The sequence below is a fragment of the Parapedobacter indicus genome (assembly GCF_900113765.1).
Taxonomy (GTDB): Bacteria; Bacteroidota; Bacteroidia; order Sphingobacteriales; family Sphingobacteriaceae; genus Parapedobacter; species Parapedobacter indicus.
Window position 1 is genome coordinate 1 of sequence record NZ_FOQO01000007.1, and the last position, 115,343, is coordinate 115,343.

Annotated in this window: 104 protein-coding genes and 2 tRNA genes (1 of these 106 running past the window's edge); 39 read left to right on the forward strand and 67 right to left on the reverse strand. The window is 46.0% G+C overall.

All coding sequences use genetic code 11. The annotated features are described in order from the left end of the window. Positions 1-103: 103 nt before the first annotated feature. From BMZ56_RS14470 to BMZ56_RS14480, 3 genes are read right to left on the reverse strand one after another with little or no spacing between them, the layout of a single operon-like run. A complete protein-coding gene (locus BMZ56_RS14470; protein WP_090627939.1) occupies positions 104-484 on the reverse strand; it encodes an iron chaperone in 381 nt (126 codons plus the stop codon). Then, a complete protein-coding gene (locus BMZ56_RS14475; RefSeq protein ID WP_090627940.1) occupies positions 477-851 on the reverse strand; it encodes a DoxX family protein in 375 nt (124 codons plus the stop codon). Before BMZ56_RS14475 ends, BMZ56_RS14470 begins: the two co-directional genes overlap by 8 nt. Positions 852-877: 26 nt before the next feature. Further along, the gene (locus BMZ56_RS14480; protein WP_090627942.1) at positions 878-1,297 is read right to left on the reverse strand and encodes an SRPBCC family protein; all 420 of its coding nucleotides are present in this window, start codon (positions 1,295-1,297) and stop codon (positions 878-880) included. Positions 1,298-1,522: 225 nt separating this feature from the next. Here BMZ56_RS14480 and BMZ56_RS14485 point away from each other — a divergent pair, with 225 nt between their 5' ends. Then, positions 1,523-2,500: a GlxA family transcriptional regulator gene (locus BMZ56_RS14485; RefSeq protein WP_090627943.1), complete on the forward strand. Its 978-nt coding sequence runs from the start codon at positions 1,523-1,525 to the stop codon at positions 2,498-2,500. A gap of 1 nt (position 2,501) precedes the next feature. On the opposite strand, the gene BMZ56_RS14490 is transcribed toward BMZ56_RS14485, so the two are convergent. After that, on the reverse strand, positions 2,502-3,524 hold the full coding sequence (locus tag BMZ56_RS14490) for an LLM class flavin-dependent oxidoreductase (protein WP_090627945.1): 1,023 nt from the start codon (positions 3,522-3,524) through the stop codon (positions 2,502-2,504). A 323-nt stretch (positions 3,525-3,847) separates the two neighbouring features. On the opposite strand from BMZ56_RS14490, the gene BMZ56_RS14495 reads away from it, so the two are divergent. The 3 genes from BMZ56_RS14495 (at position 3,848) to BMZ56_RS14505 (ending at position 6,341) form a co-directional block, all read left to right on the forward strand. After that, on the forward strand, positions 3,848-5,098 hold the full coding sequence (locus BMZ56_RS14495) for an RNA polymerase sigma factor (protein ID WP_090627947.1): 1,251 nt from the start codon (positions 3,848-3,850) through the stop codon (positions 5,096-5,098). A 91-nt stretch (positions 5,099-5,189) separates the two neighbouring features. Continuing rightward, a complete protein-coding gene (locus tag BMZ56_RS14500; protein ID WP_090627949.1) occupies positions 5,190-5,915 on the forward strand; it encodes a dihydrofolate reductase family protein in 726 nt (241 codons plus the stop codon). 27 nt (positions 5,916-5,942) lie between these two features. Further along, a complete protein-coding gene (locus BMZ56_RS14505; protein WP_090627951.1) occupies positions 5,943-6,341 on the forward strand; it encodes a YciI family protein in 399 nt (132 codons plus the stop codon). Between the two features lie 43 nt (positions 6,342-6,384). Here BMZ56_RS14505 and BMZ56_RS14510 read toward each other — a convergent pair whose 3' ends face one another. Then, positions 6,385-7,920, reverse strand: coding sequence for a SulP family inorganic anion transporter (locus tag BMZ56_RS14510; RefSeq protein ID WP_090627953.1), 1,536 nt, complete (start codon positions 7,918-7,920; stop codon positions 6,385-6,387). 356 nt (positions 7,921-8,276) lie between these two features. Here BMZ56_RS14510 and BMZ56_RS14515 point away from each other — a divergent pair, with 356 nt between their 5' ends. Both BMZ56_RS14515 and BMZ56_RS14520 read left to right on the forward strand, forming a co-directional pair. Then, positions 8,277-8,711 (forward strand): YdeI/OmpD-associated family protein, encoded by a 435-nt coding sequence (locus BMZ56_RS14515; RefSeq protein ID WP_090627954.1) that lies wholly within the window; start codon positions 8,277-8,279, stop codon positions 8,709-8,711. A gap of 54 nt (positions 8,712-8,765) precedes the next feature. Further along, positions 8,766-9,356 (forward strand): pentapeptide repeat-containing protein, encoded by a 591-nt coding sequence (locus BMZ56_RS14520; RefSeq protein WP_256213833.1) that lies wholly within the window; start codon positions 8,766-8,768, stop codon positions 9,354-9,356. Positions 9,357-9,506: 150 nt separating this feature from the next. Here BMZ56_RS14520 and BMZ56_RS14525 read toward each other — a convergent pair whose 3' ends face one another. Continuing rightward, the gene (locus tag BMZ56_RS14525; RefSeq protein ID WP_090627957.1) at positions 9,507-11,975 is read right to left on the reverse strand and encodes a phosphocholine-specific phospholipase C; all 2,469 of its coding nucleotides are present in this window, start codon (positions 11,973-11,975) and stop codon (positions 9,507-9,509) included. Between the two features lie 127 nt (positions 11,976-12,102). Between BMZ56_RS14525 and BMZ56_RS14530 the strand changes: the two genes are divergently transcribed. The 8 genes from BMZ56_RS14530 to BMZ56_RS14565 all read left to right on the forward strand — a co-directional run bounded on the left by BMZ56_RS14530 (position 12,103) and on the right by BMZ56_RS14565 (position 22,278). Further along, complete coding sequence (locus tag BMZ56_RS14530) at positions 12,103-13,923, forward strand: helix-turn-helix transcriptional regulator (RefSeq protein WP_143072930.1); 1,821 nt, start codon at positions 12,103-12,105, stop codon at positions 13,921-13,923. Positions 13,924-14,021: 98 nt separating this feature from the next. Continuing rightward, a complete protein-coding gene (locus BMZ56_RS14535; RefSeq protein ID WP_090627960.1) occupies positions 14,022-14,993 on the forward strand; it encodes an SPFH domain-containing protein in 972 nt (323 codons plus the stop codon). Between the two features lie 4 nt (positions 14,994-14,997). Beyond that, on the forward strand, positions 14,998-15,228 hold the full coding sequence (locus BMZ56_RS14540; protein WP_090627962.1) for a hypothetical protein: 231 nt from the start codon (positions 14,998-15,000) through the stop codon (positions 15,226-15,228). Next, positions 15,191-16,021 carry a hypothetical protein gene (locus tag BMZ56_RS14545; RefSeq protein ID WP_090627963.1) on the forward strand — a complete coding sequence of 277 codons (831 nt, stop codon included), beginning with the start codon at positions 15,191-15,193 and terminating at the stop codon, positions 16,019-16,021. The genes BMZ56_RS14540 and BMZ56_RS14545 overlap by 38 nt, the downstream gene beginning before the upstream one ends. 32 nt (positions 16,022-16,053) lie before the next feature. Next, positions 16,054-16,827: a DUF6620 family protein gene (locus BMZ56_RS14550; protein ID WP_090627965.1), complete on the forward strand. Its 774-nt coding sequence runs from the start codon at positions 16,054-16,056 to the stop codon at positions 16,825-16,827. Positions 16,828-16,873: 46 nt separating this feature from the next. Continuing rightward, a complete protein-coding gene (locus tag BMZ56_RS14555) occupies positions 16,874-17,617 on the forward strand; it encodes an ImuA family protein (protein ID WP_090627967.1) in 744 nt (247 codons plus the stop codon). Between the two features lie 2 nt (positions 17,618-17,619). Further along, complete coding sequence (locus BMZ56_RS14560; protein ID WP_090627968.1) at positions 17,620-19,122, forward strand: Y-family DNA polymerase; 1,503 nt, start codon at positions 17,620-17,622, stop codon at positions 19,120-19,122. Between the two features lie 6 nt (positions 19,123-19,128). Beyond that, positions 19,129-22,278 carry an error-prone DNA polymerase gene (locus BMZ56_RS14565; protein ID WP_090627970.1) on the forward strand — a complete coding sequence of 1,050 codons (3,150 nt, stop codon included), beginning with the start codon at positions 19,129-19,131 and terminating at the stop codon, positions 22,276-22,278. Positions 22,279-22,534: 256 nt separating this feature from the next. Here BMZ56_RS14565 and BMZ56_RS14570 read toward each other — a convergent pair whose 3' ends face one another. The 4 genes from BMZ56_RS14570 to BMZ56_RS14585 form a co-directional block, all read right to left on the reverse strand. Then, a complete protein-coding gene (locus BMZ56_RS14570) occupies positions 22,535-22,870 on the reverse strand; it encodes a TfoX/Sxy family protein (RefSeq protein ID WP_090627971.1) in 336 nt (111 codons plus the stop codon). 229 nt (positions 22,871-23,099) lie between these two features. Continuing rightward, positions 23,100-23,176: transfer RNA gene (locus BMZ56_RS14575), tRNA-Pro, on the reverse strand. 82 nt (positions 23,177-23,258) lie between these two features. Beyond that, a complete protein-coding gene (locus BMZ56_RS14580; RefSeq protein ID WP_090627973.1) occupies positions 23,259-23,972 on the reverse strand; it encodes a LytR/AlgR family response regulator transcription factor in 714 nt (237 codons plus the stop codon). Positions 23,973-23,990: 18 nt separating this feature from the next. Further along, a complete protein-coding gene (locus tag BMZ56_RS14585) occupies positions 23,991-25,007 on the reverse strand; it encodes a sensor histidine kinase (RefSeq protein WP_090627974.1) in 1,017 nt (338 codons plus the stop codon). Positions 25,008-25,229: 222 nt separating this feature from the next. Here BMZ56_RS14585 and BMZ56_RS14590 point away from each other — a divergent pair, with 222 nt between their 5' ends. Together BMZ56_RS14590 and BMZ56_RS14595 are read left to right on the forward strand one after the other, a co-directional pair. Then, the gene (locus BMZ56_RS14590; RefSeq protein ID WP_143072931.1) at positions 25,230-25,409 is read left to right on the forward strand and encodes a hypothetical protein; all 180 of its coding nucleotides are present in this window, start codon (positions 25,230-25,232) and stop codon (positions 25,407-25,409) included. A gap of 27 nt (positions 25,410-25,436) precedes the next feature. After that, complete coding sequence (locus tag BMZ56_RS14595) at positions 25,437-26,072, forward strand: ABC transporter substrate-binding protein (protein ID WP_090627978.1); 636 nt, start codon at positions 25,437-25,439, stop codon at positions 26,070-26,072. 1 nt (position 26,073) lies between these two features. Here BMZ56_RS14595 and thrC read toward each other — a convergent pair whose 3' ends face one another. The 3 genes from thrC to thrA are packed head-to-tail and all read right to left on the reverse strand — an operon-like array spanning position 26,074 to position 30,831. Beyond that, complete coding sequence (gene thrC / locus BMZ56_RS14600; RefSeq protein WP_090627980.1) at positions 26,074-27,381, reverse strand: threonine synthase; 1,308 nt, start codon at positions 27,379-27,381, stop codon at positions 26,074-26,076. Between the two features lie 8 nt (positions 27,382-27,389). Beyond that, positions 27,390-28,340, reverse strand: a complete 951-nt coding sequence (locus BMZ56_RS14605) for a homoserine kinase (protein ID WP_245893241.1) — start codon at positions 28,338-28,340, stop codon at positions 27,390-27,392. Positions 28,341-28,383: 43 nt separating this feature from the next. Continuing rightward, entirely contained in the window at positions 28,384-30,831 is a 2,448-nt protein-coding gene (gene thrA, locus BMZ56_RS14610) for a bifunctional aspartate kinase/homoserine dehydrogenase I (RefSeq protein WP_090627982.1), read from the reverse strand. 381 nt (positions 30,832-31,212) lie between these two features. Here thrA and BMZ56_RS14615 point away from each other — a divergent pair, with 381 nt between their 5' ends. Together BMZ56_RS14615 and BMZ56_RS14620 are read left to right on the forward strand one after the other, a co-directional pair. Beyond that, a complete protein-coding gene (locus tag BMZ56_RS14615) occupies positions 31,213-31,788 on the forward strand; it encodes a C40 family peptidase (RefSeq protein ID WP_090627983.1) in 576 nt (191 codons plus the stop codon). Between the two features lie 116 nt (positions 31,789-31,904). Continuing rightward, positions 31,905-32,417 (forward strand): phosphoribosyltransferase family protein, encoded by a 513-nt coding sequence (locus tag BMZ56_RS14620; protein ID WP_090627985.1) that lies wholly within the window; start codon positions 31,905-31,907, stop codon positions 32,415-32,417. A gap of 31 nt (positions 32,418-32,448) precedes the next feature. Here the strand turns inward: BMZ56_RS14620 and BMZ56_RS14625 are convergent, their stop codons facing one another. From BMZ56_RS14625 to BMZ56_RS14645, 5 genes are all read right to left on the reverse strand, one after another. Beyond that, complete coding sequence (locus BMZ56_RS14625) at positions 32,449-33,852, reverse strand: LysM peptidoglycan-binding domain-containing protein (RefSeq protein WP_090627986.1); 1,404 nt, start codon at positions 33,850-33,852, stop codon at positions 32,449-32,451. Between the two features lie 222 nt (positions 33,853-34,074). Continuing rightward, a complete protein-coding gene (tatA, locus tag BMZ56_RS14630) occupies positions 34,075-34,260 on the reverse strand; it encodes a twin-arginine translocase TatA/TatE family subunit (protein WP_090627988.1) in 186 nt (61 codons plus the stop codon). Between the two features lie 84 nt (positions 34,261-34,344). After that, complete coding sequence (locus BMZ56_RS14635; protein WP_090627990.1) at positions 34,345-35,631, reverse strand: murein hydrolase activator EnvC family protein; 1,287 nt, start codon at positions 35,629-35,631, stop codon at positions 34,345-34,347. An 87-nt stretch (positions 35,632-35,718) separates the two neighbouring features. Next, positions 35,719-36,507, reverse strand: coding sequence for a lipoprotein insertase outer membrane protein LolB1 (gene lolB1, locus BMZ56_RS14640; protein WP_090627992.1), 789 nt, complete (start codon positions 36,505-36,507; stop codon positions 35,719-35,721). Next, a complete protein-coding gene (locus tag BMZ56_RS14645) occupies positions 36,485-38,242 on the reverse strand; it encodes a tetratricopeptide repeat protein (protein WP_090627993.1) in 1,758 nt (585 codons plus the stop codon). The genes lolB1 and BMZ56_RS14645 overlap by 23 nt, the downstream gene beginning before the upstream one ends. A 90-nt stretch (positions 38,243-38,332) precedes the next feature. Here BMZ56_RS14645 and rplM point away from each other — a divergent pair, with 90 nt between their 5' ends. The 5 genes from rplM (at position 38,333) to BMZ56_RS14670 (ending at position 41,813) form a co-directional block, all read left to right on the forward strand. Then, positions 38,333-38,776, forward strand: a complete 444-nt coding sequence (rplM, locus tag BMZ56_RS14650) for a 50S ribosomal protein L13 (protein ID WP_090627995.1) — start codon at positions 38,333-38,335, stop codon at positions 38,774-38,776. An 11-nt stretch (positions 38,777-38,787) separates the two neighbouring features. Beyond that, positions 38,788-39,174: a 30S ribosomal protein S9 gene (gene rpsI / locus BMZ56_RS14655; protein ID WP_090627997.1), complete on the forward strand. Its 387-nt coding sequence runs from the start codon at positions 38,788-38,790 to the stop codon at positions 39,172-39,174. Between the two features lie 21 nt (positions 39,175-39,195). Further along, on the forward strand, positions 39,196-40,068 hold the full coding sequence (gene rpsB / locus BMZ56_RS14660; RefSeq protein WP_090627998.1) for a 30S ribosomal protein S2: 873 nt from the start codon (positions 39,196-39,198) through the stop codon (positions 40,066-40,068). 108 nt (positions 40,069-40,176) lie between these two features. Next, positions 40,177-41,016, forward strand: coding sequence for a translation elongation factor Ts (gene tsf / locus BMZ56_RS14665; protein ID WP_090628000.1), 840 nt, complete (start codon positions 40,177-40,179; stop codon positions 41,014-41,016). 335 nt (positions 41,017-41,351) lie between these two features. Beyond that, complete coding sequence (locus BMZ56_RS14670) at positions 41,352-41,813, forward strand: response regulator (protein WP_177195160.1); 462 nt, start codon at positions 41,352-41,354, stop codon at positions 41,811-41,813. 22 nt (positions 41,814-41,835) lie between these two features. Here BMZ56_RS14670 and BMZ56_RS14675 read toward each other — a convergent pair whose 3' ends face one another. From BMZ56_RS14675 to BMZ56_RS14695, 5 genes are all read right to left on the reverse strand, one after another. After that, on the reverse strand, positions 41,836-42,921 hold the full coding sequence (locus tag BMZ56_RS14675) for a hybrid sensor histidine kinase/response regulator (RefSeq protein WP_090628004.1): 1,086 nt from the start codon (positions 42,919-42,921) through the stop codon (positions 41,836-41,838). 74 nt (positions 42,922-42,995) lie between these two features. Further along, on the reverse strand, positions 42,996-45,143 hold the full coding sequence (locus BMZ56_RS14680; RefSeq protein ID WP_090628005.1) for a sensor histidine kinase: 2,148 nt from the start codon (positions 45,141-45,143) through the stop codon (positions 42,996-42,998). A gap of 5 nt (positions 45,144-45,148) precedes the next feature. Continuing rightward, positions 45,149-45,943 (reverse strand): methyltransferase domain-containing protein, encoded by a 795-nt coding sequence (locus tag BMZ56_RS14685; RefSeq protein WP_090628007.1) that lies wholly within the window; start codon positions 45,941-45,943, stop codon positions 45,149-45,151. 26 nt (positions 45,944-45,969) lie between these two features. Next, positions 45,970-46,683: a hypothetical protein gene (locus BMZ56_RS14690; protein WP_090628008.1), complete on the reverse strand. Its 714-nt coding sequence runs from the start codon at positions 46,681-46,683 to the stop codon at positions 45,970-45,972. Positions 46,684-47,105: 422 nt separating this feature from the next. Continuing rightward, positions 47,106-47,179, reverse strand: a tRNA-Met gene (locus tag BMZ56_RS14695). 99 nt (positions 47,180-47,278) lie between these two features. Between BMZ56_RS14695 and BMZ56_RS14700 the strand changes: the two genes are divergently transcribed. From BMZ56_RS14700 to BMZ56_RS14710, 3 genes are read left to right on the forward strand one after another with little or no spacing between them, the layout of a single operon-like run. Continuing rightward, positions 47,279-47,656 (forward strand): START-like domain-containing protein, encoded by a 378-nt coding sequence (locus BMZ56_RS14700; RefSeq protein ID WP_090628010.1) that lies wholly within the window; start codon positions 47,279-47,281, stop codon positions 47,654-47,656. Between the two features lie 43 nt (positions 47,657-47,699). Beyond that, on the forward strand, positions 47,700-49,226 hold the full coding sequence (locus tag BMZ56_RS14705) for an LptF/LptG family permease (protein ID WP_090628011.1): 1,527 nt from the start codon (positions 47,700-47,702) through the stop codon (positions 49,224-49,226). 36 nt (positions 49,227-49,262) lie between these two features. Beyond that, positions 49,263-50,483 carry a bifunctional 3,4-dihydroxy-2-butanone-4-phosphate synthase/GTP cyclohydrolase II gene (locus BMZ56_RS14710; RefSeq protein ID WP_090628013.1) on the forward strand — a complete coding sequence of 407 codons (1,221 nt, stop codon included), beginning with the start codon at positions 49,263-49,265 and terminating at the stop codon, positions 50,481-50,483. Here the strand turns inward: BMZ56_RS14710 and BMZ56_RS14715 are convergent. Both BMZ56_RS14715 and BMZ56_RS14720 read right to left on the reverse strand, forming a co-directional pair. Then, positions 50,461-51,564, reverse strand: coding sequence for a Wzz/FepE/Etk N-terminal domain-containing protein (locus BMZ56_RS14715; RefSeq protein WP_090628014.1), 1,104 nt, complete (start codon positions 51,562-51,564; stop codon positions 50,461-50,463). The two genes, BMZ56_RS14710 and BMZ56_RS14715, sit on opposite strands and share 23 nt — an antisense overlap. A 19-nt stretch (positions 51,565-51,583) precedes the next feature. Then, positions 51,584-54,088 (reverse strand): SLBB domain-containing protein, encoded by a 2,505-nt coding sequence (locus tag BMZ56_RS14720; protein ID WP_090628016.1) that lies wholly within the window; start codon positions 54,086-54,088, stop codon positions 51,584-51,586. A 457-nt stretch (positions 54,089-54,545) separates the two neighbouring features. On the opposite strand from BMZ56_RS14720, the gene BMZ56_RS14725 reads away from it, so the two are divergent. Together BMZ56_RS14725 and BMZ56_RS14730 are read left to right on the forward strand one after the other, a co-directional pair. Next, positions 54,546-55,967 carry a capsule assembly Wzi family protein gene (locus BMZ56_RS14725; RefSeq protein WP_245893242.1) on the forward strand — a complete coding sequence of 474 codons (1,422 nt, stop codon included), beginning with the start codon at positions 54,546-54,548 and terminating at the stop codon, positions 55,965-55,967. A gap of 40 nt (positions 55,968-56,007) precedes the next feature. Next, the gene (locus BMZ56_RS14730) at positions 56,008-57,738 is read left to right on the forward strand and encodes a capsule assembly Wzi family protein (RefSeq protein WP_245893244.1); all 1,731 of its coding nucleotides are present in this window, start codon (positions 56,008-56,010) and stop codon (positions 57,736-57,738) included. A 15-nt stretch (positions 57,739-57,753) separates the two neighbouring features. Here BMZ56_RS14730 and BMZ56_RS14735 read toward each other — a convergent pair whose 3' ends face one another. The 7 genes from BMZ56_RS14735 to BMZ56_RS14765 form a co-directional block, all read right to left on the reverse strand. Continuing rightward, entirely contained in the window at positions 57,754-58,656 is a 903-nt protein-coding gene (locus BMZ56_RS14735) for a glycosyltransferase family 2 protein (protein WP_090628019.1), read from the reverse strand. Beyond that, positions 58,653-59,792, reverse strand: coding sequence for an NAD-dependent epimerase/dehydratase family protein (locus BMZ56_RS14740; RefSeq protein WP_090628020.1), 1,140 nt, complete (start codon positions 59,790-59,792; stop codon positions 58,653-58,655). Before BMZ56_RS14740 ends, BMZ56_RS14735 begins: the two co-directional genes overlap by 4 nt. A gap of 4 nt (positions 59,793-59,796) precedes the next feature. After that, the gene (locus tag BMZ56_RS14745; RefSeq protein ID WP_090628022.1) at positions 59,797-60,588 is read right to left on the reverse strand and encodes a glycosyltransferase family 2 protein; all 792 of its coding nucleotides are present in this window, start codon (positions 60,586-60,588) and stop codon (positions 59,797-59,799) included. A 2-nt stretch (positions 60,589-60,590) separates the two neighbouring features. After that, the gene (locus BMZ56_RS14750; protein ID WP_256213835.1) at positions 60,591-61,823 is read right to left on the reverse strand and encodes a glycosyltransferase family 4 protein; all 1,233 of its coding nucleotides are present in this window, start codon (positions 61,821-61,823) and stop codon (positions 60,591-60,593) included. A gap of 12 nt (positions 61,824-61,835) precedes the next feature. Beyond that, the gene (locus BMZ56_RS14755; RefSeq protein ID WP_143072932.1) at positions 61,836-62,966 is read right to left on the reverse strand and encodes a hypothetical protein; all 1,131 of its coding nucleotides are present in this window, start codon (positions 62,964-62,966) and stop codon (positions 61,836-61,838) included. A gap of 149 nt (positions 62,967-63,115) precedes the next feature. Next, on the reverse strand, positions 63,116-64,126 hold the full coding sequence (locus tag BMZ56_RS14760; RefSeq protein WP_090628027.1) for a glycosyltransferase family 2 protein: 1,011 nt from the start codon (positions 64,124-64,126) through the stop codon (positions 63,116-63,118). Continuing rightward, the gene (locus BMZ56_RS14765; protein WP_143072933.1) at positions 64,123-65,088 is read right to left on the reverse strand and encodes a glycosyltransferase family protein; all 966 of its coding nucleotides are present in this window, start codon (positions 65,086-65,088) and stop codon (positions 64,123-64,125) included. The genes BMZ56_RS14760 and BMZ56_RS14765 overlap by 4 nt, the downstream gene beginning before the upstream one ends. Before the next feature lie 216 nt (positions 65,089-65,304). Between BMZ56_RS14765 and BMZ56_RS14770 the strand changes: the two genes are divergently transcribed. Next, the gene (locus BMZ56_RS14770) at positions 65,305-66,942 is read left to right on the forward strand and encodes a gliding motility protein RemB (RefSeq protein WP_090628030.1); all 1,638 of its coding nucleotides are present in this window, start codon (positions 65,305-65,307) and stop codon (positions 66,940-66,942) included. On the opposite strand, the gene BMZ56_RS14775 is transcribed toward BMZ56_RS14770, so the two are convergent. Then, complete coding sequence (locus tag BMZ56_RS14775; protein WP_090628031.1) at positions 66,939-68,390, reverse strand: flippase; 1,452 nt, start codon at positions 68,388-68,390, stop codon at positions 66,939-66,941. The two genes, BMZ56_RS14770 and BMZ56_RS14775, sit on opposite strands and share 4 nt — an antisense overlap. Before the next feature lie 150 nt (positions 68,391-68,540). Between BMZ56_RS14775 and BMZ56_RS14780 the strand changes: the two genes are divergently transcribed. Next, positions 68,541-69,971: an NAD-dependent succinate-semialdehyde dehydrogenase gene (locus BMZ56_RS14780; RefSeq protein ID WP_090628033.1), complete on the forward strand. Its 1,431-nt coding sequence runs from the start codon at positions 68,541-68,543 to the stop codon at positions 69,969-69,971. Here the strand turns inward: BMZ56_RS14780 and BMZ56_RS14785 are convergent. The 5 genes from BMZ56_RS14785 to BMZ56_RS14805 all read right to left on the reverse strand — a co-directional run bounded on the left by BMZ56_RS14785 (position 69,968) and on the right by BMZ56_RS14805 (position 73,721). Then, positions 69,968-70,501, reverse strand: coding sequence for a CopD family protein (locus BMZ56_RS14785; RefSeq protein ID WP_090628435.1), 534 nt, complete (start codon positions 70,499-70,501; stop codon positions 69,968-69,970). The genes BMZ56_RS14780 and BMZ56_RS14785 overlap by 4 nt on opposite strands. A gap of 83 nt (positions 70,502-70,584) precedes the next feature. After that, the gene (hemE, locus tag BMZ56_RS14790) at positions 70,585-71,622 is read right to left on the reverse strand and encodes a uroporphyrinogen decarboxylase (RefSeq protein ID WP_090628034.1); all 1,038 of its coding nucleotides are present in this window, start codon (positions 71,620-71,622) and stop codon (positions 70,585-70,587) included. Continuing rightward, complete coding sequence (locus BMZ56_RS14795; protein WP_245893247.1) at positions 71,619-72,140, reverse strand: tetratricopeptide repeat protein; 522 nt, start codon at positions 72,138-72,140, stop codon at positions 71,619-71,621. The genes hemE and BMZ56_RS14795 overlap by 4 nt, the downstream gene beginning before the upstream one ends. After that, complete coding sequence (locus BMZ56_RS14800) at positions 72,140-72,853, reverse strand: response regulator transcription factor (protein ID WP_090628037.1); 714 nt, start codon at positions 72,851-72,853, stop codon at positions 72,140-72,142. The genes BMZ56_RS14795 and BMZ56_RS14800 overlap by 1 nt, the downstream gene beginning before the upstream one ends. Next, entirely contained in the window at positions 72,840-73,721 is an 882-nt protein-coding gene (locus BMZ56_RS14805; protein ID WP_090628038.1) for a sensor histidine kinase, read from the reverse strand. The genes BMZ56_RS14800 and BMZ56_RS14805 overlap by 14 nt, the downstream gene beginning before the upstream one ends. Positions 73,722-73,837: 116 nt before the next feature. On the opposite strand from BMZ56_RS14805, the gene BMZ56_RS14810 reads away from it, so the two are divergent. Next, on the forward strand, positions 73,838-74,539 hold the full coding sequence (locus tag BMZ56_RS14810) for a YjjG family noncanonical pyrimidine nucleotidase (protein WP_090628040.1): 702 nt from the start codon (positions 73,838-73,840) through the stop codon (positions 74,537-74,539). A gap of 24 nt (positions 74,540-74,563) precedes the next feature. On the opposite strand, the gene BMZ56_RS14815 is transcribed toward BMZ56_RS14810, so the two are convergent. Beyond that, complete coding sequence (locus BMZ56_RS14815; protein ID WP_177195161.1) at positions 74,564-77,041, reverse strand: TonB-dependent receptor; 2,478 nt, start codon at positions 77,039-77,041, stop codon at positions 74,564-74,566. Between the two features lie 138 nt (positions 77,042-77,179). Continuing rightward, complete coding sequence (locus BMZ56_RS14820) at positions 77,180-77,461, reverse strand: ATP-dependent Clp protease adaptor ClpS (protein ID WP_090628043.1); 282 nt, start codon at positions 77,459-77,461, stop codon at positions 77,180-77,182. 72 nt (positions 77,462-77,533) lie between these two features. Here BMZ56_RS14820 and BMZ56_RS14825 point away from each other — a divergent pair, with 72 nt between their 5' ends. Continuing rightward, positions 77,534-78,580: a 3-oxoacyl-ACP synthase III family protein gene (locus BMZ56_RS14825; protein WP_090628044.1), complete on the forward strand. Its 1,047-nt coding sequence runs from the start codon at positions 77,534-77,536 to the stop codon at positions 78,578-78,580. Positions 78,581-78,664: 84 nt separating this feature from the next. Here the strand turns inward: BMZ56_RS14825 and BMZ56_RS14830 are convergent, their stop codons facing one another. The 9 genes from BMZ56_RS14830 to dapF form a co-directional block, all read right to left on the reverse strand. Then, positions 78,665-80,608, reverse strand: coding sequence for a polysaccharide biosynthesis protein (locus BMZ56_RS14830; RefSeq protein ID WP_090628046.1), 1,944 nt, complete (start codon positions 80,606-80,608; stop codon positions 78,665-78,667). A gap of 300 nt (positions 80,609-80,908) precedes the next feature. Continuing rightward, a complete protein-coding gene (atpG, locus tag BMZ56_RS14835) occupies positions 80,909-81,793 on the reverse strand; it encodes an ATP synthase F1 subunit gamma (RefSeq protein ID WP_090628048.1) in 885 nt (294 codons plus the stop codon). A gap of 5 nt (positions 81,794-81,798) precedes the next feature. After that, entirely contained in the window at positions 81,799-83,373 is a 1,575-nt protein-coding gene (gene atpA, locus BMZ56_RS14840; protein WP_090628049.1) for a F0F1 ATP synthase subunit alpha, read from the reverse strand. 127 nt (positions 83,374-83,500) lie between these two features. Further along, entirely contained in the window at positions 83,501-84,049 is a 549-nt protein-coding gene (gene atpH, locus BMZ56_RS14845; protein ID WP_090628051.1) for an ATP synthase F1 subunit delta, read from the reverse strand. A gap of 27 nt (positions 84,050-84,076) precedes the next feature. Further along, positions 84,077-84,577: a F0F1 ATP synthase subunit B gene (locus BMZ56_RS14850; protein ID WP_090628053.1), complete on the reverse strand. Its 501-nt coding sequence runs from the start codon at positions 84,575-84,577 to the stop codon at positions 84,077-84,079. A gap of 99 nt (positions 84,578-84,676) precedes the next feature. Next, positions 84,677-84,886, reverse strand: coding sequence for an ATP synthase F0 subunit C (gene atpE / locus BMZ56_RS14855; RefSeq protein ID WP_090628054.1), 210 nt, complete (start codon positions 84,884-84,886; stop codon positions 84,677-84,679). Between the two features lie 48 nt (positions 84,887-84,934). Beyond that, positions 84,935-86,020 carry a F0F1 ATP synthase subunit A gene (gene atpB / locus BMZ56_RS14860; RefSeq protein WP_090628056.1) on the reverse strand — a complete coding sequence of 362 codons (1,086 nt, stop codon included), beginning with the start codon at positions 86,018-86,020 and terminating at the stop codon, positions 84,935-84,937. 14 nt (positions 86,021-86,034) lie between these two features. Beyond that, positions 86,035-86,424, reverse strand: a complete 390-nt coding sequence (locus BMZ56_RS14865) for a hypothetical protein (RefSeq protein WP_090628058.1) — start codon at positions 86,422-86,424, stop codon at positions 86,035-86,037. A gap of 1 nt (position 86,425) precedes the next feature. Next, positions 86,426-87,214 (reverse strand): diaminopimelate epimerase, encoded by a 789-nt coding sequence (gene dapF, locus BMZ56_RS14870; protein ID WP_090628059.1) that lies wholly within the window; start codon positions 87,212-87,214, stop codon positions 86,426-86,428. Positions 87,215-87,554: 340 nt separating this feature from the next. On the opposite strand from dapF, the gene BMZ56_RS14875 reads away from it, so the two are divergent. After that, positions 87,555-89,123: a Do family serine endopeptidase gene (locus tag BMZ56_RS14875; protein ID WP_317048193.1), complete on the forward strand. Its 1,569-nt coding sequence runs from the start codon at positions 87,555-87,557 to the stop codon at positions 89,121-89,123. 83 nt (positions 89,124-89,206) lie between these two features. Here BMZ56_RS14875 and BMZ56_RS14880 read toward each other — a convergent pair whose 3' ends face one another. Next, complete coding sequence (locus BMZ56_RS14880) at positions 89,207-89,617, reverse strand: BrxA/BrxB family bacilliredoxin (protein WP_090628062.1); 411 nt, start codon at positions 89,615-89,617, stop codon at positions 89,207-89,209. Positions 89,618-89,773: 156 nt separating this feature from the next. Between BMZ56_RS14880 and ahcY the strand changes: the two genes are divergently transcribed. Continuing rightward, the gene (ahcY, locus tag BMZ56_RS14885; RefSeq protein WP_090628063.1) at positions 89,774-91,090 is read left to right on the forward strand and encodes an adenosylhomocysteinase; all 1,317 of its coding nucleotides are present in this window, start codon (positions 89,774-89,776) and stop codon (positions 91,088-91,090) included. Between the two features lie 43 nt (positions 91,091-91,133). Here the strand turns inward: ahcY and BMZ56_RS14890 are convergent, their stop codons facing one another. Then, positions 91,134-91,652: an AAA family ATPase gene (locus tag BMZ56_RS14890; RefSeq protein WP_245893248.1), complete on the reverse strand. Its 519-nt coding sequence runs from the start codon at positions 91,650-91,652 to the stop codon at positions 91,134-91,136. A 94-nt stretch (positions 91,653-91,746) separates the two neighbouring features. Next, a complete protein-coding gene (locus BMZ56_RS14895; RefSeq protein WP_177195162.1) occupies positions 91,747-92,247 on the reverse strand; it encodes a hypothetical protein in 501 nt (166 codons plus the stop codon). Positions 92,248-92,531: 284 nt separating this feature from the next. Here BMZ56_RS14895 and carB point away from each other — a divergent pair, with 284 nt between their 5' ends. Then, a complete protein-coding gene (gene carB, locus BMZ56_RS14900; RefSeq protein WP_090628067.1) occupies positions 92,532-95,348 on the forward strand; it encodes a carbamoyl-phosphate synthase large subunit in 2,817 nt (938 codons plus the stop codon). Between the two features lie 272 nt (positions 95,349-95,620). Here carB and BMZ56_RS14905 read toward each other — a convergent pair whose 3' ends face one another. The 3 genes from BMZ56_RS14905 to BMZ56_RS14915 all read right to left on the reverse strand — a co-directional run bounded on the left by BMZ56_RS14905 (position 95,621) and on the right by BMZ56_RS14915 (position 98,757). Next, positions 95,621-96,298: an anaerobic ribonucleoside-triphosphate reductase activating protein gene (locus tag BMZ56_RS14905; protein WP_090628068.1), complete on the reverse strand. Its 678-nt coding sequence runs from the start codon at positions 96,296-96,298 to the stop codon at positions 95,621-95,623. Next, complete coding sequence (nrdD, locus tag BMZ56_RS14910; protein ID WP_090628070.1) at positions 96,279-96,461, reverse strand: anaerobic ribonucleoside-triphosphate reductase; 183 nt, start codon at positions 96,459-96,461, stop codon at positions 96,279-96,281. The genes BMZ56_RS14905 and nrdD overlap by 20 nt, the downstream gene beginning before the upstream one ends. A 199-nt stretch (positions 96,462-96,660) precedes the next feature. Beyond that, positions 96,661-98,757, reverse strand: a complete 2,097-nt coding sequence (locus BMZ56_RS14915; RefSeq protein WP_090628437.1) for a ribonucleoside triphosphate reductase — start codon at positions 98,755-98,757, stop codon at positions 96,661-96,663. A gap of 260 nt (positions 98,758-99,017) precedes the next feature. Here BMZ56_RS14915 and BMZ56_RS14920 point away from each other — a divergent pair, with 260 nt between their 5' ends. After that, entirely contained in the window at positions 99,018-100,223 is a 1,206-nt protein-coding gene (locus BMZ56_RS14920; protein WP_090628071.1) for a CynX/NimT family MFS transporter, read from the forward strand. Between the two features lie 10 nt (positions 100,224-100,233). Here the strand turns inward: BMZ56_RS14920 and BMZ56_RS14925 are convergent, their stop codons facing one another. From BMZ56_RS14925 to BMZ56_RS14980, 12 genes are all read right to left on the reverse strand, one after another. After that, on the reverse strand, positions 100,234-102,090 hold the full coding sequence (locus BMZ56_RS14925; protein ID WP_090628072.1) for a hypothetical protein: 1,857 nt from the start codon (positions 102,088-102,090) through the stop codon (positions 100,234-100,236). Positions 102,091-102,190: 100 nt separating this feature from the next. After that, positions 102,191-102,520: a metal-sulfur cluster assembly factor gene (locus BMZ56_RS14930; protein ID WP_090628074.1), complete on the reverse strand. Its 330-nt coding sequence runs from the start codon at positions 102,518-102,520 to the stop codon at positions 102,191-102,193. Continuing rightward, positions 102,501-103,781 carry a hypothetical protein gene (locus BMZ56_RS14935; protein ID WP_090628075.1) on the reverse strand — a complete coding sequence of 427 codons (1,281 nt, stop codon included), beginning with the start codon at positions 103,779-103,781 and terminating at the stop codon, positions 102,501-102,503. The genes BMZ56_RS14930 and BMZ56_RS14935 overlap by 20 nt, the downstream gene beginning before the upstream one ends. A 4-nt stretch (positions 103,782-103,785) precedes the next feature. Then, a complete protein-coding gene (locus tag BMZ56_RS14940; RefSeq protein WP_090628077.1) occupies positions 103,786-104,622 on the reverse strand; it encodes a DUF2249 domain-containing protein in 837 nt (278 codons plus the stop codon). A gap of 15 nt (positions 104,623-104,637) precedes the next feature. Further along, complete coding sequence (gene ric, locus BMZ56_RS14945; protein ID WP_090628078.1) at positions 104,638-105,591, reverse strand: iron-sulfur cluster repair di-iron protein; 954 nt, start codon at positions 105,589-105,591, stop codon at positions 104,638-104,640. A 114-nt stretch (positions 105,592-105,705) separates the two neighbouring features. After that, positions 105,706-106,473 (reverse strand): ABC transporter permease, encoded by a 768-nt coding sequence (locus tag BMZ56_RS14950; protein WP_090628080.1) that lies wholly within the window; start codon positions 106,471-106,473, stop codon positions 105,706-105,708. A 5-nt stretch (positions 106,474-106,478) separates the two neighbouring features. Beyond that, positions 106,479-107,198 (reverse strand): ABC transporter ATP-binding protein, encoded by a 720-nt coding sequence (locus BMZ56_RS14955; protein ID WP_090628082.1) that lies wholly within the window; start codon positions 107,196-107,198, stop codon positions 106,479-106,481. Next, complete coding sequence (locus BMZ56_RS14960) at positions 107,195-108,448, reverse strand: nitrous oxide reductase family maturation protein NosD (protein WP_177195163.1); 1,254 nt, start codon at positions 108,446-108,448, stop codon at positions 107,195-107,197. Before BMZ56_RS14960 ends, BMZ56_RS14955 begins: the two co-directional genes overlap by 4 nt. Beyond that, positions 108,427-108,873, reverse strand: coding sequence for a nitrous oxide reductase accessory protein NosL (locus tag BMZ56_RS14965; protein WP_090628083.1), 447 nt, complete (start codon positions 108,871-108,873; stop codon positions 108,427-108,429). Before BMZ56_RS14965 ends, BMZ56_RS14960 begins: the two co-directional genes overlap by 22 nt. Beyond that, on the reverse strand, positions 108,870-109,463 hold the full coding sequence (locus BMZ56_RS14970; protein ID WP_245893250.1) for a hypothetical protein: 594 nt from the start codon (positions 109,461-109,463) through the stop codon (positions 108,870-108,872). The genes BMZ56_RS14965 and BMZ56_RS14970 overlap by 4 nt, the downstream gene beginning before the upstream one ends. A 6-nt stretch (positions 109,464-109,469) precedes the next feature. Beyond that, positions 109,470-111,443 (reverse strand): Sec-dependent nitrous-oxide reductase, encoded by a 1,974-nt coding sequence (gene nosZ, locus BMZ56_RS14975; protein ID WP_090628086.1) that lies wholly within the window; start codon positions 111,441-111,443, stop codon positions 109,470-109,472. Positions 111,444-111,474: 31 nt separating this feature from the next. After that, positions 111,475-111,939 (reverse strand): c-type cytochrome, encoded by a 465-nt coding sequence (locus BMZ56_RS14980; protein ID WP_090628088.1) that lies wholly within the window; start codon positions 111,937-111,939, stop codon positions 111,475-111,477. 329 nt (positions 111,940-112,268) lie between these two features. Between BMZ56_RS14980 and BMZ56_RS14985 the strand changes: the two genes are divergently transcribed. The 3 genes in view from BMZ56_RS14985 to fumC are tightly spaced (at most 30 nt apart) and all read left to right on the forward strand, a layout consistent with a single transcriptional unit that may run on beyond the window. After that, positions 112,269-112,877 carry a Crp/Fnr family transcriptional regulator gene (locus tag BMZ56_RS14985; protein ID WP_090628089.1) on the forward strand — a complete coding sequence of 203 codons (609 nt, stop codon included), beginning with the start codon at positions 112,269-112,271 and terminating at the stop codon, positions 112,875-112,877. A 30-nt stretch (positions 112,878-112,907) separates the two neighbouring features. Then, positions 112,908-114,146, forward strand: coding sequence for a hypothetical protein (locus BMZ56_RS14990; protein WP_090628091.1), 1,239 nt, complete (start codon positions 112,908-112,910; stop codon positions 114,144-114,146). 30 nt (positions 114,147-114,176) lie between these two features. Continuing rightward, a protein-coding gene (fumC, locus tag BMZ56_RS14995) for a class II fumarate hydratase (RefSeq protein WP_090628092.1) crosses the window boundary here: on the forward strand, positions 114,177-115,343 show its 5' portion. It continues 231 nt past the right edge of the window; 1,167 of the gene's 1,398 nt are visible here — the first part of the coding sequence; the start codon lies at positions 114,177-114,179; its stop codon lies beyond the right edge, outside the window.

A 115,343-nucleotide genomic window follows, 5' to 3' on the forward strand; every position in this document is an offset into this window, starting at 1 on the left:
AAACTTTTCTAATATACTGAATTTCAGTATAGTGCACAACTTATTTGTTAATTTAACTGCCATAAACTATAACTTCCTCAAACCGCACAACGGGTATGAATACTTATCTCTTACTACTCTTTACCTTTTCCTCATTCTCCTTTTTCCTGAATGTCACGATTTTCTTAATCAGCGCTTCAGGCAGGGGTTTATCCGCTGGAATCTGGATGACCGATTTACTGGTTTTATACCCCACAAGGTCAGCCTTGAAGTGCTCCCAAAATGCATCGCTATAAGGATGCGACAACGAGACATGTTTCGGAAATGCACAGTAGTATATCAAATAACCGTGGTATTTAAAGCAGGGGATTTGATAGCTGATGCTTTCCGCAGCATCCGGTACCACTTCGTGGATGATTTTCCGGATGATTTGCATCCGTGCCAGCGATTCACCGCTAAATGCTTGATGATATTCATCTATGGTTTGATAATTGGTCTTAGCCATTGGTATGGATTTTAGGGTTATACACATAAGAAACCGTCAGAATACCCAACACAACCAGTGGCAACAGCATAAATCCGATGTTTTGGTCTACGCAGGCGTGACTGGTGAATGCAAAGATCAAATTAAAGGTAAGCCCTGCATATGCCCATTCTTTTAACTTGCTTGATAGGTTAGGAAGGGAAATCGCTAAAACACCCAGTGCTTTACAAATGATCAGCGTATATGCAAAGTAATCAGGATAACCCAATGGTTTCGTACCTACAGTGGCTTGCTCCGGTGCAAAAAGCAGGGTACTAAGCGGCATCACCCCTTCCCATAGGATAATGAGGGTCGTTGCTATCCAAAAGATTATTTTATTCTTTTTCATATCATTGACTATTAACGGTTTATAAATTAGTTTGATTCAACATATTTTACAAAATTGTTCAAGATAGCTTGCCATCCTTGTTTCTGAAATTCAGGGTCATTTTCTGTTTCTGTATCAAACGTGGTTTCGATGTTGGTTTTACCATTTTGCGCGGCAAACAATGTAGTTGCTCGTCGTCCATCGGGCATGGTATACGTAATTTCCCTATGCAGCTCTACCGCATCATAAGTACCCTCAAAGTCAAAACCGAAGCTGCCATCTTTCGCTTCCATCCTATTCTTAAATTTACCACCTACCCGTAGATCGTTTTCACTGCTTGGGCTATGCCAACTGGGGTCGGGCGTATTCCACTGCATAATATCGCTTGGTGTATTCCAAGCTTCCCAAACTTTTGCCACGGGAGCATTTACTGTTGCTTCTACCGTAATTCTTGTTGCTTGTGCCATTGTTAATTCGTTTTTTGTTTATTAAACTTAGATAAATTTGCTTTTAAAGTATATAAAGCAATTTATCGTTCTCTCCTCTGCCATTGATAACTTTTTTTATAGAGGAAATTTTACAATTCAAAATTACAATAGGGCATCAAATTGTGGCTGTTGTGAAAATGACAATCTTAGGGGTGAATTATGACAAACTATTTATATCTTGCAGTCTAATAACCAATAGTTGATATGCAGATTTCTGTCTTTGTGCCTGAGTATGGGGTAATTGAAGCGGTTACACCACCATTCCGAACCTTTCATACCGCCAATGAGTTTTTAACCACATTTGGCAAAAAACCCATTTTCAAGGTGGAATATGTGGGCTTAAAAGAATATGTTCCGGCCAACAATGGCGAATATACGATAAGGACCGATAGGTTGCTCAAAGATGTGACTACAACAGACCTGCTGATCATACCGCCTACATTTGGCGATACCGCCAAAGGAATTCAGGCCAACGCGGAAGCGATACCGTACTTTAAAAAATTGCACGCGATGGGTTCAAGTTTGGCCAGTTTGTGTGTCGGTGCTTTTCTTTTGGCCGAAACAGGCTTGCTCAACGGCAAAAAATGCTCTACACATTGGGCGCATATTAACGAGTTTAAGGAAAGATACCCGGATGTGGAAGTAGAAGACGGAGCGATCATCACAGAACACGATAATATTTACAGCAGCGGCGGAGCAAGCAGCTTGTGGAATTTGATATTATACCTGGTTGAAAAGTTTTCGGATAGAGAAACAGCCGTAATGATTTCAAAATACTTTGCGTTGGACATCGGGAGAGATAGCCAATCCCAATTTGCTATATTCAAAGGTCAACGGAATCACGGCGACGATGACATACAAAAAGTACAGGACTACATTGAAGAACACTATTGTGATAAAATATCCATCGAAACACTGGCAAAGCTGATTAATACAGGCCGTAGGACTTTTGAACGGAAATTTAAAGAGGCTACCAACAATACCCCCATAGAATATATACAAAGAGTACGGATAGAAGCTGCCAAAAAATTCTTTGAAGCCTCCCGGAAGAATGTCTCTGAAATTATGTTCGATGTAGGGTATACGGATACAAAAGCATTTAGGGATATCTTTAAAAAGATTACCGGGCTTACGCCCATTGAGTACCGGAATAAATTTGCAAGGGTGGCAAACGAGGTATAATCTAACGCCAACCTAATCCGGGTGCAACATGCTCCAAAATAGAAGCCAGCACGTGTACATTGTAATCGACGCCTAGCGTATTGGGTATCGTCAAAAGGAGTGTATCCGCTTCTTGGATCGCCTCGTCCTGAGCCAATTGGTTGATGAGTTGATCCGGCTCTGCTGCATAGCTCCTTCCGAAAATCGCCCGTTTGTCCTTTTCGATATGACCGATCTTGTCGACGTGATTGGCTTCCTGTCCAAAGTAACGATGATCTTGATCGCTAATCAATGCAAAAATAGATCGACTTACGGAAACCCTGGGTTCACGCGGATGTCCTGCTTTTTTCCATGCTTCTTTGTACAGCCTGATTTGCTCCGCTTGCTGTACATGAAATGGCTTGCCATTTTCGTCGTACTTCAAGGTAGAACTTTGCAGGTTCATCCCGTTTTCAGCCGCCCAAACAGCAGTCGCATTGGATGCCGCTCCCCACCAAATACGGTCCCGCAACCCTCCCGAATGGGGTTCCAAACGCAATAATCCCGGTGGATTCGGAAACATCGGGCGCGGATTAGGCTTGGCAAATCCAACACCGTTTAGCCTTTCCAAGAATTCCAGGGCTTTACGGCGTCCCATATCGGCATCGGTTTCCCCCCCGGCCAATTCATAACCAAAATAGCGCCAACCGTCGATTACTTGTTCCGGCGAACCTCTGCTGATTCCCAATTGCAATCGTCCTTCGGAAATTAAATCAGCAGCTCCGGAGTCTTCCACCATATATAACGGATTTTCATAACGCATATCAATGACGCCGGTGCCAATCTCAATTTTGCTTGTTTTGGCACCGATAGCCGAAAGCAAGGGAAATGGAGAGGCTAGCTGGGCAGCAAAGTGATGTACCCGGAAATATGCACCATCTAAACCAATTTCTTCGGCTGCAACAGCCAAGTCAATAGACTGAAGCAATGTATCACTTGCGGTACGGGTTTTATAGGCCGGATGATTAGACCAATGTCCAAACGATAAAAATCCTATTTTCTTCATAATCTCTTACAAAGATAACGATTATCAAAAAGAAACCCGTTATCTTGTAAGATAACGGGAATCCGCCCCAATGGGGTTAGGGGCTATCAACCTAAACCTAACACAAAGATATAAATTTCTTTGATATTCTTCCAACAATTATTAGAAATGGTATAGCTTGACAAAATCCTTACAGGGTGTTGGCCCACCCATTTGCCCGTATTAGAAGATAATTGCTAATTTAGCGGAACGTGGCTTCCAACGGGTCAAATGACTCCATACCGGCAAATTAAGAGGAAAGACACGTTGGCGATTGATGGGTAACGAGAATCAAACAGGCAACCATGCAAAATTCCCTTAAAGATATTCCCCAAATCGTAGGCGATGTTTATCGCAAAGAGTCACGACCCGTGTTCGCCGCATTGATTCGCTTGCTCGGCGATCTGGACCTCGCTGAAGATGCCATGCACGATGCTTTCAAGGTAGCGCTTGAGCAATGGGGTGAAAAAGGCGTTCCTTCAAATCCGCGGGCATGGCTTGTTTCTACCGGCCGGTTTAAAGCAATCGATCGTATCCGGCGCGAATCAAAATTTGATCCATTACAAATACAGCACATTGAGCAAATTGAAGCTAAAACTGCCGATCCTTCCGGGCAGGTTGACAAAAAGATTGAAGATGATGTGCTCCGGCTGATCTTTACGTGCTGCCACCCCGCGTTGTCACTCGATGCACGAACGGCCCTGACCTTGCGTGAGGTTTGTGATCTGACCACCGAAGCGGTCGCCAGTGCGTTCCTTGTTACGCCATCCACCATGGCACAGCGGATTGTGCGTGCCAAGACCAAAATTCGCGAAGAAAAAATACCCTTCGAAGTCCCTCCGGAACACGAATTACCGGATCGGATCGCAGCCGTGCTCCAGGTGGTTTACCTGGTATTCAACGAAGGCTACTACGCTTCGTCGGGCGAGTCAGCAACCCGCATTGATCTTTCAAGTGAAGCGATCCGACTGGGGTATCTGCTGCACGCTTTACTGCCTGATCCCGAGGTTGCTGGATTGCTTAGTCTCATGCTACTGCATGAATCCCGCCGACCGGCCCGCACCTCATCGTCCGGAGACCTTATTCTTTTGGACGATCAGGATCGATCGCTCTGGGATCGCAATATGATTGCCGAAGGTCTGTCTCTCGTCGAACAAGCATTTTTTTCCAAGCGGGCGGGAGCCTATACCTTTCAGGCAGCCATAGCAGCCCTACATGCCGAGGCAAAGCATCCCGATGCAACGGACTGGAAGCAGATTGCTGGCTTATATAGCTTGTTATTGCGCATCCATCCTTCTCCTGTTATTGAATTAAACCGTGCGGTAGCCATAGCCATGCACAAGGGGCCTGAGGCAGGATTGCAGCAGATCGATGCGATTCTGGGGCGCGGGGAGCTAAACAACTATCATTTAGCACATGCTGCGCGGGCGGAACTATGCCGGAAAATAGGTCGGATAGACGACGCGAGGGCATCATGGCAGCGTGCACTCAGCCTCGCTCAACAAGCCCCCGAACGGCGGTTTATCAAACGGAAACTTAGTGAGTTGAATGCGTAATTCTCCAAAAACACAAAAAAATTTCAAAATGTTTGTCGATTTTGTCTTCCGCCATTCGACTACTTGGTAAACGAACAAAATATAAGAGAACATGACTCAAAACAAAAAGACAATCGGAAACGATAACGGAGACGTAAAAAAAACACGGGTCCGGGTCGAGAGCTTTTCCATCTCACTTGACGGCTATGGGGCGGGACCAGACCAAAGCGTTGACAATCCGCTCGGCCTCAAGGGAGAGCACTTGCACGACTGGCTCCTTCCTACGCAAACGTTCCGAATGATGCATCATGCCTTCGATCCTCGCGCCACACAGGGGCAAGAGGATGGCACGACCGGGCTCGACGACGACTTTGCGCAGCGCGGGTTCGAGAACATCGGCGCCTGGATTATCGGAAGGAATATGTTTGGACCGGTCCGCGGCCCTTGGCCCAACATGAACTGGAAGGGCTGGTGGGGAGCCAATCCCCCTTATCATGTGCCGGTTTATGTACTGACCCACCACGCAAGACCTCCTTTGGAGATGGAAGGTGGCACAACTTTTTACTTTATTACGGAAGGTATTCACGATGCGCTTGCCAAAGCCCGGAAAGCAGCCAATGGGAAGGATATCCGAATTGGAGGTGGGGCAGATACCATTCAACAGTACCTGCGCGAGGGGCTGATCGATGAACTGCATATTGCCATTACTCCTACTATCCTAGGACGAGGTGAACGGCTGTTCGAAGGAGTTGACTTATGCTGCGCCGGCTACGAATGTGTCCGATTCGAGACCTCTGAGAAGGCGACCCATGTTGTTCTACAACGTAAAGAAGCTTAGATTTAATGAATAATAAAAGAGAGCATCATGAAATACATTTGTCTCGGTTACATGAACGAAGAAATTTGGAAGACATTATCAGAAAGTGAACGGAACAACTTTATGGACGACTGTTTCGCCTATGACGATGAACTTCGGAAGAATGGGCACTTTGCAGGTGGAGAAGCCCTGCAGGATGCTCGGAATGCAATTACATTGAGATGGAGTAATCACCACGTCTCCGTGACTGACGGTCCTTTTGCCGAAACCAAAGAGCAGATCGGTGGGATCATGATACTGGAAGCTACTGATCTTAATCACGCCATCCGCCTATTATCAAAACATCCGTCACTCCGACTGGGACAGGGTGGCAGTAGTTGGGAAATCCGACCGGCTGCCGACTTAACGGCTTTGATGGAAGATAGCAAACACAGAGGAAAGGGATAGAGGTGTACGCGCCTCAATGCACCGAGAGGAACCAGACTTTGACTTATCGGTCGGTCATCACGCGATAGGTGGGGTCTTCGATGATATTGACGTCGATGACCCCTTCTGCATTTTTCAGCAACTGCCTGCAATCTGGACTTAAATGGCGCAAATGAAGCGTTTTTCCTTGTTGATGATATTTTGCTGTGATTTTGTTCAACGCTTCAATAGCAGACATATCTACTACTCTACTTTCCTTGAAGTCGATAATCACTTCGTTCGGATCATTAAATACGTCAAACTTTTCCATAAATGTAGTTGTAGAGCCAAAAAAGAGTGGACCGTAAATCTCGTAATGTTTTGCGCCTCGGTCGTCCATAAATTTTCTGGCACGGATGCGTTTAGCACTTTCCCAAGCAAATACCAAAGCAGAAATCACGACGCCGATCAATACAGCTAGGGCAAGGTTATGCAAAAGTACCGTTATGACCGCCACCAACATGCCGATTAAAATATCAGGGCGCGGCATTTTAGAAATGATTCGGAAACTTACCCATTCAAACGTTCCAATGGCTACCATCATCATCACACCAACTAACGCAGCCATGGGTATTTGCTCAATCACAGGACCAGCTACGAGAATAATTAATAAGATGGTAACTGCACCGATGATTGCGGAAAGCCTGGTTCGTGCACCAGCGCCGACATTTACCAACGTTTGGGCAACCATCGCACAACCGCCCATTCCTCCAAAGAAACCATTGGTGATATTTGCGAGACCTTGGGCGGCTGCCTCCCGGTTTGATCGCCCCTTCGTATTAGTTATTTCATCAACCATGTTTAAGGTCAACAACGATTCAATTAACCCCACCCCCGCCATGACCAATGCATAGGGAAAAATGATTTGTAATGTCGCTAAGCTAAATGGAATCTCAGGAATGCGGAATGCAGGTAGCGAGCCGCTTATCGATGCAATATCAACTACCTTTTTGGTGTCTATATCGAAAAAATATACGATACCAAAGACAATTAATATGGCGACCAGCGAAGCGGGGACTGCCTTCGTGATTTTTGGCAACAGGATTACGATTGCGATTGTTAAGGCGGTTAGCCCGATCATCAAATACAGCGGAGCTCCCTGCATCCAACCGTCAATCCCTCTTTCCGTAATTTTAAATTGCGCTACCTGTGCCATGAAAATGATGACCGCAAGTCCGTTTAGAAAACCATACATCACGGGTTGCGGTATCAACCGGACAAATTTACCCAGTTTGAAGAGCCCAACTAACAATTGCAGAAAACCACCTAAAACTACTGCCCCAAAGAGATACTCCACGCCATGTGAGGAAGCCAATGCGATCAGCACAACGACGGTTGCGCCTGCGCCTCCGGATACCATACCGGGTCTTCCACCCAAAATGGCGGTTACCAAGCCCATTAAAAATGCGGCGTAAAGGCCTGTTAACGGAGATAGTCCGGCCAATATAGCAAACGACAGCGATTCAGGTATCATCGTCATCGCAACAGTTAAGCCGGCCAGGATTTCGTTTTTGTAATTTATGCTTTGTTTAAAATCAAACAGGTTGAAAATTTTCTGCATCTAGATCGAACCGTATATTTTATTGCAAAATTACATTTAATCCTTTGTGCCTAATAAATTATATAAAAAAAGTAAATTTGATGCTAAACGACATTTCGAATTAAAGGTTTGCTTCAACAGGTCGTTTACGCTTTTTGACATCTAATTATTATGAGATAAAAAAGATGACACGGTTTACGACCTGGCTTCCGATGCGTCGATTATATAATGCATGCCTGATATAATGCCTGACGGCGCTGTTTTGTTACGATGAAAGATTTATTAAATTGCGCACGGCCTTGTACGAAGCAAGGGACTGACTAAATTATGAGGTAACAGGAAACAGTTAAACAAAGTTAGTTGACGGATAACAGAATATGAAATACGTAACTACTATTCACCAAATAGGTAATAATACCGGAATAGAGATCAGCGAACAGCAGTTGGAAGAGCTCGGAGGTGGCAAAAAGCCTCTGGTTGTGGTTACTCTCAATAACCACACATACCATAGCGCCGTGGGAAAAATGGAAGGCAAATTTCTGATCAGTCTGAGCGCCGAAAACAGGAAGAAAGCAAATGTGAAAGGAGGAGATACCTTAGAAGTTGAAATACTGTTGGATACCAAACCTCGAACGGTAGAAGTTCCTGAAGAGTTTCAAGCAGTTTTGTCTAAAAATAAAATCGCAGCAAGTGCTTTTGAAAATTTGGCCCCCAGCAAAAGGAAGGCGATCGTGGAATCCATATTAACCGCTAAAACAGAAGAAACGCGGCAAAGAAGAATCACCAAAGCTATTGACACGTTAAGTAGATAAACGGGTTGATATTAGCGCGCCACGCGTGAAAATAATCGGCTCGATGGGTATCATTTGAAAGGAATTAAAATGCACGAGGTATACGTAACCGACAAAGCATTTGAAAAGAACGAGTTCATCCAAAATTCGCTAACAACAGGAGAATACGAAAACTGCATTTTCAGAAACTGTAACTTCGCGAACGGTGACCTTTCGGCCTCCAAATTTATAGACTGCAGGTTCGAAGGTTGTAATTTGAGTTTGTCAACGCTGAATAAGACGGCATTGCGGGAGGTAAACTTCAAAGACTGCAAAATGCTTGGATTGCGTTTTGACAATTGCCTGGATTTTGGACTTTCTTTTTCGTTTGACGGATGCCAACTGAATCATTGCTCATTTTATCGGACTAAAATCAGGAATACGGTTTTCAGAAACTCTCAATTGCGGGAAACCGATTTCACAAATTGCGACCTCTCAAACGTTATTTTCGACAATTGTGACCTAGCAGGGGCATTGTTTGACCATACCATCCTCGAAAAAGCAGATTTTAGAACATCTTATAACTATTCCCTTGATCCAGAAATAAACCGAATTAAAAAGGCCAAATTCTCAATCGCAGGCGTAGCCGGATTATTAGGTAAATACGATATCGATATTGAATATTAAAAACCCCGATCAGCCAAAAACATCGCTTTTTTAGCGTAAAAGCCGAAATAACCTATTCTTAATCATGATACAAGACCATGCAACGTGATCGGAAAACTGGAGTTGTAAGTTAAAGCCAGGACCTCAGTGTTGGTCCTGGCTTTTTCCAGTTTAGACCATCCTGCCCATCAGCGGATCGGTGATGCTTGGGCGGCCGGTTTCCACGTGCCCGGCATATCGGTACGACAACGCGGGGTATCCTTTGGCAATGAACTCAAAATCGTACCACCCGTCCGAATCGGTCAGGGATATTTCCAAGTGAACCTTGTCTTTTACAGGTACGGTCTTCGATGCCCGCCCATACGACAGATCCCGTACTTCCAGCGTCTCTCCACGAGGAAGAACAGCCTCCACGACAACGGATTGCCGATCCGGTTTCACAGACACTTCCAGTCGAGGGTCTGACAGGGTTGCGTTTCCTTTGAATGCCCGGTAAAAACCGTTTGGCCCATAAACTTCCAAATGGTAGGCTCTTCCTGCAAAATCATCCAGTGGCCATCGGTATTCGAGGTCCTCTCCTTCCCGAACGGCAAAATTCCAATTGCGTCCCGGCGTCGGCTCATCACGGTAGAGAAGCCGCGACACGGCAATGAATGGCATCCCGATGGTCTTGGTTTTCGGCAGGCTTCCTCCCAATGCGAGGTGCAGTACCAATTCGCCGGTTGCCGCGTCTACAAACGCATTGGCAGCTGCATCATATGGAAGACCACATGCCGGCTTAGTGCCTTTCTCCTGCTGAGGCAACAACCCCGGATCGTGGTTACCTTGTTTAAGCAAAGTTAATTCATCAGGTTGCAGCAGTTGGTAATTGCCGGGCAGTCCTTTTGTCTTGGCCGAATAGATACGTTCTACATACGCATTGCGGTTCACGGGCTGCAGTGTTCCCTTATCTCCGCCTTGCGTGGAGCGGAAGACCGAAGTCAGGTTGCCACATACCAACCGTCGCCACGCGCTGATGTTTGATTCGTATACCTGCTTACCAGTTTTATTTTCAATAAAATGCTCCAGAAACTGCAAGGTGGATGTGTGATCAAACACTTCCGAATTGACCCACCCCCCTTTCGTCCAGGGCGAGGCCACCACGAGCGGTACGCGGAAACCCAGGCCAATGGGACTGTCGAGCGTAGCCTCTGGATTGCCGGTCCGTATTTTCTCCTGTGCGGCTGTTACATATTCCTCCGCAGTGTCGACACCGGCTGCTATCGCGCCGCTGCTGCTCCTACCTGTTAGAGGCGGTACAAAGGGCGGCACGTGGTCAAAGTACCCGTCGCTTTCATCGTACGTAAGGATAAAAATCGTCTTTTTCCACACTTCGGGGTTTTTAGTGAGTATATCGAGCGCCTCAGACACATACCAGGCTCCGTACCACGGAGACCCTGGATGGTCCGAAAATCGGCAGGGTGCCACCAGCCAGGATACGGTGGGCAATTTCCCTTCGTTGACATCCTTGCGGAACTGATAAAAAACATCACCTTTGGGCACTTCCACCCGCTTTTCCCCTTCTGTATCCGTATAGGTAATCGGTTCCAGCCGATGGTAATCGGGATCTCCGGTATTGGTGATGAATGCCCGACGATGGATTTCTTGGTCGAAAGGGGTAAGTTGATTAAAATTTTCTTCACTATATTGCTGGATATCAATACGTAGCTGGGTCAACTGCTTTTGAAGTTTTTCGCGCTCTGCTCCCTCAGTTTCACTACGGCCCAGTGTGGCTTCCAGTTCGGCTGCATGACGCTCCATGAATGTACGGTGGGCAGGATGGAACCGTACGTTGTACTGCTTATAAAACTCCAGGTTATTATCTGTAAAATTGGCCAGCCAATCTTCTTGGTCATCGTCCAGTCCCACGGGCAAGCTCAATTCATTCTGATAGACTTTCCAATCGATACCTGCTTCCTGCAACCGTTCGGGATAGGTCTTCCAGCCTACATCTTCGTAGTTGATCTGGCCATTGTCTACGTGCGCAACGGAATCGGGATTGTGGGGTTCCTCACGGATGGCTCCAGCCCAGAAATAAGAACGGTTAGCACTGGTGCCGGTGAGCGAAGAACAGAAATGCTGGTCGCAAACGGTAAAAGCGTCGGCAAAGGCATAGTAAAAAGGCACATCCCGCCGGTCATAGTAGCCCATGGTGAGCGGCATATCACGGTATTCGGGATTACCTGCCCGCTTGGCCTCCAACCAGGTGTCGAGTTTCCCTTCGTTGCGGGCGTGCACCATATCCTTCCAGCCATGCGGCAGTGAACCCATCCAGGTGGCTTTCGTATTTTCGATATCCAGGTGAAAGGGCGCATAGCTTTTTCCCTGTGCATCGGTCTGCGCCCATACCGGCAGTCCGTTCGGCAGACGGATGGCCCGCGGGTCGTTGAAGCCACGGACTCCACGAAGGGTACCATAACAATGGTCGAACGAGCGGTTTTCCTGCATTAGGAAAACAACATGCTCCGCATCCAGATACGTACTGCCATCGGGTGCATCGATGGCCAGCGCCCGTTGGATGGATTCGGGCATCAGGTGGAAAGCGGCTGTGGCCCCGGCCAACAGCGATGCTTTTTTAAGAAAGGTTCTCCTTGATTCCATGGTTGTGATTTATGCGTGCAAGTTACTGTTTCTACTCGTTTATTTCAACCACCAAAGTTTTTCATACTGCTACCATCGCCCAGACCAAACTGGCTTGAAAATAAACAATATATTATATTTGTCCGGAATGATAAAACATCTCATTTTTCTGTGGATGGCTCTCATCTTCTTCAGCGCCAATATATATGCCCAAAAAGGCGATCTTGACAATCTGCTAAAACAAGCATATGCTGCGCGGTTGAAGGGCGATTATGACAGCAACTTTCGTTTATTAAGAGAAGCAGAGAACATCGACCAATCAAATCAGGATCCATTGTTACTTACCAAGTTATATGCGGAGCTCAGTAAACAGCAACTGATTCTTGCCGATTATAATAAAGCCAAAGCGTATGCTGAAAAAAGCCTACAAATAGGCAAACAAGCCAATCATACCTTGGCAAAATCGTATGGATATATCGCCATCTCTACCTATCATAACTACCTGGATATCGGTGATCAGGCCGTGAGCTATGCCCAACAGGCGCTGAAACTGCTCGACGATGAGCCCGATCCTTCCCTGCAATCCCGCGCGTATTATATCTTATATGGCGTATACTCAAGGTGGGATGATGTCGATCTCTGTGAGAAATATGCACAATTGGCCATTGCCGCTGCCAAACAGGGGAACGATAATGAGATGCTTTCAAACGCCTATGCCGCTTATGCCACGGCTATGGAATTTCGTTACGATCGTACCAACCAACAACGATACCTGGATAGCATCAAGATCTATCTGCATAAATCGGCAGCTGTTTATAAACAGGCCCCGGAAACCGTAGGTATTCGCACCTATTCAATTACCAACATCAATTTAGCCAACTTTTTTTTTAAATACTATCCCTTGGATCAGTCGTCCACTCAGGACAGTATCCTGTATTATGCGGGTATTGCCCAACACCTATCCCAAGCATCTGATAAGAATTATACGATCATGGGCAGCGTCAACGGGTTATTGGCAGAAGTAGCCAGCTTGCAGGGCAATGACCAACTGGCAGAAGCTTATCTCATGGATTCATATATCCACCTGACCGAAACCACCGCCCCTTCTTATTATACCCTTGCACATGTTGCTCAGGGATTGAGTGACCTGCACCGGAAACGTGGAGATTATGAAAAAGCGTTGTTCTACCAAAAGAAGAAAGAACAATTTACCGATACAATATTCAACGAAACACAGATGCTGCAGACAAAGAAACTGGAAGTGCAGTATGAAAACAAAAAATTGCTGGAAGACATCCAACTGAGTGCGCAAAAAGCCAGAAACCAAAAAACACAAAACCTATTGCTGGCCGGTATCTGTGTACTGCTCTTAATGAGCTTGTTCCTGCTTCGAAATTCTTTTAAAAACAAAACTCAACTGCAGGACGAGAAGGCCCTGCGACTGCATCAGGAAAAGATGGATTCGGAGCGAAATGCAGCACTTCAACTGAAAATGCAACAGCAAGAACAGGCCCGGCTGCAAGCTGAGCAGCAACTGCTGCTCATACAGAAGGAGCAGATGCAGAAGGAGGCTATGGCCGACGCCCTGCAAATTGAGCGCAAAAACCGGCTGCTGCTGCAACTGAAAGACAAGCTGAAAAAACTGGAAACCGAAGATAACAAAGGGCTTGTTGAAAAGGTCATTAAAGAAGAAATGCGTCTGGAAGAGACGGTTGAACGCTCGGCAAGAGAGTTTGAAAGCATCAATCCGCTTTTTTTCAGCAGGCTCAGGGAATTATCGGGCGAAAGGCTCACACCCCTGGAACTTAAACATTGTGCATACCTCTATCTCAAGCTTAACACCAAAGAAATTGCCGCCGCCTTCTACGTCGAACCTAAAACCATACGAGTGAGCAAATACCGTATCAAGCAGAAACTCAGACTGGACAAAGACACGGACCTGGATGATTTCCTGCAAGATATTGGGTAGCCTGTAGTCACTTTGTAGTCACCCACCAGGAAATACATAGCCACTTTGCAGCGTTTATTTATGCAAATGAGCCTTTTGGCCAACGTAAATTTGCAAACATGAGTAAACCAACATCGTCAATGCCGTTTCTGGAGATCATCGAATGGGTGGAACAGGATCCCAACATCATGATGTGGAAAATCACGGATGGAGACAAAGAGATCAAAAACGGGGCAAAACTGATTGTACGGGAAAGCCAGACAGTTCTGTTTATGAACGAAGGCACCTTCGCCGATGCTTTTGCACCGGGCACACACACCTTACATACCCGTAACATTCCCATCCTTTCCCGCCTTAAAGGGTGGACATATGGTTTCGAAAGCCCCTTCAAAGCCGATGTTTATTATTTTTCGGTCAAGCAGTTTGTTAACCTCAAATGGGGTACGCCTACCCCTGTCATGTTACGGGACCCCCAGTTTGGGCAGGTCCGTGTTCGCGCTTTTGGCACCTATAATGTACGTATTACAGATCCTGCCCGTTTCTTTAGCGAATATGCAGGTACCTATCCGAAGCTGACGATCGTTGAGTTTGAGCGGCAACTCCGCGATTTCATTGCACCCCGATTCGGTGAGGCATTGGCGATTTCCAATATCTCGGTGCTAGACATTGCCGGCAACATTTCAGCACTCAACCATCGTATTGAGCCGCTTATTCGGCCCTATTTCGAAGATTTTGGAATCGAAATCACCCAATTTACGCTTACTTCGGCAACATTGCCCGACGAAGTCACACAATATTATGATAAAGTGACGGGTATGAATATGGTAGGTGGCGACCTGGAGAGGTTCCAAAAATTCAATACCGCCATTGCGATAAGCCAAGCGGGGAATCTGGCGCAGCAGGGAACCCAGCAGGGCGTTGCATTGGGAATGCTGATGGGCCAGGTAAACCAACCACCGCAACCGGCTACAGCAGCACCTGCAGATGACCACACCATCAAACTTCAGAAAATCAAGACGCTCTTTGAAAACGGACTCATCGATGAGCTGGAATACAAAACAAAAAAGGCCGAAATATTAGCGCAAATGTGAATTTATGGAAAAACCCTTATCACTGGTTGCCCGCATGAAACAGAATGCCCTCGCGCAGAAGCGCGAGGTTTTCGAAGAGAGACAGGCGGGTATGAACACTACGACCTGTCCAAACTGCGGGGCTGGGCGAACGAAAGATGACGGCATTACCCGGTGTGCCTATTGCGGATTTGAATTTATCAGCCGTAAACTCACCGATGGAATCCACATCACTGACAACGACAATTCAAAATAAAACGATGGGCTTTTTCAGTTCCAACAAAAGAAACGACAGCGCTACCGAACATACGACGGAAACACCGCTTGTCCAACGATTCCAGTCTTTCTTGGATAAACTCAACGCAAGGGCAAAGGAAATGTATGATGAGCTACAAACCGATGCACAGGGCGTAGCCGATGCAGATACCGACCCGTTTAAAAGAAGTTTCCTTCAGTTTAAAGCCGGCATGATCGCTCAATTCACCGCCATCATACAAAAAGGGAGTTCCGTATATCAGGAAGAAGTTGCCCCCAAGGCCTCCGCCGAAGAGTTTATGATCCTCTCCCAGCTATTCAACAATTGGCATGTCGGTGTACTGAATATGATGACTACTTCCTTCGATCAGGTCATCGAGCGTGACCTCGAAAAGGAATATGCGGAGATCATGAAAGCGTACGAACATTACAAACATCAATTTCATTGTCGGCAATGCGGGGGTAAATTGGAAATACAAACATTTTACTTTATAGCCACCTATGTATCCTGTTCCTATTGCCGCACACAGAACACATTCGATCCCGGCACCAAAGTACGCAGGATCGAACACCTGGCGCGTCCCCTTGCCGAACTCCGATGCCGGCCACTTTACCAGCGTCACCAGGAACATCGCAAGCAATTCGGCCCAAAAAGTGCCAGCGCTTCCTATAAAGAATATGCACAAGCCTTAATTCGTGAAATGAACGGTATCCTGCCGGGCCTGGAAACCCAGCACCAGCATTTTTACGATAGACTGGTAAGTGAGTACGAACGATTTGATTACTTTGAATAATTCCATTTTTTTCACGAATAAATCTGACCATCATGTTTAAGAAAATTCTCAAAGGCCTCAACGTAAACCTGGACGACATCGCAAAGAATGTCGCAAAAGCGCAAAAAAACAAAAGTGAAGGTGCCCACCACGACATGCTTGATGCATACATACAAGGAGATATGCAGAAAGCGTTCGATAGTGGAGCAGCATCCGTTGGCTATACAACGATGAATACCGCAACCGAGGACCCCAATGATCCGCAATTACAGCCCGTACATGGCATCACCGTATACGATTATGCTGCAGGTGCCGCCAAGATAGGAGAAGGCTGTACCGAAGAACAGGTTTGCCGCGCACTGGGTGTGGAGAGACCCTTATGGGATGAGGCCCAGACAACCTGGAATAACCGCATGCGGGATGATAAGACCATGAACGTGGTAAATGTTTACTCCAAGCATTTTGGAATGGCCAAGGATCATGAAAAACTGGGCGCCCTACAACCGGACAATGCCCCCGTCACGAATATCCCTCAGGGTGATGCTGCCGCAAACCTGCAGCGACTGGAAACCGATAAGCACTATTTTTTTGAGATACAGGCCGCCATACAGGCTGCTTATGACCATGGTATCGATGGTGCCCAATGGTTGATAGACAACCTTGGCCTTACGGTATCACAAGTAAATGGAGCTGGCACAAAGTGGATGAACGATTTCAACACGATGGCTGAAATGATGGATTATCAGGACCAAAAGAAAAATGAATATAGCCAACGGTTTGCCCAAGAATCCGGTACAGGTGGTATTGTGGATGATATTAATTTTTAAATACTAAAAAAATTAGCTTACATTTGTTGTCCAATTCTGGAACAACATGGCGGTACTATCGGATGATAAACGTAAGCTAATCGGCCAGCTGCAAAAACATCTATTGCGTTGGCAGGGATTCAAACCATCGGAAAACCACCCCGAAGGCATCGGCTTAGGTCCCATAGAAAAGGCTTTCCCAAATACCATTTTTCCAATGGGAAGCATTCATGAATTCATTGGGACCACCCCTGAACAAACGGCTGCCACCAGTGGTTTCATCGGGGGAGTATTGGCCGCGCTGATGCGAAAGGGCGGCGTATGTCTATGGATCAGCACATCCAACCGGCTATTTCCCCCCGCGATTAAACTTTTCGGCGTGGAACCCGATCGGGTTATTTTCATTGAGGCTCGCCGGGAAAAGGATGTCTTATGGGCGCTGGAAGAAGCTCTTAAATGCGACAGGCTTATTGCTGCCGTTGCAGAACTCCGTGAGATGGATTTCAGTCAATCGCTCCGGCTCCAACTCGCTGTGGAAAAAAGCAGGGTAACGGGGTTTGTGCTCCGTAGCAATCCGTTGCGGGTGGGTAATACCGCCTGTGCTGCCCGGTGGCACATCACCCCGCTGCCAAGCGAAGTTGAGGAAGGGATGCCGGGAGTGGGAATGCCCAAATGGGGGGTGCAACTGCTGAAAGTACGCAATGGCAATCCGGGATATTGGGAAATCAACTGGTCGGCCGGACAGTTTATGGATGCTTCCAAACCTGCGAAAGTTTCTGAACTGCCCATGCGAAACCGAAAAATAGGATAAGAATGGAAAGGCGGTTTGCTTCGATATGGTTCAGGCACCTCACGACAGACTGGCTGGCACTTCGCCAACCTGCCTTACGGAATATGCCTTTTGTCCTGGCAGAACCGGTACATGGCCGCATGGTCATTACGGCAGCCAATACGCTAGCCGAAACCCAGGGAATCCATGCGGGCATGGTCGTGGCCGATGCCAAGGCCGCTATACCCGACCTACAGGTAATCGATTATCCGCCGGGTTTGATCGAAAAGCTGCTGGAAGCATTGGGACTGTGGTGCATCCGCTATACACCTGCCGTGGCCGTAGCCCCCCCTGATGGATTGATCCTTGACACCAGTGGATGCACGCACCTGTGGGGAGGCGAGCGACCCTATCTGAAAGAAATTGTAACCCGGCTGCGAGACAGGGGCTACGACGTCCGGATGGCGATAGCCGATACCATTGGCACTGCCCGGGCCATAGCCTATTATGGAAAAGATGCCCCCATCATCAGCAGCGGCGCAGAATGGGATGCCTTATCTCCCCTGCCTCCTGCCGCGCTCCGGCTGGAATCCGATACGGTACACCGGTTGCGTAAACTGGGGTTACGTACCATTGGCAGCTTTATGAGCATGCCGCGCACGGCCCTGCGCAGGCGCTTCGGTCCTGAATTGGTAGAAAGGTTGGAACAGGCGCTTGCCCAGAAGGACGAATATATTCAGCCCCTACGCCCCATCCCACCTTATACAGAAAGAATACCCTGCCTGGATCCCATCCGTACCGCCACAGGCATTGAGATTGCGATACAGCGGTTGCTGGAAATGCTCTGCAAGCGGTTGGCCAACGAAGGAAAGGGATTGCGACAAGCTACTCTCTATTGTCATCGGGTAGACGGGAAAATGGTACAGGTGGCCATCCGCACCAGTAGGCCTACTGCCCATGTGCCCCATATATTCAAGCTGTTTGTGCTGAAAATCCCGCAGATTGAGCCTGCACTGGGCATTGAGCTTTTTATTATCGAGGCCGACAAAGTTGAAGATGCCGACCCTGTACAGAATGCCCTGTGGGGTGGTGTGCCCGGACCGGAAGATACCGCATTGACTGAATTACTCGACAAGCTGGCCGGAAAAACCGGCATCCTGCGGGTAAGCCGCTACCTGCCGGATGAGCACCACTGGCCGGAGCGGTCTTTCAGACTTGCTTCATCCATCGGAGAAAACCCTACTACCACCTGGTGTGAAGACCGGCCGCGGCCTACGCGACTGCTGGCCAAACCCGAGCCCATTGAAGTATCGGCTCCCGTGCCGGATTACCCGCCCATGTTATTCCGCTATAAAGGCGAAGTGCACCCCATCCGGAAAGCGGACGGACCGGAACGCATCGAGCGTGAATGGTGGATGGACAAGGGAGAACACCGCGACTATTATCAGGTGGAAGATGACGGAGGACGCCGTTACTGGTTGTTCCGCTCGGGGCACTATACGGATGGCCAACCCCAACGGTGGTTTTTGCACGGCTTTTTTGCTTGATAGATCATGGCACATGCGGAATTACAGATAACATCCAATTTCAGCTTCCTCCGTGGAGCATCCCATCCGGACGAACTGGCAAAACAAGCAGCAGCATTGGGGTATGCGGCTATTGCCATTACCGACCGCAACAGTTTCGCAGGGATCGTACGCGGGCATATCGCTGCGAAGAAATGCGGTATACGCCTAATTCCGGCATGCCGTCTCGACTTGAGGGATGGTCCCAGCCTGCTGGCCTATCCCACAGACCGGGAAGCTTATGGACAGCTTTCCCGTTTACTGACTTTGGGCAACCGCCGTGCAGAAAAGGGCCAATGTTATTTGGACAAAGCGGATGTATACGACGCTAGCAAGGGTATGAAATTTGTCGTCGTGCCCCCGGATCGGCTTACGGCGAGCTTCGAATTGGAGGAGTTTTATAGCACGCACGTGGCTGAATACCGAGCAACCCTTGGTAAGGATTTGTTTCTAGGTGCAACCCGTACGTACCAGGGAAACGATGCCAAAATATTCTTCAGGCTGCACCAGTTATGCAAACAACTGGACATGCCCATGGTAGCCCTCGGCAATGTATACTACCACGAACCCCACCGCCGTGAATTGCAGGATGTGCTCACCTGTATCCGGGAGAAATGTACCATCCATACCGCTGGTTTCAAACTTCATTCCAATGCAGAAAGATACCTCAAACCGCTGGATGAGGTAGAACGCCTGTTCCGGCAGTATCCCGATGCACTTAGCAATGCAAGTGCACTTGCCGATGCATGCCAATTTTCACTGGATGAATTGAAATACGTTTATCCCGAAGAGCTGACAACAGAGGGACGGACGCCGCAGGAAGAGCTGGTTTACCTGACGTGGGAAGGTGCACAGAAGAAATTCAGGGAAAGTATTCCTGAAAATATCCGGCAGACCATCGAACAGGAGCTAGCCTTTATCGAAAAGAAAAACTATGCTTCTTATTTCCTGACCGTATATGATTACGTGCGTTATGCACGTGAACAGGACATCCTGTGTCAGGGACGTGGTTCGGCAGCTAATTCACTGGTATGCTATTGCCTCGGCATCACCTCCGTAAGCCCCACAAGCACAAAAGTCAGGCTATTGTTTGCGCGATTCATGTCTGACGCCCGCGACGAACCACCGGATATCGATGTGGACTTTGAGCACGAGCGGCGTGAGGAAGTGATCCAATATATCTATAAGAAATATACCCGCAAACGTGCGGCCATCGTAGCCACCGTGACGCAGGTACGGGTCAAGGGTGCCATCCGCGATGTAGGTAAGGCCATGGGACTTTCGCTGGATGCGGTAGGACGGCTGTCCGACATTATCGGTAGCCATTGGGACGACCACATCGAAGAGGAACGATTGGCTGAACAGGGATTTAATCTGGCCGATCCCCATTTGAAGAAGGTGCTGGAACTGATTAATCAATACATTGGTTTTCCCCGGCAATTGGGGCAACATACGGGTGGTTTTGTCATCACGCAGGGCAGGCTGGATGAACTGTGTCCTATCCTCAATGCACGTATGGAAGACCGTACCTGCTTAGAATGGAATAAGGACGATCTTGAAGCCCTGGGATTCCTGAAAGTGGATGTACTGGGGTTGGGCATGCTGACCTGCATCCATAAAGCATTTGACCTGATGAAGCAACATTATGGACGCGAACTGACTTTGGCAAATGTACCGCAGAAAGACTGTAAAGTATACGAAATGATCAGCCATGCCGACACGCTGGGGGTATTTCAGATTGAGAGCCGGGCACAGATGTCCATGTTACCCCGGTTGCGCCCCAACTGTTTCTATGATCTGGTCATCGAGGTAGCGATTGTACGGCCCGGGCCTATACAGGGCGACATGGTGCACCCTTACCTGCGCCGCCGTAATAAAGAGGAACTGATAGACTATCCTTCAAAAGAGATAGAAGGCATACTAAAACGGACGCTGGGCGTCCCTTTATTTCAGGAGCAGGCAATGGAAATCGCCATGGTGGCCGCTGATTTCTCAGCTGCTGATGCCGATGAACTACGCCGTAGCATGGCTACTTTCAAGGCTAAGGGAGAAGTAGCCCGTTTCCAGCAGAAAATGGTGAACGGCATGGTCAAAAAGGGATATACCGAAGAATTTGCCAACCGGGTATTCAACCAGCTCAAAGGATTCGGCAGTTACGGTTTCCCGGAGAGCCATGCGGCTTCTTTTGCCCTGTTGGTGTATATTTCTTCCTGGCTGAAATGCAAATACCCCGACGTCTTCGCCGCGGCATTGCTTAACAGCCAGCCCATGGGATTTTACCAGCCAGCACAGATCGTGATCGATGCCCGCCGGCACGGGATCACGGTATTGCCGGTAGATGTGAACCATTCACACTGGGACCATACACTAGAGGGTGAATTCGGCAAAGAACATCATGCTTTGCGGCTGGGGTTCCGCCAGGTGAAAGGACTAACAGAAGAAGATATGCAACGATTGGTAGAGGCGCGTAAGGACGGATATCACTCCATCGCAAGTCTGATGGATGCCGGTGTACCACTCGCTGCCATGGAACGACTGGCAGATGCAGACGCCTTCCGTTCGATGGGATTTGACCGCAGGCGCGCCTTGTGGGACGTTGCTGCGCTGCAGGACCGGCCCGTTGCATTGTTTGAAGGGCAACCGGTATGTACATCCGAAGGCCAGATTGAACTGCCTTTGATGACCCCAGGAGAACATGTGGTACAGGATTATGCCACGACCACCTTATCCTTAAAAGCCCATCCGGTTAGTTTCGTACGGGAGAAACTGAACATGCTGCATGTCACACCCACCGGTGCACTATCCGAAATGAAGGATGGCATGTACGTGAAGGTATGCGGCATGATAACCGTAAGGCAACGGCCCGGCACCGCCAAAGGGGTATTGTTTGTAACCATCGAGGATGAAACCGGATTTGCTAACGTAGTGGTGTGGGGCAAGCTATTTGCGCAATACCGGAGAGAAATTCTACAAGCTAGATTGCTGATGGTGGAAGGTAAATTACAGATTGAAGGTGAAGTCATTCATGTGATCGGAAGCCGCTGTTTCAATCTGAACGGCTGGTTGCGTGGGCTGATGACACCCGAAGATGGTCATACTCCCAAAGAAGTGTTTTATAAAGGGGGGAATTTTAAGTAGTGCCTATTCTATATTCGGGTATCCTTCGGGACATACCTAAGGTATACTTATTCTCTATTCTTTCCCTATCCGGCACTTAAGAGACGGATGTTTCCTATGTAGGTATGGCAGGTACCACGAAGGTACGATGGATGGGAGTCGAAGGTACAACAGGGATTGAACGGAGTTAGACGGACTTTCAACGGAGTTTAACGAACTTCGGAATGCTGAGAGGTCTGATGGATTGACTCCACAAAGTTACTAAATTCCGCGTAAACTAGGTCTTCTTTGCCTGCTCATTGAACGCAAGACACAACTCCAACCAGTAACTGAAATCATCCGGATCTGTGAACCCTTCGGGGCTAACATAACAAAAACCAGCAAGGTTTTTTCCTTTCATGATCATGGGATGATATCCCTTACGTTCGGATACCGTTTTTGCCTGCTTCGGATCGAATCGGCACATGAGGCCATCGCCGCTTATGTTGATACACATCTTGTCATTTACTAAGAAGGCCAGCCCTCCGAACATCTTCTTTTCTTCCACAGCACTACCGGGTACACGCTTTAAATAAGCCCTTACCTGCTGTGCGAGCTCAATATCATATGCCATACTGCGTTAAAAAATTAGCAAATCAAATGTATCAAAATTTCGAGAATCCACGGAATCTTCCGAAGAAAGGTTGTTGAAATGTTTTATATCCTGGCCTATCCGGTGGAGGTCTTAACCAAAATAACTTGGCACTCCGTGCTTAGGTATTTTTATATAATGGGCCCGTTCAAGCAAGCTTGGCGGGCCCATTATATAAAAATACCCCTGCTTTCGCAGAGGCTATTTTGATTGGTCGGGATGGCGGGATTCGAACCCACGACCTCCAGCACCCCATGCTGGCGCGATACCTGGCTACGCTACATCCCGATGGGGGTGCAAACTTAGATAAAATTGTGATTATTTGCAAATGACAAAAGTGAATATAGATGCAATTTTCAATCCAATCGGATTACCCATTCTTATCACCTATGTATTTATAGAATGTATCGCGATAGGTATCGCCTACAGGAATCACCTTGTCTTCTATGAAAATGCGGCCGCGCTCGATACTGGCTATCTTATCGAGTGCCACAATGTACGAACGGTGGACCCGTACAAAACGGTTACCGGGCAGAATATCTTCCATCTTTTTCATATTTTGGAGCGTAACGATCCGTTCAGTTGCCGTATAAATGGATATATAATCTTTCAGCCCCTCAATGTATAGGATATCGTCGACATCCACGCGTTGGATCTTATGTTCCGTTTTAACAAAAATAAAGTCGACAGCATCACTCTGCTGTGCAACAGTAAGCAGCGGGATCTTAGGTGCCTTATTGTTCAATACCTTTTGGACGGACCGATAAAAACGATCAAAAGCGATGGGTTTCAACAGGTAGTCCACGACATTAAGTTCATACCCATCTAGTGCATACTGGGGATAGGCGGTGGTGAGAATGACATCACATCTGCCATTGATGATCTTCAAGAATTGAATACCCGTTAATTCGGGCATCTGTACATCCAAAAACACCAGATCCGCTTCACCGTTTTGAACCATGGTAAGGGCCTCGATGGCATTTGTGGTACTCGCCACAAGCGATAACTCGGGCACTTTGGCCACATAATCAGCCAAAATATCCAGAGCCAGTGGTTCGTCATCTACAGTTATACATCGTACCATGTGCGTATTCTTTAGAGACTATAAATATAAAAAAAGTTCACTACTGTAATAATTTTCGGATTCCACGATATTGATGGTATGCCTATCGGGATATCCCAATTGGAGTCTGCGCTTTAGGTTCGTGAGTCCTATCCCCCGTGTCTGATCCTTATTGAGCTGATTTTTGGCGTTTTCTGCCCGGAAGTGCAATCGGCCGTTATGTACTTTTATATCGATACGGATCGGCTTGCTCGCATCGGTAGATACGCCATGTTTAAATGCATTTTCTAGAAATGAAATTAGCAGCAGTGGCATGATACGATGGTCCGTTTCATCGGTATCAACATGGAAATCCACATACATTTTTTCTTTGAACCGCAATTTTTGCAGGTCAATATAATTGTTCAAATAATTGATCTCTTCCGCCAGTAGTACCGTGTCTTCGTTGCTTTCATAAAGCATGTACCGCATGATATCCGACAACTTGAGGATGGCTTCGGGAGTTTTTTCCGATTTTTGATAAGCCAGTGAATAAATATTATTCAGTGAATTGAACAGGAAATGTGGATTGATCTGCGATTTGAGAAAGGCCAGTTCCGCATTGAGCTTCTCATTTTCAAGACTTTTTCGATGTTCGCGGCTCTTGAAGTTGGAAGAAATGACATACACCGCCGTACTTAGCAGCATAAAAAACAGTCCGGTAATCAGTGCAGCAACCGTATATTGTAGGGGGGTGAGGACTTTCTCCTTATTTTCTGTATCGCGGTATTGCAGGATGATATCTTGATAGTACGACGCGATACCGTATTTTACACCAATGGATACCACTAAAACAACCGACATGTAAGTGACCGCACGCCAATACCTGTTTTCACCGATAAGAAGCGGATTGATAAAAAAATAATGCACGTAAAAAATGACGATATTTAATGCGCCGTACACCAAAATGAGGATGGACGCATCCGCCGGGCGTTCGCGCACGTTGACGAGATACAATACGACGAGCAACACCACCCACACAAGGGCATGAACCAAAACTGCCTTGTTTTTTAACATAGTTGCAAATATACACGTAGCCAATCATATAACCGATGCCGATAGACAAACTCCCTACTCCTATCGGCCAACGGCTTCGTATGGTAGACGAATAGGGGATTCCGGTTGGTCTAGAAAATCTGCCGATTGGTCTAAAAGTTTTTTATCAAAAACAGGGAATACCTTTCTTTGTATCGTGCATTTGGAATCGGTGCGATCGGAGAACTACAAAGCAACAAGAAAATGAAAAAGTTTATTAGCAACGTCTCTCCCTTTTTGTTACTCGTTATCCCGCTTTTTGTGATCTTATTGTGGGTGGCAGGCCAAACAGGAAGAGAAGTCATTCAGGAGCGTATCCAATTGAACGCCTCCTTTATCTCCTTACCCGATACCGGGGTTTTTAAGGTACTGTTGTGGCGATAGTCCGGCAACTTGCTTACCTTTGCCTCCATGCAACGCCCACTTTTGTCTCTGCACAGCGTATTGGAAGCATTGGAACTCGATGCGGCATGTATATCGTTACTTGAACAAACTCCCGAATATCAAGAATTTATACACGCTGACACACCTGAAGCAATTTATAACGCGATCCGCACCATCGGCAGCGTCCTCAATGCATCGCAACAAGCCAATCAACTGGCGGAAAATCTGGAAGAACGTATCAACATCATTTCGCATAAGCTAAAATTTATCGCTGATGAGAACAAACCCAAGGCCGTATTTTTCCGTGATGTTTCTCCGATATCAATCGTGGAAGACGGATACCTTGCTAACCTAATCCGGATAGCGGGCGGAATTCATCAAACCGAGATACTAACCGGCGAATCAAATCCGGATCTCCTGATTATCTTCAACGAAAAACCAATATCCCAATTATTGACGGAATTGCCCCAAGCGCTCTCTACCTGGGCGCGAACTCAGGCAGTGACCAACAATCAAATTTACATCATTCATCATCCCGGTTACCTGCGCCGGCCCGGTGCACGTGTCGCCGACGACACCGAAATCCTTGCTGAAATTTTCTATCCAAAATATTTCGTTTTCGGTCGCGATGCCGATGTTTGGATGAAGTTTGATTGGCAGTAAATTACAATGTGCTTAGTAGATAGTTTTTGAATCCCTTATAGTCTGTACGTAACCCGACCACTTCTTTCTCGCGTCCCTGCAGCATAGTTACCTGTGAAGGAATCGCGATTTCCACAGCGATTTCCGAAGGAAATACCTCCGGAAATTTACACGGGTGTGCCGTGGATAAAAACACGGTTGCAAAGTTACCGCTATGCTGCTTACGGTACGCTTCGGCAGCCAGCCACGCAATCGCGGTATGCGGGCACGCGATGTAGCCATATCGGTCATGCAGTGCCTGTATGGCCGCCCGGGTATCCGCATCCGTAAACGTAAAAGAAGAAACGATTTGCTTCAATGCGGCTAAATCGTTTCCGAACAAGTCCATAATACGCACCCAGTTGCTTGGATTGCCTACATCCATTGCATTGGCCAAGGTTTGCACAGACGGACGGGGTTCGTACTGTCCATTTTCAAGAAATCGCGTAACGGTATCATTAGCATTGGTAGCCGCCACAAAATGTTGCGCAGGTAATCCCATTTTGAAAGCCAACAACCCGGCTCCGATATTGCCAAAATTGCCACTCGGAACAGAAAACACAACTTCCTTAATGCCCTGTGTTAGCAGTTGTGCGTAGGCGTGAAAGTAATAGAATGTCTGTGGGATGAGTCGGGCGATATTGATAGAGTTTGCTGAAGTGAGGCGAAATACAGATCGTAATTCGTTGTCGTTAAACGCTTCTTTTACCAAAGCTTGGCAATCGTCAAATGTACCGTCTATTTCGATCGCCCGTATATTTTGCCCGTTGGTCGTCAGTTGCAACTCCTGGATCGGACTCACTTTGCCCTTCGGATATAAGATGGTGACACGGGTGCCAGGTACACCCAGGAAACCAAGTGCTACGGCTCCGCCTGTATCGCCTGAGGTGGCCACCAATACATCCAGCACGCGACTGTCTTCAGTAGAAAAATAGGCCATTACCCTACTCATAAACCGGGCTCCGAAGTCTTTAAATGCCAGCGATGGCCCATGGAACAGTTCCAGTACAGCCAACCCGCTGTCCAAAGGACGAACCGGTGCGTCAAAATCGATGGCCTCGTGAACGATCTGACGCAGATCAGCTTCAGGAATATCCTCCCCTATCAACGCCTTTGCCACAGTAAGTGCGATTTCCTGCAATGAATGTCGGTGAAGATGCTGAATAAAATAAGGATCCAATGTTGGCACCGTTTCAGGCATATACAATCCCTTGTCGGTGGGCAAGCTATTGAATACCGCTTCTTGAAAAGGAACGCGTAAATTTTTATTGTTTGTACTGTAAAATTGCATGGTGGATTCTAGTTATTTATCTCTTTTGGTCCGTCTGTATTAACACCGGAAACGTATCCGTTGCTTTCAATACCCCGTTCGGTCAAGTGTGCTTGGATCAAGTTCGTAATCGCAGCGGCTTTGTCGCGGCTTTGGGTAAACGCAAATACAGAGGGCCCGGATCCCGAAATACCAAAGGTCAGCGCTCCCGACTCCATGGCTATACGGCGCATCTCGTAAAATTCGGGAATCAGGATGGCACGTGTCGGTTCGATAAGCACATCGTGCATACTCCGCCCGATGAGTTCATAATCGGCAGTAAAAAGCCCTGCTACCAGCCCTGCAATGTTACCCCATTGGGTAACGGCGTCCTTGAGCGCTACTTTCGTACGGATCATCTGCCGGGCATCGCGTGTAGGTACATCCACATGCGGGAATACCACCGATGCATGCAATTCCGGTGGGGCAGGAAGTGTGACCACATCGAGCGGATCATACCCACGGATCAATGTGACCCCTCCAAGTAATGCGGGAGCCACGTTGTCGGCATGTCCATGCCCGCATGCCAACGCTTCGCCCTGCACGGCAAAAGGCAGTAATTCCTTCCTGGAAAGGGGACTACCCAACAGCGTATTGACTGCAAATAATCCGGCCACGGTACTTGCTGCACTTGAACCTAAGCCGCTGCCAATGGGCATATGTTTGTGTAATTCGATTTCCAATCCAATATCGGTTTGACCGATGTGCTGAAGAAAGGTCAGTACGCTCGCACTTACCGTGTTTCTTTCCGCTTCCCGGGGCAACCTTCCCTCGTCACCGGTGATGTTCACCAATCGGACCCCCGGTTGGTCTACGCGGCGCATGTATACTTCATCTCCCGGTTCATCGATGGCAAATCCCAACACATCAAATCCGCAAACCATATTGGCTACGGTAGCTGGGGCAAATACGTGTATGCTGTCCTTTTCTATAGGACTCATTTCAGTCATTTTTGTTGTTTTGTATGTTGTCGACATTGATATTTCACGCTCCTACATTCACTAAATCAGCAAAAACACCAGCGGCGGTCACTTCCGCGCCCGCTCCGGGTCCTTTTACCACCAACGGCCGCTCCTTATAACGCTCTGTCGTAAAGGATATGATGTTGTCACTGCCCGAAAGCGCGAAAAATGGATGGGTGTGATCCACCATTTCCAATGCAATGGATACTTGGCCATTTTCCAATTTTCCAATATACCGGAGCACTTTATTGCTTTGGGTTGCTTCTGACTTCAAGTCATTAAAGTAGCCGTCTGCCGCCTTCAGCTCGCGATAAAAATCATCCACGGAAGCCGCTCGGATACAGGCGTCGGGCAATATATTGCCTAATTGAACATCCTCCGGCTCAAGCGCATAGCCCGCATCTCTCGCCAATATCAGCATCTTACGCATGAAATCAGTTCCTCGCAGATCATCACGGGGGTCGGGTTCGGTATAGCCCAGTTGCTGGGCATTTTTCACGACATCGTGAAAGGATACCTCGCCTTTGAAATTATTGAAAATATAGGAAATGGTACCGGAGAGAATCGCCTCGATGCGGACGATCCGATCGCCGCTGAGCATTAAGTCCCGAAGCACGCGCACAATAGGTAATCCGGCCCCAACGTTGGTCTCATAAAAGAAATCGACTCCATATTGCCGGGCGGTATCTTTGAGCAGCCTATATTGGTTATACCGGCCAGAATTAGCGATCTTGTTGCAGGTAACGATAGAAATATTAGATCGGAATATTTCTTCATAATATTGAATGGGATGTTCGCTGGCTGTATTATCGATAAACACACAATTCGGGAGGTTCATCGTTTTCATCTGGCTGATAAAGGCGTTCAGGTTCGCCTGTTCCCCATCTTGCTGCAATCGTTCTTTCCAGTCCCGCAGATCGACGCCTGCACTGTTAAACAACATCTTACGTGAGTTGCTGATGCCCACTACTTTTATTTCTATATCGTTGTGATCCAAAAGAAATGTGTATTGGTTCTGGATCTGCTTGAACAGGGTCGAGCCAATATTTCCGGTCCCAACATTAAAAACATGTAGCGTCTTATTCAGTTGTGCAAAAAAGGCGTCGTGCACTGCATTTAGTGCTTTAGACAGATCGGATTTTGCAATGATGACCGATATATTATATTCTGATGATCCCTGTGCGATTGCTCTCACGTTGACACCATTTCTGCCCAGTGCATGGAATAACCGGCCCGATATGCCGGGTGTTTGCTTCATGTTTTCTCCTACGATAGCTACGACAGACAAATGATCTTCGATTTCAGGTGCTAACAATTTATTGGCTTGCAGTTCCAGTTCGAATTCACTCTCGATCAGTATTTTTGCACGCACGGCGTCAGTTGGATTTACCGCAAAGGTAATGCTATGCTCCGAAGAGGATTGGGTGATCAACACGACATTGATCTGTTCTCGTGCCAATAAGGTGAACAATCGCCCGCTGAAACCAGCTTTACCCACCATGCCACTCCCCGTCAGATTGATCACACTGATATCAGAAATAGAGGAAATTCCCTTGATTGGTAAATTTGTCTTGCCACTATTATGCTGGATAATCGTGCCAGAAAAGGTAGGATTGAATGTATTACGGATGACAATGGGAATCTTTTTAAGGAATGCGGGAATCATGGTGGGCGGATAGATGACCTTGGCGCCGAAATAAGATAATTCCATCGCCTCGGTGTAAGAAAGTACCGATAATGAAAAAGCTTTTTTAACAATGCGTGGGTCGGCTGTAAGCATGCCATCCACATCGGTCCATATCTCGATGGCTTCGGCACCCATAGCCGCTGCGATAATGGCCGCGGTATAATCACTCCCCCCCCTTCCCAACGTGGTGATCCTGCCTCGTTCGTTTGCAGCAATGAAACCGGTAATAAACAATAGCCTGTCCGGATTCAACGCCATAAATGTTTGTATCAGTTGCTCCGAAAGGGGCTGGTTGACATGCGCGCTTCCGAAGTGGCTATCGGTCCGAATCAATTGAGTCGCATCTACAAACAGGGCTTGCGGAAAATCCTGTTCGGCTATTTTAGCAAGCAAAAAAGCAGAGCAACGCTCACCGTAACTCACGATCAAATCCTTACTCTGTAAGCTCAGTTCACGCAGGTTAAAGATACCCTGCAACAAATCCTCCAACTCGTTAAGATAGATCTTCAATCGGGTGAATACAGGATTCTGATGTTTTACCGCGATCAATTGCTTCACCACGGAAAAATGCCGACTTTCCATTTCCCGCAATCCATCAGCAAAATCCTTCCCTTCAGCAGCATCAGAAGCGAGTTGCGTCAGTAAATTCGTGATACCACCCATAGCAGATAGAACAACGACTGGATTTTCCCCGCAAGCATGGGATTTTTGAACGATTTCAAGTACCGATCGGATGCTACCGACGGACCCTACGGATGTGCCACCAAATTTTAATATCCTCATTTTTGACATGACTGGATTGAAACTAAAAACGCCTCCCTGTTTTCGAGGAAGGCGCTTATGATTTTTTATCGTTTACGATTACAACATAAATTACTTCCTCCGTGCGTTAGTCCCGGTGGTAATTATCGTTGTAATTGTTGTGTATTTCTTCACCTTATTAAGATTTCCGCGACAAAGGAAAGCCTTTATTTTGAATTTAACAAGGGAAAAGTCATTTTTTTAGAATTCCCTTATTTTTCACAATTCTTAAAACAATTTGAATTTTCCGATTTTTTTCTTGCACCGATAATTTTTTTAACATAGCTTTGCGAACCAACGGATACATATATAATGTATTGGTAAAACAATCAACGTCTACGTGTTGAACTAAAGGGCAGTTTAATGAAAAAAAAGACATTAGTAGCTATGCTGTTTGCTTGTACATTTGCCGTATCACAAGCGCAAACCTCAGCCTCAGATCCAGCCGCTAATCCTTCTGATCCGGACAATTTAGCCAAAGACTATTTTTCCCAGATAATGGGCGTAGCCGCTTCGGCCAGCACCAACACAAAATTATATCAGTTTATTTACGAATGGATAGGAACCCCGTACCGCTTGGGCGGCAAAACCAAAAAGGGGGTTGATTGTTCAAAGTTTGCTTATGAACTTTACGACAAAGTCTTTAATACAACGCTGGGACAAAACAGTCGTAACATTTATACCCAAGTCGATCCGATCAAGAAAGACCAACTGAAACCCGGGGATTTGGTGTTTTTCAAAATCAGGAGCCGCAACATCACACATGTAGGCGTATACATTGGAGATGATAAATTTGCACATGCATCTTCAAGCCGAGGCGTAATGATCAGCGATCTAAACGAGGCCTACTGGAAGCGCTACTATTATAATGGTGGCCGGATGCTTACAGCAGCTGCGAAAACAGAAGAGGAAGATAACAGTCAGCCGTCGATAAACTAACCTAACAACCCAACGATATTTATTATACCGTATTACGACCGGATCTGCATCAAATCTAAGTTTGAATGCGTAGCGGATAATTCCTATTTTTACCCAGCCATTTCATTGAAAGTTATATGTCTGCAAAAAAAGTTTTAATCCTCAATCAGGAACAGATACAAAACAAAACGATGCGTATTGCGTATCAGTTACTTGAAGACAATTTCGAAGAAGAATCTATCGTACTGGTGGGGATTGCTGACCGTGGCTATGTATTCGCTCAGCGGTTAAAAGCAATACTTGAAAAAATATCGTCCCTTAATATTCAACTAATCAAGGTTATGCTGGACAAGACCAGCAGCACGCTGGATGCTCAAACAGACACCCCGATAGAACAGGCAACGGATAAGGTTGTCATCTTAGTAGACGACGTATTAAACAGTGGGCGAACGTTAGCCTATGGTATGGGCGTTTTCTTTGATGTACCTCTCAAAAAGATGCGTACAGCCGTATTGATAGACAGGAGCCACCATAAATTCCCTATCTTCAGCGATTTCTCTGGCTTAAAACTCTCTACGATCCTAAAGGAACATGTAACCGTAAATCTTCACGAGTGCGACGGTGGGGAAGACGCAGCTTGGCTTTTATAAAGACGACTACCTTGCATTCACATACCGTAAACTAATCGACATTAATTTTCAGCGTCATTCCCGGTTTAATCTGATTACTTTTCAACCCATTCGCTGCTTTAATTTCCGATACACTTGCCGTACGATGTCGTTTAGCGATATCAGACAATGTATCTCCTCTTTTCACACGATATGTGATATATGTGATGGAAGAATGGACACGTAACTGCTGCCCAGGAACAATGATATTTTGCTTAATATTATTCCATGCACGCAAGTCTTGCACTGTAACGCGGTATCGTTGGGCGATAACTCCCAATGTTTCGCCCTTACGAACACGGTGTGTAATTACTTGACTCTCCTGGCTCTCCCCTGTACTATGGGATGCATTCAGGATTTTCGGCGTTTCTACAGTGCTATTAAGTGCTGCATACAAAGCCGAATAGGCCTCCGGAGGAACTTGAGGCAACACGAGTCTTCTGGGAGATTCCGGGCTACCATTTACTACAGCTCTTTTATACGCGGGGTTTAAGGATTTGATGATGCCTTCATCAATATCCAAGGCTTGCGCTACACCACTAAAGGGCACAAACTTCTGCACCCAGACAATCTCTGTGGTATCCACCGCATTTTCCGACACCATAGGCATTATTTCATGTTCTTCGTGGTAACCTAACATATAGGTCATAGCGATGAAAGCCGGAACATACTTGCGGGTTTCGCGAGGCAAATATGGACTGATAGCCCAATAGTCGGGCTCACTTAATCCCGATCGCTGAATCGCCCGCAAGACATTACCTTTGCCACAATTATAAGACGCGATGGCCAACAGCCAATCTCCAAATTCATTGTAAGCATCCAGTAAGTAAGCAGCAGCGGCGTAACTTGCTGCTATGGGATCTTTTCGCTCATCAATATAACTATCTATAGTTAGATTGTACATCCGGGCAGTGGCAAACATAAATTGCCATAAGCCGGTTGCTCCCACCCGGGATATGGCATGGGGATTTAATGCTGACTCTACGATGGATAAATATTTAATTTCATCAGGCACTCCCGCTTCCGCAAATATCCGTTCATAAATAGGGAAATAGTACTTCCCAAGCCCCATCATATTTGAAAGATACTTTTTATATCGATCTGTACTATATACATCGATATAAGACTGGACCTGCGCATTATAAGTGAGGGGAACAACCTTTTGTAAATATGCCAACCGGCCTTCCACAGTGGCCGGTACAAACTCAAAAATCCGTGAAATCTCGTACTCGTCAAGATCAACAAAATCTATACGATCTGCTATTAAATCAAGCTGTGTACTGATATAATTTTCATTGTCATTTTTCGCAGAGGTATCCGCTGACAGCGAATCGGAGGGGAAAGTGGTTTTCGAAGATGCCAAGTGTACACACAACACAATACTCACGGCCACTGCCGAAATTCCTTTTAACTTCATGTTTCGTTTAGTAGGTAACTATGCCATAAGCCTTCGAAAGACACTGCATGGCCTTATCGTTAACAATTAAATTGTCATTGGTTAAGTATATCCTTATGAGGAAAAACGCGCACACCGGTTTTTTATTGTGCAGCAACGGAATAAAAGTGCTTCGGATAAAAAAAGAAACTTTACACCGAATCATTCATCCGGTATAAAGCTCTTCATAATTTGGGTAAGAGCTTATTGTTTATTCTCTTCCAATTCTTCCTTGGGAGTTTCTTTTTGCCCCTCTTTAAACTCTCGGATGCCGCGCCCCATTCCACGCATCAATTCGGGAATCTTACGGCCCCCAAACAACAAAAGAAGCGCCAAAACTATCAGAATAATTTCTTGTGCACCGAGAAATAACAACACTGAATCTAACATAATCGTTGTTTTAAATTACTAACTTCACCTGTTTAACGCGCAGGTGATTTCGCAAATGTACGGATAATATTTTTTATTTGTCAATTATTTAGCTAACCAAGGTTCCGGATTTATGGGAGCAGAGCCTTCCCAGATCTCCAAATGTACCTCCGAAGTTCCGTCATTGGGGTCCACCAGAGCTGCCCCCAGCGTTTGGCCCCTTTGTATCGTTTGTCCACGTTTTACAACCGGATTGCTGAGGTTGGTGTAAACGGAAAAATACTTACCATGCTGAACGATGATAGAAATATTTCCCTGCATGTTTAAGACGGTATGCACCGTTCCGTCAAAGATAGCCAAAACCGGAGCGTTATTATTTGTTCTGATATTAATTCCGTCATTTTGTACCGTAACATTTCTTCCGATGGTATGTCTACCAAATCCCTGTGTGATAAAGCCTTGCTGTACGGGCCACGGCAGCCGGCCGCGATTGCCAGCGAAATCAGCTGAGAGTTTGGCAGCCGCCGGTGTATTGGCCAGCACCTCGGAATCACTTTTACGGACCGCCGGTTTTTCCGCTTCAATTTCTTTCACGGTCTTCCCGGTACGCTGCGCTTCAAGGGCCAAAGCGGCTTGCCGGGCTTCCTCCTCTAACCTTCGCTGTTCTTCGATTTCACGCTGAATGGCTGTCCGGATGGCCCTCGCCAGGCGTTCATCTTCCTGTTGCTTCTTTTGCAACTCCTGTTTAAATTGTTTTTCCTGCTTGGTAAGAGCTTGAAGTACTTTGGACTCTGCACCTTGCTCCGTGGCTATGACGTTCCGTTCTTTTTGCTGATCGGCAAGTAATGTTGCCTGCTCCTTTTTGCTTGCCTCCAATTGAGCCACTTTCAGCGCAATAGCCTTCTGCGTCTCTTCTATTTCCTGCGCGCGATGTTTCCGCGATTCGTTAAACTGCTGAAGATATTTCACACGCTTAAAGGCCTGGTTGAAATCTTTTGAAGCAAAAATAAACATTATTTTGTTGTATGCATTCCGATTTCGAAAGGCAAACATGATCATACTCTCGTAATCCTTACGCAATTTTGCCAACTGATCGCGTAAATTCTGAATAGTTTTATTATGAGAAGCTATCTGGTTACTGATCAGCCTGATTTCCTTGTTAATGGTGCTGATTTTCTGCTCACGCAAACGTAACTGCGTATTTAACGCATTGACCTGTTTAAGAGAAAGACTACGGTCGCTCGAAGTGGTTTTGAGACTTTGATTGAGCAACTCAATTTCCCTGTTTAAGCGCTCACGTTGCTTCTTAAGCTCCGCACTGCTTTGGGCGTGGCATATCGTTAGCGCCAGACAACATGTAAGTATGCTTAAAATTAGCTTAACAAAATTCATTAATATACGCGTTATCTATCTCTCCCAATTCGCCAATATTGTCTGCGAAAGTAATAAAACTACCTTGATAATCATAACCCATGCGCATTATTGGATTTCTTTATACCTTGCAGGTATACGAAAGGGCATATCCAATGTTTCATCATAGATCATTCGGTTGTAGCGCGTTTCGGATTGTAATTTAAATCCAGCAGCGATAATTGAAATTTTCACGTGATTCGGAAAGGTTTGTCCTGCGGAAGATTGGTAATCCGTATAATATGCTTCTATCCGCTGGTTTCGAATCGTATCGTTTAATACGGTAAATGTCGGGCGATAGCTGGTATCCAATTGTACCGAATACTGTAAATCGTTACGTTGACCCCGCAAGAAATACCCACGATCATTCGACCAAATTTCTGAACCTTTGGCAATCGTTTGATGGAGCACATTTCCCACCAATAGCTGTTGTAAGCTAGAAAAATCGAGTTCGTCGTTTGTAAAATTATGAAGGTACTCAAAGGGTTTGCTGACGTACGCCGCTTGCAAACGATTGATGATCTTCACGCTATCCGGTGTAATCAAGACCCTACCTGCCTCGATGCCCATCAGCGCCGTGACCGAAATCCAAATTGCCTTGTCTCGCTCAATGCGTACATTCGTTGTCACATCATAATTGTCTCGGTTGATCGCAATTTCACTTTTCGCCCGCCCGCTAAAGGTAGTAAAATAGAGCTGATGCGTTTCCACCTGACGCAGTGTACGCAACCGTTCCGCACGCGACACCTCTTTTTCGATTGCATCCGCGGATACAGTCGTTTTTTTTGAAGAACAGGAAAACACCGCTACCAATGACATTCCCAAAAAGACAGCCTTAATCAATAAATTGCCTCGCATCGATCTTTTTTGATAACTTATCAATATCCTTGCCAACCGACTCGGAAATAGTCATCGCCTTTTCCCATTGCGCAATGGCACCTTTTATATCACCTCGCTTAGCGAGAATATCACCGTAATGCTCAAGTAATGTAGCCGATACATCCTCAGCGTTCTTAATGGCCTTTTGGATCCATTCAAGGGCCTCGTCGTATTTTGCCTGCTGGAAAAGTACCCAAGCATAGGTATCTTGATACGAAGGATAATCGGGCATGAGTTCATTGGATTTTTTTGACATCGCTGCGGCAAGAGGCAATTTTTCCTTCCGCATTGCCAGATAATACGCATAATTATTCAGCGCATATGCATTGGTACTATCCAGCGCGATAGCTTCTTCATAGGCTACATCCGATTCCGCATGCATATCCAACGCATGGTATGTATCGCCAAGATTACTATACAATTGCGTAAGCAATGGAGTATGCTCTTCGTTGGCAGCATTTAATGCGCTTTCTAAATAGGTGCGGGCTTCCTGATACTTTCGGTTTCCCAAAAAGCCGTGTCCTGTAAAAAACAGAAGCAATGGATGGTTCTGAAACAGCTTCAGAGCCTCTTTTCCATGCATCTCGACATCGTTGTATTTTCTCATCTGAAGCTCCACCTGCAAAAGCTGCTGCCAGATACTTTCAATATATCGATTAATATCCAGCGCTTTCAGGTACGCCTGTTGTGCTGGCTCAAGCTGTTGCAGTTGCATGTAAACATCCCCTTTAACCGCATATGCCTTTGCCTCCTGCGGATAAGTCTCCGCAAGCAAATCCGCTAACTTCGTCAACGATTCTGGTGCCATGGGGTGACTGCGATTAGCGATCGCTGTATATAATATCCCAGCTTTGGCATCGATATCCAAAGCGGTGCTGACAAACGCCTGCCGGAGAAAATCGTATGCTAGCTTTTGCTTATTCATTGCTAGGTATGCATCGGACTTGCCCAACAGAATGAGCGGGTCGTTTGGAAACAAAACCGAGGCATCATCGAGCAATGTGATCGCTTTTCGGCTTTCTTTAATTTTTGTATATAATTCTGCCAGCAGAATATACCCTTTCGCATCTTTCGGCTTTCTGTCGATGAGTGCTTCCAATTCCCGGATCGCAGCGTCTATGTCGTTCTGAGCTAAGTAAATCTGAGATTTGGTAAGATATTGTTCATCTGTTTCCCCAAATCGCTGTGCAACGGTGTCATAGGTAGCTAACGAAGCCTCATATTGCTTATCTAAATACAGCACATAAGCCTTCTCTTGATAATTGGAAATTTTGTCCGGATGGAGCCGTATCAGCTCATCAAAAACGGCCGGCATCGCTTTAATATTGCCTGTCTTTTTATAAATGTCCCCCAACATGGACCAATACCATTCGTTATCCGGTTTGATCGCAGCCGCGTGTTTTGCGGCCCGCTCAGCTTCGGCATAATCTTCCTTTTCGATATAAATCCGTGCCAATTCAAAATGCGCAGCATCATTATCGGGTTGCAATAGCACCAGTTTGTCGAATGTTTTTTCAGCGGTAGCCAGCTGTCCCGCTGATTTTTGCTGCATCCCCTTAAAATACAACTCCTTAATCAATAAGCTGTCTCCGGCGGTCAGTATCCTAGGTGCCGGCGCAACTTGTTGGGCAACAGCAGCATTTCCAACGATTAATCCCCACACCATCGTAATCAGCCACTGAAAAAAACACACATTTTTTATTACTTGCCCCATAGCTTTGAAAAATCAATTTTATTATCGTACCTTTGCAGTCCTTAAAACAAGGGGCTAAATATATTTATTAATTATTTCAAAACAAAGCAAGTGAATACGTTAAGTTACAAAACTGTCTCTGCCAACAAAAACACCGTCAACAAGGAGTGGATTGTTGTTGATGCTGAGGGCGAGATCTTGGGGCGCTTGTCATCTCAGATTGCGAAGGTAATCCGGGGAAAACACAAGCCTTCGTACACCCCACACGTAGACTGCGGCGATAACGTCATCGTGATCAATGCAGACAAAGTTAAGTTGACTGGCAACAAACTGGAAGAGAAAGTGTACCAACGGTATACCGGCTATCCGGGTGGCCAGCGTTTCGAGTCTCCAAAACAATTGTTGGCCAAACACCCAACACGCATTGTGGAAAAAGCGGTACGTGGCATGCTGCCGAAAAACCGTTTGGGACGCGCATTGTTTAAGAACCTGTATGTCTATGCAGGCAACGAACATCCACATGCAGCACAGAATCCAAAAACTGTTAAATTCTAAGGAGCAAAGAAATGTCAACAACTAACACTTCAGGAAGAAGGAAAACTGCGGTTGCCCGCATTTATTTATCTGCTGGCAGCGGCAATATTACCGTAAACGGTAAAGACTATAAAGAGTATTTCCCAACATTGCCATTACAATACATCGTGACCCAAAGCACAGAAGTAGCTGGCGCTGCCGGAAATTACGATGTAAAAGTTAACGTGGCCGGAGGAGGCATCAAAGGACAAGCCGAAGCCGTTCGTTTGGCGATCGCCAAAGCACTTATCGAGCTCGATCCGGAAGTTAAGTCTGCACTCAGGTCCAAAGGACTGGTAACACGCGACGACCGTATGGTGGAGCGTAAAAAACCCGGACGCCGCAAAGCGCGCAGGAGATTCCAATTCAGTAAACGTTAATTTTTTAAGGAGAAACAGAAAATGGCAAGAACGACATATCAAGAATTGCTGGATGCAGGTGTACACTTCGGCCACCTTACCCGTAAATGGGATCCGAAAATGGCCAAATACATTTTCATGGAACGCAATGGTATCCACATTATCGATTTAAATAAAACACTTATCAAGCTTGAAGAAGCAGCGTCTGCAATCAAGCAAGTGGTTAAGTCAGGGAGAAAAGTATTGTTTGTCGCAACAAAAAAACAAGCGAAAGATATCGTTGCGGCGCAAGCTAAAACTGTAAACATGCCGTTTGTGACTGAGCGCTGGTTAGGTGGCATGCTTACTAACTTCGCCACGGTGCGTAAGTCTATCAAGAAAATGGCGAACATCGACAAGATGACCAAAGATGGCACCTATTCAGTTCTATCGAAAAAAGAGAAATTGATGATCCAACGCGAGCGCATTAAGTTGGAAAACTTATTGGGCGGCATTGCCGATCTGAACCGTTTACCAGCTGCATTGTTTATCATCGACGTTAAGAAGGAACACATAGCGGTGAGTGAAGCCCTGAAATTGAATATTCCGACTTTCGCAATGGTGGATACGAACTCCGATCCCACTAACATTGATTTCCCGATCCCATCCAACGATGACGCTACCAAATCCATTAGCCTCATCACGGAAATTATCGGAAAGGCTATCCAGGAGGGACTCGAAGAGCGCAAACGGGATAAAGAAGAAGAAGCTGAGCGGGAAGCGGCTGCTGCTAAAGCACGGATAGATAGCGGCGAAGAGCCCGAGGCTACAGCAGAAGAAACAAAGACCGACACAGATGCTTCCGGAAAACGTCCGCGCAAAAAAGCAGAGGCTGAAATAGCGACCGAAGCAGACAACACACCAGACGGAGAATAATTACATTATAGAAACCGGATGGTGCTCCAATACCATCCGGTTTTTTTTTCGTTAAATTGTGTATTCCAAAGATAACTTAAGGGTAAATTACAAAAAGGAAATAATAAAATGTCCACAGTACAAATTTCAGCATCAGATGTAAACAAGCTACGCCAACAAACGGGGGCGGGCATGATGGATTGCAAAAAGGCATTGATTGAAGCCAATGGCAATTTCGAGGCCGCCATCGATTATTTACGTAAGAAAGGTGCTAAAGTGGCCGCGAGCCGCCAAGACAGAGATTCAAACGAAGGCGTCGTGATTGCGAAGACCACCTTAGATGGCAAGAAAGGTGTGATTATCGAACTGAATTGCGAAACAGACTTTGTAGCCAAAAATGCGGATTTTATTGCATTTGGCGAAAGCATAGCTGATGTAGCTGTTTCCCAAGCTCCTACCTCGCTTGAGGCGTTAAAGCAATTGGAAATAAACGGTGTCAAAATTACGGACCTACTGCTTGATCAAACCGGTAAAATCGGAGAAAAAATAGATGTTTCCAAGTACGAAACCATTGAAGCGGAAAAGGTAGTCGCTTACATACACGGAAATTATCGACTCGGCGTATTGGTGGGGCTTAATCAAGCAGCAGATGGCACGGATGAAGCAGGTAAAGATGTAGCTATGCAAATTGCAGCGATGAATCCGGTAGCAATTGATAAAGCTGATGTCGATTCGCGTACCATTGAACGGGAACTGGAAATTGCGAAGGAACAAATCCGTGCAGAAGGCAAACCGGAAGAAATGGTTGAAAAAATTGCCCAGGGCAAACTCAACAAATTTTACAAAGAGTCAACTCTGTTGAATCAAGAATTTGTAAAAGATTCATCTAAAAACATCGCTCAGTTTTTAGATAGTATTTCTAAAGGATTGACTGTTACGGTATTCAAAAGAGTGCAATTGGGGGCTTAAGAGAGCGCTGATCATGCGTGGTTCACCCCAAAGCCCTGCACGGGCGTTGAAATAACTCAAACCTCCTTAAATCCCAATTTAAGGAGGTTTGAAGTTTATCCTTCCGGCTTAATCCTTGGATAACCACGACTGTCTTTAACTATTTTATCGCCGAATAAAATTTATTACACTGTTTAATCCTATTGGATTAAATATTAACTATTATTGTTTTTTTAACGATAGTTTAGTAACTTGGAATTTTGGAATACGGGCATTTCGTATTCTTATCAGAAAACAGCACAATAAATTTTTACAAGTTTACTAAATAATTATCTCCCAGATTAAATTAGCTGGATATGGAAACGAAGATTTCAGTATTATACGTGGATGATGAAGAGAACAATTTAATTTCTTTTAAGGCCACATTCCGTCTGAAATATACGGTTTATACTGCGTTAAATGGTAGTCAAGCCTTGCAACTTGTAAAAGAAAAGCCGATAGATATAATCATTACCGATCAGCGGATGCCGCAAATGACAGGGGTGGAACTATTGGAAGAAATCATTAAAATTAATCCCGAGCCCATGCGGATTTTACTCACTGGCTACGCCGACATGAGTGCGGTTGTAGATGCAGTAAACAAAGGAAAAATATTCCATTATTTAAGTAAACCGTGGAGCGAAGAAGAACTAAGCAGCACAATTCAACGAGCCTATGAAATTTATGCCGAGCGAAAAAAAATAACAGAGTCATTTTCCCAACTCGAAGTCACCAACGAACAATTAGAATTCCTGCTTAGACAAAAGCTACTTTCATAATCAACATATAGTAAAACTCACGTTATTTATTTGGTATCATCACGGTAAATGTTGTCCCTTTTCCCTCTATCGAATTGACGTCTATTTCACCTTGAAGCTTAATCAACGCGCTCTTAACGTTATAAAGACCGAAACCCGTACCTTCTGCTTGGTCACTTCCGCGAAAAAACAACTTAAAAATATCATCGATATCCTCAACCGCAATTCCAATTCCAGTGTCGCTAACCTTTATGAGTGCTTTACCGCTTTCCACGACCACCGATAATTCAACCAGTTTTTTATCGGCATCCTTCTTTTGATATTTAAACGCATTGGACAACAAGTTATGCAGGATGAGTTTTAACGCTGTTTCATCACTCTTAAATTCTTGTTGCTGATGGCTGCTGATTCGAAATTCAACGTTGTTACTTCGAGTATAGATGCTGTAAAAGTCTTTAAAATAGGCAAACAATCCATCGAAATCGATTTCTATGAAAGTGAGTTCACCCCGCTTTAATAGGTAATAATCATGAAGGCTGTTAATATACGAATTAAGTTTTAACACCGAACTTTCCATGAGTGCCAGAATTTCATGGATCCGCGCTGGAGAATCATACTCCAATGCCAATTTAATGGCAGATAACACTCCCGTTAACGGATCGCGGAGATCGTGACTCACACTGTAAGCAAATTTATCAAGTTCGTCATAAGCCTTTTGAAGTTCCTCATTTCGAATATCTAACATGGAATTCGCAATATAAAACTTATTGGCTTCCTCGATAGAGGAAATGATTTCCTCCTCCATCCAAGGCTTACGAACAAATCTAAATATATGGCCTCTATTGACAGCACCTACTATCGTTTCCATGTCTGCATATGCGGTCAACAGTATTCGTACGGGTCGTGGAAAATGGCGTTTTATATCGTTCAAAAAATCAATTCCGGTCTCTCCTGGCATTCGCTGATCGCAGAAGATAACCTGGATATTCGGATTTGACTGCAATATCTGGCGTGCCTCATCGGTATTGATAGCCGTGTATATCGGGTAACGATATCTAAACGTAGCTTTAAAACTAATCAGGTTGTTGGCCTCATCATCAATATAAAGTATTTCCGGAGATTTATGCATAAAATAAAGGAAACCTATACGGCCAATGTAATTTCAAACAAAATTAAGTATAAAATAATTCCCACGAACAGCACCTACCCATTTTGTTGTATAATAGGTATCACTATTGTGAATTTTGTCCCCTCGCCTACCTGCGATTCGATTGTAATTTCGCCCTTATGCTTCTTTATCGTGTTGTATACGATAGACATGCCTAATCCGGTTCCCTCTCCAACTTCCTTCGTCGTAAAAAAGGGTTCGAATATCTTTTCTTTTATATCTTGGGGCATTCCCGTCCCGTTGTCTTGGATGGATATAGAAACATTTTCGCCGTCCGCTACGGTACAAATTTCTAAAATCCCTCCGCTATTTCCGTTAAATTTCTTATTGATCGCATAAATCGCATTTGTAATGATATTCAAAAATACCTGATTCAATTTACCCGGGTAACATTCCACCATTGGTAATTTTGCATATTGCCTGTCCACGTGTATTCCCTCCCGTATCACGCTATTAAGAATCACCAGGGTAGAGTCCAGCCCTTCGTTGATATCTGCAAATTTCAATGAGTCCTCATCAACTCGCGAGAAGATGCGCAAACTTTTCACAATTTCAGCTGTTCGATTGGCACCATCATGCATTCCCTTGAGTAAAAAGTCAATTTCAGTTTTCAGATATTCAATATCCTGCTCTTCCTTGTAGCTATTTATCTGATGCTCCTTTTCGTTGACAGGCAGATCCGATAGCGCTACCCGCTGAATGGCTTCCATGGCGTCCCAGACGATCCGGATATCCCGTTTCAACGGTGCGACATTGGACGTTACAAAATTAATTGGGTTATTAATCTCGTGAGCAACGCCTGCAGTTAGTTGCCCTAACGATGCCATTTTTTCCGCTTCAACCAGTTGGGCCTGAGTCTCTTTCAAATGGTTAAGTGCATCTTGCAATGACGTATTGGTTTCCTGCAGCGCATGCGTACGTTCCTGCACCCGTTGCTCGAGTACCACATTTTGTTCACGCACCAAACGTTCGTTCTCTTTCAGTGTCAAAAGCGCCTGCTCCTGAGATTCTTCCTTTTCTTTTTTATACACGTTGATTTTGTCGGCCAACGCAAACGACAGTAAGGCCATTTCAATCGCCGAAGCCGCCTGCACGGAATAAACCGTAAATGTGTTATAGGGTAACAGCCCATAGTCCTTCAGCATGAAAATCAACGACCCTACCAAAAGCACCGACCACGCCGAGACAAAAAAGCGCGCCTGTGTTGCTTTCGGACGATTATAAGCTACGTATACCGCTACAATCAGCACGCTTACTGCTGTAAGTGTCGTAGCCGACTGCATGATCATAAACGCTAGGTAATTATCAAATGCCAACACCACGATCGCAACACAAAACAGAATAACAAGCCCTAAGAGCAAAACGTGGATCCGGCGAAAATAGGTTTTGATCTCCAGAAAATTAATTGTAAAAATCAGGGCCGCTATTCCAGCAATCGATGCGAAAAGAACAACACTCAATCGTTCGAAATCGGGACTGTCCGACCATAGAAATTGAAAGTTCACACCTTTCAAGCCCATCTGCGTCAATCCAATAGCAAGTACATAACCAACATAGTACAGATAACTCCTGTCCAGCACTGATAAGAACAGCAAGAAGTTATATACAGCCATAATAAGAATAACGCCAATATAGATACCAGACAGCATTTGCTCATCCGTAGCCGTATTGATATATTGCTCGGGAAGCAGAATAGACATTGGAATTATTAATGGTGTTCGGCTTTTTACCGATATATAAAAAAAACGTTGCTCACCTGGAGGTACCTTCAGATCAAATAAATAATTCGGATCTTGATATTTTCGATCGCCGAAAGGCACGTTCTTACTGATCATCAATCGCTCTTCAAGTTCCATGTTCGGTAAAAACCGATAAACTACTACTTCATCATAATTTGGGTTGGCGAGTTTCAATATATGATTAGCTTCCCTTCCGGCGTTTTCAACGGCAAACATCACCCAGGCCTGTCCACGGGTTGATCCCAGGTTGGGTATATCAGCATCCGGGCGGTTAAATGGCTTATTCAATGCCGAGTCAATGGAAATGTATGTATCCGACTTATACACCAGTAGATCATCACTCCCGATAGGTCGCTTACCCTCATTGCCCAAGACAACGGCCTGACCCACGACAATAAACGGAAGTGCCACGAGCAGAAAAACCGTGTAAAGAGGCTTTACCATAACTTTTACCGCTTTGCAGACACTACAATAAGGTTAATAGAACAAATAAACTGCCCCCTATCATCCGCAACCCTTAGTGCGTTCATAAGAGTCTGCGCCTCATCTGCGGTCAGCTCGCCCGCATCCTGCATAGCAGTCAGCACCACATCAAACCGCAATAATTGAACACATTGCTCAAGCGAACGGGAAGCCAACGGCCAAAGCCGAACAGCTACATCCGAGAAGCCTGCTGCCTGCAAGTCGTGTATCAACGTCGCAGCTGCATTGCCATTCTTCACATTCCTCTCGGTTAAATAGTTCCTCAACCGCTGCGTTACTCTCGGATCACCATTGTAAAATGAAATACTATTCCAGTCGGTCTCCACTACCACTAGTGGCGATCCGGCCACCAGCGTGCGGTAAAATTCCGCAAACACCTCCTCCGGGTTTGGCAGATGCTGCACCAATCTTTCTGCCCGCAGCCCAGAAAGTGCACCATCTTCAAATGGCAGGTGACTTGCATTCCCGATCATAAACCGGACATTCGTCATCTGATCCTCCGGGATTCCTTTATCGTTCGCCTTTGATTGCCTGGAATTAGCTTCCTGGATCATAACCTCAGAAGCATCCAGCCCAAACACTTCCAGCCCATTACCAGCTGTAGCTTTTGCGATATTGATCGCATCATCTCCCGTGCCACACCCCACTTCGACCATCCTTCCGGAAATCGACAAAAAGGGAGTATAGGTACTGTACTTCAATTCTTCCAGGAGTCGCTGAGTCTCCGCCAAGTAATCCGGATTGTAAAGTTGTTCTGACATTGCTTTCGCTATAAAGAAATTATCGTTTACTGCTTTTGCCACATGCCGGCATTCGGAATAGCCAAGTCATATTCTACATCGAATGTTCCTTTCGGCCCTCGCTCTGCCAGGAACTGATGTGGATTAGCCCGTAATAACATTATTTTGTTTCGCTCCAATTCAGTAGCTCTGGATAAATCGTCGACATTCGTCATCCGCATTACGGTAGCCACCAAATCATCCTTCGGGTAGTAAAATAGTCCATTATTACCCAATTCCCGCTCCACCGTACACCCTAACCGCAATCCCATTTTTACGGTAATAGGTGCACAAAGCACAAATAAACTGACCACTGGAAGCTGCTTGGTTATCGCTACTCCCACCCGTGATAGTATATAACTTCCAATCCCCATACCGGCCACTTCTCTTGAATTCCAAAGTCCGCAGATCTCACATGTCCCTCCGCGTTGTTCGTCTTCAGCGATCATATGATAAATATTCTCGTCGTAGCGCCCGATAGCAGTTTCAATAGGCAACGAACGGCCTTCACTCACCAATTGCACCCTCGCCCCACCATATACTTTCTTGGTATCCGTATCCTCTACCAAAATCACAATAGTACGCCGGTCGTCCACCCAATCGTGCCGATTGGAGGTGATCTTCGAAATACCGTAAATCTCAAGCAATTTCCGGTGTCCAACAATAAATTTCTCACACGCCGTTTGGTCGTCAGGCGCTATGAACGTTCGTATCCGAATCATAAATACACCGGGACCATTTCAAATCTACCCAGTTTGGTAAGTCAATTTTTTGATGCATGTAAAGTTATAAATCTATTTTATTTGCCAAAACGTCGGCAACGTTTTGGCAAATAAAAAGCGTTGGCCAAAACTCGCTGTCATGATGATAAATTGAACTACTTAACGAAGGCGTTCAAAAGAAACTTAAAATTACATAAAATAATAATTCGTTTAAGCTATTAAGTTAAATAAAACATTCTTCCGCCAATAACTCATCGGATAGCTAAATTTTAGACAGCTTAGCGCCTAAACTGTAAACACTAATTTCACTTAGAACCGCACTGAATAATCGGGGAATTTGCCAATTGGTAGTGACGCCACTGATACAAAACTAACTAAAACAGCCGAAGGCAGTGTTTTTCGCATCCTTCGGCTGTTATCGGTAGCGGGGAGCAGGATCGAACTGCCGACCTTAGGGTTATGAATCCTACGCTCTAACCATCTGAGCTACCCCGCCAAAATTTAGTTTGCAAATATAGTTTATTTTACCTTTCTTTAGAAAAAAAGTTAACAAAGTACGTAAAACGCAGATTATACGCATATTATTACAATTAGTATGGCAGAAAAGACCAAATTCCATTTGGAATACGAAATTAAATCGTCACCGAAAATCTTATTTTCCTTTCTACATGAACCCAACGCATTGACACAATGGTTTGCCGATGACGTGGTTTATAAGGACGGGATTTATGAATTTAGCTGGGACGACGAGCAACATAATGCCAAGCTGATTACTGCTAAGGAAAATAAGTTAGTGAAATATAAATGGCTGGACGACGATCCCTATTATTTCGAAATGGAGATTATACAAGATGAACTCACCAATGACGTAGCATTAGCCATTACCGATTTCGCTTGGGAAGACAACCTCGATGATCGCAAGCTAATTTGGAATAACCAAATAGAATACCTACAAAGTGTAATCGGTGCCTAAAAAATCCTACCTTTGTATGTAAGGTTTTTTGTGGTGATTACTGATGAAAAAAATCCATCTTCTTATCCTCAAGTCATTCATCAGGCCATTCATCGTCACGTTTCTTATCGTGATGTTTGTATTGCTGATGTTATTTCTCTTCAAATACATTGATGATTTGATTGGAAAGGGGTTCGAATGGTATGTAATCCTCAAGCTATTGGCTTATCAGTCGGCCGTGCAGATATCCATGGCGATGCCGCTTTCCATGTTGCTTTCGTCCATTATGACATTCGGCAATCTGGGCGAAAGTTATGAATTGGTAGCGATCAAAGCTGCTGGGATTTCTCTTCGAAAAGCCATGACTCCACTTTTCATCCTTGTTGGATTATTTAGCGGCGGCGCATTCTTGTTTAGCGACTACATCTTGCCCGTTGTTAACCTTAAAATGGGCGCTTTGCTTTATGATGTACGGATTAAGCAAACTGATTTTTTGGTTAAACCTGGTGTTTTTAATAATACAATTCCCGGATATTCCATCCGCGCAAAGGGGAAAAGTAAAGATGGAAAAATCCTATATGATCTAATGATTTATGACCATAAATCAAGTAGTACGGCCAGCAACGTGCTGTTGGCGAAAGAGGGATATATTTACAATTCGCCAGATAACAATACGATGATTCTCAAGCTCAAAGACGGCGTACGTTATGAGGACAGCAGAGCGAGAAACGCTAAAGTATATAATCCCCGCCAACAATTTACCCGGTTTTATTTTGATGAAACCGAACAGAAATTTGATATGTCTGCGTTCGAATGGAAACGTACCGACGAAAACCTTTTTAAGAGTCATCATATGATGCTCAATCTAAAACAGCTAAGGCATTATACTGATTCAAATGCCATACAGATGGATAGCCTCCGGAATACGGTATTTCGCGAGATAAAATCCTACTATTATTATTTTAACGACTACTATAAGATAAAAGATAGTACCCAGTCCCAGTCGCCAACTGTCCCTGCTGCGGAATACCGTGAAAATTTCGCGGACATTATTCCTGCCGATAAGCGTAATATGGCCATTAGCAACGCCATGAACCAAATGAGGTATATTAAGGATGTACTGAACATTAAGGCGAGCGAAGACACATTTTACCGCGACAAAGATATCCGCTACAACATAGAATTTCAACGTAAATTCACCTTAGCGGTATCCTGTCTTCTATTATTCTGTATTGGCGCACCATTAGGGGCGATTATCCGAAAAGGAGGTTTAGGTCTTCCCGTAGTGATGGCCATCATCTTTTTCCTAATTTATCACATTATCTCTACTGTGAGTGAAAAATCAGCGAAAGAAGGCAATATTGATACCTTCTGGGGTATGTGGATGTCGATCTTTGTCCTATCGCCCTTAGCCATTTTCTTAGCCTACAAAGCTGCAACGGACTCCGCCTTGTTTGATATCGAGCAATATCGACTGAAAACCGAAAAGCTATGGCTATGGGTAAAAGTTAAACTTGGCATCCGTAATCGCCAGACTGCGCAGCCGAAACGACGCAAATCTTTACAAGACGATTATACATTATCACCCTGAGAACCGTAATTTTGCATGTGTTTTAAAGCATATTAAATGAATGTTACCTTAAATACAATTGAAGAAGCAATCGAAGATATAAAATTAGGAAAAGTAGTTATTGTCGTCGATGACGAAGCCCGTGAAAATGAAGGCGATTTCGTCACAGCTGCCCGGAATGCCACCCCCGAAATTATTAATTTCATGGCTGCTTATGGCAGAGGGTTGGTATGTGTTCCGCTTACAGAAGAGCGCTGTAAAGCACTCGATCTAAATTTGATGGTTGGAAACAACACTGCGGTATATGAAACCAATTTCACTGTTTCTGTAGATCTACAAGGGTATGGATGTACTACAGGAATTTCTGCTTCAGACAGATCGAAGACTATTAAGGCCTTAATTAATCCGGATATAAAGCCCGAAGAATTTGGGCGGCCCGGGCATATCTTCCCCCTGATCGCCAAAGATGGAGGGGTGTTGCGGCGCGCTGGGCATACCGAGGCGGCAGTGGACCTTGCTCGACTTGCAGGATTTGAACCTGCGGGCGTATTGGTTGAAATCCTCAAAGAAGACGGCGAAATGGCCCGCCTACCTGATTTGATCCAAGTGGCCAACCACTTTGATCTAAAAATCATCTCGATTAAGGATTTGATCGAATATCGGCTCACCAAGGATACGCTTATTACGCGCGAAGTTTCTGTCAACATGCCAACCCAGTGGGGCCAATTCAATTTGATGGCTTATAGTCAAAAAAATACGGGCGAACAACACATTGCGCTTTACAAGGGAGAGTGGGCTCCTGATGAGCCGATATTGGTACGTGTACACAGCTCTTGCGTTACGGGCGATATATTCGGATCCTGCCGTTGCGATTGTGGGCCACAGCTGCACCGGGCAATGCAAATGATTGAAGAAGAGGGTAAAGGAGTTGTGGTATACATGAATCAAGAAGGCCGGGGAATCGGGCTCATTAACAAACTACACGCCTATAATCTTCAGGAAAATGGGTTGGATACAGTTGACGCAAATCTGAAATTAGGTTTTAAACCAGACCATCGAGATTATGGCATCGGCGCACAAATATTACGAGACTTAGGTGTGACCAAAATGCGCTTAATGAGCAATAATCCGACAAAACGTGCGGGGCTTATCGGATATGGATTAGAGATTGTTGAAAATGTACCCATAGAAATCGTATCCAACCCTTACAACGAGCAATATTTGCGAACGAAGCGGGATCGAATGGGGCATACCATTATGAAGGATCCGCTTCCATGACCTTGCGATAAATATGTCGAAATACCAAAACCAAACAAGTTAGAAATGCCCCTAATAAGGTACCGACAACGACAGCAGTGATTTTACCAATTTTATCATCCTCAAGCGGCAATATCGGCTTATCCAAGATTTGAATGACGGGCCTTTCGTTTCGCAGTGTTATTTTGGCTAATTCTTGGTTTTTGACCAATTCCGTTAATATCGCCGTATTTGCCTGTACATCCACCGTTCGTCGTTGGGAACCTACACGAAGACGCTGGAGCGCACGATTAGGATTGGGATTGGCGTCAGTTGCTGCGGCCACGTTCCCGATGGCTGCATCAAGCTCCTTTCGGACGGAATCGACCTGATGTGTCAGCACCGCCAAATTTTCTTCGGCCTTCTGCGTTCTCGTGCGGATATAGAAATCCGAGGCATTCTTAATTAAGGTCTCCACAAATGCTTTCGAAAACACCTCGTCCGGCGTTTCCATCTTCACAACAAGGATATTATTATTTTTTTTATCAAGTTTACCAATGTCAAGATCGCGTTTCAAAATCGACTTGTAAAATTCAGCCATCAAGCTATCCTGCGTGTAAATACCGACAGTATCTCTGAATTGGATGTCCCTTAACCGAACGTTGTCCGCCCACTTTTTCCGCAATCCATAGCAAGCTATATACCGATTAACCAATAAGTCCTTTTTCCCGCTGAATTCCACCTCAGTAAGCAATGTCTTATCAATCATTGACCGCGATTTCAGAAATTCGATGATATTATCTCCTTGAAAGAAACCGCCGGAACCGCTCAATCCTCCGAGATTGAATCCGAATTGGGCGGCGATGCTTGCCGCAGCTCCCAACGTACCGCTCGAACTACCACTTTGTTCGTCCAAAATAAAACTTAGTTTGGCCGTATAATTAGTTTTCTTGGTGAGCGAATACACGAATACCATGCCACCGAATAAGAGTCCAACCACAAGAATAACTACCCAATTACCTATAAGATAGCCAAACAAACCGTTGATCTTTACAATCAATTCCCTCAGGTTGATATCGTCGCGTTGTCCTTGTGAAGCACCAGATTGTTTGTTGTCAGTCATTATCAACTACACCAATTGATTAACGGAATATCGTCACTATAATTGCAGCCAGCGATGCAATACCGGTTCCAAATCCCAGCCATTGCTGTACGCCAATTGAGGGCTTTACTTCTTTTTGAGGCACAAAGATCTCAGCTCCCGGTTTAATGGGGGGATAATTATTAAAAAATAAAAAGCGGTTTGTACTTTTCACTGACCCGTTTGCGTACAGCACATACACACTTTCACGCAAAGCACGTGAAGAAAATCCCCCTGCTTGGGAAATATACTGCCTGAAGCCTTTCGAGGGCGAATATACCGCTGTGGACGGCGCCAACACCTCACCGGAAACCTTTACCGTTTGCAATTCTTTGGGTACATGGATAACATCACCATCCTCTAAAATAAGATCACCACGATAGCCCGGCTTTTTTAAAATATATTCTAGGTTGATGCCGACGAGGTCATTGTCAATATTCTTGTCAATATCCAGTTCGTTAAAAACCGAGGCATCACTCTGTAGTTGCTGCAGCGCCAGTAAACGACTGTATTCTGCCTGCTTTTTTCGCTCTCTTTCAGCCGCTTCCGTACCTGTTTCATCTACCGCAGCTCCTTTACCGGTCAGTCCACCGCGCTTCAACGACGCACCATCCACATACGCAAAAGGTGTGAGCCCGCCTGCGCGATTAATGAGATCTGAAATGCGCTCATCCTTACGGTTGATTGTGTATAAACCCGGATACAATACTTCACCGACAATGCGCACCGTTTTCTGCGTCTCATAACCGGTCGAAGTGCGGACTACCACCTGATCAAAAGGCATCAACACAAAATCCTGATCCTTTTTGCTCAGCCCTTTGTCGGCATTCACTTGAAAAACCTCGGCGATGTGAGCAGATTGCGACAGAATGTCTGCATTCGTTACCCGCCTTGATATCTCAATCCGACTGCCGGAGGCGCTCTCCCGGAAGCCTCCAGCCTGCATAATCAGGTCTTGTAACGTAATCCCCTCGGCATAAGGAAATCTACCAGGCGATCTAACCTCACCATCAATGTTTACCGTATAAGCTTCACGTAGGTCGAAGATGGAAGATATGGTAACCACGTCTTCGCGTTTTAGTTCGATATCCGGTTCGGTTCCTGCAATGATACCAGCCACATTAAAAGACAATTGTTCGTGCTGTGAATCCTCCTTTAAGCGAAGAATATTTCCCCGGTTTAAAAAAGCGTCCTCTTTCAGTCCCTCCGCCTTTTTGATTAACATAGATACAGTCAGTCCCGCACTCAATTCATAATCTCCGGGACGAAATACCGCTCCAGTTATACGAACACGATTTTCAAAGCGGCTTAAAATACGATCCACCTCATAGGCATCTCCGGCTTGTGGTAGGTAATGCGCATACTGGCTACCCAGCAAATCCTCAATCCGCTGTTCGGTTGCAGTTCGCTTAGTAACTTTGATTCGAGCAGTATAGGCATTCTCAGTAAACCCACCGGCATAGGCCAATAAATCTTGAAAGGTCTCTCCCTGCCTTAGCTCAAATATCGCGGGGCGCTTTACTTCACCTCGAATCTCTACTTTACGCTCGTAGGGCGGAATCATAAGCACATCCTGGTCCTCTAAACGGACGTTTTCGCTAAAATCGCCTGAAATCAGGAAATCATAAATATCCAGCTTAGCAATTTCCTTGCCTCCCCTAATCAGACGGACATTTCGAAACGAACCGTTTTCAGACGGTCCTCCGGAATAATAGAGTGCATTAAACACTGTGGCTACTGAGGGCAGTGTATAGGTGCCCGGTTTAATTATCTCCCCCGTTAGAATTACTTTAATGCTTCGGATATTGCCCAATGCAATGGTCACTTTAGTGCCCCCTGTCCGAATCGCACTGTATATGGTAGTCATTTCGCTCGTAATACGCGCAGTTGCCTGTTCAATAGTCATGCCCGCCACGGGTACTACACCAACGTAGGGAATATTTATAGTTCCTTCAGGTGTAATATTCAACGAATGGTTTTCTTCAGATTTGCCATAGATGTCAATCAAAACCTGATCGCCAGGACCAAGCACGTAGTCAATCGGGGTAGCTAAGCGAAGATTAGGTTCAAACAATTGAGGAGCACCGTGAAACAGCGAGGCCCCGAAAATTGGCAACGTATCGCCAACGGACGTATCAGGAGCTGCGGGTTCAGCAATTACGGTATCTATCATCTGGCGCTCGGGACGATTTTGTACCGGGCTGACTATTTGTGGCCGGGTGTTTGACGAGGCTTTCAGCGTCGATATCCTCGTACGCAATTTTTCAATTTCGGAAGCCGGCATTCCACGCTGCAGCGCAGCCTGGGTTAATTCTTCTTCCGACAGTCCCATGGACTCTGCCTGCCGTAAATATGCTAAAATCTGTTCGTCCGATAAATCGTCTACGCGCACCTGTGAAAGGTTATCGGCGCCGATAGTTTGGCCCAAAACTTGATAACTATTACAAATGACGGAGAAAAACAACAATAATATACTGCCAAGATGGTGGTAACGTCTCAATTTCATTTATAAAGCATTACATTATAATCCTTCAAATTGCCAAATTAGCAAGATAGCAACTTATAAGATTTAACACAAAGAAACTACTTCTTTTTGTTTTGTCGTAAGAATAAATTGAAAATTGCAAATTATGCCCCCCAAACAGCTCAAACATGAAAACATTTTCTATACAGGTCAGTTAGAAAAATTAATCTATTTTTGTCGGTATACGATGAATAACTATATAAGATCTGCTCTCTCATTCTCAGCTTTAGTTTTAATTGGTCTACCGTCCTATGGACAAACGTTACCTGTAGGAACACTGGCAATAGAAGATTGGTATAGAAAAGCACAATTGTTGGGTAGTGTCGATTCCAATATATCGTTCACAATTAGACCGTTAACGGCTCAAGCCTTAAAAAGAAATAATATTTATGCCCCGACAGATACGGGATTTTTACTGGAAGATGTATCCTTTCAGTGGATGCCGGCGACGGTTGGGTTACAGTATAACAGTACGTTCCCTACGGGACGCAACGATGGCCCGATTGTTCCTACTGTTGGACCTCAGACGTATTTCAGCGCAGGAATTACTGCATCCTATAAATTTCTCAGCGTTCAGTTAAAACCCGAATTTGTTTGGGCAGCTAATAGCGATTTTCAAGGGTTCAACAGCGAAAGCCGCAATCATTGGCGGGAATGGTATCGGCTTCGTGGCAACTCGATTGATCTTCCCGAGCGCTTCGGTACGGGGCAATACACAAAAATTTTGCCGGGGCAAAGCAGCATTCGCCTGAATTTCCATCCCCTCTCCATCGGACTGTCCACAGAAAATCTGTGGTGGGGACCGGGGATCTACAACTCATTGATGATGAGCAACAATGCACCCGGATTTGCACATCTCACACTTAATACCACACGCCCTATCCGGACTTATATCGGCGACTTTGAGGGTCAGATTATCGGCGGAAGGTTGGAAGCTTCGGGTTACCTGCCAAGTTACAACATTACCAAGCAAGCTTTTCACGATGCGTTTTACCGCACCAAATTAGGTGATTGGCGATACTTATCTGCAGCTGTCCTTACTTATCAACCTAAGTGGACACCCGGACTGTCGCTGGGCGCAACCCGTGCTTTCACCATGTATCGAAGTGGCATGCGCTCGGGATTAGCGGATTGGCTGGCGGTATTTAGTTCAGGGTCAGCCGCTAAAGCGGAATATTTGGATAACCCGGACAATAAACGCGCAAGAGACCAGTTGGTTTCCATATTTGCCCGGTGGGTCATCCCCCAGGCACATGCAGAGGCCTATGTGGAATACGGACGGAATGATCACTCCTGGGATTCACGCGACTTCTTTGTGCAGCTGGAGCATTCACGGGCTTACATCATCGGTTTTAGAAAGCTGGTGGAGCTTCCGCAGCCCGACGAATGGATAAACATTGGCGTTGAGGTAACACAAATGGAAGATGGTAAACCGGGCATCGGTCGTCCGGCGGGCTCGTGGTACCGGCATAGCGGGGTCAGGCATGGTTATACACACATGGGTCAGCTTTTGGGCGCGGGTATTAATCTGGGTGGCAACCTACAGTTACTACAGGTAAGTTGGTTCAGAGGCCTGAAGCAGCTGGGTTTTCAATTTGAGCGGGAAGTCAACAACAACGACTTCCTTTATGTACTGAAAATGGGTGATATGCGTCGTAATTGGGTAAATCTTTCGGGTATTTTCTTTGCTGAATGGGATTATCAGAATTTTGTCTTTGGTGGACGGATGCAACTCACCCGTGCCCTTAACTACCAATATGAACTCGAGGAGAACGCAATCAATCCCAATTATTTCTGGGGGTTCAGACCCCAGGATCGGCACAACTTCTTTATGAATGTCAGCGCGATGTATCGCTTTTAATGTGAATAGTCATGCACCCTACATTTTTAAATAATAACGCATGAAGATGACCAAACAGGCAATTCCTCACTTAACATCACTGATTTACTTCCTGATTGTCGCGGGAATACATATTGTATTTGCGCAAAGCTTGCCGGTAGGTACACCTGGATTGGAAGATCGTTACCGCCGTGATCAGTTATTGGGAAAATTAGACTCATCTATTTCCTTTTCTGTCAGACCACTTAATACCAAGGCCTTATTAAAGTCCAATAGCTATGATGGTGATCGCATATTTTCAGTCAACGACCGTCATCCTAATAGGGATAACGGCTTGTACTTGGAACTCCTTCCCATCAATTGGCAGCATCAGATAACGTCGGGGTTTCCGTATGGCTGGAACGATGGGTCAATGATTCCAAACGTGGGTTATCAAACCCAATTTAGCGCCGGTGTCTATGCGGAATATAAATTCTTCAGCATTCAATTACGCCCAGAATTTGTCTATGCGCAAAACCAATACTACGTTGGCTTCGACGGTAAAACCAAACCGTCATGGGATGTTTGGTACGCCTATTATAACAATATAGACATGCCTGAACATTTTGGAGACGGTCCATATACTAAACTGTTTCCCGGTCAAAGCAGTATCCGTTTTAACTACGGTGCACTATCTGCCGGTCTGTCAACCGAAAATATCTGGTGGGGCCCTGGCATCCGAAATTCACTGCTTATGAGCAATACCGCGCCCGGCTTTTTGCATGCAACTCTTAATACCACACATCCCATCCATACAAATATCGGATCCTTTGAAGGTCAGTTTATCGTAGGAAAACTAAAAGGTTCGGGATTCACGCCGACCAAGCAAGGTATTGCTAATCATTATGATGAATATTACATACCGAAGCCTGACACCTGGCGTTATATATCAGGACTTACCATGGTTTGGCAACCCAAATGGTTGCACGGACTGTCTATGGGCTTTGCCCAGAGCTTCGTCGTCAACCGAAGTGACCAAGGCAGTGGCATTGCCGACTATCTTTCATTACCGTTCATCGGATATACATCGCATTACAATAAAGAAAATCCAGAAAAAACAGGAACAGACGAACAATTAAGGAAGAGAGACGCTTACATATCTTTTTTCGGGCGATGGGTGATGCCAAAGGGCAATGCCGAAATATATGTTGAATACGGCCGTAATGATCTCCCCTGGGATAATCGGGATTTTATGGTAGAAATAGAGAATTCACGCGCTTATACGGTAGGGTTTCGGAAACTCGTACCGTTCAATAGAGCCCGAGAAGAGTATGTGCAAATTGGTTTAGAAGCAACACAAACCGAAAAATCTCGCACATTACAGGTTCGGGACGGCAATTCGTGGTATATCCATCCGGTGGTACGACACGGTTATACCCATCGTGGTCAGCTTTTAGGAGCCGGAATCGGGCCAGGAAGCAACGTGCAAACGGTTTATGTGAGCTGGCTACGGGGTCTCAAGCAGATAGGTATACAGGTCGAACGATTAGTACATCTTAACGATTTTTACTACAGTGCCAGTCAGGACATCCGTGGAAATTGGGTAGACCTCGGGTTTTCCGCATTGACTGAATGGGATTATAAACACTTTGTTTTCAATGCGAAAGTGCACTACGCACATTCATATAACTATCAGTATGAGTTGATTCCTCATCCAGATCAAGCTCAAGACCCCGACAAATATTGGTGGAGTTTTACGCCCGTGGACAAAAACCCGTTCCAGCTTTCAATAGGCGCTATGTATCGGTTTTGATCAACACCAGGCTGATTAGCGGCTGCTCAATCGAATGCTGAAACCATCTTTGATGGCTTTTAATAGTATTTTTCGATTTTGCTTTCTGTATAAGAAGAATTTACGTAGGTTCGCTAGGAACGTAACTCCTAATGCCAGTAATTTATAAAACCCACGAAAATTTTTCCGGATAAAAAGTAGCCGATTACGGTTGAAATAGTAAGCAAAGAAAGGCGAGTCAACACCTCCTGTTGATGCGCTCTCTTTATGCCAAACGACCAACTCGGGCATCAGGTATACCTTATACCCCCTTTTTGTGGCGCGGTAGACAAAATCCGTATCGTCAAAATAAACGAAATAAACTGGATCCATCATTCCTATCTCGCTAAAAAGCGCATTGTCAATCAACATAAAACAGGTAGGCGCATAATTGAAATATCCTGCCACACTGTATTCAAGACCATCATCCTGCAATCCGCCAACATGCGCTGTAGATCCGCGCCATCGGTCCAATCTGCCTCCAGCCATCCACACTTTGCCTGTACCGTAAAAAAGAATTTTGGGAACGATCAGTTTATCTCCGCTCGCAAGGGCCCGCCGATAAATATCGTGTAGCAGATTTTCTTGATGGAAAACGATATCGTTATTTAGCAATAACGTATGCGAACACCCAGCATTTACAGCCAATCGGATGCCGTGATTGTTACCTTCAGCAACTCCCCTATTGCCCGAATTGGCTACATACGTATAATTAACCGTCGGATAGCGATCATGTAAATCGCCAATCAGCTTCTGGGTAAGGGGATTAGCCGAATTATCAATAATATATACATGATAGTCTTGGAACGATTGAATTGCTAAACTCTGAAAAAAATCGGGTAGCACTTCATCACTTTGATAAAGCACGGTTACTAATCCAACCTGTGGCTGATCGTTCATTGCTTTAACAGTCCTCGGTCTGCCATTTCCGCAAGACTACCGTCATAATCACTTACCATCACATTTTGCTCCTTTACCCACGCTGCAAATCGGCCTATTCCTTCAGAAAACATCACTTTGGGTTTATATCCCAGTACAGACTGTATATGAGATATGTCCGCGAAATTATGACGGATGTCTCCCAGGCGGTAGTTACCAGATATATTTAACTTTACCTCCTTCCCGTAGTGTTGCATCAACGTTTTTGCCACCTCCAATACGGTTGTCGGCACGCCAACCCCCACGTTAAACACGCCTCCGTTTTCGTCATTATGTAATATACCACGGATTGTGGCTTCCACCACGTCATCTATATATACAAAGTCGCGGCTTTCCAATCCGTCCTCGAAAACATTGATCGGCCGACCTTGGCGGATAAGCGATGAAAAAATAGACAAAATGCCCGTATAGGGATTCTGAAGCGACTGACCAGGGCCATACACATTTTGAAAGCGCATCACCACCGGAGTTATCCCAATGGTTGGGCATACGGTGGTCAGCAATTGCTCTTGGTAAAGTTTGGTAAGACCGTAAACTGACGTTGGATGTAACTTCGAGAGCTCGTCCGTGGCGACTACCTTCAATTTTTGATTCGGCACTTCGCCCGCAATTTCAAAACGCCCACAATCCAGATCTTCCTTTTTCCTCGAATTGGGATATATAATTTCTCCGGCTTCTGTTTTATATTTCCCCTCGCCATACACGGCCCGCGATGAAGCTATCAGAACTTTCGTTACCGAATGGTCTCTTTTGTTTGTCAGAATATCCAGTAACTGTGCAGTACCCAACATATTGACGGATGTATAGTGGGCGATTTTGTACATAGACTGGCCTGTACCTGTCTCCGCCGCGAGATGTACCACCACTTGTTGTCCCGCTAAGCATTTCTCCCAATCTTCGCGCTTTGTGACGTCGCCGTAAACAAAAGAGACCTTCTTCTGAATCCGTTGGTACAAATAAGAATGCTGCGCCGCTTCCCGCCCATGTACTTGGCTCAATAAGTTGTCAAGCACCGTTACCCGATGCCCCAATTCCACTAAGCGTAACGCCAGACTGCTTCCTATAAAACCCGCACCTCCCGAAATTAATATATTCATTAAATTACAATCTATCGTTGTTGACTTCTTTCAATTTTGGCAAAAAGTAATGTTTTCGCATCCCATACCACATATAATTCACAAAATAATACAGGGAAGGGAATATGCGAATATGCTCCACATTGCGGTAGATATACCACTGTCTCCTCGCCATTTCCAATTTATTCCGAGAATTACCCTGTTCATGCTTCCGATAGTCCATTAATACCTCTTGAATACCATAAAACTTCGCTTTCGGAAAGGATCGGCTGATCTTTAGCCATAACGCATAGTCTTCTCGGGCCGGGGGGGCCTCTGCATCGAAATATTGTTTACCGATCTGGTTAACGTCATACACCACCGTGGAGCAGCCGATCGAACACGTTCTCAGCAAGTCCCGGTAATTTACCCTTTCGGGTACAATATGTACACCATGTACCATTTCGGATGAACCGAACACGCGGTAAGAAGTGAATGATAAGGCTGCGCGGTGCTGTTTCATCGCATCGATTTGCACGGCTAACTTGGACGGCCTCCATAAATCGTCGCTATCCAAAAACGCAACATATTGTCCTCTTGCTTCCGAAATCCCGCGATTTCGTGCCGATATCGCACCTTGATTCATGGATTGACACAACAGCCGTATTCGTTTATCTCCCAAAAATGTGGAGGCAACTTTCACGGTGTCATCTGTTGAACAGTCGTCAATGATAAGTAGCTCCCAGTACGGGTACGTCTGTGACAGAATGGATTCTATTGTTGCGGGTAAATACGCCGCAGCATTGTATGCAGGTGTGACTATAGTTACCAAATCCATACTTACGCTTTTAAAACGGGCGTCTTTGAATAAGCTTCATATAACGCAAGCAGCCTTTTCGCATACGGCTCAAACAATACATACGATTTAAGTTTGTCAATCATCGCTACCAACCCAAGTTTCCATTCATCATACTGAGCAACTGCCATCTCCATTTTGGATACGAGATCCGACTCATCCTCACTGGCAAATTGCAGGCCGCAATTTAGCCATTCTACCATTTCTTTCATTCCGCCGTGTGCTGAAACAAGGGGCATTACGCCACAGATTACAGATTCTAAAACGACCATAGATGCACTTTCATAACATTTGGATGACAGGATTGCAAATTTTGACTGCTGCAATAACTCCTGCAACGCAGGAGTTTCCAGAAAGCCTGTGATTTCTATACTGTCTTGCAAATTAAGCTGCTTGACCAAATTGCCAAGTGCGTCTCGCATGGGGCCTTCACCTGCAATAACCAACCGGCACGTACCTCCGCGCATCCGATACTGAGAAAATGCGCGAACAAGCATCGGGATATTTTTCTCTTCCGATAACCGTCCGAAAAACACCATCTGATCCTTCCGACGCATCGGCAGGGGCATTGAATGTATATCAGCAACCGGATTGTATACGACAGATACTTTCGTGGGATCCACATCCCAGCGCAATGACATGGCCGATTTAAGAAAACGGGAAGGAGTAATCCATTGATCAATCAGTCCTTTCCTACTCAAGAAAGCAGTCAAAAGTGATGTGATCCCCTTGCCGAAGGAGTGCTTCCAACCCAATCGACTACACCCTCGCGTAAAAATCCGCCATTTATACCGGTTTTGCGCACAATCCATGCACCGCCGATCTTTTTTGTAATCATATGCCGCTGAATGCGAACAGACATATTCAAACGTATGTACTGAAAACAGCACCTTTGTCGCTGGGTACCTGCACTTATAAAAGGCAATCGCATGAAAGATACTGGGCGAAAGATTTCCATAGTGATGCAGATGGACAATATCTGGACGCAGCTTGTTTAGTCCACGCTTTAACGACAGAAAGTTGCGTATTGAATATAGTTGAGAAAGGGAATTGTCTCCCTTCATAAAGATCACATCTGGCTCGAAAGGCAGTCCGGAGGTAACCCTGCACGCTACGAAATGTTCCATATGATTGGCATGGGTTCGCAAAGCCAATATTGTGTTACGGAAGACCGATTCCGCGCCCCCCAGCGAACCTCTTTCACCGATATGTAACACCTTGATCAATCCTTAAACCGTGCGTTTTAAGAAAACCTTGCAATAGGCCAAAGATAACCAAAATAACATCACTTGGGTAATCATCAGGAAACCTACTACCTCCCCTTTATAATGTAAAACTAAGGTATATATCAATAAAAGCAACCAAAATAAAAGATCATTATACGAACCGATTTTACCACGAGCGATCAGTTCTGAAAGACTAATCCGGATTGGGCGATTAAAAAACAGCAAATGATAGGCAAATAAGACCATCGTTCCAAATATGCCATAGAATAATATATTACGCATGTAACCGGCATCCGTATATAGATAATAAGAGCCATCGGGGTTTATGTACTTGCCGTCACCGAAAATAAACGTTTGCCAATCGATCGTAAAATACATTTCACTTAACATGTCGGTAGAAACGGTGGTTAGTGTTCCTTCGTCAAAATAACTATAGAGAAATTCAAACGCAAAGGGAAGTAAAGTACCGGTAACTAGTGACTGGATTTCGAAAGGAAGTACCCAGTAAATCGACAGTCCGCCAAGCCCAATTAAAAGAAATATAGTAAGAAACTGCAAAAACTTGCGATACAGTGGCTGTCCCATCACAATAAAATAATAAATCACTGCAATCAGTAAACCAACAAACCCCGTCCGACCTGCAAAAAAGGTTCCGATGACCAACAGTGTAAACAAAGCTATCTGCGAAATGGATATCTTACCGGCATACTCGGTAATCAACCGATAAAAAAATAGGAGATAACACAATCCGAAACCTGCGGCCAAGTCAAAAAATGGGTTTCCAGACAGCGCTAAGGCACGAAAACCGACGCCAATTTCTGCAACCTCTTCTTTCTGGAACAAATGTATAACGTTCGCAATGGGAGGTGCAATGAACCCCGCTATTTCAATAACAGATTGTGCACCAAAGCAACAAATAATAATATCCAATATTCTTAAAAACTGACGCTCCCCTGCACCTTCCATCCATATGGGATAGGCAATTATACCGCCTAAAAAAAGAGAAAATTGCAGAATGAATCCCCTTACAATGTAGAAATCTGAAGTCCCGTGAATGAGACCGGGTAAGCAAGACAGTAGGATGACGACAGTAAGGCCAAGGAAAATGTAGCCTACTATTCGTTGCTTTATCAAATAAAATAACGTAACGAAAAGCTCGGGAAACAAAAGGTAATAGACAATGGAACAAAAGATCGCCAAAACGTTCGAATTGTAGACAATCGGTATCCGAAAATTAAACAGAATACAAAAAGCCAGAAAACACCGAAACCAAAACATAGCACCTACAGTTTCACCCGTCGCAAAATCAATGTAATTGCGCCTCGATAAAAGTACGAAGATTTTAAAACTTCAAAATAACCTTCAAAGCGTTTAGTAAACCGCCCATACCGCAAATATGCCAGGAGCCTTAACCCCAGATAACCTTTTATTATGCCCGCAACAGGTGGGTTTACTTTTTTTATTTCCTGTTCGATATATTCGTATACACGAAGTAGTTCTGATATGGAGGAAGACGTAATGAAAGGAATCCAATCCTTAACCGTCGATGCAGTATATAAACGTTGCCAATGATGAGGCAAACTAATTCCGTACCCAGAAAGTATACGAGTGTGTATATCCGAGAATATAATAAAACGCCGAGCGGCATCCTGCTCCCCTAATTTTGTTTCACTAGTAGCCAATAGCCGATAGTGCAGCAAAACCCTGGGAATATTATATCCCTTGCCATGTTCCAATAATCGAACCCAAAAGTCGTAATCCTCTGCCCGGTAAGCGTCCTCCCGATAATACAGATCGGGTAAGCCATTACGGAACATGATAGTGGGGTGGAAAAAAGGCGACGCGATGAACAAATAAGACCGGATTCTTAGGTCATCAATGGGTGCAATCCATTTTCCACGCAACTGTTCTGCTTGTATGACCCGCATGAAACTACCCACAACGACGATTTGCGAATTGCACTCCAAGACATCAACCTGCACCGCGATGCGGTTGGGCATAGCAATGTCATCGGCATCCATCCGGGCGATGTATCGCCCCCGAGCCAATGCCAAGCCTTCGTTTAATGTAAAAACAAGTCGCTTATTCTCGTCATGTATAACCAACCGGATCCGCTGATCCTCTGCAGCTAAACGCTGTAAAATGAGAACAGTACCATCTACAGAGCCGTCGTCAATTGCAATAATTTCAAGTGCGGTGTACGTCTGTTGCATGATGGAACGGATAGACTGTTCCACATACCGTTCCGCATTGTAACAAGGGATAATTACCGAAACCAACGGGCGGTCCATCATTTCTTTTCGCTCGGGATGCCTATTAAATCCCTGAATGTGTGAATAAATTTCTCTTTATCAAAACGCGACGCTGCCTCCAATGTTGCTTGCCTCATCGTTTCCAGCACGCCCGACTCTTCCGATAACCTTTGCAAAGCACATACATAGTCATTTAAGCCATTACAAAGAAAACTATCCCGCGTCGTACAATAATCATCAATGGAGCCTATCCGGGAAACCACCTGAACCAATCCGACCGCCATGGAAGAAGTTATTGCATTGCTACCGACGGTATCTTCCAACACGGATAGATTGACATCGCATCGCTGCATCAGCGTCAATAGATCCGCTTCATCTAAACGTTTGTACACGTGTACGTGGGGGTAAGCTGCTGCCAAACCGGGCATCGTATCCCCCACGCACAGGTGAAATTCAATGTTTCTGCACCGCTCCACAATTTCAGAAAGCAATCTCCAGTTCCTTTTGATACCTCCTATGCATAAGACATGCAAATGGCGTTGGCCGATAACATAAGGATTCGGGGTTGGCCGATAATAGGCACGTTCGGCATAATGATGAGCGAATGTTATAGGCACAGGCGTAAGCTGGTGGATATCGCGCTTCAATTGATTACCGAACACCAGTATATGGTCCGTCAGAGCAATCTTCTTTGAAATGACTTCCACCGAACCATAAAGGGTCTGTAAAAAAGAAAGTGGCAAGTGGATGATCCCGAGAACAAAATTCCGCCTTTTCCATTTACGGAGCAGCGACACAATGACATCCTGGCGTGCGAAATGTCCCGACATATATTCCATGAGACATACTTTATCTCCCGGACGCAGCACTATATATAAATAAAGGGCGATGAAGACGGCATAAATCCATCCGACGTACCGCCCCCCGGTATATCCCTGACGTATATGACGTACTAACCGGACGTCCGGTATGGCCGCTTTTAACTCTTGGGATAAGTAAGCCATACCGGCATGGTTCCCCGAGGTATGTTTAAAGTCGTAATAAAGTAAATAGATTGTCCCCATACCGGTACGACAAAAATACAATAAGAAACCGAGATGTAAATAATATTGACACACATCGCAATCATTATTTATATCGAGCTCTCATCGGCCGATAAAAGAAAAAACCAAAATCGGATATTTCTAACCCAAACGGAAAATATTCATAGTTTTGTGCGCATGAGAAAACAGCTAATAGTCATCGTGTCAAACATCGTGTTGTTAGTTTGCATCCAACCCACGATCGGCCAGTCGCTATACCAACCCTATTCTCATGCCTTTTACCAAAAACTAAGTCCGGTTTTATACAGTCCCGATACACGTTTGCATACTGCATTCAAACCGATGATCATGGATTCGACACTAGCAACCGATTTCAACAACATCGTGAACCTCCACGGCGACCATCGAACCAGCTGGGGAGGACGCAAACTTTGGCAGGAACACCTCATTGAGCTGGATTATGGTAAAAACACATTTTACGCAGATCTATTGCCCGATTTCCAGATGGGTCGCTCCACACGAGAAGACAAATCCATCTGGATATTTTCAAAGGGTATTCAAATTGGTGGAAAAATTGGCGAAAAATGGGCCTTCCAAGCCAACTATTTCCACAATCAGGCTCAATTTGCGGATTATATAAACGATTACGTTGAGCAACACGGAGTTGTCCCCGGAGAAGCCGGCACCGTTCGTAACAACGGTTCCCAACGCCGCTGGTCAAATGCCACAGCCAACCTGTCATTTACTCCAATCCACTACCTCAACATTTCCCTGGCCTATGACAAAAACTTCATCGGAGATGGATACCGTTCTTTATTGCTTTCCGACGTTTCCGCCAATTATCTTTCACTTAAGTTGACAGGCACCCTAGGGAATGTTCAATATGTTAGCTTGTTGTCTTATATGCGCGACCCTTTTGCAACAACTTTTGAAAATACAGTTAGCCTAAGCGAAGTGCCCAACAATGGCACCGGGGCCAACCGATTCAAATGGGGCGCTTTTCAGTACCTGGATTGGAATATTACCAACCGCTTTTCAGCGGGCTTCTTTCAATCTGTGATTTGGGCTCCAAAAAATTCGGCTGGAAGACGTGGATTCGATTTTAACTATATCAGCCCTTTGATTTTTTTGCGGTCAGTCGAATTGACCAATACCTCGTCTCCCGATAAAATGCACCTTGGGATTAACACCAAGTATAAAATACTGGATAACATGGTGGTATACGGCCAGTTTTTATTGGGAGAACTTACCATCAGTCAGCTTTTCGCCGGGAACGGCTATCTCCACAACAAATTCGGCATTCAATTAGGCGCACGGGGCCACGATTTATTCGGCATCAAAAAACTCAATTACCTCGGTGAATTCAATACCGTGAGGCCCTATACTTACCAACATTTCACGCCCATCACTGCATACACCAATTACAGCCAACCGTTGGCTCATCCTTTGGGAGCCAATTTCAGAGAAGGGATAGCGCTCTTAAACTACAGCTTCCTGAGTTTCGATTTTCAGGCGCAGGGAGTTTGGGCTATGTATGGAGCAGATCCAGACGCAAATACAAATTACGGCGGTGATATTTTTAAATACTATACGCAATACCCGTCCGAATTCGGGAACACCATCGGACAGGGAGTAAATACGCATTTGGTATACCTTGGATTTAAGGCGGCATACCTCCTCAATCCCAAATACAATTTACGGATCGAACTTGCCGCAACCAACCGCCGGGCCTCGGACATCGGTTCTACCAACAACACGTCCCTGTTCAGTATCGGCTTACGGTCGTCATTCAGAAATCAATATCATGATTTTTAATTTTTCTTCCCTATTCCCAGCTTGGGTAGTACCAATTGTTTCAATTCGCTGACGAGCGGGTTTCTCCATATAAAATACTGGATAAAAAAATAACTGATTCCAGCTAACCCAAACATCACCGACGTTTCGACCCATATGGGCATCGCCATATGTTTCAGTAACAACTCCCAACCAAACATTGGCAAAGCAGCACCGACTGCCTGAAACATTCCCTTCCAATCCGGGCGGAATGGAAATCTCCGCAATGCGAAAAACGCCAGCAATAAACAAACCGAAACCTCGGCCAACAGATTTGCCACAGCCGCACCTGTGGCACGGAATAAAGGAATAAGCAGGAAATTGGCACTTAAACTGATGACCATGCCGACCAGCGCTGCCCGGAGAAACAATCTCTCATTGTTTGTCGTGTTTAAGACCTGCATCCCAAAGATGTTGTTCAATCCAATCAATAACAACGTCGGAGCCAAAAGCTGCAAGGCAGGTGCCGCAGGCCCATATTCACTACCCGCAAAAATAAAAATAACATTCGGTGCGATAATTCCCAAACCGATCGAAAGGGGCACACCCATAAACACCGTAAGAGCAAATGACTTACGCAGCAAGGAAAAAGCATCCTCCCGCTGCCCATTGTGAAAAGCGAAGGAAAGTGAAGCGACCATTACCGTGGAAATCGCAACGAGCAGCGTCGTTACCAACTTCACCACCCGCATGGCCGTACTGTAATAACCCACTTCGGCTTTGTCCGCAATGAATCCCAGGATGACCGTGTCCAACAAAGTATATACACTGGTAACAATGGCAAATGAAAATATATAAAACAACGGCTTAAAGTGTTTTCCAAAGTGCAATCCCTTACCTCTGAATCGAACGAATTTCCGGGCATACCAACCATTCAGGAGCACATTCATAAGCATTCCAAAAAATGTTAATGAATAATAGATTGTACTATCCTCCGGTCCGCGTACTGCTAAAAATATAGCTAATGTACTTAATATCCTTACAGCAACTGTACGTATCGTGATGTAAGAAAATGCCCCTAACCCTTGAAAAAGCCATTCCATCACCAACGATTGCAAAAACAGAATACCTGTGCCTATCCAAAAAAGATGACGGAACGGTGCCATGCTACTGACGGTGTTGAATGATAAAATAAAAAAAACAGATACCGATACGGTTGCAATCAGATGAAGTATCAGCAATTCGCTAAATACAACAGATCGCCTCTCGAAATCATTCTTAACTTTAGCGATTTCCCGCACTCCGTACACCGATATCCCCAAAGCCGCGACAAGTACGCACCACTGAGTGATACTGTCAACAAAAGCAATTTCGCCTATTTGTTCTGGCCCCAGCACCCGGGAGACGTAAGGAAAAACCAATAACGGAAACAACACCTGACTCAGTGACAAGGTTACGTTATATACAACATTTCGCTGGATGCTACCCATGCATTGAATTATTTGCTTCGACTGAGTCCTTTTATAATATCGTTGTAGGAACTGTGCCAAAAATACAATATTTGCAAAAATTGCGTTTATAATTATAGGTCATACAGATAAGTAATCCAAACTATTGCTTTTTCCCACTGTTTATATCATATGACAACAATCCCAATTCCCGCCCTCGCTTACGTTAACGGCAAATTTCTAAAAGGCCGGAAAACCTTTGACGTACTTAATCCCGCGACAGGCGAGGCCATCGCTTCCGCACCGGATTTCGGTGTATCGGATTGCCGGAAGGCCATTCAACACGCGTATACCGCGTGGCCAGCTTGGCGGGATACCCCCACTGCCGCTCGGAGTTATATTGTGCGGAAGTGGTACGACCTCATCATGGTACATAAACAGGAAATTGCACGTATCATGACCCAGGAGAGCGGAAAACCTTTGGCAGAAAGTCTCACCGAAGTGGATTATGGTGCCTCTTTCATAGAATGGTTTGCGGAGGAAGCTAAACGGGCATATGGTGAAACGATCCCGGCCCCAAAAAAAGGGCAACGGCTCGTCACCATCCGGCAACCCATCGGTGTGGTTGCCGCCATTACTCCCTGGAATTTCCCCCTTGCCATGATTACCCGTAAAGTAGCACCCGCGTTAGCCAGCGGCTGCACAGTGATCTTAAGGCCGGCCTCACAGACTCCCCTTACAGCGCTTGCTGTCGCAAAACTGGCCCATGAAGCCGGATTTCCCGCCGGTGTCTTTAACGTGATCACGGGAAAGGACAGTAAAGGCATGGGTGAGGAATTTGCCACGAATGAGTTGATACGTAAGATATCGTTTACCGGTTCCACGGAAGTAGGCCGATCACTTATGGCCCATGCGGCAGGCACCATCAAAAAAGTGTCACTCGAGCTGGGTGGGAACGCTCCATTTCTTGTATTCGATGATGCTGATTTGGATGCAGCCGTAAAAGGAGCCATCGCAGGTAAATTTCGCAACTCTGGACAAACATGCGTATCCATTAACCGGTTTTATGTACAGGATGCCGTATTTGATAGCTTTGCTGAGAAACTGACCGCAGCCGTAAAGAAACTCAAGGTGGGAAATGGCCTTGAAGAAGGAGTGGAGGTAGGTCCGATCATTAACAACGAGGGATTGGAAAAGGTAATGGCCCATGTAAAAGATGCGACTAATAAAGGAGCAACTCTACTCACCGGGGGTAAAATCAAAAAAGACCGCTTCTATCAGCCAACGGTTCTAACAGACGTCTCTCCTTCGGCGTTGATCGCCCAGGAAGAGACGTTCGGTCCTGTCTGCGCGTTGTTTCGGTTCAAAACCGAAGACGAAGGCATTGCAATGGCAAACGATACCGAATTTGGTTTGGCTGCCTATTTTTACAGCACCGATATCCATCGATGTTGGCGGGTTTCTGAACAATTGGAAGCAGGGATGGTCGGTATCAATACGGGTTTGCTATCCAATGCGGTAGCTCCGTTCGGAGGTATTAAACAATCCGGAATCGGGCGGGAAGGTTCCAAACACGGTCTTGATGAGTATATGGAATTAAAATACCTTTGTTTTGGTGATTAACGCTCTCTGATTTTCTTGTACCATCTAACCGCAAGCATCAACATAACGGATAGCAGCAACAACCCTAGTACGCCATATATCCAATTGATTGCACTCTTAAGCACGACCGCGAAAACAATTGCAAAAAGTAGGACCGTAGCCAATTCATTCCACAACCTAAGCCGAATGGAGGTCCAACGGCTCGTTTCGTCCCGAAGCCTAAGCATGATCCGTTGGCAGACAAAGTGATAGGTAACCAATCCAAGGACAAAAACGAGTTTCACATGCATCCATCCTGTTTCCAATAGACCCGGTACTATGTAAAGCAGGCTCAGGCCAGCCAACACGGCCAAGTACATAGAAGGCGTTGTGATAATCCACCACAATTTGCTTTCCATTATCACAAATTGTCGATGCAAAACAGCGTATTCTTCTTCCGGCTTTTGCTTGGCTTCAGTATGATAAATGAATAATCTCACCATATAAAATAAGCCGGCCATCCAAGTGATGACGAAAATGATATGAACAGCCTTGATGTAGAGGTACAACATCGGATTGAATACTGAGTATAGCATATCGAGTATTGCGTATTATGAATGGTGAGTGTCTCCTACGCAGTACACTATACGCAAATCTAATAACTAAACTCCCTTACTACTTCGATTGCATATTTCACGTTATCAAACGGAATATCAGGCATGATTCCATGTCCAAGGTTAAAGATAAAACCGTCCTGTCCGCGCATCCGTTCGAATAAATGTAGAATTTTCTCTTTGATCACTTTTTTGTCGGCATACAACACAAACGGATCCAGGTTACCTTGCACGGCTATCCCGCCCGGCAAGTTATCTTTTACCTGTCGTAGGTCCGCATTCCAGTCGACCGAAATCACGTCCGGGCCAGCGGTTGCCATAAGCGGTGCAAACACCGAGCTCCCCTTACAGAAAGAAATCACTGGCACACCATTACGTTGGAGCTTCGAAAAAATGTAGGCATTATAACGATGTGAAAAAATCTCATAGTCATCCCAGGAAAGAGCCAATGCCCAGCTGTCAAACAATTGCAAGGCATCTATTCCCGCCGCTATCTGCATATTCAAATAGTCAACCGTTACGTCCGCAATTTTCTGTAGAATTATGTGGGCCAGTTCCGGTTCATTATGAAGCAGTAGTTTCGTACGTTTGAAGTCTTTTGACGATCCACCTTCAACAAGATAGCTAAGAACCGTGAAGGGAGCTCCGGCAAAACCAATCAGCGGAATCATTCCCTGCAAACGTTGCTGGATAACCCTGATGGCATCTCCGACATACTGCAGCTTGTCTAAGACATTGGTCCGCAACGCTTCCGCATCGGCATAACTGCGGATAGGATTGGCAAACCGGGGCCCTACGCCTTGTTCAAAGCTCAGCTGCCCACCCATGGCCTCTCCTGTTACCAAAATATCAGAAAATAAGATGGCTGCATCCACACCTAGTAAATCAACAGGCAGCATCGTTACGTCTGCAGCGATTTCAGGGGTTTTACACATTTCCAAAAACGAATACCTGTTTTTTATATCCCAGTATTCTTTCATAAAGCGACCCGCCTGGCGCATCATCCATACGGGGGGGCGTTCGGTTGGCTGTGAGAAAGCCGCGCGGATCAGTAAATTGTTCTTTAAATTCTCAGTCACGATTGATTTTTAGGTATCTCGTTTTCAATTTTATCAATAATATGTGCCACCCTGGAAGTTACTTCTAGTTTGCGCGCGACATCTACATAGGCGCGTACCCGTTCGTAATCTTTTCGTCGGAGATTAATGTTGGCGAGGTTCACCAAGATGATCGCTTTGTCGTTGGGCCTCCTGAACGGTAAGCGGGAAGCAATTTGGAAATGCCGCTCCGCCTCTTCATAATCTTCCGCCTTAAGTGCTAGATTTCCCATCATAAACTCATAATAATTACGTCTCCCCTTCCGCAATGCCTCAGGCTTTTTGATATCAGCTAGCAAATATTTGGCTTTTTCGAAATCCTGCTTTTGGAAAGCCTGGGTGGCAATAAACACAGTGCCTTCCCGGTAATGGCTCCACGTAAGATACCCCATAAAACCCATCACCATGGCTGCCAGCTGATAGACGCGAGCGTATAGGGTCCATGCCAGGAAAAAGAACGATATCACCAACACCAACGCACGCACCCTGGAGGTCATCATCAGCTCTGCGGATTGTCGGTAAATTTATAGCCCACGCCGCGAATGGAATGGAAATAGACCGGATGCTTCTGATCCGGCTCAAAATATTTCCTGAACGTGAGGATAAAATTATCAATGGTGCGGGTAGACGGATATACATCGTAATTCCAGACCGTTTCCAATATCTGTTCACGGGAAACCGCCTCGTTGCGCCGCTCAATCAATAACTTCAATAGCATGGTCTCCTTTTTAGTCAGGGAGGTCACCGATCCGTCGACATGATGCAGTTCAAACGAATTAAAATAGATAGTTTTGTCACCAATGGTGTACGAATTTAACTCTTTTAGCTCCTCCCCCTTCATCCCTCGGCGCACCAGAATTCCTACTCGAAGAATCAACTCCTCCAAGTTAAACGGCTTTACCAAGTAATCATCCGCTCCTTTCCGAAGTCCCGTGATGCGATCTTCGCTGCTATTTTTAGCCGTCAGGAACATGATAGGCACCTCCGTATTTTGCAGGCGTATCGTCTCGGCTACCTGGAACCCATCAATTTCGGGAATCATAACATCCAGAATAATCAGGTTAAACCGTTCTTCCTTAAATATCTTCAACGCTTTTTTACCGTCTGTGGCGGTGGAGACCCGGTAACCTTCCAACTCCAAATTGAGCTTGATGGCATCCAACAAATGTTCCTCATCCTCTACTAGTAAAATCCGGTGCTTAGTTTGTTGCATAATGGCTATTAAATATTACTTCAAAAATGCTTCCAGAGGGAACGTTGTCCTTGATACTAATCTGCGCACGGTGCCTCTCCAACACAGTTTTTACAATGTATAAACCCAAACCGGTACCTTTGGTTTTACGGGTGTCTTCGTTTCCCACTCGATAAAACTTATTAAAGATAAGTTTCTTCTCGTGGTCGGCAATACCGATACCGTGGTCGGCAACGCTGAAAAGCACATTGCCATTTTCGGCCGCAAGTTTCACCACCACATGCGCACAAGGTGGCGAATATTTCACAGCGTTCTCAATTAAATTGGTTACTACATTGGTGATAGCAAACCGATCACCTTCAATCTGGATATCAGATTGAAGCTCGGTTTTGATCACCTGCGAGGTACATGAGTGTATTTGCAACCTGCCTGCCACGTTTTTTACCAGCTCCGTAAGATCGATCTGCTCTTTGGGAAAATTATAACGTAAATTTTCGAGTTTGGTAGCAATCAGCACATTACCCACCAAATCATCCAGGCGTTCAATATCTTTTAACGAGTTGGACAGAAACTGATCACGTTGTTCTTTGCTGAGATCCCGTTTCAGGATAGTTTGAATGGCCAATTTAATAGAGGCAAGCGGAGATTTCAGTTCATGCGTAACTGCCAGCAGGAAGTTTTGCTGCTGTTGCTGGATTTTATGCTCGCGCACAAACGCCCTTTTCAATTTAAGTGCACCCACCATAAATATGAGCATAAAAAAAATTCCTTCGCCGATAATCATAGCCTTCCGGTCGGGCTGACTTTCAATAAGCAATACCCCCCACCATACTAATTGCGCGGTAGCGTAAAAAACTAAAAAATAAAATAGCACCAATGGCTTTCTCATACCAAAATACCTGAAACGCAACCACAAAAATATCGATTTACATCCATTAAAAACAAATGTAGGGACAGATTATGACGCGACCTCAACAAACGTTCTGAAAACCGTATCTTTGCAGCATGCAACATGCAACGAAAAAGGATATTTTCTTCGATCTGGATCATACTATCTGGGATTTTGAAAAAAATGCAGAAGAGGCGCTGATGGAGTTGTTTGACATTCACAATTTCGTTGCGCTGGGTATTGCATCGGCGATTTCATTTATTGAAACCTACAACCGCAATAATCACCGGCTATGGGCGCTCTACCATCACGGTAAAATCACCAAAGCCGAACTTCGTCAAGCACGTTTTGCCGATACATTTCGCGAGCTCAATATCGATCCGCGTTTATTTCCCCAAACGTTTGAAGAAGACTACCTTAAACTATGCCCCCAAAAAACCTACCTATTTCCCCATGCTCACGAAACCCTCGGTTACCTTTGTGAAAGATATACCCTTCACCTTATTTCGAATGGCTTTGGAGATGCAGCGGAAATCAAAATTACCAAATGTGATCTTAAAAAATATTTTTCGACGATTGTGATTTCAGAAACGATCGGCGTTCACAAACCCGACCCCCGAATTTTCCATTATGCAGTAGGAAATGCAAAAACAACAATCCACGATAGCGTAATGGTTGGCGATAGCGTCGATGCGGACATACGCGGTGCCCAGAATGTAGGCATGGACGCCATTTACTTTAATCCAAAAAAAGAAGCTGTTCCTCAGGATGTCAGGCGTAGCATTACCGCCCTCAGTGAGCTTACCGGCATCTTTTAACCGCTATATTAGTACGATCATTGTTTAAAACTGCTGTTCACCGCCACCATCAAAATCCTCAGCACCATTTCGTTTCCGTTCTTCTCGCTTTAGCGTCTGATTACCGAAACGGTAACTAAATGAAAGCATAAATGTCCGGCGCATCCACCGATACTCAAAATAGCGGTAAACACCGTTGCTTTGGGTATATCCACCGAAGCGTCGCTGATTCAGCAAGTCCCGAGCGTTGAACATGATACTTCCTTTACGGTTAAGCACGTCCAGCTTAAGCCCGGCATCGATCACATAGTTATCAATGCCTTTTCCTTGTGCCATAATCCGGGGTGCCTCGTATTCAAAACGAGCCTGAAGGGAAAACAACGGGGTAAAACGATAATTCGTGGTTGCATTGGCGTTCCAACTGAATCCTTTGGAAGGTTCCACATTAAACTCCTCGCTGCCCTTGAATCGCGTATGGAACGCATTGACATTGGCCATGACATCCCATTTCTTAGAAATATCCAATCGAGATATCAATTCGAGTCCGGTCGATTCATTGCGGCTTATATTCTGCCACTGCATCAATGTGACACCCGTATTTTCATCCACTTCCTGAATAATCGGCTGGGTTACGTCATTGACAATGCGATGGTATACAGAAGAGGTTACCAACAGTGATTCCCAAGTTTTCGTATATCCCAATTCAAATGAGTGGATATCTTCAGGTAGTAAATTGGGATTGCCTTGACGATGATTCAAATTATCGGATACATCTACAAACGGATTCACTTGCCAACCCCTCGGCCGACTTACCCGCCGTGTATAACTTAACTGAAGTTGGTTTTTGTCGCCAAATTCCTGGGTAAGAAACAAACTGGGATACACACGGAAATAATCCAGTTGTCCGGTAATTGTCCGTTCATCCGTCGGTAAACCGGGTGTAAGCAGACCCAGTTCAGTATCAAGATAAGCTTGCTCGGCGCGGAGACCTACTTGATAGCCTAATTTATCTGTCAATTTATTTTGATAATTGGCATACAATGCGTGCACACTGCTTGTCATATCAAAATCGTTACTAACTCGATAATCGGGCAATAATCCCTGAGTCGAGTCAACCTGAGAGTATTGGTAATCCATGCTTCGGCGGATCATGGTGCGATATCCGGCTTCCAGTTTATGGTTTTCACCAAATGGCCTTACGTAATCCAGTTGAACGTTAACATTGCGTCCATCTTCCTTCGTATCGTTGATCCTTGCCAGCTCATACATTCCCGACGGGGGAGCCGAATAATCCTGATTAAACGCATTTACGCCTTCCTCTCCATCATATCCAAACGTAAAATTGGCCAATAGCTCCTCGCCTTCATGCGCGAAATCCCGTCTTACGTCCAGTGCGATCTCATATCCGAAGTCATCTTCATCCTGACGGGAGAAACGACTGCTGCTACCCGATAGTTGCGGATGATTCAAATAGTTGTAAAATAGGTCCTCATTACGGTCATTGCCCCGGATACTCAGGTTGCCGGCCACCCCGATGAACGTTTTTTCTCCAAGGTAATAATCTAAACCGAGTTGTACATTGTGATTAAGACCCAAACGCGAATTTTCACTAACGTTATTGGTTAAGCTATTGTTAGCCAGCAGTTCGGTGTTATTCACTCCACCACCAACCATGTTGCGTCGGTTGAACGTATAGCCACCATAATAGTTGAAGTTCTTATTCCGGAAATTTAAGTTGGCACCAGCCAGGTAATTGTTATAAGACCCTCCAGAAAAATTAGCGGATCCATTGAATCCGAGGTACGTATTTTTCTTCAAGATAATATTAATGATACCCGATTGCCCTTCAGCATCATATTTAGAGGAGGGGTTGGTGACTACCTCAATCCGCTCTACGGAATTGGCCGGTAAGGATTGAAGAAACTGAGCGACATCACTTCCGGCCAACGCTGATTCACGTCCGTTGATCAAAATGCGAACACTACTCGATCCCCGTAAACTCACTGTGCCATCCATATCCACCTGCAACGAAGGGACATTCGCCAATAAATCGGTAGCAGTTCCGCCCACACTGAGCGTACTTTCTGCCACATTGAATATCTTTCGGTCTATTCCCAATTCCATCGCCGGAGGAGTTCCCTGTACCACAACCTCTTCCAACAGCTCCCCCACCGGCCTTAGCAAAATTTTACCCAAATTAACACTCTTCCCTGCCTCCACCACCACATTTTCGGTTACATGATCCTTATATCCTACATAGGTAATCCGTACCGCATAGCTACCGGGTGCAATATCCGTAAATACGACCTTACCATCATCGATCGTTTGCATACCCTTTATATACACATTAGACCCCTGCACCAACAACGCTGCGCTGGCAAACCCAACCGGATCACCAGATGTTTCATCGACAACCACGGCCGATATAGAAGCCTTTCCTGCTTGCGCGCTGACATCCAGCGATAACACAAAAATGCTGAGTAAAATTAGGTAACCGATCCTTATCCCGCTTGCAAAACGCATGTGTTTGTATTGAAAAATTAGCATCTGAATTATCTGCCGCAAAGATTGTGCTTTTATTGCAATCAAGTATGGATGGTAACCGCAATATTACAGCCTTGACCGACGTTCGCTTAGATTGTTACTTTTTATCTTCCCTACCTATTCCACGCTCACCGTCAACCCTTCAGATTTAAGAATTTTACGGTAAATTTCCACTTCCGTATAGCTTCCTTCCAATACAGCACATTTTCCTTCGGTGTGTACTTTCCATGCGATATCCTCGGCCTGTGCCGCGGTGTATTGCAGGTGTTTAACAAGGCAACTAATCACATGTTCGAAGGTATTGGTCTCGTCGTTCCATAGTATTAGCCGGTGGTTAGGCGTCACTGCAGCCAATACTTCCTCAAGTGTAAAGGTCTCTTCCTGTGTTTCGACAGTCATTTCACAAAGTTACGCCTTTTTAAAAAATTTCCGTAACATTGTGGTAATAATCCTTTTTTAATCGCACAGGGCATGTATCAATCAAAAATAGCTGGAATGGGCTACTATGTACCCAAAAATATATATTCGAACGACGATTTAACCCGTTTTATGGATACGAGCGACGAATGGATACAGGAGCGTACAGGAATAAAGGAACGCCGTTTTGCGGACCGCACGGAGGAAACCACAACGACAATGGCCATTGAAGCCGCCGAGATAGCTATAAGCCGTGCGGGTGTTACGGCACAGGATATCGATTTCATAGTGTTCGCCACGTTAAGCCCCGATTACTATTTTCCCGGCTGCGGTGTGCTGCTTCAACGAGAGATGGGCATGCGCGAAATAGGCGCCTTGGACGTACGAAACCAGTGTTCAGGATTTATATACGCGCTGTCCGTTGCCGATCAGTTTATAAAAACCGGCACCTATAAAAACATTTTGGTCGTCGGTAGCGAGAAGCATTCCTTTGCTATGGATTTTCAGACACGGAGCCGCAATGTATCGGTAATTTTTGGTGATGGTGCGGGAGCCGTTGTACTCCAACCTACCCAAGATAACCATAGCGGCATATTAAGCACCCATCTTCACAGCGACGGAGCAGATGCTGAAATATTAGCGATGTACTATCCGGGGGCCCATGCCAACAAGTGGTTGAAAAACAAACCTTCGTTTCCCGATCAGGAACTGGGTGGCTTGTTCCTTACCAGTGAGCAGTTGGAAAGCGGTGCGGCACTCCCTTACATGGACGGCCCTGCTGTATTTAAAAAAGCCATCGTCAAGTTTCCAGAAGTCATCAGGGAGGCATTGGCTTCCAATAACCTGTCAGAAAAGGATATTGATTTGCTCATCCCCCATCAAGCTAACCTCCGCATCAGTCAATATGTTCAAAAGCTGTTAGGTCTCCGTGACGATCAGGTTTTCAACAACATACAAAAGTACGGCAATACGACAGCAGCGTCTGTACCTATTGCATTATGTGAAGCCTGGGAGTCGGGAAAAATTCACACGGGTGATCTTGTCTGCTTAGCAGCTTTTGGTTCTGGATTCACTTGGGCAAGCGCATTGATTAGATGGTAATTTTGAGAGCTTTCAGCTTTTGGCCTTCAGCTGTCAGCCGACCTCCGAAAGCCGATAGCTGACTTTTGGATAGCTCATAGCCGTTTACCCTACCGAATCAAGGGCCTCGAAAGGCGAATTCTTGCTGACAAATTCAGGTACAATTTCTTTCATTTTCCGAACCACTCCGCTGTTGTTCTTGCGTTCATTTACCGCAATCAACTCATAAACAAGGCGCTTGGCATGTTCATGATCCAATGGATTGACCCGTGCGATATGTATTTTGGCATGATGGGTGGGAAGCACCTTCTCACCGTCACTTAACAGCTCTTCGTATAACTTTTCCCCACTGCGCAATCCCGTATATACAATCTCGATATCTTTTTCGGGCTTAAGGCCTGCCAACTGTACCATCTTTCTCGCTAGATCGACGATTTTAACCGGCTTACCCATATCAAACACATAAATTTCGCCACCATTACCCATTGTGCCCGCTTCCAAAACCAATTGTACAGCTTCCGGTATGGTCATGAAATACCTTGTGATCTCGGGATGAGTCACCGTCAATGGACCGCCTTTTTCGATCTGTGCGGTAAATCGTGGTATTACAGAACCATTGGAACCCAACACGTTGCCAAATCGCGTTGTAATAAAACGGGTTCCCTTTACCACTGTGGTGACTCCGGCAGACGTGTTGTCTACCAAGTGAACAGACTGTTGAGCATCAAGGCTTTGTGTATAAATTTCAGCAATACGCTTAGATGCTCCCATAACATTCGTGGGATTTACAGCCTTGTCTGTTGATATCATCACGAACTTCTTAGCACCAAAAAGCACGGATAAGTCGGCAACATTTTTTGTTCCTCCCACATTGGTACTCACCGCCTCTCCGGGGTTCCTTTCCATCATGGGGACATGTTTATAAGCTGCAGCATGATACACCAGTTCCGGCCGATAGTCATTGAATATCTGATGCATGCGTTCCAGGTTACGAATATCGGCGATTGCGACAACGACATTACTAGAAGGGAAAGTCTCTTCAATCTCCAACTGAACTTCGTGCATCGGAGATTCCGCCTGGTCACAGAGAATAAGCATTTGTGGCTCATAACGCAACACTTGGCGAACAATCTCCGAACCGATCGATCCGGCAGCACCGGTGATTAATATCCTTTTGCCACAAAGATCATCGCAGATTTTATCATTGTTGATTTTAATCGGTGTACGCTGCAGCAGGTCCTCAATTCGCAGATTCTTGATCTGCTGCAACCGCAACCTACCCGATATCCATTCCGATGCAGGCGGCACTGTCAGTACTTTAATTCCTAGTCGCAAACAACGTTCTACGATCACTTTCTTATCTCTCCCGCCCAAATGATCTTTTACAAAAATCATTTGGTCGATGGCATATTTGTCTTTAAGGGCTGCGAGATCTTTCACATGGTAAACGCGCTTCCGCTCTATATAACTATTCAGCTTACTTCTATTGGTATCGATAAAACCTACGATGATAAATTTGGATTCCGTGCTATTTTCCAGTGCCTGTTTGGCCATGATCGCATTCTGATCGGCACCGTAAATCAGTACTCGAACCGTATCCACATCACGCACCCTCCTCATCAGCATAAAATAAATACTCTTTACCGCAATCCGGAGCATAACGAGAAAAGACGTAGCAATGAAAAAATTAATAAGCATGACCATGCCTAAGTGTCCGTCTCTGATATTTAATAAGGGGGCAAGAACCAAATACGCCACAGTGATGTAGATCGCAGAATTAATCAGCATTGCAGAAAAAATCTTTAGCATATCCCGTGTATCGGAATACCGGATTAATCCCGTATGAATGCGCATCAAAAAAAACACCGGCAGCGCTATACTGCTGTAAATAGCGGTGTAGACAAAAAAATGCCCACGGATAATATCGTGAAAATTAAACTGTTTGGCAATAAAATATGACAGCGTGAAAGACCATGTCAATATCAGCAAATCCAAAAGCAATATTGCCCAACGAGGTACGGTTTTGAAGCGAAGTATACGTTCTTTCATGTAAGCTTTATCAATGTAGCTGCTCACCCCTCACTCGGACCTAACGAGTATAATCTCCTTTTTGCTACAATACTTGTACAAGAATTGACGATATTGAACAATAAATGTCTATTATCTGATCATCTACATTGCTCAATAACCTTGCCAAAAGGGATAGCACCTTATAGCAGAATAACAACGCAAAACTAAGCGAATTGTTCATGGAAACCTATACCTAACAATGAGTATTTTTTTTAGGCACGATACTAACGTGAAAAAGGGCTCGGATGAGCCCTTTTTCACGTTTTCCTGGCATAAAAATTAACCGTTAGACAGCGCGGCCGCACCACTCACAATTTCGGTAAGCTCCGTAGTAATTGCTGCTTGCCTTGCCTGGTTATAAGATAATTTGAGCGATTTTAATAATTCCCCAGCATTATCTGTTGCTTTATCCATCGCGGTCATTCGCGCACCATGTTCGGAAGCATATGAATCCAACACTGCTTTGTAAAGTTGTACCTTAATGGCCTTTGGGATCAATTCTTTGATGATCTTCTCCTTCGATGGCTCAACGATATAATCTACATCGTTCTTAGGGCGATTCGCTTTAACAGCAGCGGGCAACAAAGGCAATAACTGCTCGGTGGTCAATATTTGCACGGCAGCATTACGGAATCGATTATAAACTAGTTCCACTCGATCATAGTCGCCATCTGAGAAACCCTTCATGATCGCTTCAGTAATCTTTGAGGTATTCTCGAAATTAAGCGCCGAAAATAATTCATTATTATCGCCGATCACCTGATACCTACGTCTTACGTAATAATCCTGGGCACGTTTACCAATGGCAATGATCGTTACATTCCCTGCCTCCATTTGCTCATTGTATTTACTGGCTATCAATTGATTGGCTGTCTTTATCGCGTTGGCATTGAATGCCCCAGCCAATCCTCTGTTAGAAGCAATGACAACCACCAATACCTTATTGGGCTTGCGGTCGGCCGTATAGATTGAAGTGCCGTCTTCCACACTTGCAGACACGTTCGCCAATATTTCTCTCAGCTTTTCCGCATAAGGCCGCAACTGGACAATTGCATTCGTTGCCCGCTTAAGTTTGGCAGCAGAAACCATCTTCATGGCCTTCGTAATCTGCTGCGTAGAAGTAACCGATGCAATACGGTTCCGTACTTCTTTTAAATTTGCCATTTTTTTTAATACTTATCGGCCAGTTCCTTCGCGACTTTATCTAATACTCCCGTAAGTTCATCGTTGAATTTACCGTCCTTCAGCGCTTTCAATACCTCGGGATGGCGCAATTCCAGTTGATGCAAATATTCTGCCTCGAATTCCTTTACTTTATTAACAGGTACATTGCGGAATAAACCTTTCGTGCCTGCATAGATAATGGCAACTTGCTTTTCGACCGGTACAGGCGAAAACTGACCCTGCTTAAGAATCTCCACGTTTCGGACCCCTTTATCCAGCACGGCCTTGGTGGCAGCATCCAGATCCGAACCGAACTTCGCAAACGCTTCCAGCTCACGGTATTGGGCCTGATCGAGTTTCAACGTACCCGCAACTTTTTTCATGGACTTAATCTGCGCATTACCTCCCACACGCGATACGGAAATACCTACGTTGATTGCCGGACGTACGCCTGCGTTAAACAAATTGGATTCCAAGAAAATCTGTCCGTCTGTAATGGAAATTACGTTGGTAGGAATATAAGCCGACACGTCTCCCGCCTGCGTTTCAATAATCGGTAGGGCCGTAAGCGAACCTCCTCCCTTAACCAACGGTCTAAGCGATTCCGGCAGGTCGTTCATCTGACGTGCAATCTCATCGGACGCATTAATCTTCGCAGCACGTTCCAAGAGGCGACTGTGAAGATAAAACACATCACCCGGATAAGCCTCACGGCCTGGAGGGCGACGGAGAAGTAACGAAACTTCACGGTATGCCACCGCCTGTTTGGACAGATCGTCGTAGATAATCAACGCCGGCCGACCCGTATCCCGGAAAAACTCTCCAATGGCAGCACCTGCCATCGGTGCGTAAAATTGCATAGGCGCTGGGTCAGCAGCTGAAGCAGATACCACAATTGTGTAAGGCATTGCTCCACTCTCTTCCAACGTGCGGACAATATTCGCAACGGTCGAGTTCTTTTGTCCAACTGCTACATAAATACAATATACTGGTTCGCCCGCATCGTAAAATTCCTTTTGATTGATGATTGTATCAATACATACCGCTGTTTTACCCGTTTGGCGGTCGCCAATCACTAGTTCCCGTTGGCCACGGCCGATGGGAATCATCGCATCAATTGCCTTGATTCCAGTTTGCAACGGCTCATTAACCGGCTGGCGATAAATTACGCCAGGCGCCTTGCGCTCGATGGGCATCTCATAAGTATCCCCCAAAATCGGGCCCTTCCCATCGATCGGCTGTCCCAACGTATTCACTACACGTCCCAACATCCCTTCACCCACCTTGATGGAAGCGATGCGACGTGTACGCTTAATGGTATCACCTTCTTTGATTTCGTCCGATTGACCAAGAAGTACGACACCCACGTTGTCTTCCTCAAGGTTCAATACTATTCCCTGCAATCCGTTGTCAAATTCAACCAATTCGCCGGACTGTACTTTAGTTAAGCCGTATATCCGTGCAATACCGTCGCCTATCTGCAATACGGTACCCACTTCTTCCAATTCGGCTTCTGATTTAAAGCCCGACAACTGCTCTCTTAGAATTGCCGATACTTCATCTGGTCTTACCTCTATCATTTGTTTACTATTAGGGATTTCTCTTAGTTTACTACATCAGAACAAGCACAAAGAATAAGGAGCAAAGAAAATCTGCTGTCTCCTACCTGTTGTCTATTCTTACGCCTCAATATTAACAATTTACAAATTAGTTAACGACCTGCGATCCGAAATGACGCTCCAACTTCTTCAGCTTACCGGCAATGCTAGCATCAATCTGTCGGTCGCCTACTTTGACGACAAATCCGCCAATCAACGACGGATCTATTTCATTTCTCAAAACCACATCTGCCTTTATTTCACCTGCGATTACTTTCCGCAATGTCTCAAGATTCTGTGCTGAAAGCGCAACGGCCGAAACTACCGTCGCATGCGCGATTCCCCTCACCTCGTCGTACGCTCGGATAAACTCCTGAGCCGTGGCATACAAGATACCGGCACGACCTTTCCGTACCATGATATGAAAAAAAGCCGTGATAGAAGGATCCATTTTCTTCTCAAACAGTGCATCGAGAATATTGGCTTTTTTATCCTGTTTCATAATAGGGTTCTTAAGCACTGCCTGTAATTCCTTATTAGACTTCAGCACCGCAATGAACTGCTCCATATCCTGCTTCACAGACTCAAGATTACCCTTTTCCTGGGCTAAATCGATCAGTGACTTTGCGTATCTCGATGCTACTTTGAATTCCGACATGATCTTTCCGTTAGCCTTAATGCCAAATTAATTCAACTTCACGTCTTTCAGCAAGTCGGCAACCAAAGCCTCTTGCTTTTGTCCGTCCTCAAACTCCTTCTGCAATACTTTCCGTGCAATTTCAAGGGACAGGGAAGATACCTGACTCTTTACTTCAGCAAGGGCCCGCTTCTTCTGATCATCAATTTCCTTGCGCGCCTGTTCAATCAGCTTCGTCCCTTCGGCTTGAGCGGCTACTTTCGCATCCGCAACAATCTGATCTTTCAGTTCCTTTGCTTCTTTAAGGATGACGTCCCGCTCAGCACGGGCCGCTTTAAGCAACTGCTCATTTTCATTGGTCAGTCGTGCCATTTCATCCTTGGCCTTTTCGGCCGATGCCAATGCGTCTTCAATGGACTTCTCCCGTTCGCCGATCGCCTCCATAATAGGTCGCCAAGCAAACTTCCGCAAAAGTAACAACAGCAAAAGAAACGCAATCGCGGTCCAAAAAACCAATCCGATACTCGGATTACCTATATCAAAATTCATCGTTCAGTTTCTAAAATTTCAATGTCATGTTGAAAAAAGGCCGGACACAAAACCAACCGTTAGGGTCCGGCCTTTTTGATTCAGTATTCTTCGTAAGATTTATCCCAATCCCATCAAAGATACTACGACTGCAAAAAGCGCAACCCCTTCAATAAGGGCTGCAGCAATAATCATAGCGGTCTGAATTTTTGATGCAGCCTCAGGTTGGCGAGCAATACCTTCCATCGCTTTGCCACCTACTTGTCCGATACCAAGACCGGCACCGATTACTGCTAGTCCGGCACCAAGTGCCGCAATTGAACCTACCATAACAAATTTTAATTTAATGTATATATTTAATATAAGGAGTTACAAATATTAATGATGCTCTTCTACCGCCATTCCGATAAACAACGCTGTCAATAACGTAAATATAAAAGCCTGCAGCGCTGCTACCAGCAGCTCTAGCACGTTCATAAATAGCACGAATGCCAATGAAACCGGCGCGATCGCCAGCGATTGAAACACAAAAATCAGTGAAATTAAACTCAGAATAACAATGTGACCGGCGGTGATGTTAGCAAACAAACGGATCATCAATGCAAACGGTTTAGATATCACTCCTACCAATTCTACCGGAATCATGATCGGATACAACCACCAAGGCACATCCGGTGTCAGGATATGTTTCCAGTAATACCTATTGCCGTTAATATTGACGACAATTAATACGATAAATGCCAGCACGAACGTAACGGCGATATTTCCCGTCACATTGGCCGCACCCGGAAAGATAGGGATTAACCCCAGTAGGTTATTGAACCAAATGAAAAAGAATATTGTTAGCAACAGCGGCATATATCGGGCATATGTATGTCCGATATTGGGGCGCGCGATATCATCTCTCACAAACAGAATAAGAGGTTCAAGAAAAGACTGAAGTCCTTTGGGTGCTTTGCCTTCCCGCTTTTTATACGCCCGGGCAACCGATGAAAATATAAGCAGCAAAACAATTACCGCCAAAAACATCGAAGCTACGTTTTTGGTAATAGAAAAATCCCAAACTTTCTGTGAAGCGGCTTCATCTACCTCTCCTCCGGTGTCTACTACCTTTATCTTCTTTTTGTCAACCAGCCGATAGGTATAATATTTCCCTTGGTAATCATGCTCGCCATGATGAAATTTCGACGAAAGGAAAACTTCCATGCCTTTATCGGTATACAGGATGACGGGAAGGGGGATAGATGTATGTCCCCAAAGATGCCAGTCGTGCGCATCGCTGATGTGCTCCATGATCATTTTGGTAGGCTCAAATTCTTCCTCGCCATGTGCTTCATGGCCGGTAGCGGCAACAGTGTCCGTAATTGCTGCTTTGGCTATATTTGTAACGGAAAAGGTCGCTAAAACGGCGAAAATTGCTATGAAGCTGATTTTTTTTGAATCGAAAAAGTGCCTAAAATCCATCTATTCCCAATTTTTTACGTCTGATTTTGGTCGCGCAAGTTACGTAACAAACATGTAACTTCAAAGGCTGTAAACAAGAAATATAGTGAAAAAAAATTAAAGGCCGTAAGCATCTTATTCTCAGGATATTTTATTATCAATACAGCTATCACAGCCAAACAGACAAGTAGTTTGATAAAAAGTCCACCAAGCAGGCTGAAAACGGACAATTCTCCTCCCTTCCGGATACCTAGATCGCTTAATATATAGGCGACCAATGTCAGCACGAACACCACCACAAAAAGCAACCAGAAGTGAGCGCTAAGTATCGGTACCTGTCGATATAGGCCCGGCAGCGCTGCTGCAACGCCAGCTACCGCCGCGCCAAACAGATGATAATATATCACAAAACGGGACAGCGTCATCTCACCAAGTAATTTCTCCCTTAAAAACAAATTCGGCCGGCCCCTCCAAAAAAACCTCGGTAAAACGATCGGCTGTTCGATTGAAACGAATCGTCAGTTTACCCCCTGCTACGCGTATGGGGGTCTCTCCGAAACCTTCGATTCCATTTAATCGCGCCATAGCCAATGCGACAGCGGTGGCTCCGGTACCGCACGCTAGGGTTTCGTCCTCTACCCCACGCTCATACGTCCTTACATAATACCCGTTGCCCTCGGCTTCAACAAAATTCACGTTAACACCTTCCTTACGAAAGGTATCGTTGTAACGGATATCACGCCCCGATTCCACCACCGGATAAGCGTCGAGCCCTACCACCTGCTTGACATAATGCGGTGAACCCGTATTCAATATATATGCATCACCGTCCCGCTCGATCGCCGTAACATCGCCCATTTTTAAACTGATCCATCCCACCATGGTATGCACTTTGGCATGATGCACACCGTCAGCTGCCAAAAAGTCAGTTTCCGCACCAACGATTCCAAGGTCTTGGGCAAAAGCAACAATGCACCTGCCACCGTTGCCACACATGCTTCCCTCGCGACCATCGGCATTGAAATATATCATCTCAAAATCGTACCCATCTACGTTTTGCAAAAGCATCAAACCATCTGCTCCAATACCGAATCTCCTATCGCAGAGACGACGCACTAAATCAACGTTATTACGTTCAAAACCCCCATTTCTATTATCAAAGATAATGAAATCGTTGCCTGCACCCTGATATTTGTAAAAGGTATGTGTATTCATATCCGCTTCCTATTGCGATCTTTTCTATCCAAGCGTCAAAGATAATTATATCTGGGGAGATGCTTTAACATTATTTAACAGAAAAGTCCGGCCGCCTACTTGTTTCGGAGCCGTAAATGGTATTACATTTGAACAACTTTTTGCAGCAATAAAAAGTTCGGCTTGTAACGATCGGAATAATAGGAAACCTGCCACGTCAGCAACTTCGTTAACACGATGTAAACACAGGTTTCGTGAGGCAAATTAAAAACAAATTAGTGTATATGAATGAAATCTGCATGAATTGCCACAAAAATACGCATAACCCATGCGGCTTCATTATCTTTAAAAAATTATGCAAATGAAAAAACTAGGATTAACATTATTAACCGCATTGGTAGGTGGCTTGATAGCTGTAGGCGGTTATAAACTGTTTGAAGGCAAACAGGAAAGCAAAATGTCATTTGAGGAACGTCAGGAGTTGCATTACGTAAACAACCCGGTACCCAACGTGGTCTCGTCAACTGGGAATCCTGATTTTACGCAGGCCGCAGCGATGGTAGCCCCTGCCGTAGTACACATTACAACAACCTATCCGGGGCGCTCCGGGTCAAGCAGTTATGGCGGCGATCCCATGGATCTATTTGAGGAATTTTTCGGCATGCCCCGCCAACGACAACAACGTTCACAGCCGCCTGCCCAAGCCACTGGATCGGGCGTGATCATTTCCGAGGATGGTTATATTGTCACAAACAACCACGTTGTAGTTGACGCTAATAAAATAGAAGTACAGCTAACTGACAAACGTATTGTTGAAGCTAAAATTATTGGTCGTGACCCTAATACTGACCTTGCATTAATTAAAATCAATGAAAAAGGACTTCCCTTCGTCCGATTCGGCAATTCGGATGAGGTGCGCATCGGAGAGTGGGTACTTGCCGTCGGATATCCACTGGGCTTGGAATCTACAGTTACCGCAGGGATCGTCAGCGCAACGGGACGCTCCACAGGGATCATCGCCCGCGAACTGCAGCAAAGGCAATTCCAGCAGCGCGGATATCCACAGTCCGACGAAGAACCTATGATCAATACAGCCGTCGAATCGTTTATTCAAACGGATGCCGTCATCAACAAGGGAAATAGCGGCGGACCACTTGTTAACGCTAACGGAGAACTTATCGGTATCAATTCCAATATAATGACGCCGACCGGCACTTATGCAGGTTATGGTTTCGCTGTGCCCGTCAATTTAGTAAAGAAAATCGCCGATGACTTCATAAAATTCGGCCGGGTTAAACGCGGTTTGATTGGCATTACATTCACAGAACTGAACCCTGCCGCCGCTAAAGAGCTCGAAATTAGCGATGTGAATGGTTTGTATATACGCGATGTAGTCGACAATGGCGCAGCGAAAGAAGCGGGTCTTAAAGAAGGTGATATTATCACCAAGCTGGATGGTCGGACAATCACATCATCCTCGGATTTACAGGAACGCATTTATCGATTGCGCCCTGGCGACAAGGTCAAATTGACTTACAAGCGTGATGGCAAGGAGCGCGACGTTACAGTAACCCTGAAAGAAGATACAAGTGCAGCTGAACGAGAGGCTGAAAGAGATAGTGAAACGAAACGCAGTGCTACTGAAATCTACAACAAACTGGGGGCAGGTTTCGTACCGGCTAACGACGCTAAGAAAAAGGAACTTGGTATATCGTCCGGTGTCGTCGTTACCCAGGTGCACCAAGGCGGATTGTTCGACTATTTTAACGTGCAACGCGGTTTAGTAATTACCCACATCAACGGAAAACCCGTAAACAATTCAGATGAAGTGGAATCGGCATTGGCAGATTCCGAACGGGGTATCGTACGTATCGTAGGTGTACCGCAACGTGGCAGCCGAGTCGAGCTGAATATGCCCATTGAATACTAGGCGCTAGTTTTAGACACTAATCACAAAAAAGCCCCGGCCGAAACAGCCGGGACTTTTTTAGTTAAATTAACAATTGACAATTATCAACAGTATGCATCAAATGCAGCCACCAGATTATCTGCAATCATCTGGGCAGGACGGCCTTCAATCTGATGACGTTCAATCATGTGCACCAATTTACCATCTTTAAACAACGCCATCGCTGGTGAAGAAGGCGGGTATGGCAACATGTAACTACGGGCCTGATCGACGGCATCTTTTTCCATTCCAGCAAAAACAGTAACCACTTTATCCGGCCGCTTTTCATGTTTAAGGGAGGAGACTGCAGCAGGGCGCGCATTGGCGGCGGCACAACCGCATACAGAATTAACCACTACAAAGACGGTCCCATCCTGTTTAATTGCCGCATCAACTTCCTCAGGCGTTTTTAATTCTTCGAAACCGACATCTGTCAATTCCTTGCGCATTGGCGCTACCAAGTATTCGGGATACATAGCGTTTAGTCCTTTCTATTTATGTGTTTAACAAAATTATCTTGCAAAGATAAGGTGCTTCAACACCTTAAACAAGAGCAATCACTCAGCCGAATGTCAGAATTTGTGAGTCGTTTGTGAAAACACTATCTTTGCTCGCTCAATATAAAAACAATTATTATGTCTGTAGACACTGCATACACGCCCTACAAAGTAAAAGACATTAGCCTTGCCGAGTGGGGCCGCAAGGAAATCGAATTGGCGGAAGCCGAAATGCCGGGACTGATGGCCCTGAGAGAAGAGTTTGGCGCTTCTAAACCGCTCAAAGGCGCCCGCATTGCAGGATGCTTACACATGACCATTCAGACTGCAGTACTGATCGAAACACTCCTTGAGCTAGGCGCCGACGTTACTTGGTCATCCTGTAACATCTTTTCAACACAGGATCACGCTGCTGCTGCTATTGCCGCCGCCGGAATACCGGTTTATGCATGGAAAGGCATGAGTGAAGCCGAATTTAATTGGTGTATCGAACAGACGCTTTTCTTCGGAGAAGAACGCAAGCCGCTCAATATGATCCTGGATGACGGAGGAGACCTTACCAACATGGTTTTCGATAAATACCCTGAACTAATCGATGGGATCAGCGGACTGTCTGAAGAAACAACAACCGGTGTACACCGGTTATACGAGCGCATGAAAAACGGAACCTTACATCTTCCCGCTATCAATGTAAATGACTCGGTAACCAAATCGAAGTTTGACAACAAATACGGATGCCGCGAGTCGTTGGTAGACGCCATCCGCCGTGCAACCGACCTGATGTTAGCCGGAAAAGTGGCCGTAGTGGCCGGATATGGTGATGTAGGCAAAGGCTCTGCCGAGTCGTTGCGCAGTGCCGGTGTACGGGTCATCGTTACCGAAATCGACCCGATCTGCGCGTTGCAGGCCGCCATGGAAGGCTATGAAGTGAAGAAGTTCGCAAATGCGGTGAAAGAGGCAGATATCGTCGTAACGACCACAGGTAATCGGGATATTGTTCGCGGCGAGCATTTTAAAACCATGAAAGACAAAGCCGTAGTGTGTAATATTGGCCACTTCGACAATGAAATTGACGTAGCCTGGCTCAATCAGAACTATGGACATACAAAAGTAGAGATCAAACCTCAGGTAGATAAATATACCTTAGAAGGCAAAGATGTAATCCTATTAGCAGAAGGCCGACTGGTAAACCTGGGCTGTGCTACCGGACACCCGTCGTTCGTCATGAGCAACTCTTTTACCAACCAAACGCTGGCCCAAATAGAGCTCTGGACAAATGGCCAAAATTATGAAAATAAGGTTTATACACTTCCAAAATACCTTGATGAAAAAGTAGCCCGTCTGCATCTCGCTAAAATCGGCGTAGAATTGGACGAGCTGGATCCGGATCAAGCAGCCTACATCGGTGTACCGGTGGAAGGGCCTTATAAGCCTGACCATTATCGCTACTAATAGCATCCGGCAACACGCGGTTTTGCCCAGCATTTGCGTAAGGTTATGCGGGAACAAAACCGCGTGTTGCTGCTATTGCATTTTCAAGCCGGTCTTTCCCTAATCCCGATATCACTTTATACCTCGCACTGATCGCGCGTAATTCATCGTGCCATACCTGCATGAAGTGTTCACGCAAATGCGGAAAATCCCGCAATGGATCATCTACCCACGGCAAATCGATATCCATTAACAGATACAGGTCATAATGTGCAGATTTGAGCTTATCCGTTACAACCGACGGCGTGTCGCCAAAGAGGTAGTCACACCAGACTTTTATGGTCAGGAACATCGTATCGCAAATCAATAAGTTATTTTGTGCAAGCGGTATTAGGCTGCGTTCCAAAGCCAATTGTCCATAAAACATATTTAGCTCATCCTGCAAGGAATAGTTCCCCTTAAGATCGCGGCAGTATTCCCTTGCATATTCCGGTACGCACACCGTACCATAATGCCGCGCCAATGCTTCGGCCAAAGTTGATTTGCCGGTAGATTCTGGCCCCACCACCGCAATTTTAACCATTTTCGGAGCGTCAACTTCAACCATCCTACCTAAAAAAAGAATGCCATTGGTAATATTACCAATGGCAAACTTATCAAAATTTCCAGGGTTTCCTTTAAAAAATGTAACGGGCAGTTAAACCGCCGTTTGCATAAAAATTATTATAATAGTCGTAACCACTTACAATCGTTATGGTAGGCCTAATATCCGCCGAAAACGCAAACGGTGCGTTCTTTAATTTGTAGTCGACGCCGCCGGTCGGAAAAATACCCGCGTTGAACCCCTTTCGGTCGTCAAAGCTTGAAAACGTATTGGATAATACGAGTCCTCCTCCCACAAACCATTTAAATCCTTCAATATCACCAATAGGAAAGTGGTGTTGATAAGCGCCAGACAAGGAAAGATTTGTCCAGTTATCTCCCGCCACCGAGTAAGGCCGAATCCCTAAATCAAACTCCAACGCAGCCGGTTGACTGATAAATGTCTTAAATGCAGCAGCGATCACATCGTAGTAGCCGGACCCTAAGCGAATACCGATAGAATTTTTGTAATCCTGCGCAGAAGCCGTAACAGCGAAAGCGGCAAAGAAAGCCAATAAAGTCAATTTAATCTTCATAGTTATAAATTTTTAATTTAACGCCCAAAAGTAAGATATTCCCCGGTTAGCAAAAAATAATTTAAACAATTAGGAAAAAATACCGAAAAACAGGTAGAACAAAACCGCTACGGATTAACAAAATGAAAGACGTTATCAAAAATTATTACCTAATTATTCTATAAAAAACATACCTTTGCACTCCGACAAAACAGTCGGAATACCTTTCCAAATTATCACAGGCATTTTTCACTGTTTTGGCGCAAAACATTTCGTTGAACATTGTTAACGTTTTTCACCACATAATGCCCAGAAACACTTCCATCCATTCTGTTTTAATCATCGGCTCAGGCCCCATCGTCATCGGACAGGCTTGCGAGTTCGACTATTCTGGATCACAGGCTGCTCTTTCGCTGAAAGAAGAGGGTATCAAAGTATCCATTATCAATTCCAATCCGGCAACCATTATGACCGACAAGGTGATTGCCGACCACGTCTATCTGTTACCTCTCACCTGCGAGAGCATCGAAAAAATCCTACAGGAGCAGCATATCGATGCCGTACTACCCACCATGGGTGGTCAAACCGCACTCAATCTTTGTATCGAGGCCTCCGAACGCGGCCTTTGGGAAAAATATGGAGTGAACGTCATTGGTGTGGATGTCGCTGCCATTGAAAAAACAGAAAACCGCGAAGAATTCCGCCGGTTAATGGTGGATATCGGCATCGGTGTAGCCAAATCAAAAATTGCCAACTCTTTCCTCGAAGGGAAAGAAGCCGCCCAAGAGATTGGCTTTCCGCTCGTGATCCGTCCATCGTATACATTAGGCGGTACCGGTGGCGGGTTTGTACATAAAAAAGAAGAATTTGAAGCGGCGCTAAGCCGTGGATTGCAGGCCTCTCCCACCCACGAGGTCCTTGTAGAACAAGCCGTGTTGGGCTGGAAAGAATTTGAGCTGGAGTTGCTGCGTGACAGCAACGATAATGTCATCATCATCTGTACCATCGAAAATTTCGATCCCATGGGTATCCATACCGGTGATTCGATCACGGTGGCTCCCGGTATGACATTAAGTGACCGTTGCTACCAACAAATGCGTAACCAAGCCATCAAGATGATGCGTGCCATCGGTAACTTTGCCGGCGGATGCAACGTGCAGTTCTCCGTCAATCCCGAGAACGAAGAAATTATAGCGATCGAAATCAATCCGCGTGTATCACGCTCTTCAGCACTAGCTTCTAAGGCCACAGGATATCCCATTGCCAAGATTGCTTCGAAATTGGCCATCGGTTATAATCTTGATGAGATTGAAAACCAGATCACCAAAACAACATCGGCTTATTTCGAACCCACGCTTGATTATGTCATCGTGAAGGTGCCACGCTGGAACTTCGCCAAGTTCAAGGGTGCAAATCGTGAGCTCGGACTACAGATGAAATCGGTCGGTGAAGTGATGGCCATCGGCCGTACGTTCATCGAAGCTTTACAGAAAGCCTGTCAAAGCCTAGAAACAGGTCGTCATGGACTGGGGGCCGATGGCAAACAGCTACGCGATCTGGAAGAGATCATGTTCAGTCTCGAACACCCGAGCAGCGACCGCATCTTCCACATCAAAGATGCATTCGAATTGGGTGTACCACTCGAATCCATTCGCAAAGCAACACACATCGACAAATGGTTCCTCTTGCAGATTCAAGAATTGGTAACCCTGGAAGCCGAATTACGCCGTTATCAACTGAATAACATTCCAAAGGACTTCTTCTTTACGCTGAAACAAAAAGGCTATTCCGACACACAAATTGCCTGGCTGCTGGGTAATGTCACCGAAGACGATGTTTATAACCGTCGCAAGGAATTGGGTATACGACGGGTATACAAGATGGTCGATACATGCGCCGCCGAGTTTCCTGCACAAACCCCTTACTATTACTCGACGTTTGAAGCCGAAAACGAATCCGTTGTTTCCGATAAGAAGAAAATTATTGTCTTAGGTTCAGGCCCCAACCGAATTGGACAAGGTATTGAGTTTGACTATTCCTGTGTACATGGGCTGCTCGCAGCCAAAGAAGCCGGATACGAATCGGTTATGATCAATTGCAATCCTGAGACCGTATCCACAGATTTCAACATGGCGGATAAACTGTATTTTGAACCCGTTTACTGGGAGCACGTCCGCGAGATCATTGAACTGGAAAAACCCGAGGGGGTAATTGTGCAATTAGGCGGCCAAACCGCGTTGAAAATGGCGGAGCTGCTTGAGTCAAATGGCATCAAAATTATCGGCACTTCCTTCCAAGACATGGATTTGGCCGAAGATCGTGGGCGCTTCTCCGACCTACTCAAATCGCTCGATATTCCCTATCCAAGATATGGCGTTGCTGAAAGTGCCGAGGAAGCCCTGAAAGTAGCCAAGGAAGTTGGCTATCCAGTACTTGTTCGCCCCAGCTATGTATTGGGCGGTGAGCGTATGAGTATCGTTATCAACGATGAGGAGCTGGAAAAAGCGGTGGTGAAGCTGCTGCGCAACCTGCCCGGAAACCGTGTACTCATCGATCACTTCCTTGATCGTGCCGAGGAAGCTGAATCTGATTCCATTTGCGATGGTGAAGATGTGCATATCATCGGCATGATGGAACACATTGAACCCGCTGGTATCCATTCCGGCGACTCAAGTGCCGTACTGCCACCATTCAGCTTGTCTGAAAATGTACAGCGTCAAATGGAGGAATACACCATCAAGCTCGCGAAAGCACTGAATGTAAGGGGACTGCTCAACATCCAATTCGCCGTCAAAGACGAGAAGGTCTACGTCATCGAGGCTAATCCGCGGGCATCACGTACCGTGCCGTTCATAGCCAAGGCTTATGATGTACCGTACATAAACATCGCCACTAAGGTGATGCTGGGAGTTAATAAACTCAAAGATTTTAACATCGAACGTAAGCTTGCCGGCTATGCCATCAAGGAACCGATATTCTCGTTTGACAAATTCCCGGATGTGGATAAACAACTTGGTCCGGAAATGAAATCAACCGGAGAAGCTATCCGTTTCATCAAAGACCTGGAAGATCCTTTTTTCCGGGAAATGTATACAAAGAAATCGATGTACCTCAGTAAATAAGGAGATACTCCCCGAAAGCACACAGCCCCGGCGTCCGTATGAACACCGGGGCTGTGTTAGTTTGGCGTGCACTCCTATCGCCGTAAGCACTTACCCCATAGCCACTAATTCCGACAGTTAATGTTAGATTAATCATAGGTTATACATATTTTATTGGTATTTCTCCCTATGATGTCCCTATAAAACCCCTATTATTTCCCTATATATTTACTATAACTAAAGGAGTTTGTATGCGAATAGCCGCTTGAATATTACATAAAGCCACCGAGGGTTTAACGCCGTTCGACTACCTGTATACCGTCTACCGATAAGGCGGATAAGTTTCCATTGTTCAGGGACCAACCCAATGTACCGAGTACCGGTACACCGTTTACATAACGTTGGATATAATACCTCCCTTTATAAGCCCTCTTCTGTAAAAACCTGACCATTGTCTGCAAATCTTCATGTGTAATCAACTCACTGTGTACCGTTGTGCGTACTTCAAACGTTACATTTGAGCGATTGAGAAGCACCAAGCTTTCGACAAATTCCGGAAACAGCGCCGATTTGGTAATCGCCTGGTAACGGTGCGCTAGGGCCTTAAAATCAAGGGCTATGTAATCGACCAGGTTTCGTGTTATCAACGCTTCCAGTACCTTCGGCCGCGAACCGTTGGTATCAACTTTCACGTCAAAACCGTATTCCTTAGCTGCTTCCAGCAGCGGTAAAATTGTGGGATGTAACGTGCATTCGCCTCCACTCAACACCACCCCTTGCAACAGTCCACGACGCGACCGGAGAAACTCCAATGCTTGTGCAATGGACATCCGGCCTTTACCCAATACGATATCGGGATTGTAGCAATACGTGCACCGCATATTACAGCCTGCAAACCAGAGGATGCAGGCTGTTTTGCCTGGATAATCTAATAACGTAATCGGAGAGATACTATAGATGGCGCCCTGCATTTTCCTCGGTAAAATGCGCACGTTGCCGATGTTCCCCCTTTTTGCCGATGTTAAAGCTTTCCACCGGACGATGGTAACCCATTACCCGCGTGTAAACCAAACATTTGCTACGCCTCTCCCGGTTTTGCTGCAAAACCAGATCATTTTGCTGTTGTGTATTCATTCGAAAATAATTATTGATTTATTATGCTTTTAGCGGTATCAATGAGATCGCTACGCTAAGTTTGTTTTTTAATGGCCTCATGGAACCTACATTTCCATCGGCACTTTGCTTTCAATGGGATGGGAGCTTGCGTTCGCGTCTGGCTTCCGCAGGTTTCATCACCTTTTGCGCAAGGTGCTGACATGGTAGGTTTCATCTGTTATGAATTTTGGTGAGTTGCTAAAATCAGATCATCACATTTCGGACAGTACTCGTGTTCGCCATTGAGATATCCGTGCACAGGGCAGATGCTGAATACTGGGGTGACAGTGACATAAGGCAGTTTGAAATTGCTGATGACCGTCCGCACGAAATTCCTACAGGCATCTGGAGCGCTTATCCGTTCACTCATGTATAGATGCAGTACCGTACCGCCGGTGTACTTGCATTGCAGATCATCCTGCAACAGCAATGCTTCAAACGGATCCTCTGTATAGTCCACGGGCAACTGCGAACTATTGGTATAGTAGATATTCTCGCCCTGTCCGGCTTGCAGGATATCCGGAAACCGCTTTTTATCCTCTTTGGCAAATCGGTAGGTCGTCCCCTCTGCCGGCGTTGCTTCCAAGTTATAGAGGTTACCCGTGTTCTCCTGAAATTCCCGCATGCGCAGGCGGATATGTTCGAGGATCTCGGTAGCAAAAGCAATCCCCTCGTCCGAAGTGATGTCAAGCCGGTCGCCCGAAAAATTCCGTATCATCTCATTCATCCCATTGATGCCGATGGTGGAGAAATGGTTGCGGAAATGGGGCAGGTAGCGCTTGGTATAAGGATATAGGCCTCTATCGTAAAGATTCTGGATAAATGTCCGCTTTTTCTCCAATGTAGATTTTGCAAGGAAAAGCCAATGATCAAGCCGTTGATATAGACCGGATTTATTTTCCTTGTAGAGGTAGCCTAAACGTGCCATGTTGATGGTAACCACACCGATGCTTCCCGTCATTTCGGCACTGCCAAACAGACCATTTCCCCGTTTGAGCAATTCCCGGAGATCCAGCTGCAACCGGCAGCACATGCTACGTACCGCATTGGGTTTGTAGGCCTCTGGGTTTTCCATTCGGTTACCCGATTCATCCAACATATACTGGCTTCCTACAAAATTCTGGAAATAAGACGACCCTATTTTCGCAGTATTCTCAAATAATAATCTCGCATTTTCACTTTCCCAGTCGAAGTCTTCCGTGATATTGACGGTGGGAATGGGAAACGTGAACGGCTGCCCGTTGGCATCACCTTCCGTCATTACCGTATAATACGCTTGGTTGATCAAGTCCATTTCCGGTTGAAAATGCTTATAACATAAATCCGCCAAGGATTTAACACCACGCTGTTGTGCCAAGCAGAGTAGCTCTTCATCCTGCGACTCCGCGAAGAGGTGTGTTTCCCCTTTTGTGGGGATTTGTTCCCTGAGGTCGTCCGGCACATTCCAATCGAGCGTGATGTTGGTAAATGGCGATTGGCCCCAGCGCGCTGGCACGTTGACGTTGTATACGAAACTACGTATGGCCTTCAGCACTTCCGCATAAGGCAGTCGATCCTTGAATACATAGGGAGCCAAGTAGGTATCAAACGAGCTGAATGCTTGCGCGCCTGCCCATTCGCTCTGGAGAATACCTAGGAAATTGGCCATCTGCCCGAGTGCTTCCCGGAAATGAGCCGGCGGCCGACTTTCCACTCGGCCGCGTACACCGTTAAATCCCTCGTTGAGCAATACACGCAGGCTCCATCCAGCGCAGTAGCCTGTCAGGCAATCGAGATCGTGGATATGGATGTCGCCGTTACGGTGCGCATACCCCTCTTCCTTGCTGTACACCTTATCCAGCCAATAATTGGCAATTACCTTCCCTGCAGTATTATTTATCAACCCTGCGCTAGAATAGGAGACATTCGCATTGGCATTAATACGCCAGTCCGCCTGGCTGATATACTCTTCAATGGTTTGTGTACTGTCAATATACGTGGTGTCTTCGTTAAAGTCGTCGATGTGTTCGCGCTGAAGTTTCCGTGTGTGCCGATACAGCATAAACGAACGCATAACTTCAAAATATTGTCTTTGGTAAAGTGTCTTTTCAATGCAGTCTTGAATTTCCTCCACTGCCCAGGTATCTTTGGCGTCCAGCGCTTGCATCACGGCTTCGATCACCAATTGGTCGGGCGGACGGGATACACTCTCAAACCCTCTTGTTATCGCATCGCTGATCTTGTAAGACATAAGAGGCTCATAGGCCCCACTTCGTTTGATGACATATTTTTCCATATTATTTATATCGCTAAATAAATGATGATGTGTACCCATCGCCAAATGACGACGTCCGTATATACAAAATTACCCATCGCTTCAGGGGAGCTTTATGCGTGTACGCACAATCCCAAGGAAAAGATATTCACAGTACAGCTGTGTTGTGGATAACCTTTACAATGACAGATTGATAATTCTATTGTCAAAATGCACGAACGTCAGCAGGATCACATGAATTAACCCTTACTTTCGCCGACGCGGCATCCGGGGAAATCTGCATGATAAAAGGGGAAACATTAGAAATAACACGTTTGGGTAAGTTTATGCTGCTTGCCGGCATTGTTTTGGTGGCCTCCAACCTGCGGGCACCGATTACCAGTGTAGGCCCGGTGGTTTCGCAGATTCAGGATGTACTGCACCTTTCCAACACGCTGGCAGGCTTTATCACTACCATACCGTTGCTCGCGTTTGCCCTTCTTTCTCCGATAGCGCCAAAGCTAGCTGAAAAATGGAGCATCGAGACTGTGCTTTGGGTAGCTATTTGGGCAATCGGTTTGGGATTATGGGTCAGGACGTCGACAAACGCCATATGGTTATTTGCCGGAACTGCACTTATAGGTAGCGGTATTGCTTTCGGTAATGTCCTTGTCCCTCCGTTTATCAAACAGCGGTTCCCGAAAAAAATTGGACTGGTCACGGGCATTTACAGCGTGGCCATGAACATCACCGCATCGCTGGCCTCCGGATTGAGCATCGCCATCGGTCATTGGACGGGACAAGGTTGGAAAGGCTCGATTGGCGTGTGGTTAGTTTTTTCGCTTATCACGATTATATGCTGGATTCCACAGCTGATACGCAGCAAGGAGAGAGCACTTCACGGCACATCAGCAGCTCGCCCGCAAAAGAGTACATCCATGCTCGGCTCGGGTCTCGCTTGGTATATCACCATTTTCATGGGACTCCAATCCCTGCTTTTCTATTGCTCTGTGGCTTGGCTGCCGGTCGTGTTGCAGGATTGGGGAATGGCGTCCGAAGTGTCAGGATGGACACTTTCATTCATTCAGTTCTCTCAGCTTCCCATTGTCTTTATCGGCCCCATCATTGCTAGCCGGGTAAAAAACCACACATCCTTGATCTGGTTCATCGGAGGTACACTGGCCCTGAGTCTGTTGCTGATCATCGCGTGGCGTACGCAGTTCATCATTCCCGCTGTTATTTTGTTTGGCTTGGGTACCGGTTTAGCGTTTAGTTTGGTCATGATGTGGTTCGTTCTCCGGACGGCAACCACCTGGGATGCTGCACGGATTTCAGGAATGGCACAATCCTTCGGATATGCCCTCGCCGCAGTAGGCCCGCCTCTTTTTGGCGCACTGCATGACTGGGCGGGAAACTGGGAGACGCCTTTCTTCCTGCTGGTCGCTGCCACCATCGTACTGTATATCACCGGCATGAAAGTCGCTAAGCCGAAAGTTATCAACAGTTAAAAACCGAAAGTCAGATGCATCCTGAAGTTCTTTCTTGTGGCAATCTTACGGCTGTGCACACCGAGGTTGCGCTGAAAATAGACAATTGAAGCAGGGTTTTTTCTGCATCTGCAATCGCTGCTTTCATATCGTCTATGTTTGTTTGGGCATAACGCTGCATGGATGGTATGATAGATCGGTAGTATTCGATACCCAGTAGCAGGTTATCGCGGAATGCCCGGTAGTACGCACTCCTTTTTTCGGTGGAATCATGCTGGTTTTTCCCGATTTCCCCTTTTAGGTAGTCGATATAAAGGCGCAGTTCATTGACAAACAGGTTTGAACGGAACCGGTTGTTTAATAGATTGACCTTACCATAAATGTGACTGACCATTTCTTTCAGGGATGCGATTTTGGAGAAGTACACCAGGTTGGGTCCCGGACATATCGTTACCGCCTTTAGGTTATGCTTGGGCGGTATGCCATTGGTTAGCACCGCCGGTGCTGCGAGCCCTTCACATAGGCAATCCTTTTCAACGATGGCTGTGACGGCTTTTTGGTATGCTTCCTCATCGGGGCAATTAATCCTTGCTTCTTTGAGTTTCAAGTTCTGATATTGGCGGGAGGCGGTACAAATCGCCCTTTCGGTAAATTCGGTGTTAAACGACAGGAACTTTTTATGACACGGGCTGCCCGGACGGTTTTTGGCAACCCGCAATTTCCGCTGTTCTTCGGAACTGCTCGGACGGAAATTATGGAACGGCACACCCAATGGCGAAGCATTACTCAAGTAAAAATCTTCGGGCTGTGCATTCGCCAGGTTCGTAAGGGTATCTTCATCGACATTCGTAGCCTCAGGCACCAACAGAAAAGGACTTCCCCACCCGGTCCCGTCCAATTGATAGTAATCGATCAGGAAGCGGTCTTCGCCCGCCGTACCGATACCTCCCTGCACGGTAATACGCTGCATGGGGTCTACCCCAAAGCCCTGCCGTTCCTTGCTTGCAAGCGCGGTATCGCATAGCTTCTTCAATTCTGCATAAAGCCCCCCACGTTGCGTTTTGAAAGCCTCCATGATCGGGCCTAACAAGACTCCATCACTGACGAATGCATGCCCCCCGCAGTTCAGGCCAGACTCTATCCGGAATTCAGACACCCAAAGGCCCTTTTTTGCCAGCAACTTGCCCTGTATTAATGCTGACCGATAGTCACTTACCTTCAAAATAATCCGTTTGGTAAGCTTTCCGTTTCCATCCGGGAAGAAATCATCAAACTGCTCGAAGTAACTATACAGGCGTGGATTTAGCCCAGCTGACAAGATAACGGCCGATTGGAGATTGCTCATCGCAAATCCCCTCAGTGCGGCCGATGCATCCGAATATTCGGGCGGCAGTGGAGTACCATCTGCCGCGTAGTTGGTTTTATCTACCTTGGTCATGATATTTACATCGATTGCCCCCGCAGTAACGGCAGCACGCAGGTCCGTAGCCCGCTTTTTCCGCTCTTCACCACTGCTGGCACACATGGCAAGGTAATCACGTTTTGCCGGTGCTCCCTCCGGCAGCAATTCAAAATAGTGCGTAAGGTCGCTATCGGATTCAAACCGTCCGTTGTGAAGTTGTTTTACCTGCTCATCAATGATATCCTGTAACAGGTTGAGGTATGCTGTGATCCGCTTAGCCCGGTAATCTTCGGATCTGGATGAAATAGGGGTAAATGGCCGACTAAATGCCGTTGCATAAAACTCACGCATCTGCTCCACCAGGTGGTCATCGGCCAACGACAATGCCGATGATATGCCAAACCGCGCCACTTTCAGCGGTGTGTCAATCGTGAATCCCAGTCCCATTACGGGTATATGAAAGGTGTGTTGATTGGTTTCGTTCATTGTATTTGTTTCGGTACTACAAAATTAGGGATTCCGCAGCGGCAGCATATGATGAAGGTCACCCGTGGAAGTGACGAGTATCATAATGGATAAAATCCTGCTATTCCAGTCCCATCTGGGCCTTACCCGCATCGGTAATCATGTGATAGTTCCATCGCGGTTCCCAGACCACCTCGACCTCGATTTCCCGCTTGGGGAAAACAACTCCTAGTATGTTTTCCACCCCATTGGTAATCGCCTCGCCCATGGGGCAGCCGGGTGTAGAAAGGGTCATTGTTACCTTCACCCTCGCTGCATCGCTAAAATCGACGCCGTAGACCAAGCCGAGATCAATGATATTGACATACAGCTCGGGATCGATCACCTGCATCAGTGCCGTCTGCGCTTTTAGCAATTCCGCGGCAAACGGGTCATTGAGTTTTATTTCCATCTGTCATCATCGGTTTATGAAAAATTGTCTTTGCCACATTAACAACATACAATGCTGCCAATATGATCCATGCTATCAGCGCAACACGGATCAAAGCGGTACAATTGGTCACCATTCCCGCAACCAGTAATACAAACGCAGCAAGGTATACGTAAAACTGATAGACGGTAAGCCGTTCACTGTACAATTGCTTGGGCAATGGCACGTTTACTTTGCCCGTGAGGTGCCGGTAATGATTGCTCCAAACGATAAACGGCAGGGTCTTAAATGTTTTGCCTAAGATAATGGCGGTAATCCATCCCAGGAATAAAAACGTACCATAGAGAGATGTCCAACGGGTATCCGCGACAAAATATGCGACCGGGAGCAAGACAAATCCCACGACGAGGCAAGCAAATGAAACGGCAGCGTGCTTCATCAGCAGTTCCACTTTCCGGCGCAGGCGGTTGCGGTACGCATCGGCGAGGTAAATCAGCCAAGCAAACGTACCCAATGCGACGATACCAGCATAGGTCAGCATTTTCGACGTAACGGGATTGAAGTAACCGTCAGAAAGAAACAGAATCAATCCCGCGTTCTGTAAGATCAATGCAACATAAAGCAACCACTCCCGCTTCGACTTACCCAAAAGAAACATCGGCACCAGTTTCGTACTCACACCGGAAATCAGCTGCAGAAACCATCCAGCAAGGCCGGCGTGTGCATGAAGCTTCAGCATATCGAGGTGATTACGTGGGATGAAGGTAACCCGCAGGTTGATAGCCAGCAGAAGCCCTATGATGGTGGTAATAAGTAGCCACAGTGCCGAACTTACCATAAATGCACGCTGAACGGAACTGTGTTGATGCAGTGCGGCGGTGGCACTCGTATTGATGGTATAGAGCAAGGCAGCTGATACGACCAATGAACCACCGATAATCATCAGCGCGCCCACTTCAAACACCCAGAATGACCAGGCCAACAGAAGGGTACCCAGGGTGAGCATCACATAGGAAGCGACAGCGAATGGCACACTATACAGATCACGCTCACAGATAACCGGCAGTAATTGGTAGGCCGCCCCGAAAATGACCATGGTCCCCCAGCCCAGTGCGGCTGTGTGGACTAGGGCCAACAGATGCGGATTAAAGTGATGCCCGGTCAATTCGCCGGCTACCCTAAAAAGCAGCACTGCCAGTACTGCAAAGAACACGGCTCCGGTACCATAAAATGGCAATACCGCCATGCGGTGAGGAGTTTTTCCGATGGGGATAGCTGCCATACTTCTAAACCCTTGGTACAATCAACAACTTCACATCGCCCGCTCCTACCTCGTGGATATGCGCGACATACGCTTGGTCTGCGAGTTCCTCCAGCAGGTGCAAAGGGACCCGCTTATGCTGTACATACAGTGCTTGGCCGGGTGACAAGGTCGGCAAAGTCTCCAGAATAGCCTCCATCGGCTGTGGCATCGGCAGGGAACGGACATCAAGCCGAACAAGTTTGGCTTCAGCATAGGTAGCTAATATCCGGTCGAATGAGGGCGAATCGTGCATCATGACGCGGTCGGCGGCGGGCGTTTCTGTCGGCTTCGCGAATGCATCTCGCTTGAAAAACCACGTGTGATACACCTTATCACCCACGGTTTCGACGAAACTTTTTGCACCTTTTTTTCCAAGTAAGTTGATCAATGGATAAGGAACAAAGGAATTAACGATGCACAGCAGATTGCCGGTTGGCAATGCGCCATATCGCTGTACGATGGCTCTCAGCGGATCGTCGCCCGATTCGATCATTTCGCGTACATCAAAAAAATCGACCGCATCTTCATCCGCTGCGGCAAGCCAGTCCGGCCGTTCGATATTGTTCCGCTCTTCTTGGCTCTCCATCAGCATCTCATCGGCAAACCGGAATCCCAGAGGTTCCAGCGCCGCCCGGATGTCCGCCATGGAGCAGCCGCCAATGGCGGCTGCTTCGGCCAACGTGACCCGTGGTGCCATCACCCGGCGCAGCAACGGATTCTTCAGCTTTCGCAAAGGCTTCGCAAGTGCAGCTATCGCCGCTATACTGTCGGCGTTGACCTTGATGACCTCCGATACCCGGGTGTGTTTGTTGATAATCATCGCTCTTCTCCCTTATCATGCACCCGCACTACTGAGACGTTCCTTTTCCAATTTCAATGCTTTGGGAAACAGAATGTTGTTTTCCAAATGGATATGCTGGAAAAGATCGTTTTCGAACTCCTTTATCTTCTCGAAAAGGTAGGTATATGAATTGCAGGCATCCGCTGGCAATTCGTAATCTCTCGTCAGTTTCCGCAGCGCTTTAAGCTCATCACCCGTCGCGCCATGTTCAACTTCCATCAGTTGCACCGGTCCCCCGATTCCGACCGGTATCTGCACGCCCGTCCCGTTACTTTCCAGTGCTTTAATCGCAGGAAACAGTACCCGTTCCTCTTTCTGTACATGGCTGTACAGTTCGCCCATAAGCCCTTCCAGTCCATCCGCCAATTCGACAAGCTCGGGATGCACCGAACCGTGGCGCGAAGCGACCTTTTCTGCCAACTGTTCGATGATAGGTCCGTTTTCCCGGATATACTTGTGATGTACCTGATAGATGTAATCCGCCAGGAAGCTCAGATCCCACGAATCGAAATCGTGTGCCGTTTGTCCGGTCACCACTGTTTCCGAGCGGTCCAATGCTTCCTGTACCTGTTCTTCCGTTAGTCCCGCATGATGAATGGCTTCTTTGAGTGTCTGTTTTCCACCGCAACAGAAATCGATCCCTAACCTCTTGAAAACTTCTGCCTTCCGCATATCCCTGGCTGCGATCTCACCCACCGTCTCTTCGGCCTTCTCAGCGGCGGGTTTGGCGATCTGTACTTGCCAATCCAGCGGGCCCGCTTCCAGGTATTCCCATGTGAAAATATTACCCCGCTCTCCCAGTAGTTGGTAATACAGAGGTTTGGGATCGTGATCGTTGTGGATGATGAAACTTTCACCCGCTTCCAATGCATCGAAATGCTCAAAAATCGTCGGATGTTTCAGCCGGGGCTCAATCCGGGTAACATCCAGTATTGCTGTTTTTATCATGACATTATTGATTTGATTTCCAAATATATTAAAAAAAGACTTTTTTGTCTTCTATTAAACCAGCTCGTTTCTATTTTTACTTGGCGCTGATAATCAGTCCCCTTCATTATCTATTTAGAGGTCTTTGCGCTTAAAAAACCGCAGGGAAAACCACAATGGAACCGCTGACCACAGAATTAGCACAGCAATGGTAAGAGCCACGCCTCCGCCTGTGCCGAAAAAACTCCGGAATATTGCACCGGTATATCCCATCAGCGCGGAGATATCAATCTGTAACAGAATGAGAATTCTGCTGATATCAATGGGATTAAGCAACGACAGCGCCACCATACCGTTTTCGATCGGATAGTCCGAAAACTGGAACAGCAGGAACAGTACCAATGCATCGAACAGCAGGGCAAAGTACAGCCAAAGCAAAATAGCCAGCCCGATGCCTTTGGCTTTGTCGCGTATTCGCACGGCCGCCCACAAGGCAACCGATACAAAAATCAATGACAATGCACAACCGCAAAGCACCAATATCAAGCCTGATGCAGTAGCCGCATAAAAAATTACGGGTATTCCAACCCCAACGGCAAAAGCCAAAGAGACGGCACCTGCCAAGCCGATGAAAATGCTCATCCAGATTACATTACGCCGCAGCGGCTGGCTAACGAGCAACTCCATGAACTCCGCACTGTTGTATAGGTAAACCGTCGAAAAGATAATGCTTACCAGCGGCACCACGAACAGCACGATATTCAACAGGCTCACTACACCTTTATCAGCGTTGTCTTCCATGCTGAACACGCTGAATGAAAGCACCAATAATACTGCGGTGTACACCAGGATGGTTCGACTTCTGAGAAGATCAGCTATGACATATTTAATAATCTTGTTCATCGGGTTCAATCAACGAATTCATGAATAGCTATTACCCTTGCAACCGCACTGGACAGCCGGTTTGTTCCGGTTTCCGCTTTAAGCGATTGCAGTGTCTTGTGAAACAATGGTTTTCCCTCTTGCATGTAAATAACTTCTGACACCAGGTCATCCAGTTCGCTCAACACGTGCGAAGTAATGAGGATCAGTTTGTTCTTTTGCCGTTCGCCGATAATTTTATCTTTCAGTAGCTCGGTCGAAATGGGATCCAGCCCCGCCGTCGGCTCATCGAGGATGAGTACCTCAGGATTGAACATAAAGGCGAGACAGGCACTCACTTTCTGGCGTGTTCCCCCCGAAAGTGTCCGCATCCGCTTATCGAGCATGCCACCCAATCCAAACGCGTTGAAAAGGTCATAATCCAGGGTCGATTCTGGCACTCTCCGGATATCTTTCATCATATCCAATACCTGTCCGATGGTCATGTTTTCCGGGTACTGCCCGATTTGAGGCATGTATCCAATCTCATTCCTGTATTCCCATTCGCCGACAATGTCCTTGCCTTTGAACCGTATGTTGCCCGATTGCGGAATCACCATACCCAATATAGCCTTAATCAAGGTAGTCTTGCCGCTTCCGTTGGGTCCAATGAGCGCCACGCATTGTCCGCCCTCCAACGCCAGGGAAACCTCATTAAGTACCTGAAGCTTTCCGAACCTTTTCGATAACTGTTGGATCGTAATCATAAGTCTACAGGGTTCATTAACGGACGATCATCTTTCAGATTTTCAGGCGTAAGACTGGGCAATACCCGTTCAGTGCGGTCAAGTAGCACTACCATGAAACTGCGGAAGAGCAGCATGGCCATCGGATACTTCTCCACCACCATCGAATACAGGCTGACGGGACGGTAAGGTACGTCGCCTTCTTTGTCTTTATCCAGGTCATACCCTTCGTACTTATCCCAATAGTTGTGCTCAAATGTATTAAGTACCAGCGAACCATTGGTGGCCACGTCAAACGTATTCTGCACAAAATTATTCTGGGTTAGTCTGTTATCCATGCAACTGGCCTGAATCTTCAATGCCCAACCGTTCCCCTGGAACTGGTTGCGTTGCATCTGGATACGGTTGCTTCCTTCCATCAATATACCGGTGGTATTACGGGAAAAAACATTATGCGCAACATGGCTGTCTGTGATGTCTTTCAACAATAAGCCATAGGCCGCATCTCCCCAATTTTCACTGAATACATTATGCTCCATGCGCACATGCTTGGTATACATCACCGCCACACCGGCCCCGTTGTTGGTAAACGTATTGTAATAATATCCGTTGTCATGCGAAAACATAAAATGCAACCCATATCGCCGGTTATTCAGGGAATGGTTGTCCCGTACTTCGGTGTGCGTCACAAATTCAAGATAAATTCCGTCCCGGTGACCGGTAACGGTGTTGCCACCAATGTGCAGGCTGTCACTTTTCCATGCGTGTATACCGTTGCCCGTCAGCTGCTCTGTCTTACCATAGGCTGTCAATCGGTTATTACGGATGGTACATTGGCTGGATCCCTGTATATAGACTCCAAAAAAATTGTCGTCGAATACGTTATCGGCGATGGTGACATGGTGGGTATCATATATTTTTACCGCAGCAATGTCGGTTACGGCAGACTGGCCGGACGCCTCGATGGTAAACCCCTGAATGGTCACATTGGGGGCAAATATAGAAAGTGGTTCGTACTGCTTTTGGCCGTCGATAACGGGGTGATCCACCCCGAGGATTGCAACACGTTTGTGGATTGCTAGGTTTCCTTCGCGGTATGTTCCTCCTACTACCCGGATGGTATCCCCGTCGGCAGCTAGTTCCAGAGCGCTTTTAATCGAAGTGATCCGATGTCGGGGTCCTACCTCGATGGTAGCGGCACGCACCATGCCGGCTACCATCAGGCAAACGCAAAGGTTAACTAGATAGGTTATTTCCACAGATCCTCCCATGTCATGCGCTCTCCGCCGTGGATATGCCGCACTTTTTCCAAATCTGCTTCGCTGGCAAATGCAGCGATGTCCCCCCGCATGGGACTCTTCAACGACTCGCTTTTCAGCAAAAAGAGTCTATCAGCGGACAGCAGCTTGTTTTCATTCGTATAGTCGGGTAGGTAATAGTGGGCCACTTCTTCCCGGGCGACGCCGCCTCCCTCGACAAAAGCAACCATGCACTGCACGTCATCAAAGTTGTAAGCACGTCCCTTGGCCGTAACCAGCTGGCTGGCAAAACGGGCGTCACTCACGGTCATCCGGCAATGCGCACATTGATCCTTTCCGAAATTGATGGGCTTCGGGCCATCACCTCCGCAAGCTACTATACCGAGCGTGAAGACCCACCCAAAAAAGACAATGCTTAAAGATCTGAAGGTATTCATGATGTTTTATAGTTAACCATACGCCACTCCACATATACACAATAAGCTAACAGAATCCCGCAAGCGATAAAGATCCACCCGCCAATAGCCGGAATGGAAAAAGCACCGAAATTGAGTAGCTGCTTAAATCCGATCAGCGGCGGTTGGTACGCCATGCCCGGCACTTTGATGGGAGCAGAGGGATTTAAGTCATGACCGTATTCATACAACCACCGCCAGAAATCAACCATCGATATGACGCCGAATAGCAGAAACGCTCCAAACAAGATATTCAGTAATTTCCTCCGAGCAGATATGCCCACTAAGATAAAAGCAAGGCCGTATATACCGATAAGATAAGGTAACAGGGTAAATTCGATGAAATCATCGGCACGGAGCGTTTTCATTCCGATGTAATGGTTCAACCCATTGATAATATCGACCTCTCCTTCCAGCTTATAGCTGTAGATCAACAGCTCCAACCCTTCGGGATACTGTGCGGCATCCAGCTCAATGCGCCATATCGGCAATGCGATGACGGCAAGTAGTGCGATACCACCGATGATGAGTATGGCCCTATTCAATGATAGGATGTGATGCTGAGTTTTCACGTCAATTTATTTATTGCCCGTATAGGATGTCATCGCTACATTGCTTCCTTTGGGTGAAACCCGCACATATCCCGACATCTCCTGGTGTAACGCCGAGCAGAAATCAGTGCAATAGAATGGGAAGATACCCACCCGGTCCGGTTCCCACTTAATGGTCTGGGTTTCTCCGGGCATAATCAGTAATTCAGCGTTTTTCGCTCCCTTGATCGCAAATCCGTGGGGCATATCCCAATCCTGCTCGATGTTAGTGACATGGAAATAAACTTCATCGCCCATCCGTATGCCTTCGATGACATCTGGTGTCAGGTGAGAGCGGATCGTGGTCATATACACCCGCACGATGTTCCCCTCACGTTCTATCCGAGCTTCGGCCTCACCATTTGTTTTATGCGGGTGCGCATTGGCGTTGATGTCATAGATTTTCAGCGATTTATCTTTAAGTATATCGGCTGGTAACGACTGCGCATAGTGCGGCTCACCAATCGTCGGAAAGTCGAGTAGCAACTCCATTTTGTCACCACTGATGTCAAACAATTGCGCACTGTGGCAAAGTTCGGGTCCGGTAGGCAGGAAACGGTCTTTGGTGATTTTGTTGTAAGCCACTAGGTATTTGCCGTAAGGTTTTTTGGAATTTCCTCCGGCTACCATGAGGTGACCAACAGAGTAGTAGGTGGGTTGCCTATCGAGGACCTCCAACGTCTTAACATTCCATTTCACCACTTCCGAAGAGACGAAGAATGATGTATACGCATTTCCCTTTTCATCAAACTCTGTGTGCAGCGGTCCCAACCCGGGCTTTTGCACTTCGCCGTGCAGAGCAGATTCATACTTTACAACCGGAACGCCGCCGTAACGCTCACCTTCAAATTCCTTGTTGGCAATGGCATTCTGCAATTTCTCAAAGCTGAACACCGGAATCAGTGCCGCCAATTTCCCACTGCCCACGATATACTCGCCCGTTGGATTGACATCGGCTCCGTGGGGTGATTTCGGACAGGGAATCAGATACGCCAAGTCGTCAAAATCGGTAATATCCAGCACAGTGACTTCAGTTTTGATCTGTGAAGTAGCCGTATGGGTATGCTCATCATATTTGTTATGGGCATAGCGTACAGCTTGCTTGACACCTTTACCTGCCTTGAAATATTCTTCGGCCTTTTTCCAGTTGATAGCCATGATGAAATCCTTATCGTTTTGGGAAGCATTAACTTCCTGCAACGTGTGCGCCTGCTCTGAGTTGTAGCAACTGATGAAAAGCCAGCCGTTTGACACACCTTTTCCGGCACTGGACAAGTCGAAGTTCAATCCCGGGGTTTTCAACTGAAATGCGATATTGAATTCACCCGTTTCCTTATCCACGCTGACGAAGCTGATGTGCCCTTTGAAGTTTTCCTTGTATGAACTGATCGGCACATCTCCTCCGGGGCCATCCGGCGGTACGCTGAAGCGCGTCGCTGCAATGACGTATTCCGAATTTTCGGTGGTAAACGGCGAACAGTGGTTTCCCCCTGTATTGGGAATCTCAATAATCTCCGCCGTACGGAACGTCTGGAGATCTATCCGGGCTAAGCGCGGTGTATTGTTAGAGTTTGCAAACATCCATTTACCATCGGGCATTCCATCGGTAAAAGACGATTCGATGTGGTGCAAGTCATCCCAAGGGACGAATCCGTGCGACGTTTCCAACATGGGTTTGGTTTCTTCGCTGAATCCCCATGCTTTTTCAGGATCTACCGAAAAAACAGGGATTACCCGAAACAGGCGCCCACTAGGCAATCCGTATACACTCATCTGCCCGCTGAATCCGCCCGAAGTGAACGTATAAAACTCATCATATTGTCCCGGAGGTATATACGTCCGTTGTGCTGCATTTCCGGACACGGCGCTTCCCGCACCTTTGGGTTTGCACGCGCTGAAGGAGAGGGATACCGCAGCAGCGGCGAGCATCCACAGGAGACCTTCTTTTGGTTTTAGTTTCATAATACGATATATTAGTGACAAAAAAGCATCGTTAGTTAACCCCGTCATTTTCCCTCATAAATTCCAAGATCTTGCGGGCATCGTCATCAGACAGGTTCTGATTGGGCATACGTACTAAGCATATCTCCAACTGAGCCAGCAATTTGGGATCCTTGTCGATCATCGGATCTGGATTGGTGATGAAATTCATGATCCATTCGGGACGGTGCCTTTCGGTTACGCCTGCCCATCCCGGGCCCACCAAACGGTCTTCAGTATACTTATGGCAGCTGGCGCATTTGACATCGGCGATAAGTTTTCCATCGTTCGCCATCTGCACATCCAGTTTATCGCCCAGGTCTACATTATCAAACTTTCCCAGCCCGCGGTTAGGATCATAATCTGACGGCTGCTGAGCTTCCGTCTTTGCGGAATTGCTTTCCGAATCCTGTTTGCCTCCTGAGGAACAGGCATAAACCAATATGCCTAGCACCAAAATGATCGCTAATTGTTTCATTTTAAGTTGTTTTAAGTAAGATAGTTATGTGGAAGTTATTTTTCATTATTTCTACACGCACGATACGCTTTTCTTTGTTAAGACAAAGGTACTTGCATGCCTGAGGCGATTTTATGCGTGGAATCATAAAGCAGCCCCTGTGGGTTCTTTTCTAGGTATTCGCTTGTTCTCAATTATCAGCAAACGATTGTATTACAACAATTTATATAAAAACAAACCTAATTCTGATCTTCGTCACCTCTTGATGTGACCGCTGTCAATAGGGGTAGCCGGGATTCCCCGTATGTTTGCTACGGGTAACCATTAACAATATTTTTATAGAAACGCCTATGATTCCGACGGATCTTCTTCTACAAAGGGGCGCTACATACCGAAAAGCAACACCAGGTGATGCCATTTTCGACGAGGGAGCACAAGCAACCTATTATTACCAGCTGGTGTCTGGACGGGTACGGTGGTGCAACATTACCGAAGATGGCAGAGAAATTCTTCACCGTATCGTAGAAGCCGGGGAAAGCTTTGGCGAATTCCCCTTATTTGATGGTGAGCCCTACGCCGCCAGTGCCATTGCCGACACCCCCTGCACCATCCTAAGACTGTGTACCCTTTCGTTCCACCAGCTGCTTCAGGATAATCCCGACATTCATTTTGATTTCACGAAATCCTTAGTTCAGCACCTGCGCTTTAAATTCTTTTTAACAGACCTACTATCCCAAAATAATCCGGAAACCATCATTTCCAAACTGATCGGCTATTTTAATCAACACGGAAAATTTATCTGCAAAAATTGCAATCGGCTGATGCTTACACGCCAGCAACTGGCCAACATGACTGGGTTACGGGTAGAAACCATCATCAGGGCTATCAAACACATGGAAAAAGAAGATCGGCTAAGCATTGTAAAGGGTAAAGTGTTTGTGCCAGCAGACGGTTTGTAAACCCCTATTGATCTAACAAATGAAAAATAAATGAAAATAACCGTCCGCCATTGGTTGATCTTTGGGATCTTCAACCTACTGCTGGTTGCCGTGCTGGGTTTACTTATGCGGATTAAGTTTTTAATTCCACTGCCCGCCATCAATCAACAATACGTCTTGCATGCGCATTCACACTTCGCTTTCTCCGGATGGGTATCCCATACATTGATGGTCTTGATCGCTGCCGCCTTAAGCGACATAAAAAATGACAGGACATTGCCGCGTAGGTATCAAGTACTCATCTTCACCAACCTCCTAACGGCCTATGGTATGCTCGTAAGCTTTTTTTTGCAAGGCTACGCATTGTATTCGATCTGCGCTGCCACAGCTACGGTATTGATTTCCTACCTGTTCGCTGGAATCTGTTGGCGGGATATGGCGCATCGGGCCGATCGCAACGCCGCCACATGGCAGTGGCTGCGTGCAGCATTGATTTTTCTTGTATTTTCTTCTGTTGGCACGTTCTACTTAGCGTATTTAATGGCATCTCACAACACAGATCCCCGATTGCAATTGGCGTCGATTTACTTTTTCCTCCATTTTCAGTATAACGGATGGTTTACGTTTGCCTGCTTCGGTTTGGCCCACCATTGGTTAAGGCTCCAGAGAATATCTCTGAAACATGCATCGTTGGTGTTCTGGACTTTTGCCCTATCTTGCATCCCGCTCTATTTCCTCTCGGTGCTGTGGTGGGACATTCCTGGCTGGCTGTACACACTTGTGGTTAGCGCCGTGATGCTGCAAACCACTGCTTGGGCAACATGGCTATATACAGTATTTGCAAAACGACGATTATATAAACACCGCCTTTCTACGATTTCAAGGTGGCTGCTCATCGGTATCGTGCTCGCCGTTAGCATCAAGATACTGCTTCAAGGCCTATCTGCTTTTCCTTCATTAAGCCAGCTAACATATGGATTTCGGCCGATTGTCATCGGGTACCTTCATCTCGTCCTGCTGGTAATCATCACACTTTTCCTGATTACCTATGGTTACATGCAGAAAATCCTGTATACTAACCGCATTGCGGTTATCGCGACGGGAATACTGGTAGCGGGCATTATGCTGAATGAACTGTTGCTACTGCTTCAAGGGGCTTTAGGGTTAATTAATATATCCGTCGCATACCTCCCCATGGGTCTCGCGATAGCTGCGGCGAGCATCGTCTTGGGCCTTGGCGGCCTGCTATGGAGTCAGAAGGTGGTTGCATATAAAGGTCAATTTAGCTAAGTTTGTAGCGTAATCAAAAACAAAAATTCCATGTCATATAGAATAGAACACGATACCATGGGCGAAGTACAGGTGCCTTCCGATAAGTATTGGGGAGCGCAGACTGAACGCTCGCGCAATAACTTTAAAATCGGCCCCGCGGCATCCATGCCCCGGGAAATTATCGAAGCCTTCGCCTACCTCAAAAAAGCAGCCGCCTATACCAATACGGACGCTGGTGTATTACCCGCGAAAAAAAGGGATTTGATTGCACAAGTATGCGACGAAGTCCTTGCCGGGCAGTGGGCCGACCAGTTTCCACTGGTCATCTGGCAGACCGGCTCAGGCACCCAGTCCAATATGAATGTGAATGAGGTAATATCCAACCGGGCCCATGTTATCCAAGGCAATCAATTGGGTGCAGGCAAACCGTTCATCCACCCTAATGACGACGTAAATAAATCACAGTCATCCAACGATACCTACCCTACTGCCATGCACATTGCCGCATACAAAAAGGTAGTAGAAGTAACCATTCCGGGGGTTGAAAAATTACGTGATACCCTGAAGGCAAAATCTGAGGCTTTCGCTGCTGTCGTAAAAATAGGCCGCACGCACCTGATGGATGCTACCCCCCTTACCCTGGGACAGGAATTTTCAGGTTATGTCGCTCAGCTTGATTATGGATTAAAGGCGCTTAACAACACGTTAGCGCATCTTTCCGAGTTGGCATTAGGCGGCACCGCTGTAGGAACCGGCATCAATACGCCGAAGGATTACGCGGAAAATGTGGCTAACTACATTGCCGAATTTACCGCACTTCCTTTCCGTACAGCTCCGAACAAATTTGAAGCCCTCGCATCGCACGATGCCATTGTGGAAAGCCACGGTGCCTTGAAGCAGCTTGCTGTATCGCTACATAAAATCGCCAATGATATCCGGATGCTGGCTTCCGGCCCACGTTCCGGCATTGGCGAAATCCTGATTCCGGAAAATGAGCCCGGCTCATCCATTATGCCCGGCAAAGTCAATCCGACCCAGTGCGAAGCGCTCACGATGGTGGCCGCCCAGGTTATCGGAAACGATGTGACGATCGCATTCGGGGGAGCTAATGGACATTATGAACTCAACGTGTTCAAACCCGTAATGGCCGCCAATTTCCTGCAGTCCGCCCAGCTAATTGGCGATGCTTGCGTGTCCTTCAATGATCACTGCGCC

What these genes read in the sequence shown, in the direction of transcription:
- BMZ56_RS14470 (WP_090627939.1), bottom strand. Translation starts at nt 484, where the DNA reads ATGGCTAAGACCAATTATCAAACCATAGATGAATATCATCAAGCATTT.
- BMZ56_RS14475 (WP_090627940.1), bottom strand. Translation starts at nt 851, where the DNA reads ATGAAAAAGAATAAAATAATCTTTTGGATAGCAACGACCCTCATTATC.
- BMZ56_RS14480 (WP_090627942.1), bottom strand. Translation starts at nt 1,297, where the DNA reads ATGGCACAAGCAACAAGAATTACGGTAGAAGCAACAGTAAATGCTCCC.
- BMZ56_RS14485 (WP_090627943.1), top strand. Translation starts at nt 1,523, where the DNA reads ATGCAGATTTCTGTCTTTGTGCCTGAGTATGGGGTAATTGAAGCGGTT.
- BMZ56_RS14490 (WP_090627945.1), bottom strand. Translation starts at nt 3,524, where the DNA reads ATGAAGAAAATAGGATTTTTATCGTTTGGACATTGGTCTAATCATCCG.
- BMZ56_RS14495 (WP_090627947.1), top strand. Translation starts at nt 3,848, where the DNA reads ATGCAAAATTCCCTTAAAGATATTCCCCAAATCGTAGGCGATGTTTAT.
- BMZ56_RS14500 (WP_090627949.1), top strand. Translation starts at nt 5,190, where the DNA reads ATGACTCAAAACAAAAAGACAATCGGAAACGATAACGGAGACGTAAAA.
- BMZ56_RS14505 (WP_090627951.1), top strand. Translation starts at nt 5,943, where the DNA reads ATGAAATACATTTGTCTCGGTTACATGAACGAAGAAATTTGGAAGACA.
- BMZ56_RS14510 (WP_090627953.1), bottom strand. Translation starts at nt 7,920, where the DNA reads ATGCAGAAAATTTTCAACCTGTTTGATTTTAAACAAAGCATAAATTAC.
- BMZ56_RS14515 (WP_090627954.1), top strand. Translation starts at nt 8,277, where the DNA reads ATGAAATACGTAACTACTATTCACCAAATAGGTAATAATACCGGAATA.
- BMZ56_RS14525 (WP_090627957.1), bottom strand. Translation starts at nt 11,975, where the DNA reads ATGGAATCAAGGAGAACCTTTCTTAAAAAAGCATCGCTGTTGGCCGGG.
- BMZ56_RS14530 (WP_143072930.1), top strand. Translation starts at nt 12,103, where the DNA reads ATGATAAAACATCTCATTTTTCTGTGGATGGCTCTCATCTTCTTCAGC.
- BMZ56_RS14535 (WP_090627960.1), top strand. Translation starts at nt 14,022, where the DNA reads ATGAGTAAACCAACATCGTCAATGCCGTTTCTGGAGATCATCGAATGG.
- BMZ56_RS14540 (WP_090627962.1), top strand. Translation starts at nt 14,998, where the DNA reads ATGGAAAAACCCTTATCACTGGTTGCCCGCATGAAACAGAATGCCCTC.
- BMZ56_RS14545 (WP_090627963.1), top strand. Translation starts at nt 15,191, where the DNA reads ATGGAATCCACATCACTGACAACGACAATTCAAAATAAAACGATGGGC.
- BMZ56_RS14550 (WP_090627965.1), top strand. Translation starts at nt 16,054, where the DNA reads ATGTTTAAGAAAATTCTCAAAGGCCTCAACGTAAACCTGGACGACATC.
- BMZ56_RS14555 (WP_090627967.1), top strand. Translation starts at nt 16,874, where the DNA reads ATGGCGGTACTATCGGATGATAAACGTAAGCTAATCGGCCAGCTGCAA.
- BMZ56_RS14560 (WP_090627968.1), top strand. Translation starts at nt 17,620, where the DNA reads ATGGAAAGGCGGTTTGCTTCGATATGGTTCAGGCACCTCACGACAGAC.
- BMZ56_RS14565 (WP_090627970.1), top strand. Translation starts at nt 19,129, where the DNA reads ATGGCACATGCGGAATTACAGATAACATCCAATTTCAGCTTCCTCCGT.
- BMZ56_RS14570 (WP_090627971.1), bottom strand. Translation starts at nt 22,870, where the DNA reads ATGGCATATGATATTGAGCTCGCACAGCAGGTAAGGGCTTATTTAAAG.
- BMZ56_RS14580 (WP_090627973.1), bottom strand. Translation starts at nt 23,972, where the DNA reads ATGGTACGATGTATAACTGTAGATGACGAACCACTGGCTCTGGATATT.
- BMZ56_RS14585 (WP_090627974.1), bottom strand. Translation starts at nt 25,007, where the DNA reads ATGTTAAAAAACAAGGCAGTTTTGGTTCATGCCCTTGTGTGGGTGGTG.
- BMZ56_RS14590 (WP_143072931.1), top strand. Translation starts at nt 25,230, where the DNA reads ATGAAAAAGTTTATTAGCAACGTCTCTCCCTTTTTGTTACTCGTTATC.
- BMZ56_RS14595 (WP_090627978.1), top strand. Translation starts at nt 25,437, where the DNA reads ATGCAACGCCCACTTTTGTCTCTGCACAGCGTATTGGAAGCATTGGAA.
- thrC (WP_090627980.1), bottom strand. Translation starts at nt 27,381, where the DNA reads ATGCAATTTTACAGTACAAACAATAAAAATTTACGCGTTCCTTTTCAA.
- BMZ56_RS14605 (WP_245893241.1), bottom strand. Translation starts at nt 28,340, where the DNA reads ATGAGTCCTATAGAAAAGGACAGCATACACGTATTTGCCCCAGCTACC.
- thrA (WP_090627982.1), bottom strand. Translation starts at nt 30,831, where the DNA reads ATGAGGATATTAAAATTTGGTGGCACATCCGTAGGGTCCGTCGGTAGC.
- BMZ56_RS14615 (WP_090627983.1), top strand. Translation starts at nt 31,213, where the DNA reads ATGAAAAAAAAGACATTAGTAGCTATGCTGTTTGCTTGTACATTTGCC.
- BMZ56_RS14620 (WP_090627985.1), top strand. Translation starts at nt 31,905, where the DNA reads ATGTCTGCAAAAAAAGTTTTAATCCTCAATCAGGAACAGATACAAAAC.
- BMZ56_RS14625 (WP_090627986.1), bottom strand. Translation starts at nt 33,852, where the DNA reads ATGAAGTTAAAAGGAATTTCGGCAGTGGCCGTGAGTATTGTGTTGTGT.
- tatA (WP_090627988.1), bottom strand. Translation starts at nt 34,260, where the DNA reads ATGTTAGATTCAGTGTTGTTATTTCTCGGTGCACAAGAAATTATTCTG.
- BMZ56_RS14635 (WP_090627990.1), bottom strand. Translation starts at nt 35,631, where the DNA reads ATGAATTTTGTTAAGCTAATTTTAAGCATACTTACATGTTGTCTGGCG.
- lolB1 (WP_090627992.1), bottom strand. Translation starts at nt 36,507, where the DNA reads ATGCGAGGCAATTTATTGATTAAGGCTGTCTTTTTGGGAATGTCATTG.
- BMZ56_RS14645 (WP_090627993.1), bottom strand. Translation starts at nt 38,242, where the DNA reads ATGGGGCAAGTAATAAAAAATGTGTGTTTTTTTCAGTGGCTGATTACG.
- rpsI (WP_090627997.1), top strand. Translation starts at nt 38,788, where the DNA reads ATGTCAACAACTAACACTTCAGGAAGAAGGAAAACTGCGGTTGCCCGC.
- rpsB (WP_090627998.1), top strand. Translation starts at nt 39,196, where the DNA reads ATGGCAAGAACGACATATCAAGAATTGCTGGATGCAGGTGTACACTTC.
- tsf (WP_090628000.1), top strand. Translation starts at nt 40,177, where the DNA reads ATGTCCACAGTACAAATTTCAGCATCAGATGTAAACAAGCTACGCCAA.
- BMZ56_RS14670 (WP_177195160.1), top strand. Translation starts at nt 41,352, where the DNA reads ATGGAAACGAAGATTTCAGTATTATACGTGGATGATGAAGAGAACAAT.
- BMZ56_RS14675 (WP_090628004.1), bottom strand. Translation starts at nt 42,921, where the DNA reads ATGCATAAATCTCCGGAAATACTTTATATTGATGATGAGGCCAACAAC.
- BMZ56_RS14680 (WP_090628005.1), bottom strand. Translation starts at nt 45,143, where the DNA reads ATGGTAAAGCCTCTTTACACGGTTTTTCTGCTCGTGGCACTTCCGTTT.
- BMZ56_RS14685 (WP_090628007.1), bottom strand. Translation starts at nt 45,943, where the DNA reads ATGTCAGAACAACTTTACAATCCGGATTACTTGGCGGAGACTCAGCGA.
- BMZ56_RS14690 (WP_090628008.1), bottom strand. Translation starts at nt 46,683, where the DNA reads ATGATTCGGATACGAACGTTCATAGCGCCTGACGACCAAACGGCGTGT.
- BMZ56_RS14700 (WP_090628010.1), top strand. Translation starts at nt 47,279, where the DNA reads ATGGCAGAAAAGACCAAATTCCATTTGGAATACGAAATTAAATCGTCA.
- BMZ56_RS14705 (WP_090628011.1), top strand. Translation starts at nt 47,700, where the DNA reads ATGAAAAAAATCCATCTTCTTATCCTCAAGTCATTCATCAGGCCATTC.
- BMZ56_RS14710 (WP_090628013.1), top strand. Translation starts at nt 49,263, where the DNA reads ATGAATGTTACCTTAAATACAATTGAAGAAGCAATCGAAGATATAAAA.
- BMZ56_RS14715 (WP_090628014.1), bottom strand. Translation starts at nt 51,564, where the DNA reads ATGACTGACAACAAACAATCTGGTGCTTCACAAGGACAACGCGACGAT.
- BMZ56_RS14720 (WP_090628016.1), bottom strand. Translation starts at nt 54,088, where the DNA reads ATGAAATTGAGACGTTACCACCATCTTGGCAGTATATTATTGTTGTTT.
- BMZ56_RS14725 (WP_245893242.1), top strand. Translation starts at nt 54,546, where the DNA reads ATGCCGGCGACGGTTGGGTTACAGTATAACAGTACGTTCCCTACGGGA.
- BMZ56_RS14730 (WP_245893244.1), top strand. Translation starts at nt 56,008, where the DNA reads ATGAAGATGACCAAACAGGCAATTCCTCACTTAACATCACTGATTTAC.
- BMZ56_RS14735 (WP_090628019.1), bottom strand. Translation starts at nt 58,656, where the DNA reads ATGAACGATCAGCCACAGGTTGGATTAGTAACCGTGCTTTATCAAAGT.
- BMZ56_RS14740 (WP_090628020.1), bottom strand. Translation starts at nt 59,792, where the DNA reads ATGAATATATTAATTTCGGGAGGTGCGGGTTTTATAGGAAGCAGTCTG.
- BMZ56_RS14745 (WP_090628022.1), bottom strand. Translation starts at nt 60,588, where the DNA reads ATGGATTTGGTAACTATAGTCACACCTGCATACAATGCTGCGGCGTAT.
- BMZ56_RS14760 (WP_090628027.1), bottom strand. Translation starts at nt 64,126, where the DNA reads ATGATGGACCGCCCGTTGGTTTCGGTAATTATCCCTTGTTACAATGCG.
- BMZ56_RS14765 (WP_143072933.1), bottom strand. Translation starts at nt 65,088, where the DNA reads ATGGCTTACTTATCCCAAGAGTTAAAAGCGGCCATACCGGACGTCCGG.
- BMZ56_RS14770 (WP_090628030.1), top strand. Translation starts at nt 65,305, where the DNA reads ATGAGAAAACAGCTAATAGTCATCGTGTCAAACATCGTGTTGTTAGTT.
- BMZ56_RS14775 (WP_090628031.1), bottom strand. Translation starts at nt 68,390, where the DNA reads ATGGGTAGCATCCAGCGAAATGTTGTATATAACGTAACCTTGTCACTG.
- BMZ56_RS14780 (WP_090628033.1), top strand. Translation starts at nt 68,541, where the DNA reads ATGACAACAATCCCAATTCCCGCCCTCGCTTACGTTAACGGCAAATTT.
- BMZ56_RS14785 (WP_090628435.1), bottom strand. Translation starts at nt 70,501, where the DNA reads ATGTTGTACCTCTACATCAAGGCTGTTCATATCATTTTCGTCATCACT.
- BMZ56_RS14795 (WP_245893247.1), bottom strand. Translation starts at nt 72,140, where the DNA reads ATGATGACCTCCAGGGTGCGTGCGTTGGTGTTGGTGATATCGTTCTTT.
- BMZ56_RS14800 (WP_090628037.1), bottom strand. Translation starts at nt 72,853, where the DNA reads ATGCAACAAACTAAGCACCGGATTTTACTAGTAGAGGATGAGGAACAT.
- BMZ56_RS14805 (WP_090628038.1), bottom strand. Translation starts at nt 73,721, where the DNA reads ATGAGAAAGCCATTGGTGCTATTTTATTTTTTAGTTTTTTACGCTACC.
- BMZ56_RS14810 (WP_090628040.1), top strand. Translation starts at nt 73,838, where the DNA reads ATGCAACATGCAACGAAAAAGGATATTTTCTTCGATCTGGATCATACT.
- BMZ56_RS14815 (WP_177195161.1), bottom strand. Translation starts at nt 77,041, where the DNA reads ATGCGTTTTGCAAGCGGGATAAGGATCGGTTACCTAATTTTACTCAGC.
- BMZ56_RS14820 (WP_090628043.1), bottom strand. Translation starts at nt 77,461, where the DNA reads ATGACTGTCGAAACACAGGAAGAGACCTTTACACTTGAGGAAGTATTG.
- BMZ56_RS14825 (WP_090628044.1), top strand. Translation starts at nt 77,534, where the DNA reads ATGTATCAATCAAAAATAGCTGGAATGGGCTACTATGTACCCAAAAAT.
- BMZ56_RS14830 (WP_090628046.1), bottom strand. Translation starts at nt 80,608, where the DNA reads ATGAAAGAACGTATACTTCGCTTCAAAACCGTACCTCGTTGGGCAATA.
- atpG (WP_090628048.1), bottom strand. Translation starts at nt 81,793, where the DNA reads ATGGCAAATTTAAAAGAAGTACGGAACCGTATTGCATCGGTTACTTCT.
- atpA (WP_090628049.1), bottom strand. Translation starts at nt 83,373, where the DNA reads ATGATAGAGGTAAGACCAGATGAAGTATCGGCAATTCTAAGAGAGCAG.
- atpH (WP_090628051.1), bottom strand. Translation starts at nt 84,049, where the DNA reads ATGTCGGAATTCAAAGTAGCATCGAGATACGCAAAGTCACTGATCGAT.
- BMZ56_RS14850 (WP_090628053.1), bottom strand. Translation starts at nt 84,577, where the DNA reads ATGAATTTTGATATAGGTAATCCGAGTATCGGATTGGTTTTTTGGACC.
- atpE (WP_090628054.1), bottom strand. Translation starts at nt 84,886, where the DNA reads ATGGTAGGTTCAATTGCGGCACTTGGTGCCGGACTAGCAGTAATCGGT.
- atpB (WP_090628056.1), bottom strand. Translation starts at nt 86,020, where the DNA reads ATGGATTTTAGGCACTTTTTCGATTCAAAAAAAATCAGCTTCATAGCA.
- BMZ56_RS14865 (WP_090628058.1), bottom strand. Translation starts at nt 86,424, where the DNA reads ATGACGCTGTCCCGTTTTGTGATATATTATCATCTGTTTGGCGCGGCG.
- dapF (WP_090628059.1), bottom strand. Translation starts at nt 87,214, where the DNA reads ATGAATACACATACCTTTTACAAATATCAGGGTGCAGGCAACGATTTC.
- BMZ56_RS14875 (WP_317048193.1), top strand. Translation starts at nt 87,555, where the DNA reads ATGAAAAAACTAGGATTAACATTATTAACCGCATTGGTAGGTGGCTTG.
- BMZ56_RS14880 (WP_090628062.1), bottom strand. Translation starts at nt 89,617, where the DNA reads ATGTATCCCGAATACTTGGTAGCGCCAATGCGCAAGGAATTGACAGAT.
- BMZ56_RS14890 (WP_245893248.1), bottom strand. Translation starts at nt 91,652, where the DNA reads ATGGTTAAAATTGCGGTGGTGGGGCCAGAATCTACCGGCAAATCAACT.
- BMZ56_RS14895 (WP_177195162.1), bottom strand. Translation starts at nt 92,247, where the DNA reads ATGAAGATTAAATTGACTTTATTGGCTTTCTTTGCCGCTTTCGCTGTT.
- carB (WP_090628067.1), top strand. Translation starts at nt 92,532, where the DNA reads ATGCCCAGAAACACTTCCATCCATTCTGTTTTAATCATCGGCTCAGGC.
- BMZ56_RS14905 (WP_090628068.1), bottom strand. Translation starts at nt 96,298, where the DNA reads ATGCAGGGCGCCATCTATAGTATCTCTCCGATTACGTTATTAGATTAT.
- nrdD (WP_090628070.1), bottom strand. Translation starts at nt 96,461, where the DNA reads ATGAATACACAACAGCAAAATGATCTGGTTTTGCAGCAAAACCGGGAG.
- BMZ56_RS14915 (WP_090628437.1), bottom strand. Translation starts at nt 98,757, where the DNA reads ATGGAAAAATATGTCATCAAACGAAGTGGGGCCTATGAGCCTCTTATG.
- BMZ56_RS14920 (WP_090628071.1), top strand. Translation starts at nt 99,018, where the DNA reads ATGATAAAAGGGGAAACATTAGAAATAACACGTTTGGGTAAGTTTATG.
- BMZ56_RS14925 (WP_090628072.1), bottom strand. Translation starts at nt 102,090, where the DNA reads ATGAACGAAACCAATCAACACACCTTTCATATACCCGTAATGGGACTG.
- BMZ56_RS14930 (WP_090628074.1), bottom strand. Translation starts at nt 102,520, where the DNA reads ATGGAAATAAAACTCAATGACCCGTTTGCCGCGGAATTGCTAAAAGCG.
- BMZ56_RS14935 (WP_090628075.1), bottom strand. Translation starts at nt 103,781, where the DNA reads ATGGCAGCTATCCCCATCGGAAAAACTCCTCACCGCATGGCGGTATTG.
- BMZ56_RS14940 (WP_090628077.1), bottom strand. Translation starts at nt 104,622, where the DNA reads ATGATTATCAACAAACACACCCGGGTATCGGAGGTCATCAAGGTCAAC.
- ric (WP_090628078.1), bottom strand. Translation starts at nt 105,591, where the DNA reads ATGATAAAAACAGCAATACTGGATGTTACCCGGATTGAGCCCCGGCTG.
- BMZ56_RS14950 (WP_090628080.1), bottom strand. Translation starts at nt 106,473, where the DNA reads ATGAACAAGATTATTAAATATGTCATAGCTGATCTTCTCAGAAGTCGA.
- BMZ56_RS14955 (WP_090628082.1), bottom strand. Translation starts at nt 107,198, where the DNA reads ATGATTACGATCCAACAGTTATCGAAAAGGTTCGGAAAGCTTCAGGTA.
- BMZ56_RS14960 (WP_177195163.1), bottom strand. Translation starts at nt 108,448, where the DNA reads ATGGGAGGATCTGTGGAAATAACCTATCTAGTTAACCTTTGCGTTTGC.
- BMZ56_RS14965 (WP_090628083.1), bottom strand. Translation starts at nt 108,873, where the DNA reads ATGAATACCTTCAGATCTTTAAGCATTGTCTTTTTTGGGTGGGTCTTC.
- nosZ (WP_090628086.1), bottom strand. Translation starts at nt 111,443, where the DNA reads ATGAAACTAAAACCAAAAGAAGGTCTCCTGTGGATGCTCGCCGCTGCT.
- BMZ56_RS14980 (WP_090628088.1), bottom strand. Translation starts at nt 111,939, where the DNA reads ATGAAACAATTAGCGATCATTTTGGTGCTAGGCATATTGGTTTATGCC.
- BMZ56_RS14985 (WP_090628089.1), top strand. Translation starts at nt 112,269, where the DNA reads ATGATTCCGACGGATCTTCTTCTACAAAGGGGCGCTACATACCGAAAA.
- BMZ56_RS14990 (WP_090628091.1), top strand. Translation starts at nt 112,908, where the DNA reads ATGAAAATAACCGTCCGCCATTGGTTGATCTTTGGGATCTTCAACCTA.